Genomic DNA, 115343 nt, shown 5'->3' with positions numbered 1-115343 from the left:
CCGGTGGCCCTCGCGGTCGTGGCGGTCAGCGTGCCCGTGTTACCGGTGCCGCCCGTACCGCCGGTGGTGTCGGTGGCGGTTCCGCCGGTGGCCGTGGCGGTGGCGGCGTTGATGGTGCCGGTGTTGCCGGTCCCGCCGGTGCTGCCGGCCCCGCCCTGGGCGGTGACCGTGGTGGTGGCGGCGGTGAGGGTGCCGGTGTTGCCGGCTCCGCCCGCCGCACCGTCCCCGCCGTTCCCGCCGGCGGCGGCGAAGGTGGTGGCAGTGGCGGTGATGGTGTCGCCGCTGCCGGCGCCTCCGGCCACACCGGCGCCGCCGTTCCCGCCGGTGGCGGCGACCGGGCCGGCCGCGTCGATCGCACCCTTCTGGATGCCGACGCCGCCGGCCCCGCCGCTTCCGGCGCTCCCGTTCTTGCCGAACGCGTAGCTGAAACCGCCGCTCCCACCGCTCCCGCCCGCCCCGCCGGTGGCGGTGATGGCGCCGGCCTTCGCGGTCAGGCCGACGTCCTGACTCCCGGTCCCCCCGGTCCCGCTGGAGCCGCCGTTCCCGCCGGCACCGCCGGTCCCGTTCATGGTGTTGGCGGAGCCGTCCCCGCCGCTGCCGCCGCTCCCCCCGTTCCCGGCGTCGCTGGCGTTGCCGGCGGTGGCCGTGATGGTGGCGCCGGTGACGGTGCCGGTGTTCCCGCCGGCTCCGCCGTTTCCGCTGGCGCCGCCCGCACCGCCGCTGCCGCCGTCGCCGCCCCGGTTGGAGCTGGAGAACCCGCCGTTGCCGCCGGCACCGCCGTTGCCTCCCGCACCGCCGCTGCCGCCGGTGAGGGTGACGGCGGAGGTGGGGGCGTTGATCACGCAGTTGTAGGAGCCGTGCCCGCCGTTGCCGCCTGCTTGGCCGGCTCCGCCGTCTCCTCCGTTCCCGCCGTTGGCGGTCCCGTAGGCGTTGCTGCCCGCCGCGCCGTCGCTGCCCGCGGCACCGGTCCCGCCGTTCCCGCCGGTGACGGCCAGGGTGCTGCCGGCGCCGGTGTTCATGGTGATGCCGGTGGCGGCACAGCCGTTCCCGCCGGTGCTCCGGGACCCGGATCCCGCGCCCGCGGTGACGGCGACGTGGGCGGCCTCGCCGGTGGAGGTGGGCTTCTGGGTCGTGCCGTCCGTGGGGCCGTTGACAGTGATGCCGCCGAGGTTGCCGGCACCGCCGGGAACGTCGGCCGCTCCGGTCCCGCCCGTGACGTTGATGCTCACCATGCCGGTGCCGGTATAGCTCACCGAGCCGTTCACACCGATGCCGGCACCGCCCTGTGTGCTGTTGGTGATGTTGACCTGGGTGGGGGTGGCGCCGTCACCGACCGCCAGCGCCGCGTTCAGACCCTGCGTGCACGTCCACACCGTGCCGGTGGGGGTGCTGCCGTCGGGCAGCGGCGTGGGGAAGACGGTGTTGGTGGCAGACGTGCAGCCGACCGGGGCGGCCATCGCAGGCGCCCCCGCCGAGATGGTCATTCCGGCACTGAGCACGGCGGCAGTGGCCAACGCCACCATCCGGGCAGGGGGACGGGACACGGACATCGACACTCCTGGACGGCACTCGGGAATGGAAGGCCCGGAAGTCATATCCACCGCACACCGCCAGATCGCCCCTGCCGGCGACAATCCGCCGGTTCAGATCACTGATCCCGCTTCCCCGCTGCTCCGTTCGGCACCACGCCCGCACTCGGCAGCCGCAGCCCGTGAACCCCGCCCCACCACCACACCTCCTCTTCCCAACGGAGCCGCCTGCCCCGACCGCCCTCGCATCCCACCGGCCCGCCCCGTACTGCCGGGACCGCACCGGGGTGGGGACGGGCCAGGGGTTCGACGCCCCCTCGTAGCCGGCCGGAGCCGACGGGTTGTCCGGGGTGTCTGCGGTGGGTTCGGTGCCAGTCCAGCCCTGGTCGGCGTCGACGGCGGCGAGGGGGCGACGGAGGTCACCAGTGCCCCCCGCCCTTGCAGTGGACCTCAGCCGCTCACCACACATCGGGCAGGACCGCCCCGATCACCAGCCACCCGGCCGGAGTACGGCCCATCGGGGGACGCGGCTGGCACCTGAAGTCATGGGCCGAACTCGCCCGCAGCGGCGTCCGCCTTCCACCGGCGCTGCTGCTCCAGCCAGTGCACGAAACCGGGCCGAGAGCCACGCAAGTCGATGCTGATCGGATAGGGCTCGAACTCGTCGAGTAGCAACCGCCGGAGAAACTCGACCATGCCGCACGGGAAGAGGGTGAAGTCATCACGTGTGTGGCGACCGCAGACAAGCACGGGCCAACGGTCGGGGTCGGGGTCGGTGGTCAACCAGCACAAGATGTCCGCACCCGAAGTGACCCCCCACGCGAGGATGTGCTCCGGGTCGATGTCGAGACCTTCCTGACCGCCCACCATCTCCCAGGTGTAGCGGGCGTTCTCGGTCTCCTCCTCCAACGTCCCAGGGTCCCACCGGATGTACTCCTTGGGCAGGGGCATCAGGACAACGACCTCGTTGAACGTGCCCGCACCGTACACAGACATGAAGGCCATGTAGTCCTGCGGAAAACGCGTGCCCCAGCGCGCCTCGGCCTCTGGCCAGTCGATCTCCTCATCGGCGCCGAGATCCGCCGGCATGACCTCCACCAGCGCCGCGATACCCCTCGGATCTTCCACTGCAGTCCCCTCTCCAGCTCGCGGCGAGCCTACGCGGTTGCGCCGACAGGCAGCATCGATCCAACGTCAAGGCCGACGACGACATCCGGGCCGCGCTCGTGTCCAGCCCGTGGCCATCGCAACCGCGCGCGCCGTCCCCGGGCGCCGACGGATGTGGTACACGCCCTCCCGGTAGCAGCCCTGCAACACCTCCGGGGCTACGGCCGTGCTCCGATCGCAGCGGAGCCGGCCCCAGCCGACAGGCCGACCACGTTCGGGGATGCCCGCACGGCGTCCCCGAACCCCGCCGGCCAGAAAGGCCGTCACGTCACGGCTGGTCCGCCTCGGCCTGCGCCGTACGGTCACCCCGGCTCGCTCCGGACGACGGGGAGCGGGAGCCGGCCGGAGTGACGGGGACGGGGCTCAGCGACCGGGTAACGGCCGGATGACGGGATTTCCAAGGGCGGCAAAAATCTTCACCGGGAAAGAATGTGCTTTTCGGACATTCCTTATCCGATCAACCACATCTGAGAAGGCGTCACGCCGACGGGAATTGCGGACCGCTCCACCGGTCGAGTAGATGTTCCCGTCGGCATGCCCGTCCTGGCAGATCCGTCCCGGCATGCCCGTCACGACCCCAGGGGGACCTTCCACATGCGCAACTCGCGCAGACGCGCGCTCTACGCGCCCTTCACCATCGCCGCCGTCGTCCTCGGGGCGACCGCCGTCCCGGCGCACGCGGACGACCTGAAGCTCACCTTCGCCGGAGTCTCGAACTCCACCGTCCAGATCCCGACCAAGCCTGCGCAGCCAGATCGGGGCAGCCAGAACCTGCACATAGAGATCGGCCGGATCGGCTCGGGCACCGCGCACGACGCGAAGGTCGTGTTCGACACCACCGACCTGGCCGGCGTTGCGGACCTGACCGTTCCCGGTTGCGCGACCGCGGGCAAGACCATCACGTGCGACGAGCACGAGCTGAACTTCGACCGGATCAACCTCGTGCACAACCCGTGGCTCAGTGCCGTACAGGGGGCGACCCCGGGCAGCCACGGAGTGCTGCACCTGAAGCTGACGGCGTCCAACGCGCAGAGCGCGAGCCGGGACATCCGGGTCGACGTCGGCGGACCCGACTTCAAGGCCAAGCCGCTCGCCGACCAGAACGACGTCAAGCCCGGCACCGTGCTGACGCCGTCGGTGGAGTTCGCCAACGTCGGTGACCTGCCGGCCGGCAAGGTCGTGGTGGCCCTCGACGCCATCTCCGGCATCGACTTCAAGCAGCGCCCGTCGAACTGCGAGTTCGCGTCCGAGCCGGACGGCAGCTGGGGCGACAAGACCTGGCCCGGTGACTCCGTCGCGATCTGCACCGTGGACACCACGGTCGCGCCCGGTCAGGTGGTCGCCCTGGACCCGCTGCAGCTCGGCATCACCGACAGCGCCTGGTACACCTTCGCGGACATCACGGTGTTCCCGGCCGAGGACGCCCAGTTCTCCGAGATCCCGGACTGGCGCAAGCGGCTGACCTTCCAGCGCGGCACCGGCCCGGCCCTGACCGTGAAGCCGGCCACCGACCCCGGCCTGCTGAGCGCTCCCCGCACGAGCTACGACAACCGCGTCGAGCAGAACGTGCTGGCCACGAACACCGCCGATTTCTCTGCGCTGGGCTCCTGGAAGCCCAACGGCGACAAGCAGGGCACGCTGTCGGTCGGCTTCCGCAACAGCGGCCCGGCCTCGATCTTCTACCGCAGCGGCGACGCGGTCGTGACCGTCCAGGCCGCGATCCCCGCCGGCGTCACCGTGACCAAGGTCCCGGACGGCTGCCGACCCAAGACCTGGGAGAACGGCAAGCAGGTCGCCCACCCGGACAAGTACCTGTGCGAGTCACCGATCTGGGTGGCGAGCGGGCTGGAGAAGGTGTTCCCGTTCGGGCTGTCGGTCGATGTCGGCACCACGCCGCCGACCGTCCAGGTGACGCTCCAGAACCAGGAGAGCCTGTACGGCACCGGCGCCACGATCGCCAAGCTGTCCTTCGAACCGGACCCGTCGCACGAGTCGGTCTCGGTCCAGCTGGGCGCCCAGGCGAGCGGCTCGATCCCTGGCCCCGTCCCGACCTCGGAGCCCTCGCAGGGCCCGACGCCGAGCAGCCGCCCGACCTCCGCCCCGCCGATCTCGCGGCCGACCGCCACGCCCTCGACGCCGGGCCAGGCCCCGAGCACGACGGCCTCGGCCGTGAGCACCTCCTCCCCCAGCGCCCGCGCGCTGAGCGGCGACCTCGCCCACACCGGTAGCGACGGCACGCTCCTGATCGCGGGCACCGGCGCGGCGGCCATCGCCGTCGGCGGCGCGCTGTTCGTGGTCGCACGCCGCCGCAAGGCCGCGACCCACCGCTGAGACCCGACGAGGGCGGGGACCAGTACCGGTCCCCGCCCTCGTGCGCGTTCGGCGCCGCCCGGAGCAGCTTCACCGGCGGCCCGAAGGGTCACCGCACGTGCCCTCCCAGCAGCGCGCTGCGCCGGGCGGGACCGCACGGGAAATGATCCGGACCCGCCCTCCGACGCCTCCGTGCCCTCGTCCCCTGAACGGCCTCGGCCGTCACTCGGAGGGGCCACGGCGCGACCCACCCCGGCTGTTCGCGGTGAGGCGGGCGGCGTCGAGCATGGCCAGCTCGGGGCGCAGCCGGAACGCCTCCTTGGCGGCGGCCAGGGCTTCGTCCCACCGGCGTACCGCCTCAAGTCTCAGGGAGAGTCCGTACAGGCCGTTAGCGAGGTTGGGGATGTGGGTGTCGGGGTGGGTGTCGGCCAGCACGCGGTAGATCGCGACGGCCTCCTCGACCGCTGCGACGGCCTCCTGCTGCCGACCCCTCTTCTCCAGCCTGAGGGAGAGTGAGATCAGGCTGCTCGCGAGCTCGCCCAGGTGGGCGCCCGGTTCGCGGGATTCGAGGGTGCGGCGCAGGGCGAGGGACTCCTCGACGGCGGCCAGGGCCTGTTCCTCCCGGCCGAGGGCGGCCAGCCGCGTACTGAGGGTGGCCAGCACGGTCGCGAGGTCGCGCAGGTGGGATTCGGGGTAGGCGTCGGCCAGGCGACGGCAGATGTGGACGTACTCCTCGGTCGCGGCCAGGGCCTCCTCCCGCCGGTCCAGCGCCGTGTACAGCGAGGCGACGGTGCTCAGGCTCGCCGAGAGTTCGAGCAGGCGGGCGCCCGGGTGGAGGTCGGCCAGGCCGCGCTGGATGCGCAAGGCCTCCTCGGCCGCCGCCAGCGCCTCCTCCCGTCGGCCCAGATCCTCCAAGGGCCAGGCCAGACGGGCCAGGCTTTCGGCGAGAAGCGGCAGGTGGGCGTCGGGGCGGGCCTTCGCCGCGCTGCGACTGATGCGCACCACGCGTTCGGCCACGGACAGGGCATTGGTCAGCCAGCCCATCTCCGCGCCCTTGAAGGCCAGCTCGTTCAAGGTCGCGACGAGACCGGGGGAGTACGCGGCGTAGGTCTCGGTGTCGATGTCGACCAGGCTCTGGTGGAGAAGCGCGGCATCCACGAGGACCTCCATCGCCTCCTGCTTGCGGCCCAGGTCCCACAGCCGGTCGGCGTGGACGCTCAGGCTCCGGGCGAGCTGACGGACATCGGAGTCGGTCCCGGGCTCCGCCCCGGCCTCGGTACGGCGTCGAAGGCGCACCGCTTCCTCGGACGCGGCCAGGGCCTCCTCCCGCCGCCCGAGGTCACCCAGCCGGTCGGCGAGGTTGTTCAGGCTCTCGACCAGGTCGGGTGCGTGGCCCTCAGGATGGGCGTCAGCCAGGGCGCGGGAGAGGGCGACGGCTTCCGTGATGGCGGCCAGGGCGTCCTCCCGCCGCCCGAGGTCACCCAGCCGGTTGGCGAGGTTGTTCAGGCCGGCGATCAGGGGTACGGGGTCCAGCGAGGTGTCGGCCAGGGAACGCGCGAGCGTGACGGCCTCCTCGGCGGGGAGCAGAGCCTCCTCCCGCAGGTCCAGACCGGCCAGCCGCGAGGAGAGGATCTGCAAGGCCCGGAAGAGATCGGACATCGGGCCGAGGGTGCGGTCGGGAAGCTCGCGCCGGCGCTCGACCACGTGCCAGGCCAGCTCACAGGCCCAGACGGCCAGGCGCTGGCTGCGCGGGACGAGGTCGTTGAGCTGCTGGAGGGTGTCCAACGAGGTTCCGGGATCACCCGTGATCTGATGCAAGCCGTCGACCAGGGGGTCGAAGTGCTCGACAGTCGTGGCAGCGGCCAGCACGGTCGGCGCGAGGACGGTGCGGTGCCGGACGCACAGCGCGGTCAACTCCGTGTCGAGCCGCCCCTGGAAGACGGGGTGCGCGGCCGCACGGCTGTAGAGGGTCAGCAACCGGGTCGCCTGTGCCTCGGTGACGCCGGGAACGAGGCGGTGGGCGAGCAGGGGATCGGCTTCCAGGCGGCGGCCGATCAGACGCTCCGCCAGCCGGTCGGGTTCCAGGCCGCCCCACGGGCCCGATGATCCGGTCACCGGATAGAGAGCGGCGATCCAGGCCAGCACGGCATCGCGGCGATCCCGCGGCTGGTCGGCCAGTGCCGTCACCTTGCGCAGCAGTTCGTCGGCTTGCTCGTGAGTGGCGGCTCCGACGAGCAGCGCGGCGGTCAGGGCGGCATCGAGCGTGCCCGTGCTCAGGGTCGCACCGAGGCCGCGGGTGGCGGCGCTCTGCTCCCAGTAGCGGCGCTCGTGCAGCAGCAGGCGGTCCTCGACGCCGGCTGCGGCCGCAGGTCCGGCCCCGCCCCGGGCCGGGCCGGCTTCGGCGGCGTCCAGCAGGTCGGCGAGGGCGGTCATGTGCAAGGTCAGCGCGTTGTCCAGCCCCGCACGGTCCCCCTCGGGAGGGGTGAGGGCCGCGGCGAGCGCCGGCCAGTCGTGCCCCCGCCATCCGCGCACGTCGGGCAGTGCGCCGGCGAATGCTTCCGCCGCTCGCCGGTACGACTCCCGGCGCGCGGCCGCATCGGTCACCAACGCCGACAGCGCGACCACCGGCGTGCCGTCCAGTAACTCCTCGGCGGCCCGGCTGACGGCCTGCGCACTGGTCCACCAGTCCCCGGCCACCCGCGCCAGCAGCAGGATCTTGAAGGGAGTGGCCCCACCGTGCTCGGCGGCGGCCTCCAGCAGCGCCGCGAGCTGCGCGGTGCGCGTCTCGGCGTAGTCCAGCACCACCAGCACCGGCTTGGCGGCCCTGTGGACCGAACGCAGCTCGGCAGGAGTGGCGCCGGGGCGCGGCCACAGCACCGCCCACCCGTCCGGAGCCAGTACGGCGGCCAACTGGTGGGCCACCCGGGTCTTGCCCTGCCCCGCCGCCCCGTGCAGCAGCCAGCTCCCGAACCCCTCCCGCCGGCACCAGCCGGCCAGTCGGCTCAGCAGTTCCTCGCGGCCGTGGAATCCCACGACCTGCAGACCCGCCTGCAGCAGCGCCGCCGCAGATCCCAGACCGCCGTTCGCCACCACCGGATCGGGCTCGGCCAACTCCTGGAACTCCACCGCCTCCAGGGCCATGGCACCGGCGCCGTGCTCGTCCATCACGGCCCGGAAGCCCGCGTCGTGGTGCAGCACGTACGCCGGTACCACCGCCAGGGCGGCGTGCGCCGAGTGGCCCGCATCGGCTGCGACCACCCCGGTCAGCAGCCGACCGCAGAACATCGCGGCCCCCGACAGCCCGCCCCACGGCGACGACCCGTCGACCGGCCACACCGGTGGATGCTGGACGAGGTTCATCACATGCCGGTTTCCGACGTAGCCGCTGCCGGGGTTCACCGTCCCGGCCAGTTGCGCGGCCTCCACCGCCGTTCCCGGCCGCTGGACCGCATCCGGCACCCCCCACGTCTCGCAGGCCTGCCCGGGGTGCTCGGTCACCAGGCGCCCCCAGCGGACCCCCGACCCCGTCGGCGGGCGCCACCTGTCGTCGTCGACGAGTACCAGCGCCGCATCGTCACGCCCACCGGGCGTACCGCACCACACCACCACCGCGCCGTACACGGTGTCGCCACCAGGACGGAACACCTGCACCAGCGCGCCGTGCCGGGCAACCACGTGCGCCGAGGTCAACACCAGCCGCGGACCGACGAGATACCCCGACCCCGGCCCACCCGGCCCTCCTACCGCGACCAGACGGTCCCGCCTCACCGCGTCCCCCTCCTCCTGGCCCTTCCCGCCGACACCCGTTCAGTCCCGGATCCGCCCGCTCACGTCGCCGGGGCCCGCGGCTCGGGCTGCCGTCCCGCTGACCAGCAGATCACCGCCGTGCGGATTCCTGGGGGTCAGGGTGAACGACACCCGGTGCGTCCGGCCCCGGGACAGCCCAGCCTCCGCTTCCGCGGCCACCGCCCACACCCGGAAGCCCGCCTTCGCCTTCGCATCCGCGCGCAGCTCGACCTCGAACTCCATCTCCACCGGCCCCACTACGAACGCGATCTCGTGCCCCGCGGCGCGCGCCGCGGCCTCCAGCAGCTCATCGCGTACCGCCGCCACCGCGTCCGCCAACCCGATCTCCACGACCCCACCTGTCTGTCGACTGCGTGTGCCCCAGAGGCCGAGCGTAGAAGCAAAGCCCCGTCCCACGCAGGCGATCACGAATGGTTGACCGACCCCGGCGGGACGGAGCCCGGCCGACGAAGAGGGCGGGTGCGGGCCGCGCCTGGTCCGGGTCGCTGATGGTCCGAACGCAATGCTGCTGCACGTGCCGACCCGTCAGCATGTCGGTGGGGTTCATCGGGACGTGGTTGCCTGGTGCCGACGGCGGTGGCCGCCGGGGCGCGGGCGCACCGCAGAGGGGGCCTCAGCCGTTGACGCCCAGCTGGGTCAGCAGGGTCTGGTTGTCCTCGATGTGCCAGTCCTCGACGATCTTGTCAGTGCCGACGTGCTGGATGTCGATGGCGTTGAAGTCCACGTTCTGGCCCTTGCCCTGGACGCCGTTGAACGTGCCGGTGAAGTGGCCGCGGAAGACCAGCCGGGCGGTGATCTTGTCGCCGGTGACCAGCAGGTCGGACAGCTCGCAGGTCAGGTCCGGCACGGCGGCGCGGAAGTTCCTCGAGGCGAGGAGCGGGCCGGCGGGGCCCTGCGGTCGGCCCGCGGGCAGGGTGTTGTCCTTGAACTGCGGGCTGACGGCGGCGTCGAGGTACTTCCGCTGCCCGGTGTTCCAGAAGCTGTACAACTGCTGGGCCAGGTGGACCTCCTGGGCCGCCCGCTTCTCGCCGATCGAGCGGTCGACGGTGATCGCCTGGGGCTGGACCAGGTCCGGCGCGCGGTCGATCAGGCGCTGCGGCCAGGCGTGCGAGGACGGGTGGCGGGTGTTGTCGTGGGCGTACGCGGCCACGGCAGCGCCACCGGCCAGGCAGGCGGCACCGGCGGCGACGGCGACGGTACGGATCAGGGTGCGCGAACGCATGGAGGTACTCCTTGGTTGAGCCGGTCACGCACCGGACTTCGGGCGTGCCGGGGCTGCCGACCGGTCCGTGCGACCGGTCGGTAGCGGTAGCTGATGGTGCGCCGGGTTCGCGTGGTCCGGACGACTGGAGCCGGACCAGTGGCGGGGCGCCGGTCAGGCGAGGCGGCCGCCGCCGTCGACGTGCAACACGGTGCCGGTCACGTAGGGGCTGTCGATCGCGTAGCGCACGGCCTTGACCAGGTCTTCCGGGCTGCCCACCCGGCGGGCCGGGTTGCGCTCGGCGACCCCGCGCAGGAACGCCTCCTTGTCCGCGCCGAGGCCGTCCCAGGAGCCGGTGTCCACGATGCCTGGGGAGACTGCGTTCACCCGGACCGGGGCGATCTCCACCGCGAGCGCCTGGACCAGGAAGGCCAGCGCGCCGTTGGTGGTGGCCATCACCGTCCGCGCCGGGGCCGGGCGCCAGGCGGCCACGCCGGAGAAGAAGGTGAACGAGCCGCTCTCGGACACCTGGCCGGCCAGGTGCTTGGCCAGCAGCAGCGGGCCGATCACCTTGGCCGCGAACGCCCGCTGCACGTTGGCCAGTTCGAGGTCCTTCAACGGGCCGTTGGCCGGCATCGCGGCGGTCGAGACCAGGTGGTCGAACCGGCCGACCGCAGTGGCGAAGTCGGCGATCGAACGCTCGTCGGCGAGGTCGAGCGTGAGCACCTCGGACGGCCCGGACAGCTCACCGGCCGTCCACTCCAGCTTGCGCGAGTCCGGACCGGCCAGCACGACGGCGGCGCCGGCCGCCGAGACCGCCTTGGCGAGCGCGCGCCCGGTGCGCGAACCGGCGCCCACCACAACAAGCCGCTGTCCCTGGAGGGACGTGCCTTCGGACATGGGAGAACTCCTTCGAGTCGTCGGGGATCGGCCGTCCGCTGTTCCCCGCGGCGGCCACACCACGACCCTCTCCCACCCTTCAGCGATGAGTCCAAGGCTTGTTCTCTACCGCAGCCATAAAATCTGCTCATGGCAATCCCGACGCTCCGGCAGCTCGAATACCTGGTCACCGTGGTCGACACAGGCTCCTTCACACGCGCCGCCGAACAGCTGCACGTCACCCAGCCCGCGCTGTCCCACCAGATCCGGGCCCTGGAGAACACAGTCGGCGGCCCGCTGCTCGAACGCCTGCCGCGCTCGGTGCGGCTCACCCCGATGGGCCGCGCGGTACTGCCGCACGCCCGCGCCGCGCTCGCCGAAGCCACCCGCCTGGGCACGGTGGCCCGGCGCACCGCCGGCCTGGAGGAGGGCGAACTGGAGGTCGCCGCCACCTACTCGATCAGCCTGGGCATCCTGCCGCCCGTCCTGCGGATCTGGCACCGCCGCCACCCCGGCGTGCGGATCCGGCTGCGCGAGTACCCGCACGCGGACCGGCTCCAGGCCGCCATGGCCGCCGGCCACGCCGACCTGGCCGTCGGACCCGCGCCCACCGCCTGGGAGGGACCGATCCGCGAACTGGGCGTCGAGGAGTTCGCGATCGTCCTGCCGGCCGACGACCCACTGGCCGACAGCCCCACCGGCACGGTCGCGCTCACCGACCTCGCAGACCGCACCTGGGTGCACTACGCCCCCGGCAACGGCCTCGGCGAGCTGCTCGACCACGTCTGCGCCCTGGCGGGCTTCCACCCGCGGACGGCGATCCGGGCCGAGCAGACGACCGCCGCACCCCTGCTCGCCGCCGCCGGACTCGGGCCGGCCCTGGCGCCCGCCAACATCATCCCGCCCCACTTCGACGGCGTCCTGCTCCGCCCCGACCCCCCGATCCGCCGCACCCTCACCGCCTATACCCGCACCCGCCCCGACCCCCTCACCGTGGCCTTCGCGGACCTCCTCGCCCACCAGGCCCGCGTCAACCCGACCGGATTCCCGGCGGCCCCGCGGATCGGCGCGGACCAGTCAGCGGATTCGCCCGCCCCGCAGCCACCATCCGGCCGATGACGGGCCGGGCGCAGCAGACCCAGGTACCGCGTCTGTCCACCAGCCCGCATTATTCGAGCCGAGCGTTTTGCGCGGGCGGGCACTGAGTTCGACGACGGAGGCCAGGTGTTCGGGGCAACAGCGGGTACCTCAGCCGGCACCCACCCAGTCGTTCGTCATGACCACTACCCTGACGCAGCGCCTGCCCCGTGTCCTGGCCTTCTGCGGATGCGCCCGGCCGGCCAGGCGAAACCAGGGCGCAAGGATCAGCCGCGCACCTCGTCCGTCCCGGTCAGCTGCTCGATGAGGGCCCGACCGGCTCGCTGCAGCGCCTCGTCGTTCTCGATGCCTTGGAAGAGGCCGCCGCTGCGCCGGGCGAGGGCAAGTTCGGCGCGGACCCGGGGCAGGGCGGGGGCGGCGGCGGGTCCCAGTCGCCGCAGGCAGTCGAGGACATGAGCGTCTGCCGGGTCGTCCTCCTGCCATCCCTCCAGGAGCACGGGCAGGACGGCCCCGGCCTCGGCCGGGCCGCCGATGGCGTAGATCGCGGCGGCCGCGTGCGTGCGGATCCAGACCGGGCCGGCCTTGAGCAGCCGTCGTAGACGGGGCAGTGCGGCGGCCGCCGGCGCCCCGATCCGGCCGAGGACATCGGCGACGTCGGCGGTGTCGCGGCCGCTGACGGCGTCGAGCAGGGCGGTCAGGCGCAGCACGGCGTCGGCCGGATCGCTCTCGATCTCCCAGAGGGTCTTCACCGCCGCGATGCGCAGGTCCAGGTCCTCGGCGTCGGCGAGAACTCGGACCGTCTCCAGCGCGGATGTGGCGGCGCCTCCGAAGGAGCCCAGCGCACGTAGGGCCACCGCGGCTGTGCGCCAGTGCCCCTGCTCGACGGCGGTGCCCAGGGCCGTGGTGAGCGCGGGGACGGCGGCCGGGTCGCCGAGCTGGTTGAGGGCGGCGATCAGCGCGGTGGCGGATCCCCAGGGCGAGGAGAAGTCCGCGTGGGCCAGGCGCCGGATCAGCCTGGGTGCGAGTTCCTCGGCGGCCTGCGGGAGGTGGCGGGCGGCCTGCACGGCGCGCCAGTCGTCGACGCCGGTGTCGAGCGCGGTCAGCAGGCTGGGCAGGGCCCGCTCGTCGCCGAGGCCGGCCAGCGTCGTGACGGCCTGCTGGTGGGCCCGGCGCAGCAGCGGGTGGCGTGCGGCCCAGACGTGCGGGCCGTGGGTGGTGCGGTGCGCGGCGACGAGGGCGGCGAGGGCTTCGCGTGCGGGTTCGGCGAGGGCGGCGGGGAGTTTGCCGAGGGTTTCGGCGGCTTCGGCGGCGGTGTAGGGGTCGTTGGGGCGCAGGTGGTCGGCGAGCAGGAGGACGAGGTGGGTGTGGTTGCCGCGCCAGGAGCGGATCAGGTCCCAGGTCATGGCGATGGCGTCGTGGCGGGTGCCTGCGTCGGGGCTGCGGAGCTGGGCGGTGAGCAGCGCGGTGCGTTCCGGCACGCGCGCGTCCAGCACCTGGTGGAGGGTGGTCAGCAGTTCGGTGGTGGGGGTGTGGACGCGGCCGTGGCGGTCGAGGTCGGCGAAGGCGGCGGCGATCTGCGGAGGGACGTGCTGGCCCGGGTCCGGTTCGGCGTCAGCGTCGGTATCGGTGTCGGTGTCGGTGTCGGCGCAGCCGCACTGTCCGCAGTCCGCAGTCCGGACCTGGTCCTCGGGCTCCGGTTCCGGCTCGGCGGTGATCAGTTGGAGCAGGCCGGTTGCCGTCGGGACGAGGTCGGAGTCGATCGACTCCGGTGCGCCGGCGGCCTGGTGGACGAGGGCGGCGAGCCGGATGTCGGCGTCCAGAGCGGGGTCGGCCGCCAGGGTGGTGAGCCAGGTCGTCACCGGGCCGAGCGCGGCCGGCAGTCGCTGGGCCAGTGCCGCGGCCGCCTCGATGACCAGCAGCCGCTCGACGGTCGCGTCTTCGGCTGCCAGGCGCTCGCGCAGCAGGGTGAATGCCCGGTCGGCGTCGTCGAGGAACAGTCCCAGGGCCGGGAGAGCGGCCTGCCGCACTTGCGGGTCCGGGTCCGCAGCGTGCCGGACGAAGTCCTCGAAGCGCTCACGCAGTTGGGGAACGACCTCCGCGTAGGGCCTCGACGCGTGGCCGGACGGACTGTAGTAGACGGCCTCGGGGTCGCAGTCCAGCGCGGCCCTGCCGATGCTGAGCACGAGGCGGATGACGGCCGCGCGGTCGGGCGTGCGGAGATCGTCGGCGAGCGTGAGCAGGAACGGCAGGCTCGCCGCCGTGCACGAGTAGACGTCGCCCTGGTGGTGGGCGGCACCGTAGAAGCTGCTGAACGCCGCATTCCGGACGTCGGAGTCGGGCGAGGCCATCTGCTCCAGCCACCGCGGGACTTCGTCAGCCGGCCCGTAGGCGTGGCCCATCGATGCCCAGTCCACGCGGTCAAGGCCCTCAAGATCGTTCGTCATGGCTGCACGGTGGCACGGGGCACTGACACCGCAGCCCAGCCGGTTGCACAGCCGCTTGTGCGAGAGGGCGTGCGGCTTCCCGGGGGCACCCGCTGCGGCAGAGCCCCCGTTACTACTCCGTATCCGCTGGTCGGGCCTTCGCGTTGGGAGGAGCATGACGACCAGACCGTGCCTGCTGGATGGTCCAGGCCGCCACGACAGCGAGCCCTGTCCGTCCGTCACATGTGATCAGCACGCCAATCGCCCGGGCGGATGCGGAGTCCGCGCGGCTGCCCCCGCCAAGGGGTTCGCCGGCACAGTCGGCCGGTGGCACCACACGACACCCATCAACGTGGCTCACCTGAACCAGGCCTTCCGGGGCCGGCCCGTGATGACCGCCGCGTTCGGGCCCGCGACGCTGACGCCGCCGGCCGTGGAGGTCCGCCTGCGTGTCGTACGGCCGGGCTGGTCTCCTCCGGCGTGGCCGCCAGCCGTTCGCCGCGCGTGGGGGCCGCCGGATCGGAGACGGCAGCGATCGGAGCCTTCACCAGGCGCCAGCGCCGGACCTCCGGGTGCATCCCGGGCACGGTCATCAGCTCGCGGGGCGCGCCGGGCATCCTCCCGCGAGCGCCCCCCGGAGCCGTGGGGGGCGAGGGCAGGGCTGCCACCACGCCATTGTTCGATAGTTTGTTCTACTGATCAATCGCCAGCAGCCTGCCCTCCTCGTCACCGGGTCCCGGCCGCCGACGGGGTGACCTGCACCGACGCCTTCCCGTGCAGCACCCTTCCCGCCGCAACCTCCTGCTCGAGCCTCCGGGTGAACACGTCGAGACGCTCCGCAGGCTCAAGTTCGATCAGGCCCGGCGGCCAGGTGCCCGGCGGCACGATGACCACCACCACGGCGCCCCGGTCCTCCGCTGCCGCCAGCCAGCCGGGCGACGCCTCGACCCGCGAGCCCGGCTCCCACACATCGCGACCCCCGACCAGCTCCAACCGCTCCACGCGGCCACCTCCGACCCCGACAGCCGCGCTCGTCCCCGGCGGCTCGCCCGCAGCGAGCACGAACCCGCTGTCGACGGCAGCCTCCACCAACGCGGCGTGGAGGTCCTCACCGACCTCCACGATCAACTCCGCGAACGGAGGCCCCTGCACGGACTCGTGCACCGCCAGCGCCCACACCACCGGCGCCCGGTCCCGGCCGTTGTCCCTCTCGTCAGCCATGACCGATCAACGAGCCACAGGTGCCGACCGTGCGGACCTCACACGATCGGCCCCCCGCCGAGACCGGCCACGGCGATGCTGGTGCTGGCCTTCCCGGTGCTCTCCGCGGTGATGAAGAGACGGTTGGACTTGGCGCCGCCCCAGGAGATGTGGACCAGCAGTGCAGCAGCTCCGGTGCGACCGGCCGGAAGCCGGGCGGAGCCGGCGGCCCGTCAGGAGGCCCCGTCCGCGGTGTCCTCTCCCAAGCCGCGGCGGATCGCGATCTCCACGGGTGAGTACGCGCGGTCGGCCCGTTCCAGTTCGAACGGCGCGGCCGGCATCAGCGGCGGCTGGGCCATGAAGCGCGGCCGCACCCCGTGGTGCGGCTGCGCCGCGTGCACCAGGAACGGATGACACAGGAAGACGTCACCCGGCGAACCGGTCGCGAGAGCGGTCGGCCGGTGGTCGGACGCCGCCACCAGATCGGGTGCGAGGGCCAGCCCGCTCGCCCCGTCCTCGCCGTACTTCTCCAGCACCTTCGGCACGTCGAGGTGTGAGCCGACCCGGATCCGGGTCGGGGCGTCCTCCTCCCCGACCTCGCTGAACAGGAACAACATCAGCAGCGCCCGGTCCCGGGAGCGCAGGTTCGTGAAGTACCAGCTCTCACCCTCCGGCAGGTAGCTCCCCTCGATGTGCCAGCCCGCGTCGTCCGGCTCCTCCTCGTGCGGGAAGCGCAGCGGGAACGTGCCCAGCGAGTAGCGCGGCTCCCAGCGCCCCGCACCGACGAGCAGGTCGTACGCGCGGTGCAGGGACGGGGAGTTGGGTGCGGCGGCGAACGGTCCCTGTGCCATGCCGCCCACCCAGTGCACGGGCTGCGTCCACGTCGACGGGTCGTCCGGGGCGCAGCCCGTCTCCCGCCACAGCAGCCGCTCGCAGTCCGCGGCCACGCGCGGCGCGACGGCGCCCTCCAACTTCACGAAGCCGTCGCGGAGGAAGCGGGAAACCAAGGTCGTGTCATCCATGCCCCCATCGTGCGGCGGCACCGGCCCCGGTCGCCAGACAATTTCCGCACCGCATTTGTCGGGTGAGCTTCGTGGAAGTATCTGCCCCGCCGTGGTCGCCGCGTGGGTGGGAGGCGCGGCGCGCAGGAGTTCGGCGGTGGTGGCCGGTCCACCCCGGTTCAGCCGCGTGGCGGTGCGCTCCAGGCGGGTGAGGGCGGCCCCGTCTCTGTGGCGCGGGCCCGGGTGGACGGTGTCGGCGAGGGCGGCGAGCGCCTCGGCGAACGACCGGGGGTGCCAGACGTGGTGGGGCCGTCCGTCGGTGAGGCCGGCGCAGTTGCGGACCGTTACCGCTCCCCCGCCGGGACTGCCCGGAGACCGTGGGCGGCAGGCCGAGTGAGGCCAGAGTGTGCGGGGGGCTGGTCCGGCCGGACCACCCGGTGGCCGGCCGCCACCGCCGGCGTGGTCTACTGGCGCGACGTCAGCCGCGCCACATCGAGGGAACCAGCAATGCCCGACCCGCTCCGGGGACTCGACGAGATCGACTGGGCCGCGCTCCGGCACGCCTACGGCAGCGCCGCTGACGTGCCCGCACTGCTGCACGACCTGACCGCGGCCGACTCCGGGACGCGCGCGTGCGCGCTCGACGCGCTGCACGGCGGGGTGCACCACCAGGGCGACATCCACGACTCCACACTGGCCTGCCTGCCGTTCCTGTGCGCGATCGCGGCCGATCCCGCGGTCGAGGACCGCGGCGGAGTGCTCGGACTGATCTGGAGCATCGGCGAGAGCGCCGAGGCCGCCGTCGAGCAGAGCGACGAGGAGATGCCCGACCCGTTGGCCGTGGTCGCCCAGGCGAAGGCGGCGGACGACTGGTGGGAGGAGGTCGGCCACGCCTACGGCATCCTCGCGCAACGGGCGCTCGCCGAGCTGCTGCCCCCGCTGACCGCCCTGCTCACCGACCCGGACCCGGACGTCCGGGCCACCGCCACCCACCTGTTGGCGAGCCGTCACCCGCAGCCCGCGGCGCTGCTCCAGGTGCTGCTGGGACGGGTCGACGCGGAGAGGGACGGGGCCGTACGGCACGCGCTCGCGGGGGCCCTGGGCACGCTCGCCGCCCGGTCGGCCGGAACCGACGCGGCAGTGACCGGGACCGACACGCCGCCGGACGGAACCGACGCGGCGCCGACCGGAACCGACGCGGCGCCGACCGGAACCGACGCGGCGCCGGACGGCCGGATCGGCCGGGCCCTGCTGGTGCTCGCCGAGCCCGGCGCCGACCCGGGCACCGAGCTCACCGCGCTCGCCGCACTGGCCCGGCAGCTGCCCGAACTGCTGCCCGCCGACACCGCCGAGCGAGCCCTGTCCGCCCTGGACCGCGCCCACCACCGGCCGACCACGCCCGCGCCCGCGCCCCAGCCCGCCGCCACCCCCAGCACCCTGCTCTCCCACCTGCGCGACCTGCGGGCCGAAAGCTTCGCCGAGGGCGCCGACGAGCGCACCGCCGACGCCCTCGACCTGCTGCACGCCTCACTCGGCGACCGGGTGGAGATCCGCCACGAGCTGGTGCTGCACGGCCTGCGGCACGGCGAACCGAACGGCCCGTACGCGGCCGTGGAGCGGGCCGCCACCCTGCACACCGGCTGGCGGACCTCGCCGGAACGCGCCGCGGCCACCGCCGAACTGCTGGGCGCGCTGCTGGACGACCCCGACGAGCGGCTCGCCGCCCTCGCCGTCCGCACGCTGCGCCAGGCACGGCTGCCGTGCGGCCCCGAACTGCTGGACGCGATCGCCGGGCGCTGTGCCGACGGTCGCTACACCACAGGGTGGGGCTGGGAGCGCAACCTGCCCGGCGAGTGCATCCAACTCCTCGCCCGCAGGGGCGACGGGCGCGCCGCCGAAGCCCTGGCGCCGCTGCTCCCCGGGCGGGCGGTGCCGGAGGACCTGCCGCTGCTGTGCGAGCGGCTACGCTCGCGCGCGCACTCCGCTCAGCTGATGCTGGCGCTGATCAGCCGGACCCGGGCCACCGTGGAGCTGGTGGACAGCATCGAGGAGACCGGCCGGGTGCACCACGAGGGCCTGCGCGAACTCGGCCGCCTGATGGGCGCGATGGCCGCCACCGGCCGCCCCGAGGCGAACGAGATGCTCGCCGCCCTGCTCACCGCACTGCTCGAGCAGGCCCGCGAACACGGCGACGGAGCGCTGCACCCCGATCTGCGGGTCGCCCTCGACCGGCCGGACGGGCTGGGCCCCGAGCCCGGGACGGCCGTGCCGGTGCTGCGCGAGCTGCTGGCCGACCCCGAGGAGCGGACCCGGCTGCTCGCCGCCCGGGCGCTCTTCCACGGCGGCCATGACCCGGCCGAGTTGCTGCCCGTGCTGGCCAAGGGCCTCGCGGACGAGGTCCCCTGGTGGCACAGGCACGACGCGCTCGGACTGCTCGCCGAGATGGGCCCGGCCGCCGCGCCGCTCGGCGGGCAGGTGCGCGCGGCCCTCGACCGGGCAGTCCAGGCGTCCGACCCCGATCCGCTGCTGCTCCGGCTACTCCTCGCCGCCAGGGCGGCCACGCCGGTCACCCCTGCGGACGACCGGCTGCTGATCGAGCTGTGGAACCGGGAACGGGCCACCCGGCCGCTGATCGCCGAGGCGCTGATACGCGAAGGCGGACGGGTGCCGGAAGGATTCGCCGCCCTACTACGCGCCGAGCTGGTCCACCCCCGGCGGCACGGCCACGACGGCGCCGAACAGACCTCGGTCTCGTTCCGCTTCGACGTGGAGCCCGACGACACGCTGCTCGCGCACTGCCGAGAGCTGCTCGGCCGCTGACACCCCACGGTCCGCCCGGTACACCGGTTCCCGAAGAGCCGGTTCCCGAAGAACCGGTTCCCGCGGAGCTGGCGGCCTGACCCGCGGGGAGCCGCCGCCGGTGCACTGTCCGGTCGACCGGCTCATCGTGCTCTGACCGCATTGGTTCGCCGGGTTGGTGATGGTGTCGTCCCCATGTCCTGGGATCCGCGGTGCCGGTTGGGTACAGCTCGCCCGGAGGGAAGGGACAGGCAGGGAAGGCACTGATCCCGGGCCCCCTGCAGGGGCCGGTACGGTTGGCCGGTGATCACCAATCCGAAGCTCCAGCTGACCATCGACTGTGCCGAGCCGGAGCGACTCGCGGCGTTCTGGGCCGCAGCGCTGGGCTACGAAGTCGAGCCGGCACCGGCGCCCTTCGCCAGTTGGCGTGGGTACTGGTTGGACCAGGGCTTGTCAGAGGAGGAACTGGGCACGGGTGACTGCAGTGACTCCGTCGTCGATCCGCAGGGCGTAGGACCGCGGATCTGGTTCCAGCAGGTGCCCGAGCCCAAGGCCACCAAGAACCGGCTCCACCTCGACCTCGGCGTGAGCGGTGGGCGCGGAGTCCCGTTCGCGACCCGTAAGGAGCGCGTCCTTGCCAAGGTGGCGCGACTGGAGAGCGCTGGTGCCTCCCGGCTGCGCGTCGAGGAGTCGGAGGAATCGGGCTCCTGCTTCGTCGTGATGCAGGATCCGGAGGGCAACGAGTTCTGCGTTCACTGAGCTCAGCGCCGCCGGTCCCGTTCGGAGCGCGTTGTGGCATCGACTCTGCTCGGCCCTTCCCTCCAGAAGAGCTGATCGAGTCCGTCAGCGACACCCTCAAGGGCCAACTCGGACTCGAACAGCACCGAGGACGCACCATCGAAGGCACCGCCGTCCGGGTCAGCCAGCGGATCCTCGCGCTGACCTGGGCGATCTGGCACAACTGCACCACCGGCCAGCCCGTCACCGGGTCACCCGGTCAGCGCCTACGAGCACGACCGCCCCAGACCGGAACTACTCGTCTACAGAAGGTGTCCGCATTGCGGGCGGAAGCGACGCCGCGCTGCCACGGGCCGAGACCGACAAACGGCCGTCACCGGGGGTTCGAGAGCCGTTCGCATCACCGTCCCGGAGGGCTGTGGTGTCCCGGCCGATCAGGAGCGCCGGTCACTGAACCGGAAGGCTGCGGCGCGACGTCCGGCTTCACGGTCCACGGCGGGGCGGGGACTTGCGATCGTGGGCGGGGGATGTGTCGGGTATCTGCCGATACCGCCCCTGACCTGCGAAAACTCGCTGGCAGCCGGTGCCACGCATCCCCTAGGGTCGACGTACCCGTCCCGGTCAGGGGCAGTGGCCTACCGGTGCGTTCGGTCGAGCGCGCGCCGATTCCAGGAGTTGACGATTCGATGGTGTGTCTGGCGTGCGGCACGCGTCCGGCGGGAACGGACAGCGGCCGGTGCTTCGGCTGCGCGGAGGCGGCCCCCGGCTGGGCCGCCGCGCTGAACCCGGCGAACGGCCTCGCCACGGCGGTGTCCGTCCTGCTCGGACTGAACGCCGCGATGGCGGCGGTGCTGGTCACGGTTGACGTCTGGTCGAACGTGCTCACAGGCCGGCTGCTGGACGGGGCCGATGACGTCGGGGCCGAGGACTTCGCGCCCCTGAAAGCGGTGGCGAACGCCCTCAACGGGGTGCTCCCGCCGGTAGCGCTGGCGACCGTGGTGGTCTTCATCATCTGGTTCCACCGCACCCGCAAGAACGCCGACCTGCTCGCACCCAACGGGCACCGCATGGGACGCGGCTGGACCATCGGCGCCTGGTTCACCCCGATTGCCCAGCTCTGGATCCCCTGGCAGCTGATGGCGGACTGCTGGCGGGCCAGTGCGCCGCTGGACCCCGAAGGAAGGCGCCGCCCGCCGTCGGAGGCAGTCCTTGCCGTGTGGTGGTCGACCTTCGTCGGCTCCCTCGTCCTCGGTCGGGTCGCCGCCACGATGACCCGCCACGTCGGCCAGATGGATTCCATCGACCTCGAAAACCTGCGGACCGGCGTCTGGGTGGAGGCCGGCGGGGCGGCCCTGCGGCTCGTGGCGGCGATCGCCGCGATTCTCGTGGTCCGCCGCCTGACCTCGATGCAGCGGACACGCCGGGCCGACATCAACCTGATCGCCGCCCGGGCCGCCCAGGAGGCCCGCGTCAAGGCCGTGGTCTCCCCCACGGGTTGAGAGCATTCCGACCGACACGATCACCAAAGTTCGCCGCCGACCGTGCCACGCTGATCCCCCGATCCTGGTCGCCGTCCACACCCGCGGAACCCCCCGCAGGCCTGCACGCCGCCGCTCCTCTTGGGGCGGAGCCGACTCGGGCTGGGACGCGGGCAGGCGTCCCACGGTCTGGGGAGCCGAACGGCTGCGGGCCGGTGCGGGAGGTTCCTCACCGGCCCGCAGCCGTTGGGCTTCCGGCGGCCGACGATCACTTCGACGACGTCAACCTTCCGGGTATCCCCACGGGCCAATGCCCCAAGGGCCCGGGTGCGGGGTGCGGGGTGCGGGGTGCGGGGTGCTGGACAGGGTCCCGTACCTGACGCCGTAGGTATGCCGAGCCGGCCCGGGCGTCCCGCGGTTGACGCTCCGTTCGGCTGCCGTTCGGGCTGTTTCCCTGGCGGCGATCACTAGCTTCGCCGCCCGCCGACACGGCCGGAAGGCCTTCCGGATGTCGCCAATCGGCCTGACCAGATTCGGACATGTCATCATGAGCATGACAGAAATGGCGCTCGCGGGCACGATGCAGGTGGCGGTGCCGGGGGTCGTGCAGTGGACGGGGGGCGATTGATGAAACCGCCGCAGGTCGGCGCCCGCCGGTGATGGCCCGTGAGTGTGCGTCTCGGGTCCGACGGGCGCCTGTCCGCAGGCTATCGGGACGCGGTCGGCGGGCCGGGGATTTGCACCCGCCGCAGGACAATCGCGTTACCCGTGGTGGTAGCACTCAGATCTGCCGGTCCGGGTCGGAGAAGGTCAAACCGCCAGCGGCGAGCGGACGTCGGGCCGGAGCAGGAACGGCCATGCTCTCGCCGGGCGGCTGGCGGAAGTCGGTCTGCTCGACCGGCAGCAGCCGGCGCCCGCCGGGCTGGGTCGGCTGGGGCGCGTCGGCGGAAGGGTCGGAGAAGGCAGGCAGCGAGAGGCTGCGGCGGTCAGTCATGATCACCAGTGTCGCAGCCCGGACGGGAGTCGGGTAGGCCGGACCGCTCTCACCGGTGGTAGTGCTCTGGCCCTACCCGTAGGAACGAAGGGGAAGGGCCTGGGCGGGGGTGCCCAGGCCGTCTCCTTCATGTTCCGGCCGGCCGCGTCAGGCCCCCCGGTCGCCATGACGGCGCCGGTGCGCTCATTCTGCTCGGAGCTGGCGTAGAGGATGACTTCCTTCTGGGTCCGAGCGGTCCTCGATGGCGAAGAGCTGCTCCTAACCCTCCTCCTCCGTGGCATCGTCCCAACTCTGCAGGGAGACACCGACTGCCGTCGTCATCCGGAGAACCTCACAGCCCATGAGCCGTACGGCATCGAAGAGGCGCTGTCGGACCCGTTCGCTGTCCTCGGGCGGGAAGCTGATACGGATCTGGTGAGGGCGGGACATGTCGTAGGTGAGCAACCAGTCGGTGTCGACGGTCGCGAAATGGTCCTGCCCGCTCTCGCCGTTCTCCGTCCGCCACGAGCCGCGGTCCGTCGTAGGGGTCAGGGCATCCCGGAGCACGCGCAGGCGCTCGGGATGAGCCAGGTGGCCTTCGGTCAAGCGCAGGCACCGGTGGACACGGGGCCGGAAGGCGTTGAACCACGGTGCAAGGTCCGGTTCCATGTCCGCGAGCAGCCGGGAGGTGACGTGTCCGCCGGCCCAGCCTTCGAGGAACGTGGTCACGCCCATGGCGAAGGTCTCGTACTGACCGTCCCGGCTCCAGACCACAACAGGCCAGTCCCGTGGGTCTCCGACGGTGAGCCAGCACAGCCGGTCGGCGTCCATGGTGGTTCCCCAGACCAACAGCCCACCCGGAGACGGGTGCAGCGGGTACGGGTACCGTTCGCGGTCCCTCTCGGGCGCCCCCGACGGTCGTCCGCTCTGCCATTCGACGCCGTTGTACTGACTGGCGCCGAACGGTGTCCGCAGGTAGAGGAAGTCGCAGAACTCCCCCCACCCGTAGGTATGGACCAGCCACTTGTAGTCCTCGGGCAGCCGCACACCGAGCGCGCTCTCGGGGACGGTCCAGTCCCCGCTGGCATCCATGGGTGTGGCCGGCGGCGCAACGAGGCGCGTCAGGCTGTGGCTCCCCATCAGGTCACCCGCCGCACGAGGGCCTTGGCCACAGGCTCGCCAGTACGCCTCGCATACGTCATCCGCTCCCGCACCTCGCGAAGCGAGCGGGGCCGGTACCCAGGGCCGCCACAGCAGCCCTTGTGGAAACCCACGCCTGCGTTCACCAGGACCGAGAGAGTCCGCCAGGCCGCGGTGTCCCGTCGCCGGGGCGCGGCGAAAGCCGAGCCCACGTGGGTCAGCGGCTCCGAGCAGCGCGGGCAGATCCGCTGCCGTTCCCTGTCGTAGGGCTGCTTGTACGAGGCCCGGCAGGGCAGGCAGATGTACGAGGTCTTCGCGTGGGCCATGTCACCAGCCTAGACATCACCCGGTGACGAATTCGACGGGTATTTCAGGGGCCGTGAACGGGCGTAACGGGTCGCATGTGTTGCAACAATTCGACGTGTCCTGTCATGTGGTCGACGCGCAGTTCAGGCGTGCTGCCGCCCGCCGGGCCATGCCCCGCTCGGGGTTGCTGACCCGTGCCCCGTAACCCCGCCTGTCGGCCACCGCTGAGCCGTCTGTGCCGGACTATCCTCGGCCGTGGGCGAGCGCCGCCGCGGTTTCGATCAGGCTCCGCTGGCCCGGCGTGGCCGCGCGTCCACGGGTGTGGTCGGCGAATCGGCCGAGGTCGGTCCGGATGGTGGCGGAGTCCAGGGTCCGGATCGTGGGCAGCAGTGCTTCGACGAGGTGGCAGGCCCGATCGAGCCGGTCGATGCCGGCCAGGGCGCTGGCCTGGCGGATCTCGAAGCGGGTGCGGGAGTTGGTGTCCGGGGGGAGCTCGGGCCGGTGCCGGAGTTCGCCGGCGAAGAGATCGGCGGCCTGTTCGAACTGGCGGAGGCCGATCAGGCAGGAGGCCTCGATGAGGAGCGGGCTTCCGTTCTCGATGCGCGGACCCCAGCGGACTCCGGGCCGGTCGGCCTCGCGGGCGTAGTCGCGTGAGCGCTGCAGTGCGTCCCGGCAGGCGCCGAAGTCGCCGAGGTAGGCGTGTCCCTGGGCTTCGCGGCGGGCGGCGTGGGCACGGATCAGTGGTGTGGCCGCGGGATGGACCGCTGCTCGACCGGCCAGGAGGACCGCGGTGGGGTCGCCGCGGTGCTCGGCGATCGAGGCCTTTCGGACCAGGGCGTAGGCGGCGATCGTCTCGTCCCCGCCGTTGGCGCCCCAACGGACCGCGAGATCGGTCCAGCGCAGGGCCTCGGCGGGGTTCCCGGCCTCCTGTGCCATCCAGCCGGTGTATTCGGCGAACCGCGAGGCCAGCAGCCAGACTTCCTGGCGGCTGCGCGCCTCGGCCCGAGGAGCGGCCTCGGTCAGGACCCGCGTGGTGGACCGCAGCGCGGCGTCCACGAATCGGGGGCCGGTGGACCTGCCGATGTCCCTGAGCTGCTCCAGGATCCGCCCATATCCGACGACGAGCGGCTCCACCTCGACCTCGACCAGGCTCCGGTCCGCCGTACCGCGGCGCGCGGTCTCGGTGAGCCTGATCAGCCCGCCGTCGGCGCCGAGCGCCGCATCGCAGGCGGCTGCCACGGAGGACGTCGGGTTGCGGCGCCCGCTCTCGAGGTTGCTGATCTGCCCTTCGGAGACGCCCGCGCGCCGCGCGAGCTGGCGCACCGTCAACCCGCGCCGTGCACGGAGCCGCGCCAGCTCGACACCGAAGTCGCCCATACGGACGAGGGTAGGAAGACCCGTGGGCGTTGCGCAATCGGATGCTATTCAGTTTGATCTGAAAACGCGTCAAGAGCACTGCCCTGTCGGTACCGTACGTGCGGATCTGGTCGTCGAGGTGCACTGGAGAGGGGCCGACCGTGCCGCATGTCTTCCTCAGCTTCCGCAAGCTGGACTCCCGGTGGATGCGGGACCGTGTCTACCAGGCCCTGGCCGACCGGTTCGGGGCCGGCGAGGTCTTCAAGTCGGGTGAGTCGATCCCGCCAGGGGCCGACTTCGCCCGGATCCTGGACCGGCAGGCCGCCGAGTGCGAGCTGATGCTCGTGCTCATAGGGCCGGCCTGGCTCGACCTCCGGGACGGGCACGGGAAGCGGCTGCTCGACCGGGACGACGACTGGGTCCGGCGGGAGATCGCGACCGCAATGGGAGCAGGGAACCGCGTCGTTCCGCTGCTCCTGGGCGACGGGACGATGCTGCCCGAGGCTGCGGCCCTGCCCCGGGAGATCGCCGATCTGGGGCGGCTCCAGTTCATTCGCGTTCCGGAGACCCACCTGGACGACGAGCTCGGCAGCCTGTGTGACGCCGTGGCGACCCTGCTGCCATCACTCGGGCACGGCGAGGTGCCGCCGACGGCGGCCGCGGAGCCCGCTGCTCAACCGCCGGTGAGCATGACGGCGCACGTCTCCGGTGGCGGCAGCGTCTACCAGGCGGCCCGCGATCAGACGATCACGTTGACTCAGGAGTAGCGCCGTGGAGACGCTCGAAGCGGATGATCCCCGTCAGGTCGGTCCGTACCAACTGGCAGGAAAGATACGTACGTTCAGTGCGGGTGAGGTCTTCGCGGCGCGCTCGGCCGACGGGCGGAGCCTCGAGGTGACAGTGGTGCGGCCGGAGGTGGCCGCGGCGCCGGGGTTCCGGGAGCGGTTCCGAGCCGGCGTGGCGGCGGCCCGGGCAGTGCCCGGGCCGTTCGTGATGCCGGTCGTGGACGCCGACCCCGAAGCACCGTCTCCCTGGACGGCGACCGCGGTCGTTCGCGGACTGCCGCTCCGGCAGGCGGTGGAACGTTTCGGCAGGCTGCCGGAGTCGACGCTGAGGGGAATCGCGCTCGGCCTGGGCAGGGCGCTCTCCCGGATCCACGCCGCACGGCTGGTCCATGGCGGCGTGCGACCGGACTCCGTGCTGCTCGCGGGGGACGGGCCTTACCTCGCGGCCTTCGACCCCACTGGGTCCGTCGATGCCGACGGATCGCCGATGGGCGACCTCCTCGACCTGGGCGCGACGATGCTGTTCACGGCGTCGGGAGGCGAGTGGTGGTGGGACAGTCTGTCCGAGGACGCACAACTCCGGATCGCGGAGCTCGAAACGGTGATGGGCGGGCTGCCGCCGTCGCTGCGTGAGGTGATCGGCGGCTGCTTCTACCCCGACCCCTCGACCCGGCCCACCGCCCAACAGCTCGTCGACTACCTCGACCGGCAGGGCCTGCCCGCGCCCGCCGAGGGTTGGCTGCCGCCGGCGCTGAGCGCCGAGATCGCGGCACTCGACGCGGCCGCCCCGTCGGTCAGCCGCCGGAAGCTGCTGCTCGGGTTGGTCGGCGGCGTGCTCATGATCGGAGGCGGGACCGCGGCCGCGGTCCTCTCCTCCAACGGCTCGTCGCCGACGCCCTCCCTCAAGCCCGCGCCGCCGTCGCCGTCCTCGTCTGCGACGGCGTCGGCGTCGGCGTCCTCGACGGGCGGTCCGACCCAGATCACCTTGGACGCGCCCGACGCGACCAAGGAGTGGCAGGTCAACGGGCAAAGCGCCCCGACCTGCATCGAGGCGTCGGACAAGGTGGTCATGGTCATGACGGACAAGACGACGGCTTTCGTGGACGCCTCGACGGGCAAGCCGATGCTCCCCGCGCTGAACACCACCAGCGGGTTCGGGGGGGACGACATGACGTCGCGGACCACGTACGCGGGCGGCGTCTTCTACTACCTCTGCGACGTGCCGGACTCGCCCAACATGATCGCCGCGGTCGACGGCACCACCGGGAGCGTGAAGTGGGCGACCCGGATGGCCGGGACCAACTCCAACGGGGACTTCCGAGCCGCACGGTACGTGGCGGTCAACGGGACTACCGTGTTCGTCTGCGGCAGCGTGGTCAACTCGGCCTCCGTGAACCTGGATACGACGACGGGATACATCCGGGCGTTCGACGCCGCCACCGGCAACGGGCTGTGGACCGTCGAGGGCACGGACATCAACAACGTGCTGGTCCCGCAGTCCGGCTCCGCCCTCCTCGCGGCGTCGAGCACCCCAGGCGGGAAGGCTGGCCAGGTCGAGATGATCGACTCCGGGAATCAGGGTGCCCGCGGCTGGAAGCTTCCCTCCTTTGGCGGGTACTACTTCACCACGGGCTGGCCGATGACGTGCTTCGCCGCCGGGCTGTTCTGCTTCGTCGGCGGCTCCGGCAGCGTGGTCATCGCAGTCGACGCGGCAACCGGTCAGGAGAAGTGGCGTCAGGAGTTCGACGCGAAGAACGGGGACCAGGTCGAGCTCGGCGACCTCTTCGCGAGCCCGGACGGCCAGACGGTCTACGTGCCGGTCGGCCGTGACCTGGCGTCCCTCAACTCCGCTGACGGGACAGTCAAGTGGGTGGCCACGGTCACCGGGGCCGGCGCCATGGGCGGAGGCAACCTGTTCGAGGCCGGCCTCGGGGCGGTCGGCCGGAGTGCGCGCTGCTCGGCTGACACCGTGTTCGTCACCGACGCGGCGCAGACCCTTTGGGCCATCGACGCGGCCACCGGCAAGGCCCGATGGAAGTACAGGGACCCCGGGCAGCCGGACACCGGGTTCAAGTGGACGGTCGGCGGCGATCGCGTGTTCATCGCCTCGAACCTGACGTTGACCGCGATCTCGGCCCACGGCCAGTAGCGGACTTGAGGAGGGGACACATGTCGACAGGCTCAGAACTGGCCGGGGGCCTCGCATCGGCCGCCGCGAGCCGTCTGATCGACCTTCTGGCGACGGACGGATGGGCCGCGGTCAAGGCGTCGGTCCTGGCGTTGTGGCGGCACGCGCATCCCGAGCGCTTGGAAGCCGACCTCGCCGAGGCCCGCAGCGAGTTGATGCAGTCCGGCGGCGACAGCGAGATCGAGCGGCTGCTGGTCGCCGAGTGGCAGGCGCGTCTCGCCAGGCTCCTCGCCGCGCGACCGGAGATCGCCGAGGAGCTCCGTGCGCTGCTCCTCGACGCGTCCGCCGGGACCGGACTGACGGGGCAGCAACCGATGGGCTCGACGACATTGACGGCGCACGTCTCCGACGGTGGAAGCGCCTACCAGGCAGGTCGGGACATGCACATCACCGAGGGCGGGACAGCGTGACCGAGGCGGACGAGGGCGCGGCACCGAGCGGGCCTCCCCCCTGGCAGCCGATCAAGCTGGAGGGCACGGCGACCGGCGGTGGCAGCGTCTACCAGGCGGTCGGGGGCATCACCATCATCCGCAAGCCCGAGGGGCCGAACCGGACGAAGCCCGGCCAGGCGTCCCGCGACATGCGGTGCCCGTACCCGGGGTTGATGCCGTTCTCGGCGGAGTACCGGGACTGGTTCTACGGTCGCGACACGATGATCCACACGGTCATCGAGCGGATGGACGCTCGGCTGCGCGAGCGCGGGCCGCTGGTGCTGATCGGCCCGTCCGGGGCGGGTAAGTCCTCGCTCCTCGCCGCCGGGATGCTGCCGGCCGTGCGCGACGGTCGGCTACCGGTGAAGGGATCGAGCGGGTGGCCGCAGCTGACGCTGACTCCGACGGCGTCCCCGGCCGAGGCGCTGGCCGCCGCTGCCGGGCTCGAATCCGAGGAGGCCCGGACCCGGGCCGAGTCCTGGCGCACTGATGTCCCGCAGTGCGTCGCGGACCTCCGCACACTGACCGGCGCCGGGGAGGGTGACGCACCTGGCCTGGTCGTGGTGGTCGACCAGTTCGAGGAGCTCTTCACGGCTTGCGGTGACGAGGCCGAGCGGCAGTGGCTCGTCGAGGTGCTCGACCGGTTGGCCACGGGCGGCGCAGCCGTCGTGCTGAGCCTGCGGGCGGACTTCTATGCCGCGTGCACGCCCTACCCGGAGCTGCGCACGGCACTGCAGGCCGGCGCCGTGGTGCTCGGCCCGATGAGCGAGCAGGACCTCAAGGATGCGATCCGCCTTCCTGCCGAGGATGTGGGGCTGGAGGTCGAGGACGGTCTGGTCGAGCTGCTGCTGGCCGACCTCGGGACGGTCGGGGCCCCGGCGGGTGCGGGCTTCGGAGGAAGGCTGCCGCTGCTGGCACACGCGTTGCGGGGAACCTGGCAGCAACGCAGCGGCCACCGGCTGACCGTGGACGGATACCGGGTCACCGGCGGGATCCAGCGGGCGCTCGCCAATTCCGCGGATCGGCTGTTCAACACGCTGCCCTGGCCGGGCCGCGAGATGGCACGGTGGGTGTTCCTGCGGCTCGTGACCGTGGGGCGCGACGCGGACGACACCCGCCGCCGGGTCCGCTACGACGATCTGCTCGGACATGCGCCGGATCCGGAGTCCGCCAGGACGGTCGTGGACGAGTTCACCCGCGGCCGACTCCTGACCCGCGATCAGGACGCGGTGACGATCACTCACGAGGTACTGATCCGGGCCTGGCCGAAGCTGCGGGAATGGATCGAGCAGGACCGGGACGGCAACTTGGTCCGGCAGGACCTGGAGGAGGCCGCCGCCGCCTGGGCCCAGTCCGGCCGGGAGTCGGGCGGGTTGTACCGCGGCAACCGCCTGGAGACCGCCCAGGCCTGGGCGGAGCGGCACGCACCGGACCTCAGTGCCGCGGCCGGCGAGTTCCTGGCCACCGCCCGGCGCCATCAGCGACGTGGGCTGCGGCTGCGGCGAGGCGCGGTCGCGGTCATCACGGCCCTGGCCGTTACCGCCTCCGCAGCCGCGGCGTTCGCGTTGTGGAAGAACGCCAATTCCGTCAGGGACCGCAACAAGGCCATCGTCGCCGCCGTCTCCTCGGCCTCCCTGCAGCAGGCGCCCACCGACCCCTCGCTCTCCGCCCAACTCGCCTTGACCGCTTACCGGTTGAACCCCGACCCGCAGGCCGCGTCCCGGCTGATCACCACCGAGAACATACCCATGGCCATTCGCCTGGCGGGCCCCGCCGGCTCGGTCGGCGCCGTGGCCTACAGCCCCGACGGGCACACCCTGGCCGCCGGATACGTCCAGCAGAACACCGTCCGACTCTGGGACGTCTCCGATCCCGGCCACCCGGTCCCACTGGGCAGGGCGCTGCCCGAGGACGCGGCCGTCAACACGATCGACTCCCTCGCGTTCAGCCCGGACGGGCGGACGCTCGCCGTCGGCGGCAAGTCCGACCACATCGGCGACAACGGCGGCGGCGGCTTCGTCGACCTCTGGAGCCTGACCAGCCCCAGCCACCCGGTCCTGCTGAGCAGGCTGACGGGAGTAGGCGCGGATGACGTCGACTTCATCAGCCCCGTCGCATCGCTGGCGTTCAGTCCGGACGGCCGCACTCTGGCCGCCGGACGCACCACCGGGCTCGTGAGCGTGTGGGACGTCACCCGGCCCGCCAGCGCCACCGCGGACGGAGCGGCGTTCGACTCCTGCCCGGACCTGCTCTACCTCCATTCACTGGCATTCAGCCCCGACAGCCGCACCGTCGCGGCCGCCTGCGAAGACGGCACCGGTGGCGACACCGGCAAAGGCGTCATCGGTTTGTGGAACGCGACCGACCCGAGCCACCTGACGAGCCGAGGCCAGCCGCTCGATGTCGGCAGCGGCCCCGCATCGGTGGCGTTCAGCCCCGACGGCCACACACTCGCCGCGGGGGCCAACGACAGCGACGTCCACCTGTGGAACCTCACCGACCTGGACCACCCGGCCCCGATCGGGAAACCCTTGAAAGGACCCGCCGACCCGGTGCAGTCGGTCGCGTTCAGCCCGGACGGCCACACGCTGGCCGCCGGCAGTGCCGATGACACCGTCGACCTCTGGAACGTCACCGACGTGCGAGTGATCAGCCCGCTGGGTCGAGCGCTGAACGGCCACGGCAACGTGGTCGCCGCGGTGGCCTTCAGCCCGGACAGCCACACCCTGGCGGCGGGCGACACCGACGGCCACGTGGACCTCTGGAACCTGCCGCCGACTCAACTGGCAGGCGGCGGAGGAAATGTCGCATCAGTGGCGTTCAGCCCGGACGGCCGCACGCTGGCGGCCGGGAACCAGAACGACACGGTCAGCCTGTGGAACACCAGTAACCCCAACCACCCCGCCCCGAGGGGTGCCCCGCTGACCGGGCCCACTCAACCGGTCGACGCGGTGGCGTTCAGCCCCGACGGCCGCACCCTGGCCGGCGGCGACAGCGGCGGCGCGGTCACCTTGTGGAACGTGGCCGACCCGGACCACCCCGTTCCGCTCGGACCAGAGCTCACCGGGGCAGGCGGACTGATCTTCTCCCTCGCCTTCAGTCGCGACGGCCACACCCTGGCCGTGGCCGGAGACAATCGCGTGTCCGGCGGCATCGCCCTCTGGGACGTCAGCGACCCCGCACACCCCGAGCAGCGAGGCCTCATCCGGGAGGACCACACCAGGTCCGTCCAGTCCATCGCGTTCAGCCCCGACGGACACGCTCTCGCGACCGGTGGGGACAGGAGCACCGGCGAAGTCGGAGTGTGGAGCACGACCAGCCAGTACGCGCCCGTCCGGATCGGCGAACCGGTGAAACAGCCTGGTGACTCCGCCGCCTGGGTCGCCTTCAGCCCGGACGGCAAGACCCTGGCTACGGGGGACAGCAACGGCCGGATCACCCTGTGGGACAGCACCGATCTCAATCACCTCAGGCCCAGGGGCCCGGCCTGGACCATCCCCGGCGACAGCCTCTGGGCGATCGCCTTCAGCCCCGACGGCAGGACCCTGGCCGCGGCGGGCCACACCAACGTGGGCAGCATCGGCCTTTGGAACGTCGCCGACCCGGACCACCCGAGGGAGATCGGCGACCCGCTGACCGTCGCCACCGGACCTGTGTCTGTGCTGGCGTTCAGTCCGGATGGCCACACCCTCGCCGCCACCACCGACGACGGCGTGGCCACCCTCTGGGACCTGGATGTCGAGGCCGCGATCGGCAACGTCTGCGCGAGCAGCGGCGACGCCCTGAACCGCGAGAACTGGGGGACCTACGTTCCGGTGCTCGGGTACAGATCGCCTTGCCACTAGGCAGTGCAACGGCAGGCGCCAGGTCACGGGCCGACCGCTCTGGCGGACTAGCAGGTCGTTGGCCAGGCTGAACGGAGGGGAGCCACCGCAGATCAGGTCTCCGGTGGTGGAGCGGAGCGGCCCGCTCGCATGACCGGGCGCTAACGATGTGCCTGGTGGGATTGGTGGGATTGGTGTGCAGCGGACGGTGGCTGAACCCCTGCAGTGCGCTGTCCGCGACTCACCGGCAAGGTGACTGATGCGCTGTCACCTTGCTCGAGGCTGGGGGAATACGACACGGCAGGAATACTGACTCTCCGCCAGTCCAGAGAGTGAGCCGTCGCGGCTCGCCTTGGCGGGCCGGTTCGGCGCTCGCGCAGGTCGGCCAGGCCGGGTTCCGGCTCGGACAATCGGCGTAGTGGCTTCACGTCCACGACCACAGACCCCTCGTCGGTGACCAGGAGACGGTCCGGATGTGCTTGCGCAAAGCCCCGTCCACCTCGGACTTCCGCAGGAACGACATGGAAACCGGGCGGCCCGCCGGCGACAGCCGGAGGGTCGCCCCGAGCGCGTCCCCGTCGCCCGCCCCGGGCGGCACCCGCATGCTCGTCCCCACGACCGTTCCCGTAACGCTCGTAGCGGGAAGCCCTTGTTCCGTGACACCCGCCCGCGCGCCCTCCGGGGTCGTCAGCTCCGCCTGCGCGGAGGTGTCTCCGGGTTCCGGCGGTTCCGAACTGGCCCCGATCTCGTGGGGGGCTCAGAAGTCTGCGGTGTCGAGTCGGACGTTCAGCGGCGGCGGGAGCTGCAGCGGCGTACCGAAGGGGTGGGGGCCTTCGATCCGGGTGTAGCCGAGCTGGCCCGGCTGGGAGAGGAGGGTGCAGGTGCGCTCCTGCCGGTCGACCAGGAGATACACCGGTGCACCGAACTGCGAGTAGCGCCGCCGCTTGGAGGTTCGGTCGGTGTCGCCGTTCGAGGGCGAGGTCACCTCGACGACGAGCACGGTCTGGTCGGGCAGGAGCGCCCCCTCGGTCTTCGCGAGCTCGGCGGGTACGACGGCGAGGTCCGGCACGTAGTAGTTCTCCGTGCCGGGCAGGTCCAGGTTTCCGGATCCCGCCCGCAGGCCGAGCTCGCGCATCCGGGGCCCGATCTGTTCCCGGATCAGGTCGACGGCGGTCTCGTGGGCCCAGGACGGTGACACGGGGGTGATGACTCCCTCGACGATCTCCACGCGGTCACCCGCGATGTGCTGAATCGCGTACTTCAGTGCCTGCTCCGGGTTCGGCACCTGGCTGTAGTCACCCGGGCTCGCATGCGCCGTGCTCACCTGCTGCTCTCCTGTCCGGATCTCGGTCCTCGGAACGGACCAGTGACAGTTGCTTGGTCCGGCTGCGGTCCGGCTGTCACGGCCGGAGCGATGAACCGGCCCCGGCGCCGGCGGTACGAGCAGAAGCCAGGGCACTTAGTAACGTTACTAGGCGCCCCCGGCGACGTCCCTCGGCCGGCGAGCAGGATGCAGCCCCCGGCCCTCACGACTGTGCAGCGGGAGGCTTCACTCGGGGCGGCTGGTGGGTCTTGAACGGTGGTCAGGCCTATGAGCGGTCCTGAGTCCGGGAACGCGCATCGCCCCGGGCCCGGAGGGGGCGCGGGGCGATGAGGTGACCGATTCACGGGTGGCCCGCGATGAGGTCCGCGGCTTCGCCGCTCCCGAACGAGTGATTCCCGGGCCGCCTCCTTCGAAGGTGGACCTTTGGAGCTCAGTCCTGGCCACTGGCCCGGCATTCGTTGGTGAGCTCAGAGAATTGTTCTCAGGGCGGTTGCGGCGGCGACCAGATCGTCGAGTCGGTGGAACTCCCGCTGGTCCTCTTCGGTTTCCGAAGAGGACCAGAGAAGGTAGGAGCCATCGTCCCTCTGCCGGATCAGCAGCTCGCCCGGCTGTTCACGGTAGGAGTCCTTCACCAGCCGGAGCGTCCACATCGAGAAGAACGGGAACATCTGCGCGAGCAGCGGCTCGGCACGGAGAGAGGTGAGCAGCTCCCGGTACTGCGCGAGTGTCGGGTCGCCGATCTGCAGGTCCCACATCACGGCCACCTGGTTGCCTTCGTCGTATCCCTGGCTCAGCCTGGTATACGTCATGAAGGGGAAGCGCTGGGAAAGCTCGGCGAGGGAAGCGCCGTGCTTCCACGCCATGAGTACCCCGGTGGTCTCGGTGATGTCCGCGGTGATGCCGTCGGCCCAGCGGGAGAACCATCCGCGGTTGCTGTACAGCGAAATGTCAAATCCGCGTTCTGTGGGCCGGAGGTTGACCTTCATCTGCCCGCGCGGCGAGTCGAACTCCGCGACCGTCGGTGCCCAATCGGGCTCGGGGGCACGCAGTTCGTCGCCGAGGCTGAGGCCGTGCTCGGCCGCGGTCGCGAGGATCGCAGCTGTGAGGCCCCCGTGTCGGGCGAGCTCCGGATAGTGCTCGGAGAAGTCCGGCGGGAGGCCGTCGGTCACGTCGTTCATGGAAGAGTTCGTCCTTTTCGCCCTGCTCGTAAACGAAATGCCCGTCCGGCGGGGCGGCCTGCCGGAGGGCGGCCGCCCCACCAGAGAGGTGGTCAGTCAGCCCACTCGAAGATCCAGGCCTTCTGCCATTTGGCTTCCTGCCATTTCGGTTCCGGGACGGAGATCGATTTCCCGTTCTTGTCGTAGAACTTGAACTTACTCCACGGCACCCTCTCGCCGATCACGGCCCGGGCGATCCATGACATCTCCTCCTGGGTGGCGGTGGCCTTCGCCGCCGCGCCCCCGAGGCCGATCGTGGCCATCTGCTCGAAGCTGTCGCCGTCGAATTCCTTCATGTTGACGTGGATCTCGGTCTGGGGGTCGTCGATGGCCTTCTTGACGTATCCGCGCCAGGTGTCCTTGTACTCCGGCTTCATGTAGTGGGTGAACCCGAGCTTCTCGGCCCACGCTGCCGTGTCGGTGAACTGGTAGCCGAGGGCGACCGCCTTGGTGCAGTTGTGGACGAGGACCGGGGTGTCGCCCGCCAGCACGTAGTACGTGTGCAGGTCGGCGACGGTGAGGTTGTAGGCGGCCTGCAGTCCCTCCCACTGCCGGGTCGCACTGATGCTCTCCTGCTGCCCGGAGGGGTTCAGCAGGGAGTCCCCGGGCCGCAGGCGCGAGGCGTCGGCCCAGGCTCGCTCGGAGGCGTTCCAGAAGCGGTGACCGCTGGTGGCGGTCAGCGACCCGCCGCCGGCCAGGGTCACTTCGGTGAACTGGCGGTCATCGGGTGTGTAGATGGTGGCGTCGACCCGGCGTGGCACTGTCCGGGATGCGGTCGGGTCGGTGGCGAGGACGGTGTCGCCGATGCGGACCGCTTCGATGGGGCGGGTGGAGCCGTCCGCCATGAGGACGGGGGTGCCGGCCGGGAAGCTGTTCGGGCAGACCGCGGGGGTCCGGGTGACCAGCTTCTTGATGAACTCGACAGCCGTCTCGCCCCAGCTGCCGAACTTCTTGGTCCACTGGACGAACTTGGCCATCATCGCGCCGTTGCCCGCGATGGGGATCGCGCCGAGGCAGGAGATGACCGCCTGTTCCTTCTGGCCCTCGATGGCGTAGTAGGCGCAGTTGATCAGGTCAGCGATATCGGCGAGGCCGGGGGCGATGACGCCGCCGGCGCCGCCGATGACGTCGAGGGTGAGGTGGATGCTCTCGGAGATCAGGTGGTAGATGAAGCTGGCGTTGTCCTTCTCCTCCTGCCCCTTCTTGATCTCCGCCTCGATCGCCGAGACCTGGGCGTCCTTCTCCTTGGCCTTCTGCTCGTCGGCGGCCTTCTGGTCGGCGGCTTCCTGCTTGCGCAGCCGGTCCGCTTCAGCACGTGCCGCTTCCAGGGCCTCGCGCTTGGCCTTCTCCTCTGCTTCGTGCCTGGCCTCGTAGGTGCCGAACGCGTCGTCGGCAGCGGCTTGGGCGGCCTTGGCGTCCTTGCCCGCAGCGTCAGCCGACGCCCGCGCCGCCGCAGCGGAGGCGTATGCATCGGATGCGGAGCGGCGAGCCGCACCCGCTGACAGCTCGGCCCGCCTGGCCGAGTAGGTAGCCAGGGCTGCGTCGTGCCGGGCCGAGCCTGCGGCAGCGTTGGCGCTCTTGGCGGATTGGGCGGCCTTGGTGGCGCTGGTCTGGGCGGCGTCGGCCGCAGCCTGGGACTTGGAGACCTGGTCGGCGGCGGTGTTGGCGGACTGCTGGGCGTTGCCCGCGTAGCCCGCGGCCTCGTTGGCGGCGCCGCGGGCGAGGGCAGCGACGCGCTGGGCCTCGGCGGCGTTCTTCTGTGCGGTGGCGGCGGCTGCGGTGGCCTGGGCGATGAGGCCGGTGACGTCCGCGACGTGGACGGCGGTCAGCCGGTCCTTCTGCTGGGCGGTGTACTGGCCTTCGGCTACGAAGGCACGCAGCTTGACGACGGGGCCTTCGAGTGCGATCCGCGCGGCGGCCTTGAGTTCGGGCTCGGTGTCGGCGGCGTCCGCCAGCCGTGTCGCGGTGAGCCGGTCGTCGGCTGCCTGGGCGTCGGTGACGCCCTTGGCGAGGAAGTCCCGCAGCGCCTCGGGGGTGTTGGTGCGCAGCGCGGTGTCGCCGGCGGCCTTGACGGCGGGCCCGGCCTTGTCGAGGAGGCGGGTGATCGTCAGCCGGTTGTTCGGCGCCGCGGCCTCGTACTGACCGCTGTTCAGGAACGCACCGACCTTCGCCGCATCCCCTTGGAGGGCGGTGTAGGCGGCGGCCCGGACGGCGGGGTTCTCGTCGTCCTTGTAGATCTGGGTGGCGCGCTCGCGCGCGTCGTGCTCCTCGGCGGCCTGGCGCCCGGTCTTGAGGTAGGAGAAGACGGCGAGGTCGCCACCGGTCAGGGCGGCTTCGGCGGCTGTTTCTCCCCAGGTTCCGGAGATCTTGCGGGAGAGGAGGGCGAGTTTGCGGCCGTCGGTGGCGACCTGCTGGGGAGTGGTGCCGGGCTGGTTGACGGCCTGGGCCAGGCGGTCGGCCTCGCTGCGGGCCTTCTGGACCTCCTGTCGGGCCTGCTCGGTTTCGGCCTGCTTGTCCGCCTCGTCCGCGCTGGCCTTGCGGGCGGTCTCGACGGCGGCTGCGGTGCGGTTGGTCAGGTCTTCGGTCTCGGTACGGCGGGCCAGGTCCTGTACGGCGTTGGCCTTGTCGACCGCGGTCTGCGCGTCGGTCGCGAAGCCGGAGGCCGCGTTGGCGTGGTCGGTCGACTCCTTGGCGGCGTTGGAGCTCTGCCCGGCGTGGTCGGCGGCGTCCCTGGCGGCCTGGGCTGCCGAGGAGGCGTGCGCGGCTGCGGATTCCAGCAGGGTCTTCGCCGCCTCAGCCTGGCCGGCGGCTTCCTCGGCCAGCTTCTGCGACGCCGTCGCGGCGCGCCCGGCCTCGGCGGCCTGACGGCGCGTCGCCGCTGCCGCGCGCTTGGCCTTGGCGGACTGCCCACCCGCACTGTCGGCATACGCGCCGGCCTGGTCTGCCGAACCCGCCGCGGCGTCCGCGTTGCCCCTGGCACTGAGCGTGGCTCCGGCGGCTTCCTTGCTGCTCGCGGCGGCCTCTTTCGCCTTCACCAGGGTCGCCTGCGCATCCGCGGCGATCTTTGCCGCCGCGTCAGCAGCATCGGCTGCGACCCGCGCCTCGTGCGCCTTGCCCGCATCACCCGCGGCAGCGGCAGCCGCCGTTCGGGCGTTGGCTGCGGCCCGCTGAGCGCCGGCGGCGGCGGCCGCGGCATTCGACGCCGCGTAGGCCGCGGCCCGCGCGGAGGCGTTGGCCGACCGTGCCGCGCTGATCGCGGTCCGCGCGGCTTCCCCGGCCCGCTCCGCCGCCGTGGCGGCGTTGTTCGCGGCGGCGGTGGCCTTGGCCGTGTCACCGCCTGCGGCCTGTGTCTCGGCCGCCGCGCGCGCGGCATCCTGCTTCGCCAGCTGTGAGTTGGCGACCGCCTTGTCCTTGGCCTCGATCGCCGCCGAGGTCTCGGCCGCGGCCTTCGCACCTGCCTCCTTGGCCTGCTGGGCTAGCTGCGCGATGCTCCCCCGTTCCTGGTCTCGGTTCTGGGCGATGTACTGCCCGACGGCCAGGAAGTCCCGGACGTCCTCGATCGAGCCGTTCAACGCAGCCCGCGCCGCCGCCTGTGTGTTCGCACCACCCGCGCTCAGGACCTGGACCAGCTTCACCCGGTCGTCCGCGTCCTTCGCCGCGAACTGCTCTTCCGTCAAAAAGCGTTGGACATCATCGGCGGATCCGCGCAGTGCGGCGTCACCGGCAGCCTGCAGTCCGCGGCCCGCCCCGGTGGCAGGGTCGATGATCCGGGTCGTCCACAGGCGCTGGTCCGCAGCCAGGGCCGACTGCCAGCCGCTCTGCAGGAACGTCCGCAATTCGACGGCGGTGCCGTCGATGGCCTTGTTCGCGGCCTCGCGGACCTTGGGCCCGCCGAGGCTGGCGATCTGGGTGGCGGCGAGCAAGTCGTCGGCGTGCTCTGCTCCCGCGAGGTCGCTCTCCAGGAACCGCTTCACGTCCTGGTCGCCACCGGCGAGCGCGGCTTCGGCGAGTGTGTGCACGCTCGGGCCGCCCTTGAGCCAGGCCCCGAGTATGCGTTCCCGGTCACTCAGCTGGAGCTGTTCGCCGACTGGTTCGACGGCGACGGCATCGGGCAGCCCGGCTCCCACCAGGCCGGTCACCAGAGCGAGTGGCAGCAGGCTCAGGGAGAGCCTGCCCAGCAGTGGTGGTCTGCCCCTCCTCCTGCCCCGGCGCGGGCGGGATATCGAGTGATGCACCAAAACCTCCCCTTTCAACGTCGACCGCATCTCGGCCGCGAAGGGGAGTTTACTCAGATATTACGCCACGACAGTGAGCATGCCGAACCGGTCATCCCAAGGTAAATCGATAGCAATCCACCGACCGCCTGCAGGCATTGAGCATCGATGAGCTGACGCCCCATCGGAATGGGACTGTTTCCTATAAATCAGGACATTCCACCTGGCAATCGCGGATCCACAGTTGTCGCACTCTCGCTCCTTCTGGTTCGATGGGGCGGATTCAGCCTGGGACAGAAGAGGGGGAGTGACGACCCTCATCCCCCACATCTTCTGGTGACGAACCATCAAAACTATCGGTTCTCCAGCAAGCCAGGCCCTTCATCAGGATCTTTTGCATCCGTGCCATCGGGCAACCCAAGAAGAAAAGAGTAGGGATAGTCATGGCAAAGCTTGCCTCCCGGCACCTTGCCGCCGGTCTCATCGCGATAGCGGCGACGCTCGGTGCCGGCACACTCGCCTCCGCCGAGAGCACTCCTGCGGACAACTCGGCCGCGCCCCCGGCGGTGGAGGACTTCACCTACCCCGGTCCCGCCCCGTTCGGCAACGTCAAGCTGCTGCGCGGCGACGGCCACATCATGCTGTCGGACTGCGCCGTCAACGACCAGATCAGTGTGCTGAGCATGGACCTGCCCAACGAGAGCGGGAACAGGATCTGCTTCCGCGCGACCGGCGGCAACGGCTACCTCGCACTGGAAGTGCCGAACGTGATCCGGATCCGGACGGACAACTACGCGCTCAGCGCCAAGATCACCAGCGAGGGCGTCTCCCAGACCGTCGACATCGCCAAGGGCGCCGCCGCCAGCGTCGGAATCGGCAGCGGCACCGGTTCAGGCAAGCCGGCCGTCCTCCTCGAGCTGCGTACGACCTGACCCTCAGCCCTCGCCCACCCTCCTGGAGTCCAGGTGATCCACGACTTCCTCCCCACAGCAAGACAGGCCCTCGGTGCCGCACGCCAGTGGCTCGCCGTTGCCCTCGGCATGGCCATAGCACTTGCCTCCGCAACTGCACTCGCCTCAGCTGACACCGCGCCGCCGCCCGCCGACAACTCGGCCCCACCCTCGGCTGTCGAAGACTTCGCCTATCCCGGCGCCTCGACCATCAGCAGGGTCAAGCTCCTGCGCGGTGACGGCGGGGTCCAGCTGGGCGACTGCTCCAAGCCCTCGCAGATCCAGCTGTGGACCCGAGCGCCGGGCAACCCCGACAACCGGATCTGCTTCACCGCTCCCTCCACGACCGGGTTCCTCACCCTCGAACTGCCGGACGTGTTCGCCGTACAGACCTCAGGCAGAGCCATCCGGATCGTCCTCACCGCCGCCGGTGCCTCCACAAGCACGGACGTACCCAAGGACGGCCTCATCGGCGTCGGCGAAGGCCTGGGCCAGGCCCCGACCACTGCCGTCGAACTACACGTCACCGGCTGACTCGCTCTCAGGCTCTCCGCGCACCGCCTGCCCGCTGCGCCCACCCGCATCACCCAAGGACCGAACTCTTGTCTGACACCGCCCCCCTGGGCGCCGCTTGGAAGACCTTCCTAGCCTCCGCCACCGCAGTCGGCGCCCTCTCCGTACTCCCTGCTGCACCGGCCCACGCCGTGGTTGCCGACACGGCCGCCAACGGCACCTCCACCGCCACCGCGCGCCTGGTCATCGGCGACAACTTCCGCGCCTGCACCGGCACGCTCGTGGACCGCAACTGGGTGATCACCGCCGCAAGCTGCTTCGCCGAGGACCCGGCGCAGCCGACCGCGCTGCCGGCCGGGGCGCCGAAGTGGAAGACCACCGCCACCATCGCCGGCAAGACCGTCGAGGTCGTCGAGCTCGCGCCGCGCGCCGACCGCGACGTGGTCATGGCCCGCCTCGCCGTGCCCGTCAGCGATGTCGCCCCGCTGGCCATCGCCACGACGGCCCCTGTGGCGGGTGAGACTCTGCGCGTGCCCGGCTACGGACGCACCAAGGACGAGTGGATCCCCACCAAGCCGCACACCGGCCTCTTCGGCCTCGACTCGGTGCAGCCGACCACGGTCGCCACCACCGGCAAGGGCGGAGCCGCGATCTGCAAGGGCGACACCGGCGCCCCCGCCATCCGCGAGACGAACGGCAAGGCCGAACTGGTCGCCGTCGCCTCCCGCTCCTGGCAGGGCGGCTGTCTGGGTACCCCGGCCACCGAGACCCGCACCGGCGCGCAGTCCTCCCGCACCGACGACCTCGGCGCCTGGGTCAAGGACCTGAGCTACCGTACTGCGGAGGTCAAGGCCGGCCTGCACGTACAGATCGTCGGCGTCAACAGCGGGCTGTGGGACACCGCCGTCGAGCGCAAGACGAACAGCTGGCTCGGCACGTGGTCGTCGATCGACAGCAGTGCGCTGACCTCGGTGGACACTGTCACGATCGGCGACACCGTGCACGTCTTCGTGGTCGGGGCCGGCCGGGTCTACACGAAGGACGGCAAGGTCGGCGGCGACTGGACCCCGTGGCGCGAGGTCCCCGGCGGCGCCGCCGATGTCCAGGGCATCACCGCCGCCGCCCGTGGCAACACCGTCAGCCTTCAGATCATCGGCTCGGACAAGACCGTGTGGGACTCCACCAGCGACTGCGACACCGGCCGCTGGAGTGGCTGGGTGAAACTCGGCGACGGCACCGCGAACCACCTCAGCAGCGCCACCACCCCCGACAACAGTCTCCACCTGTACTCCGTCGGCACCGACGGCAGGGTCTACACCCGCGACAAGCTGGCCGACGACAGCTGGACCCCGTGGGGCGAGGTCCCCGGCGGCGCGGTTGGCGTCCAGGGCATCACCGCCGCCGCCCGCGGCTACACCGTCGACCTGGAGATCATCGGCGGCATCGGCGACCTGTTCGCCACCTACGGCCACTACGACCTCGGCCGCTGGGACCCGCAGTGGCAGAAGGTCAGCGACAACCGCCTCAAGGCCATCTCCAGCAGCGCCGAGGGCAACGTCGTCCACCTCGTCGCCGTCAACGAGGACTACAAGGTCTACAGCCGCGACGCCGACTACAACGCCGGCAAGTGGACCGCCTGGAGCGAGATCCCCGGCGGCGCGGTCGGCGTCAAGGCCATCACCGCCACCACCACCGGCTGAGCCCGAGGTCGCGCTGCTCGCCAGGGGCTGTCACCGGCTGGCCCCGGCTCCCCAATCCTCCTCATCCGACAGGAACCCACGTGCTTCACAGGACTTCGTCCCGCTCCCTGCGGTCCAGCGTGCTCGCGGCGGCCACAACCGCCGGCGTGCTGACCACCCTCACCGCCCCCGCCGTCGCCGTCGTCGGCGACCCGGCGGCCAACGGCGCCCACACCTACACCGCCAAGCTCGCCATCGGCGACAACGTCCGCGCCTGCACCGGCACGCTCGTGGACCCGTCCTGGGTGATCACCGCCGCCAGCTGCTTCTCCGACGACCCCGCCCAGCCGCAGAATCTGCAGCCAGGTGCACCGAAGTGGAAGACCACCGCCACCATCGCCGGCAAGACCGTCGACGTCCTCGAGCTCGCACCGCGCACCGGCCGCGACGTCGTCCTGGCCCGACTCGCCGCCCCTGTCCAGGGCGTCGCCCCACTCGCCCTCGCCACCGCCACGCCCACGGCCGGCGAGAAGCTGCGTGTTCCCGGCTACGGGCGCACCAAGGACGAATGGGTGCCCGCCGCCCTGCACACCGGCCTGTTCAGCCTGGACAGCGTGAACCCGACCGCAATCGCCGTCACCGGCACGGGCGGCGCCGCGATCTGCAAGGGCGACACCGGCGCCCCCGTGATCCGCGAGACCAACGGCAAGGCCGAACTCGCCGCCGTCGCCTCCCGCTCGTGGCAGGGCGGCTGCCTGGGCACCCCCGCCACCGAGACCCGCACCGGCGCCACCGCTACCCGCGTCGACGACCTCGGCGCCTGGGTCCAGCAGGTTCGCGACACCGCCACCGCGCCGACCGCAAGCGCGGTCCACGACCCCGTCAAGCAGACCTCGACGGTGTTCACCGTCGACGACAAGGGCCGCGTCGTGGGCTCGTACAACATCAACGGCCAGGGCTGGAGCTCCTGGATGCCGATCAGCGAACGCCCGGCCGGCACCAAGCCGTTCGTCGGCTCGCCCACCGCCCTCTACAACCCGGCCACCAACGCCATCGAGCTGTACGCCAGGGACAGCGACGGCCTCATGTGGCGCACCTACTACACGGCCGACGCGCAGGGCTGGCGTCCCTGGGCCGGCACCGGCGCGACCAAGTTCACCGGCAGCGCCACCGCCGTCTACAACCCGGAGACCAAGACCGCCGAGGTCTTCGCCACCACCGTCGACGGCCCCGTCGCCCACACGTACTACTCCCCCGGCATGACCGGCTGGTCCGACTGGACCGCCATCCACGACCGGAAGTTCAACGCCACCCCCGGCGCGATCTACAACCCGGCCACCGGCGCGGTCGAGCTGTTCGCCGTCGAGCCCGGCGGCGCCGTGTACCACACCTACTGGTTCAACGACGGCAAGCCGTGGAACGCCTGGCTCCCCCTGGACGGGGCCACCGTCACCGGCAGCCCGAGCCTGGTCTACAACCCCTCGACCAAGACCGCCGAGGTCTTCGCCACCACCACCGACGGCCCCATCGCCCACCGCTACTACACCCCGGGCATGAAGGACTGGAGCGACTGGACGAACATCAACGGCGACTACCGGTTCAGCAGCGCCCCCAACGCCCTCTACAACCCCGCCACCGACGCCATCGAACTCTTCGCCACCGGCCGCGACACCACCCTCTACCACACCTTCTGGTTCAACAACGGCAAGCCGTGGAGCGCCTGGGAGCCCCTGAGCGGAACCACGAAGCTCGCCGCCGGCCGGATCCCCGCCCCGCTGTTCAGCGCCTCCACCAAGACCGTCGACCTCTTCGACGCCGGCACCACCGGCACCGTCAACCACACCGCCTACAAGCCCGGCATGCCCGCCTGGGCCCCCCTGGACACCCTGCCCGGCACCACCCTGCCCACCAGCTGAGAACCCACCCGGCACGGAACGGCCTCCACGCCGGCCCGTTGACGGGACTGCCCGAAGAGGAACAGGGCCCGCCCACCCCCAGACCGGGGACGGGCGGGCCCGTTGCCGCTCGGACCGAAGCACCGCTGAACCGGCAAGGGACCGTCACGCACACGCCCGACCCGCCTCCCGGCCTATCTGTCCAGGCCCCTGCCGCCCTACGACCACCGCCAGCGCCCCGCCGAACGCCTCCTCGCCTACCACCGGAACCGCTGCGCCGTCTGCGGCTCCACCCCGGAGCCCGGCCGCCCCGCCCACAGCGAGGACCACGACCCCCACACCGGCCTCACCCGTGGCCTCCGCTGCCACCGCTGCCACCCGCAGGCGGAGCGGGGCCGCCCCCTTCTGGGTACGGCGACCCGCCCCCTTGTGAGACGGGGATCAGCGGGGGCCGACTCCTGGATCCGCACGACCGGCCGTACGCACGGTTGCTCCCCGGGGGTGACCGTCGACCCGATGGGCGGTTCTCGGGAGCCGGACGGCAGCACAATGAGCCATGAGCTCCCGCCTCGATGATCCCGGCGAACCGTCCCCCGCGGGTGAGCCGGCAGAGCCGCGCGGCGAGCATTGGTGGCCGGTGGCGTCGGCCGTCCTGGTCGCCGCGCTGCTCCACGTCGCGCTCCCGCGCAGTTATCGCGAGAGCCCGTCGTGGGTGCTGCCGGCGGTCATGGTGGTGCTGTTGGCCGTCCTGATCGGAGCTGACCCCGGCCGGATCGATCGGCAGACACGGTGGCTACGGGTGGTGACCGACCTGATGATCGCGTTCATCACGCTGGCGAACCTCGGTGCTGCCGCGTCCCTGGTGGCGGACATCCTGACCGACAGCAAGCTCTACGCCGACAACGCGACGGGTCTTCTCGCGACGGGCGGGGTCATCTGGGTGACCAACGTGATCGCGTTCGCGCTGTGGTACTGGGATCTGGACCGGGGCGGTGCCGCCGCGCGGGCGCACCGGCCCTTCGCGGACCCCGCGTTCGTGTTCCCCGAGATGCAGCTCCAGCAGAGCACCTGCTCCGCGTGGGTCCCGGTCTTCGTGGACTACCTGGCGCTGGCCTTCTGGACCTCCGCGTCGTTCGGTCCGGCCGACACGTCGCCGGTCAAGCCGTGGGCCAAACTGCTGATGATCACTCAGAGTACCGTCTCGCTCGTGGTGGCGGCCCTGGTGATCGCTCGGGCGATCAACATCCTCAAATAGACCACTCCACCCGGACGGGCGTGCACCGGCCGGCCGACCGGCGGCGCGGCGGTTCACCGGTTCGCAGCACTGCGCACGGCGGGCGACCCGGCCGACTCATAGCGTGGGAGCGGAGCAGGACCGGCGGGGCCGAGGAGAGGGACGCGGACGATGGCGGGCAAGCCGAACATTGTGGTGCTGTGGGGCGACGACATCGGGATCACGAACCTGAGCTGCTACAGCGACGGCCTGATGGGCTACCGCACGCCGAACATCGACCGGATCGCCGCCGAGGGTATGCGGTTCACCGACTACTACGCGGAGCAGTCCTGTACGGCGGGGCGTTCGGCGTTCATCACCGGCCAGAGCCCGTTCCGCACCGGTCTGTCGAAGGTGGGGCTACCGGGGGCGGAGCTGGGCATGCAGCCGCAGGACCCGACCATCGCCCGGGTCCTGAAGGAGCAGGGCTACGCCACCGGCCAGTTCGGCAAGAACCACCTGGGCGACCGGGACGAGCATCTGCCGACTCTGCACGGCTTCGACGAGTTCTTCGGCAACCTCTACCACCTCAATGCCGAGGAGGAGCCGGAGGAGCGCGACTACCCCTCCGAGGAGGAGTACCCGGACTTCCGCAGGAACTACGGGCCGCGTGGGGTGCTGCACACCTGGGCCGACGGCCACGGCGGGCAGCGGATCGAGAACACCGGGCCGCTGACCCGGGAGCGGATGAAGACCTGCGATGAGGAGTTCGCCTCCGCAGCCGGGGACTTCATCCGCCGTCAGGCCGGCGATGACGTGCCGTTCTTCCTCTGGTTCAACACCACGCACATGCACTTCCGCACCCACGTCAAGGACGCGTCCCTGGGCCAGTCCGGGCGCTGGCAGTCCGAGTACCACGACGCGATGATCGACCACGACAAGCTGATCGGCGTGCTGCTGGATCTGCTGGACGAGCTGGGCATCGCTGAGAACACCATCGTGGTCTACGGCACGGACAACGGCCCGCACGCCAACACCTGGCCGGACGCGGCCACGACCCCTTTCCGCAGCGAGAAGAACTCCAACTGGGAGGGCGGCTTCCGCACTCCGGCCCTGGTGCGCTGGCCCGGTCACATCCCGGCCGGGGTGGTGTCCAACGAGATCGTCGCCGGCCTGGACTGGCTGCCCACCTTCGCCGCCGCGGCCGGTGAGCCGAAGATCGCCGACAAGCTCAAGGCCGGCACCACGCTGGACGGCCAGTCCTACAAGGTCCACCTCGACGGCCACAACCTGCTGCCCTACCTGACCGGTCAGAGTGAGCAGGGCCCGCGCAGGGAGTTCTTCTACTTCTCCGATGACGGGGACCTGATGGCGCTGCGCTACGACAACTGGAAGCTGATCTTCATGGAGCAGCGCTCGCCGGGAACCATGGCGCTGTGGGCTGAGCCGTTCACCGTGCTGCGCGTGCCCAAGCTGTTCAACCTGCGCACCGACCCGTTCGAGAAGGCCGACGTCACCGCGAACACCTACTACGACTGGTTCCTCGCCCACGCGTTCCTGCTCGTGCCGGCCCAGCGGGTCGTCGCGGACTTCCTGTCCACTTTCAAGGAGTTCCCGCCCCGGCAGAAGGCCGGGAGCTTCACCATTGACCAGGTCCTGGCCAATCTGGTCGCCGGAATGCCGAGTGCGTGAGCCCAGCCCGGGCACGAAGGGCTGCGGTGTTGTCGCACCCGCCCCTGCCTCCCTGCCCCTGCTGCCCCTGCTGCCCCTGCTGCCCCTGCTGCCCGGACCAGCGGCGGGCGGTGACCGGCCGGTCAGCACCCCGGAGGGCATGGTCGCCCTTCCCGCCGGACACTTCGCCATGGGCTCGGACCGGCACTACCCCGAAGAGGCGCCCACACGCTCGGTCACCGTCGACGCCTTCGCGATCGACCGCCACCAGGTGACCAACGCGCAGTTCGCGGCGTTCGTCGCGGCCACCGGCTACGTCACGCTCGCGGAGCGCCCGCTGGACCCGGCGCACTACCCGGGCCTGCCCGCAGAACTGCTGAAGCCGGGCTCGATGGTGTTCCGCCCCACCCCCGGCCCGGTCGACCTGCGGGACCTGAGCCAGTGGTGGGCCTGGACCCCCGGGGCCGGTTGGCGCCGCCCTGAAGGTCCCGGCTCCGGCCTTCGGGGCCGCAAGCAGCATCCCGTCGTGCACATCGCCCACCAGGACGCCGAGGCCTACGCCCGCTGGCGCGGGCACCGCCTGCCCTCCGAGGCTGAGTGGGAGTACGCCGCTCGCGGCGGTCTGGACGGAGCCGCCTACACGTGGGGGGACGAACAGCTTCCCGGTGGGCGCCGCCTGGCGCACTGGTGGTCCGGGCACTTCCCCTGGCGCAACACCCACCCCGGCGGCGCGATGGGCCCGGCACCGGTCGGCAGCTACCCCGCGAACGGCTACGGCCTGCACGACATGGCCGGCAACGTCTGGGAATGGACCTCGGACTGGTTCGCCCCCGCTCACGCTGTCACCGGCGGCCGCGACGCCGTCCCCTCCTGCTGCGCGCCCGACAGCGCACGACACGACGCGGAAGCCGCCAGCGTCGACCCGCGCGCCCCCGGCCCGGCGGTACCGCGAAAGGTCGTCAAGGGCGGGTCGTGGTTGTGCGCGGACGAGTACTGTCATCGTTACCGCCCCGCCGCCCGCCGCCCGCAACCGATCGACACCGGCATGAGCCACATCGGATTCCGCTGCGCAGCCTGACCACGCGCGGCATCCCCATCGAAACCAGTCCCCCGTCCCACAGGAGCACCGCGGGCAACCCCGTCGGACAGATGCAGGCCTCCGCAGTGGGCATCGCGATCAGTCCCGTCCCGTTGGTCGCGGTCATCCTCATGCTCACGCCCCGCGGCCGCGCCAACGGGATCGCCGAAGCGTTCGGACGGATCGGTTCCATCGGCGTGCTGACCGCACCCGTCGCGGCGTTCGGCGGAGGAATGCAGACGAGCGGTCAGCCGGCCCGCCAGAGCTGGTTCGGCGTCGTCTTCTTCTGCCGGCCCTCAAGCAGTGGCGGGACCGCACCCGCGAGGGCGAGGAAGCCGAACCACCGGCGTGGATGCAGGCCGTCGACCTCTTCGACCCGGCAATTCCGCAGGACTGGCCGCGGCGCTGGCCTGGCCCACCCGAAGAACCCCGTCCTGGTCGTCGGCGGCGCGATCGCGGGCCTACTCGGTGACCATCACAGGATCACTCGGGAAGGCGGTTTTTGAAGACCAGCCGCTGCTGCGCGCCTCAGGCCCTGTGGTGACGGGCTGTGCGACGGTCGGGGTGGCGGTTGCGCTCCGGCGGCGTCGGCCGCGTGCGGGCGAGGTCGAGCAGCTCCGCGGACCAGTGGATTCGGTGAATGGGCAGGTGGCGCTATGGCGGGGACGGCATCAGCGGGGGCGCGGCGGGTGCTGGCCCCGCTGGCGTTGGCGCAGTTCATCTGCAGCTTCGCCGGCTCCAACATGAACGTGATGATCAACGACATCAGCGAGGACCTGGACACCACCGTGCAGGGTGTCCAGGTGGCGATCACGATCTTCCTGCTGGTGATGGCCGCGCTGATGATCCCGGGCGGGAAGCTGACCGACAGATGGGGCCGTAAACGCTGCCTGCTGGCGGGGCTGGTGGTCTACGGGGTCGGGGCGGTGCTGAGTGCGGCCGCGCCGGGGCTCGGGGTGCTGATCCTCGGAAACTCCATCCTGGAGGGCGTGGGCACGGCGTTGCTGATCCCGCCGGTCTACATCCTGACGACGCTGCTGTTCACCGACACGGCGTCCCGGGCGCGCGCGTTCGGCGCGATCATGGCGATGGGCGGTATCGGGGCGGCCGCGGGCCCGCTGATCGGCGGTCTGATCACCAGTGCGATCAGCTGGCGGGCCGCGTTCGTGTTCCAGGCGCTGGTGATCGTGGTGATCGTGGTGCTCAGCCGCCGCCTCGTCGATCCGCTGCCGCCCGACCCCTCCCGGCCCTTCGACACCGTCGGCGCGGTGCTGTCGGCGGCGGGTCTGGTGCTCCTGGTGACCGGGATCCTGGCGGTCGACAACAACGGCTGGCTGGCGCTGGGGCTGCTGCTGGCCGGTGCCGTGGTGGTGGTCGGTTTCTTCGTCTGGGTGCGCGGCCGGGAGCGGGCCGGCCGGGAGGCGCTGCTGTCGACGGCGCTGTTCCGTAACCGCACCTCCAACCTGGGGCTGGTCACGCAGAACACGCAGTGGCTGATGCTGATGGGCGTCTCGTTCACCGTGGCCGCCTATCTGCAGGTCGTGCGCGGCTACGACGCGATCCAGACCGGAGTCATCTTCACGGCCGCCACGCTCGGCATTCTCGCCTCCTCGCTGGCCGCCGAGAAGCTGGCGCGGCGCCGTCCGCAGCGCACCCTGATCATGGCCGGGTTCGTCGTGACGATCGCCGGCATCGCCCTGCTGCTGGCCCTGGTGGCCTGGACGCCCGGTGCGTGGGCGTTCGCGCCCGGACTGCTGCTGATCGGCCTGGGCCTGGGGGTGATGCTCACCCCGTCGGTCAACGTCGTCCAGTCCTGCTTCCCCGAGTCGCAGCAGGGCGAGATCTCCGGCCTGTCGCGCAGCATCTCCAACCTCGGGTCCTCGCTCGGCACGGCCATCGCCGGCACGATCCTGGTGTCGGGGCTGACCAAGGGCGCGTACGCGGCCGCGATGGCCGCGCTCGCGGTCATCGGCCTGGGCGGCCTGGCCGCCGCCGCCCTGCTGCCGCGAGTCGGCCCACCCGCCGCCGACGGGGCAGACCGGGCCACACCGCTGTAGCGGCGCGCGACCGGCCGGCACGTCGCCGGCCCTCCCGTGGACGTGGGGACGGCCGGCGGCGTGTGCGGTCAGCGGGGCCGGCGCTCGGCGCGGTCGAGTTCCTCGTCCAGGGCGATCGCGGCGTCGATCAGGGCCAGATGGGTGAACGCCTGCGGGAAGTTGCCGAGCTGCTCGCCGGAGGGGCCGATCTCCTCGGCGAACAGGCCGACGTGGTTGGCGTAGGTGAGCATCTTGTCGAAGGCGTAGCGGGCCTGGTGGAGGCGTCCGGCCCGGGCGAGTGCCTCCACGTACAGGAAGCTGCACAGGTTGAAGGTGCCCTCGGAGCCGCGCAGGCCGTCGGGGGAAGCGGCGGGGTCGTAGCGGTAGACCAGGCTGTCGCTGACGAGTTCGGTGTCCATGGCGTCGAGGGTGGTCAGCCAGTCCGGGTCGGTGGGGGTGAGGAAGCCGACCTTCGGCATCAGGAGCAGGGCCGCGTCGAGGACCTCGGTGTCGTAGTGCTGGACGAAGGCGCGTCGCTTCTCGCTCCAGCCGGAGTCGACGATCTGTCGGAACACGGTGTCGCGGGCGGCCTGCCAGCGGGCCACGTCGCCGGGGCGGGAGTGGGCGGTGGCGAGCCGGATCGCCCGGTCGAAGGCGACCCAGGTCATCAGCCGGCTGTAGGTGAAGTTCTGGCGGCCGCCGCGGGTCTCCCAGATGCCCTCGTCGGGGCGGTCCCAGTGGTCGACCAGCCAGTCGATGACGCGGGTGAAGGCCTGCCAGCCGCGGATGCCGCCGATGTCCTCGGCCTGCGCGAAGGCGTAGGCGGCCTCGCCGTAGATGTCGAGTTGGATCTGGTCGGCGGCGGCGTTGCCGGCCCGCACCGGCGCGGAGCGGCGGTAGCCCTCCAGGTGGTCCAGTACCTCCTCGGTGAGGTGCGGTTCGCCGTCGACCCGGTACATGATCTGCAGCGGCTCGCCGGAGGCCGTGCCGCTGGCGTCCAGGCGCTCGCGCAGCCACCGGCGGAATGCGTTCGCCTCCGCGGTGAAGCCCAGGTCGATCATGGCGCGCACCGAGAGGGAGGCGTCGCGCACCCAGGTGTAGCGGTAGTCCCAGTTCCGTTCACCGCCGATCTGCTCCGGCAGGCCCATGGTGGCGGCGGCGATCGGGGCGCCGGTCGGGGCGTAGGTCAGCAGCTTGAGGGTGATGGCGGAGCGGGTCACCATCTCGTGCCAGCGGCCGCGGTAGCGCGACGATCGCAGCCAGTCCGTCCAGAACCCGGTGCACGCCTCGAACTCGGCGAGTACCGCCTCGGCGGTGGGGACCTGGCCGCCGGGTCGGCCGCTCAGCTCGCCGGGCTCGCCCGTCTCGCTGGTCAGCACCACGGCGGCACGCTCACCGGCGTGCAGCGTGAAGCGCGCGGAGACGTCCGTGCCGTCCGGGTGCAGCCCGATCTGCGCGGTGGTCTGCACCTGCAGGTCCGTACCCGGGCCGCGGAAGAGCATCGACCCGTCGTCCAGGCGAGTCAGGTCGTGGGGCGCGCGGCCGTAGTCGAAGCGAGGCCGGCACAGCAGCTCGAACGGCATGCTGCCGCGCACCACCCGCGCCACCCGGACCAGCCGGTGTGTGGCCGACGGCGTCGGCGACGGGTCGGGCGGCATGAAGTCGAGTACCTCGCCGACACCGCTCGGCGCCATGAAACGCGTGATCAGGACGGCGGTGTCCGGCAGGTACAACTGGCGGACGGTCGCCTCCTCGCTGACGTCGGCGTGAAGCCGGCAGTAGCCGCCGCGGTCGCTGTCGAGCAGCGAGGCGAACACGCTGGGGGAGTCGAACCGGGGGGTGCACCACCAGTCGACCGTGCCGTCGGCGGCGATCAGCGCCGCCGTCTGGAGGTCGCCGACGATGCCGTGCGCCCCGATCGGGGGGTAGCCGTTCACAGTGCCTCCTCGGTCCGCCCGTAGGCGGGGGACGCGCAGAGCCCCTCGCGCCGCAAGGCGCGGGCCGCGGGTGGCCGCGCCCCGCGTCTGACCAACGGCGGGGCCACCATGGCCAAGCGCCGGACGATCTGCCCATCATCGCCGCGTCGGGCGCCCCCAGCCACTCCAGACCGAACGCCAGCGACCGCCTCACAGGCTGGCGGGGCCGCCATGTGGAACCGTACTGGTGATGAGGGACGACACCGCCTGAGCCCTCCTGGCCGCACGCTGCCAGGGGCCGCCACGAACACGCCAATCGGAGCGGTTGCCGCCGCTGCGGGGCTTTGCCCACCATCTACGGCTCGCCGTCGTCTCCACCAGCCGACGGTTCACGCAGCTGCCGCTGCCCAGCCTCTTAGGCGTTCCTTGACACCTTCACGGCCACTGCCCGGGAAGCAGCAAACGGCCCATCGTCAAGAAATGGCAAAGCGCTCCTTTCGTCTCAGGTCAGAAAGCCTCCTCCCCGCGCCCGCGGGGGTCAGCCGGCAGCGAAGGGAGCAACCATGTGAACGAGGAACACCCACTCCAGCAGGTCCGCGGCACGTGGGGCCAGATCGTCGCGCCGCATCGGGACCGAGAGCGAGCCGTTCACGGACTCCGGCAAGTCGGCGCACTGGCAGAGCGGCCGGCCCCCGAGGCATGTTCTGACGTCACGTCATAAATTCTCGCGAGCTGGCAATCAACGCCAGACCTTGTCTATCAGACGTCTAATGAGGTCATTTGTCTTCAGATCTCGGAGCTTGGCATAGCTCTGGCAGCAACATCACGATTCTCAGCGAGAAGCGGCCTCGAGGCGAAGGGCGGAGTTCATGACGGCCAAGAACCTCGGAGCCGCGTGGGAGGTTCCCGTCCCGCCGGTCGAGGTTCGGCTGGAGAAGCAGACCTATTCCGCGGTCCAGCCGTCGCAGTACTCGAGGCCCGCCTCCCTGCTGGCGCGAAAGGCCAGGGCTTCGCGGCCCGGGCCGGCTGGATCCGGGGTGGGGGGAACTGGGGTGTATCGGAGCCAGGCAGGGCGCTAGGCTCCCGGCATGGCTGGTCCGACGCTGGTGATCGAATTGGCGGAGCCGGTCTCCCCGGTTGCGCTGAGTGGGTTCCGCTCGTTGATACGAGGGCTCGCCACCCACTTTGAGCAGCTGCGGCAGGGATACTTCGACGTCAACGTGCCCGTGGAGCGGTTGGGCATCGAAGCGCCCGCGACTCTCGACCCGCACGAGGCGGACCGGCCTTTCTTGGTCCATTTGTTGGGGCCGGGGGCTGGTGACGAGGCCATCTTCGAGGCGGAGCACGCGGATGAGTCCGAGGTGGAAGCAGTCCTCGGCTTCAAGCCGACACAGGCTGTGAATGTCAGCGCCGGCTGCAACCGTGGGATTGACCACGTGGCCACCGCCCTGCTGACCGCGGCGATCGTCGACGTCCTCGGGGGTGTGGTCAAGGTCGAGCTGCTGGAGGGACAGGCAACAGTGGTCGACGAACTTCCAGGAGTGCTGGGGGTAACCGACGGGGACTATCCGATGGTGCTCGGCACCGCGGGGTTCCTGCGGGCCTGGGTCGGCCAGCCCGGCTTCCGGCTGCTCAAGTAGCCCAGGGGCGGGGAGCGCGCGCCCTGGCTGTGCGGCGGCCAGCAGCATCATCGCCCGCCGGTACCGCACCGTACTCGTACTGCCCGGACGCACGATCCTCTGTAGCTGCTGGCCTTCCTGGTCCGTGAGTCTGCGGACCACGACCGGCTCCGCCATCGCGCCCCTCCCAAGCTGAACGTCTCGCGACATCCAACCGGCCGAGGCTCTGTCAGCGCCACCCCGGTGGACCTATGCAGTCAGAGCACCGGAAGGACAGCTGGCCCTCCCCCACCGCGGATCTGTCCAACTCCCGCATTGGGACCGGAATTTTCCGCAGAAAATTCAGGCCCCGCAACGCCCAGGCGCCGGCCTCGGGAGGCTTGTCCGCATCACCGATCGTCAAGGAGACAGCCGCTGGCGCCCGCCCGGGTCGCGACGCGACGGCCATGGGGACTGGCACGCCGCCGCGCAGCGCAACCTCTTCAACCGCATGATCGGCCAGCTCTACCACTGCCTCCAGAAGGGCCGACGCCACGACGAGGCGTTGGCCTTCCCGACCATGCAGGACGAGTCGGGGGTCCGCGGCCGCCTGACCCCGTCACGTCACCGTCACCGTCACCGACCTGAAGGCTTGACCCACGGAGCGAACCGCTGATCAGGAGCTGCGTCCTCGCGCCAGTACCTCAATACGGTCTCCTGCACAATGTCCAGGCGATCCGCAGCGATGAGGCACGAGGCAGGCTCCGTCCCGCCTGCGTCTGCTTCGAAGGCGACCAGCACAGGCGGGTCTTCGCCAAGCAGGCCTATCGCCGCCGCCAACTCTTCAGGCGTGGGCACGCGAAAGAGAGGATCTTGGAAATACGACGGGCAGTTGACGAAGAGTGGGTCGCCGAAGACCAGTTCTAGGCCGTGGTGGTAGGTCAGATCGTGATCGGCAGCGAGCCGAAACTGCCCACGGCCCCACGCGACAACGTCCCACTCCCACCAAGATCCTTCAGGGAGTTCGATCGCTGCATGAGGCTGTTCGACGTCCACCTTCAGGCCCTCCATCTATTCGAACGGAGCGACAGGCTACACAGCTGCTCCACGCCTCGGCTTGACGCGTTAGATCCCTGAGGTATCTATGCGGTCTCGGCACTAGGAACCGTGTGGGCTGCCGATCCGGAGGAGGTTGCCGCTGCGGTCGACCAGGGCGAACTCCCGCATCCGGTAGTCGGTGTCGATCACGGGAGTCAGGCGGCTGCCGGTCGACGGCTCGCTGGGGATGCCGGTCAGTGCCCAGTCGCGGCGGAGGGCGTCGGCGTCCCGAACCTGGAGGTAGCAGCTGCCGGCAGTGGCCAGCGGGTCCACGTCGGGGTCGTGGCGGAAGTGGAGTTCGACGGTGCCCCGGACGAGGATCAGGTAGCCGTCCGGCCCGTCCCAGCGGCCGCGGGAGCTGAAGCCGAGGCGATCGTAGAACTCCTGTGTCTCGTCCAGGTCCCGGCTCGGGAGGATCGGGATCGCGTACTCGTCCATGGCGTCACCTCGGGGGTGTATCGGATGGGGTCTGGTCGGATCAAGTGCCGCAAGCCCCTGGCACCTGGTGGTGGGGTCCAGGGCAGGGAGCAGGCCGGAAGAATTTTCCGCGGAAAATCCGGATCCAGCTGACGGGCCGCCTTGAGGCAGGTTCGGAGGTCGGAGCAATCCCTCGGCGACCCGGCGCTGCAGCAGTTGTCGGGCCGCGGAATTTTCCGCGGAAAATCGGGGGCCGTCTACTCGGGCACCGCCCGGCGGTTGGCCCCGGATCACTCGTTCATGGCGTCCGGCTGCCGACACTGCGGGGAGTCTCGGGGTCGTCTTCGCTGGGCCAGCGTCCTTCTATATGCAGTTGGATGAGCGCGGCGTGCGAGAGCGGGGTGGTAGGGACTGTCACGTCCCCGTTGGTGGTGTAGTCCAGGAGTACGACGTCGTGCTTGCTCCTGAGCAGCTCGATCAGATCGGTGGCTCGGTGCTCGAGGACCCAGCGGTAGGCCGGCAGGTAGATACGGCGCCGGGCCGTTTCGTAGGGCAGCAACCGGTCACCGTCCAGACCGGTTCGGTGGCCCAGGACGGGGCCGTACCGGCGGACTGTCCGCTTCAGGCCCTTCATCGTGGTGATCCGGAGCTTCGCGGGATCGACGTCGGAGTCCTGGAAGACCTTGAGGGCTTGCCAGATCCCCTCGACGGACTGACTTGTCACTCCGTCGCTGTAGGGCACCGGGAGGTCGCCGTGCGGGTAGAACGGGCTCAGCCGCACCCACGGCTCCGGTGCCTTGGAGGTGACGTCGATGACCTCGGCGCCGGGGAAGGCGGCGGTCAGTGAGGCCATCGAACGGCGACGGCTGGCGATACGGATCGGCACTTGAGGACCCCCTGGTTCGGCGACGGCAGTCACCGAGCATCTCCGATAGCACTGACATCCCAGCCGCCGTTGGCAGCGGGACAGCGGTGACGAGAGCCCGGTGTACGCGTCCCGAGGCCGTCACCGGCAGGGGTGATGCTGTCTGCAGTGCCGGGGCCATGGCATCGATTGAGGGTGAACACAGGCGCCACCGGCCGCGACTCCCCACTCCCCCGGCTCCCCCACTCCCCCGGCTCCCCCACTCCCCCGGCTCCCCCACTCCCCCGGCTCCGAATTTTCCGCGGAAAATTCGGAGCCGGGGGGACGCCTTGCGAGAGCGGAGGTCCGACGGAGCGATGGCACGCCGCGGGCGTTCCGTGTCGCTGAGCCGTCCTGTGTTCTCCTGACGGCTGTCCCCGTCTAAGCGGGTGAGGTGGCGCTGACGGTCGCGGTACGGTCCCCGGGTGGAACTCGTGAACCCGGCCTGCCCGCTGCACGGACCTGGCATCGACCCCTCGTCTTTGATCGGTAGCCGGCTCGTCGAGGTGCTGGCGTCGTGGCACACGCACGCCGGGCATCCTGGCGACGGCCCGGTCGAGGTGTGGCTGATCGACGATCGAGGCAGGTCCACCAACATCGCCAGCGGCACGGACTGGTGCCTCATGGTCGAGTCCTCCGGGCCGGATGAAGGCTTCAGCATGGGCGACTGGGGCCGGATCGACCTTCTGCCCGTGCGTGACGAGACACCGTTCGCGGCCCACCTCGGCGAGGTTGTGCTCGGAGTCCGGCAGGAATGGAATCCGGCAACAGGGCGCGTGGCACTTGAACTGGACTTCGCATCGGGCGGTGTCCGCTGCGAGACCTGGAGCGGCAACCTCCGCCTCCTGGCCGTGGGGAGATCCACGGGTCCGACCTTGCCAACGCCGTGATCTTGGAGTGGCAGGTGTGATCACGGCGTCGGCCCCGTCCTCGACGGCTCGCCCGTTCATTGGGCTGGGCTCGCGCGACTTCCAGAAGCTGGTCACGATGCTCCGCCGCGAAGGGGCCGGCACGGTGCGCCGAGGCCGCACGGTGGGGCCTGCCGTTGGAGGCCCGGAGCCTGCCGGCCTCCGTCTACTGACGCACGAGCCTGACGCTGCGACAGCTTGCACCGCTGCTCGGGGTGTCCAACGGCGTCCACCACGCGGATGCCCGGCATTGCCCGTCTGCACATCCTCCTCCGGGGGCGCACCGGTGATTCCCGCCCAGAGGCGGATCACCCCGCCCTGATCTGCCAGAGATCAATGACGGGACGACCCTGGGCCACGGAATTTTCCGCGGAAAATCGGCCGACCGAAGAACGGGTGCCTTGGGCAGCACGGCCAACAGGCCGACCTGGGCGTCGGGTGAGTCCGACCCTCAGGGGGGCGAAAGCGGCCCGGCGTTGGACCAGGGATCGGCGTCGATCCGCTGATCCTCTCCTGTCATGACTCCCCCGCGACGTCACCGTGTCGCGGCCCGCGATCTACCGGCCCGAGCGGTTGGCGAAGGTGTCCTCGTCCGCGAGATTGAACACGCTGGCGCAGCGAGGGCATTCGGTGTTGCCGGGGAGATGGGTGACGCCGTCGGCGAGGGGCTTCCTGTCCATCCCGGACAGCAGCCTCATCCATCCATCGCCCGATCCCCCGAGAGGTGCTCGGGGGACGCCGGCCGCAGGTCGCGTCGGTCGACGTCTCCGAGGTGCCAGTCCCTGATCGCCGAGTACCGCCCGTCGTCTCCGATGGCGATCGTCACCTCGGCATCGCAGGGAGGACAGGGAAGGTGGTGGAAGCCGTCGGTGAAGTCGCCCGGGCCGACGCTCCAGTGGTACTGCTCCTTGGCGGCCAGCAGATCGACGAATGCCGCGAGATAGTCGGGCGGCCGCGACTTCAGGTACTGGTCCAGCAGCACACGAAGTTCAGCGATCGTGTCGACGCGGTCCGCGAGCAGCTCGTCACAGCCGTGGCGCCCCTCCCCCAGCGGACGATCGTCCCGGCCAGTGCGCGCGCCTGCGGGTTGTCCGCCGCGAGCCGCACCAGGCGGGGAAGACGAGGTCATCCTCCAGACACAGCCGGTATCCGAGTTCCTTCCACGCTTCGGCATCTTCCTCGTGCTCGACGCGGTCCAGCAGCGCGGGAGCACGCTCGACGTTCCCACGGCAGTCGCGCATCCGTGTCCAGTCGATCGGACCGACGTGGAGTCGCCCGGGAGGGCCTGGGCGGATCCGTCTCGTTTCCCCTGTCTGATCGTCCACCGGTCAGTGCCCCCTGGTGGTCGGTCGGCAGCGTCCGCCGATGCCATCCACCTTCCAAGGGGACTCCGCCCGGCCGGGCGAAGCGCAGCTCGTCGTTCAACGCGGTCGTCAGCCAGTGGGCGAGGGTGACGCCTTGCGGTCGGCAGTCGCCGTCGGCGTTGGACCACATCGCGCCGTCCTCGTCGCGGAAGTCGACCATCGACCACATCGTGCAGCCCCGGTCGTGGAGCGGCACCACTCCGGCTGGTACTCCCCCGGTCGGATCCGGTCCGTACTCATGGGCTTCCGCGATGTGCTCGTGGCACTGCTCCATGTCGACCGGCAGCCCCTTGTCGGCGGGTCCGAAGCCGCCGTGGAAGGCCTCGGTGTGGAGGCGCCGAAGAAACCGCCTCGGACGGCGCGGGTGGGGGAGCGTTCCGGCCCCGGGCGATCCTGCGGCAGGTTTCGATGATCTCGTCGTCGGTCACCGGGGGATCGTGGGGACTCGCTCGGACACCTGAGGCCGCCGCTCCCGGATGGCGGTCCCGCGGGAAAGTCAGGTTGTCCCGGCATCATGCTTGTTGGCCTGTTGCTCTGATGGGGGTTGTTCACCGAGCCCGTGGTCGTGACGGTCGGGCGAGAAGCCAGTGGCGCACCGCTCGATGCTGGGGGATGCAGGAACTCAACATGCGGGGCCCCGGCCGGTGGGCATCACGGCCCGGACGGTACGAGCCGGCCGGCCTGGCGCATCGACTCGTCGGTGCCGTTCGCGCGTCCCGGAATTTTCCGCGGAAAATTCGGAGGCGCTGGGGGAGAGGCTGTCAACGCGCCGGGGGAGTGGCCGGTGGTGAGGCACGTCCCGTACGGATGGCTGCACCTGTGGTCCGTCCCCGGTCAGCGACCGCCCGGGCCAGGCGGTACGGAGCGCGGTGGGCCGGGCGGGCCCGGCTGTAGAGCGCCGGGGGAGTCGGCGCCTGGTCCGATGCGTGCAGGCTCAAGGGGAAGGCTCTCGCAGCTACCGCTACTGGCTGGGGGCCGGGACTGCTGGATGCCGCAGGACGGTCGGAGGCCCGAACACTGTCCTGTCCTGTCGGAATCCCGGTCGGCCTGCGGGAGCCGTTGCTGCACCTTCGAGGCCCCGAATTTTCCGCGGAAAATTCGGGGCCTCGATGTGGGCGGAGCTGTGCTGTCCCGTAGGGCTGCTCAGGGGGCTGCGGCTACTGAGCGATCATCGGTATCGCTCACCTGCGCAGCCTCCGCGCAGGCGGCTGGCGGACTGTCGCCTCGGCTGCTCGGGGCATCCGGGCATGAGCCCGAGATGGGTTGCGGGAGAGCCTTAGTCGGAGTTCTCCCAGACCAGTACCCCGGGACCGTCAGGCGTGATGACCGGGATCCACGCCTCGGCCGCCTCGGAGAGCCTGGACTCGTCGAGGACCAGAGACGGTGGACTGGAGACGTCATGGCGACCGGAACCGTAGATCCCCAGAGCGTCGACGGCGGCCCGCAACCGGTCGAGCATCCCGGCTGGCCACTCCTGCCCGCGCATGCCCCAGCGCTTCAGCTCGCCGACGAAGATCGCGTTCAGGTCCTCGTCCAGGTTTGCTCCGTAGAGCGGGACAAGGTAGCCCTCCTGCTCGTACTGAGCGCAGGCATGACCGCCGCACTGGTTCTGGTAGACCACCCCGGTGGGCGCTGCCACGATGACGAACATCCAGCCTCCGCCGCACCCGTCCGGGTCGAGGTAGACGTACCGATTCGCCGTCATGTCGTGGATCTGGTCGGTCATCTGGTTCGGTCTCCAGGGCGGGTCGGCGGGGTCGGCAGTCTTCAGGAGACCGCACGCAGCGGCCGCCTGGAGGACAGGGACATCGAACCTCAGGCGGGTACGCGCCTCCACCGGATTTCGGCCGGCGTCCAGCTGGCCGGGCCCGACTGCTGGATGACTCGGAAATTTTCCGCGGAAAATCGACGAGCCCATTACCCCTGTCGATGTCGTTCCTTCAGCACCGGAGATGCGCCCACGAGCCCCTGTCTCCTCGATCTGCGCTGGATCAACGGCGCGCTGTTCCTCTACTTCGGAGCCAGCCGAATCACCGCGATCCAGAGGTCCCCGACCTCGTCCACGAGGTCGGCCGCCGGGGGCGCGTCCTCACCCGTTCCGACCGTCGGTGTGGTGCCGGCGTACCTGTGGCGCCGTCAGGCGGGCGACCGTCTGACGGGCGGCCTCCCGGTGGTCCGGTCGCGGCGCCGGCACCCGGGGGCCGGCCAGGTCGCGGCCGGTGACCGACTTCGCGTCGACCCTGGTCCAGTCGGCGCGGCGTACCACGGCGACGTGCCCTTCCACGTGGGCCTTGTTGTCCTTCCAGTCGTCGTGCGGCGCCATGAGGACGCGGAGGTCCTGGTCGTTGAGCCACTCCAGCCCGAGGACCTGCCGTCCGAAGTCGTGCTCGATGAGCGACCGGACCCTGCCGGTCTCCAGGTGAAGGAGCAGCAGCTCCCCTTCGAAGTGGTAGCCCCCGTCGTAGTCCCCGGACCCCACGGCCAGCAACGGGCGGACCGGATGGAAGGCCATCGCGTGCACGGGGTACTGCGAGCTGATGAGCCAGCGGCGGCGGGCGCGGTCGGTGACGTCGAAGACGCCGACCGTCTTCGCCTCGTCGTACTCGTGCGCGCCGGCGACGGCGACGGCGAGCAGGCCCCGCCGCTTGTCCGTGACGGCCAGGACGGGATCGCCGATCTCGGCGAAGGGGTCGTCGGAGCCGTCGTGGCCGGTGGGTGTCTGGGTCATACCGGTGATCTTCGCAAGGATCCGGTGAGGTATGCAGCCGGATTCTCGTCGCGCTGCGCCTGGGTGCCTGGGCCGGGACCAGCCGGCCTCGGCCGGCAGGGCGTGCCCCGGTAGCTGGGGCGGTGTTCCTCGGGGAATCGGCCTCGTGGAGGCAAGGGCTGTCGGCGGACACCCTGGATGTGCCCGGTCGCGTACAGGTGAACGTGCTCACCGTCCTCGCGGCCGAGTCAGCTTCGGCGCCGGTACGCGCCGGGGGCCAGTCCGTGCGTGCGCTTGAACGCGTTGGCGAAGGCGAACTCGGAGGTGTATCCGACCTGGGCGGCGATGGATCTCAGGGGTGCTTCCGTCGCCTGCAGGAGGCGGGCTGCCGTGGTCAGTCGCCACCAGGTCAGGTAGCCGAGGGGCGGTTGACCGATCATCGAGGTGAAGCGCCTGGCGAACGTTGCCCGGGAGAGGCCGGCTTCCGCAGCGAGTGTCGCCACGGTCCACGGCGCTGCCGGGTCCCGGTGGACTGCGTGGAGGGCGGCGGTGACCGCCGGGTCGTTGAGCGCCGCGGCCCAGCCGGTGATGTTGTCGCGGGCGGGCTGTTCGGCGAGCCAGATGCGCAGGATGTACATCAGGAGCGTGTCCAGGAGTGCGGGGACGGTCGCGCTGGTGCCCAGGCGCGGATTGCCCACCTCGGCAGCCAGGAGTCGCACCGCCGCGTGCAACTCGGGATGGCGGCCTGGATCGGCCGGCAGGTGGATCAGGTCGGGCAGGGTCAGCAGGAGGGGGTGGGTTCGGGACGGGTCGAGCCGGTAGGCGCCGCAGAGCACCACGGTGGCCGGGCCGCCCTGACCGTGCCGGTCGACGCTGTCCGACGCGTAGGGCCCGGGTGACTCGGCGTCGTCGGGGCTGCAGACCGGGGCTGTGGCCGCCGTTGCCGGGCTGTCGGCCAGGGTGTGCCCGCTGCCGTGCGGCAGGAACAGCACATCGCCCGTGTCCAGTCGGACCGGCGCCGCGCGTGGCGACAGGAGCCAGCAGTGGCCCTCCAGGATCACCTGGAAGCCTGCCGAACCCGGTACGGACGCGAACTGCTGCCCCCAGGGGGCGTGCCATCGCACGTGTGCCGACCGGGGCCGGCCGGTTCGCGCCACCGTGATCACGTCGCTGAGCACATCCATGGGGCGAGCGTACGCATGAGACGCGCGCGCATGAGACGAACGCGCATGAGACGAACGCGCATGAACAGGGCACCCTGGCGTATGGATCGTCTCCGTGGACGGCCGTAGGTTCACGGCATGAAGATGAAGACCGCGCGTATCCACGCGTTCGGCGATGCGTCCGTGATCCGCTTCGACGACGTTCCGCGGCCGCGACCCGGTGCCGGTGACGTGCTCGTCCGCGTCGCGGCGACTTCGTTCAACCCCACCGAGGCCGCGTTGCGCGCCGGCCTGCTGCAGGCGTTCCTCCCCGTGGAGCTCCCCTACACGCTGGGCTGGGACGTGGCCGGCACAGTTGCCGGGATCGGCCCGGGGACCGAGGGGTTCTCCGTCGGCGACCGGGTCGTCGGGCGGCTGGAGGGTGCCGGCGCGGCCGCCGAGTACGTGCGGGCGCCGGGTGCGCTGCTGGTTCCGGCGCCGGCCTCCGTTCCTCTCACGCACGCCGCGGCCCTGCCGGTGGCGGGCCTGACGGCTTGGCAGGCGGTGTTCGAGCACGGGAAGGTGGCCGCCGGCCAGCGGGTGCTGGTCAACGGCGCGGGGGGAGGGGTCGGCGGCTTCGTGACGCAGCTCGCCAAGCACGCCGGGGCCGAGGTGATCGCCACGGCCAGTGCCCGCAGCGACCGGGCAGTCCGGCGGCACGGGGCGGACCACGTGATCGACTACACCGCCGGGCCGGTCGTCACCGCGCTCGACGGCCCTGTGGACGCTCTGCTCAATCTCGTTGCGCTGAGTTCGCGTGATGCCGCGGCGCTGGCATCCGCAGTACGGCCGGGCGGGCGGATCGTCTCGATCGCGACCCCTGTCGAACCGCCTGCCGACGCCGGGGTGCGGGCGACGCACATGGTCGCCCGCAACGACGCGGCGCACCTGGCCGCGCTCGTGGGACTCGTCGACGCGGGGAAGGTCGCACTCGACATCAGCGCCTCACACCCGCTGGCCGACCTCGCGAACGTCCACCGCCTCAGTGAAGCCGGCCGTATCCGCGGCAAGGTCGTCATCATCCCCTGAGAGCGGAGGCCGCACCCTGTCGCCGGCTCCCCAAGCCCGACTCGATGGGCACGTTCATGAGTACGCAGCCGAGCGAGTTCGCGGGTGCGCAGACAAGGGCGGAGGTGAGTCGCTTCAGTCGCTGTTTCGGTACGGCTTCGTTGGTGGCCCGGGGGGCGGCGAGCAGTTCCCGGATGGGCTGGAGTCGCACGCCGGATGGCCGTGCGGGCCCGGAAGCGGGGCCCGGGCCTTGACGGAGCGAAGGCCCGGGGGCGCGCTGGCCATGCTGAAGGCGGAGGTCGACCGACTTCGCGGTGCAGCGACCACGACGGGTGGGACAGCGACTGTAGACGGGGGACAGCGACTCTGGACAGATGGGACAGCGACTGTAGCCGTCGACCGGGGTGATGAGCGCACCGAGGTCAGCAGCGTGGCCCCGCAGCAGCACGCCCTGGTGACGCCCGCAGTCGCGCGGGACCCCGGCTGGGCAGAACCGGTCGATGGCCCGTATCGCCGGTGCCATCGGTGGAGTGCTCTCCGGCCGGGGCCGAGGAGCCGGCCGGTGCCCCGGACACGGCGGGTTCCTGAAGGGGCTCCTCCCTGGCCGGCCGGCCGGCTCTCCAGAGGCAGCTGCGCGAACGACAGCGACCGGACCACGAAGGCGGTGGGGGTGCGACCCGGGTCCGGGTCGCACCCCCACCGCCTTCGTTCCGAAGCGGTCAGGTCAGGCCTTCGGGAGCGTTATCCCCAGTTCGAGCATGGCCGGCGAGGCCGGGCCGCCCTCGGAACGCTCGGTCTTGTACCCCTTGACGCCGGGGGCGACGGTGCGCGGGTCCACGGCCTCGGAGGGGGCGCCGGTGGTGTAGAGGCCGTCCGGGTCCTGGTCGCGGTCGTGGGGGAGCAGCCAGAAGACGCGGCGGCGGAAGGTGCCGGAGGCCCGGGAGGACTTGGCGTCGGGGCCGAGGATCGCGTAGCCGACCATGCGGCCGTCGCGGTGGTAGGCGGGGCGGCCGCGCCGGGTGGTGAGGCGGTCCAGCGACTGGCGGACGTAGTCGAGGTCGGTGGTGTCCTCGAGCCAGACGAGGTCGGTTTCGTGGGCGAGCTCGGCCGGGTCGATCAGCGCGCTCACGCGTTCTGCTCCTCTGTGTCGTCGGTGATCAGGCCGATGCCCGGGTAGTACTTGCGGCTGTTGGACAGGACCATCTCCTTGGGAGAGGTCATACCCAGTGTCTCGCGGACTCGTGCGGCGAACGCACGACCGGATACGGGATTGGCTCCCTCGAAGCCGCACCAACGGGTGTAGGCGCCGAAGAGCTGGGACTGTTCGGCACGCATGCCCTCCCCGGTGATGCAGGCCTCCTTGAGGAAGCGGCCGACGTGGTCCTCGGTCTCGGCGTAGGCGGTGGTGGCGGTCTGGACGGCCTGGGGGCCGGCCAGGTCCTTCTCACCGGCGAAGTAGCGGCGGGCGCCGTCGATGAGCCAGGCGAGGATACCGGGGCCCTCTTCGGCGACGAGGACGTGGGCCAGGTTGTCGATCTTGCGTTCCTCGGGGACGACGCGTTCGAAGGGGATGAGGCGCATGCGGCGCCAGAAGGCGAAGCCGCCGGTGCCGACCTCGGGGCGGTGGTTGCCGAGGAGCCAGAGCTTGTGGGTGGGCTCGAAGGAGAAGAAGTCCTGGCGCATCCGGCGGGCCTTGATCTTGTCGCCGCCGGTGAGGAGCTTGACCCGGGCTTCGTCGAAGCGGTCTCCGGGCTTGAGCTCGGAGCAGACGATGATGCGCCGACCGTGGAGTTCGGCGAGGTCGGTGGGGTGGCCGTCGAAGGTCTTGGCCATCAGGAAGCCGGGCGGGGCCGCGTCGGCGTAGTCGCCGAGCAGCTGGATCATGACGTCCAGGAGGACGGACTTGCCGTTCTTTCCCTGGCCGTAGAGGAACGGCATGACCTGGGCGCCGACGTCGCCGCTGATCGAGTAGCCGAGCAGCAGGTGGAGGAAGTCGCGGGTCTGGCGGCCTTCCTTGTCGTCGCCGAAGGTGTCGGTGAGGAAGCGGTCCCAGCGTGGGGTGGGCATCCGGGCGGGGGCGAGGGTGGTGGAGCGCGAGTGGTGGTGGACCTTGGGGTCGGGCGGGGCGATGGCGCCGGTGCGCAGGTCGACGACGCCGCCGGGGGTGCACAGGGCGTAGGCGTCGGCGTCCAGGAGTGAGGCGTTGAGGACCATGCCGGGGGCGGACTTGGCCTGGGCGAGCATGGCGTTCATGCCGGAGGTGGACAGGGCCCGGCGGCGGTGGCGGCGCAGGTCGGCGTTGGTGTAGACGCCGCGGGGGTCGTGGGTGGCGACGCTCTCGGCCATCTCGCCGGCGGCCCACAGGACGGTGTCGTCCTCGTCGAGCTGCCAGCGGTGGGTGGCCCAGCGGTACCAGCCGATGCCGGGGACGTGGCGGTAGTCGCGTCCGTAGAGGTGGACGAAGAGTTTGGCGTTGCCGCGGTCGGACAGGGAGTCGGGCAGGAGGCCGTGCGGGCTCGCCTGCGGGCCTGCCGGGGCCCGGTCCGGCCGATCAGCGGCCGGGGCCGCCTGGAGGGGCTGGACGGGCGCCTGTGGCGCTGCGGGGGCGGGTGTGTCGAGGAGGCTGTCCTGGACTGCGGTGCCGTGCCAGGGGGCCTGTGCGGGCCCGGGGACCGGCGGGTACTCCAGGATCTGCTGGGCAGCGGCCACGGGGTCGAAGACCGTCCTCTTGCGGGTGCTGTCGCTCATCCTCGCGCCTTCCCGACGTGCAGGGGCTGCCGGGCTCCGGCGGTGAGGCCGGAGCGGATCACGGCGGAGCTCTGCCGGTCCTGGGAGGGGCGGGCGGCGCGGGCGGCGTCGGCGAGCAGTCGCTCGGCGGCGGCGTGGGTGAGGTGTCCGGCGGCGACGAGTCCGCCGACGGTGTAGGCGGCGCGGTTGAGTTTGCCGGTGAAGCCGGCTCCCTCGGGGGTGGTGGCGCAGTCGGTGACGTCCTGGAGGACGGTGTCGAGGACCTTCTCGGCTCCGCGTTTGCCGCCGCCCGCGGCGACCACGGCCTGGCGGGCGCGGTCGGGGACGGCGGGCTGCGGGGTGCGGGGCTGCGGGCTCGGGCGGTCCTTGAGGTGCCCGGTGCGGATGAGTTCCTCGGCCAGCCACCGGGGGAGTGGGGCGGGGGTCGTGGCGCCGGGCAGCGGGGTGTAGGTGCCGCCGGTGGTGACGGTGCTGGGGGCGACGATGTAGCCGCCGTGGGCGCGGACGTCGACCTGCCAGGCGAGGGCCCGGCCGATGGAGGAGCCGGTGGAGCAGGTGAAGCGGTGGTGGGTGTCGTCGCGGTACCAGAGGTGGAGGCCGCCGGAGGGGGTGCGTACGCGCAGGGTTCCGCTGTCCTGGGACGGGTCGGGGGCCTTGCGCAGCGCCGCGAGCAGGGCGAGGGTGTGGTAGCCGTTCTCGAGTCCGTCGAGGTCGACGCCGTCGTGGATGGGGATACCGGGCAGGAGGCGGTCCCGGGCGGGGACGTCGGCGGGGTGGCTGTCGACGTCGATGACGACCAGGCCTGCGGGGCCGCAGGCGACCCCGGTGCCGAAGCCCGGGTTGACCCGCCACCAGGCGCCGATCAGGTCCTGGTCGGTGGTGGCGGCGTGGAAGCCGTGGCACCAGCGACCGACGCGGTGGCAGGGGCACTCGCTGGGGGAGTGGGGCGAGTCCTGGCAGGGTTGGCAGTTCGCGGGCGGGGTCTTGCGTCCCGGGGCCAGCGGATGGACGGGCCAGCCCTGGGCGGCACACCAGCGCGCGACGGCCAGCGCGTCCGGCTGACGCTCCGTTCGGTCGCTCCCCACGGCCATCGGCGCCGTCACGCTGGTCCCTTCCCCTTGGTTCGGTAGCTGCTGCAGCCGCTTCGGTAGCTCGGTAGCTGCCCGGATTTGAGTCGCTCGTTCGGTCGCTGACAGCAAAAAGCCAGGTCAGAGCACTGGTGGGTGCTGGATCAGCGACTGAAGCGACCGAAGTCCAGAAGATAGCTCACACAGACTAGCCGAGCGAGCACATACGGTCCCGGACTGCCGGGACTTGCGGGGAAACTGAGCGACCGAACCCTGGGGCAGCGACCGAGTCACTTCGGTCGCTGTTTTCGGTCCGCTGACGTTTCCGCAGGTCGGAGCCGATTTTCCCACCAAACAGCGACTGAAGCGACTGAAGCTCGGGTCTATAACGCACACACGCACACAGGAATGTCTTCATATACCCGACCTTGAGTCGCTTGGGTCGCTGCTGGGGCAGGCATAGGGGCTCTGACCTGGGGTTTTGTCCAGCGACTGAAGCCCAGCGACTGAAAGCGACTGAGTCTCTTCGGGCCCAGGACCCGGCGTGTCGCGCGTGTCAGGTACGAGGTGAAGCTGCCGGTTCGGTCGCTTGCGTCGCTTCAGTAGCTCTGGCCGCCGGGATGTCCGTGTCGGCAGCCAGAGCCGGAGGCGGGTCCTGCGTGCGTCCAGTTGTTCGGACACTCCCGGTACTGGGTCGCTTCGGTCGCTTGAGTCGCTCGGTCGCTGCCCCGAGGAACTGCTCGTTGGCAAGGCGGGCCTGGCGAATCACGTGAGCTTCCCAGGCAGCGACCGAAGCCGGAGAGCTACTGAAGCGACCCAAGCGACTCTGGTACGGGCATGCCGCCACCTGTGGGACCCGCCCCCGCCCGGGCGCAGGCCGACCAGAGCTACCCGGCTGTCAGACGCCGGTGATATCCATCGGTCATGTACGGACACCGGGGGTCCATCAGGGAGGCAGCGCGTCAGAGCGTCCGGCCGGGGTTCGTCGACGCGTGCGCCGCGCGCTCTCGCCGCCGGCGAGGGATGGCGCCAGGGGGGGGAGGAGGTCGGTAGCCGGCGGCGGAGCCGGCCGGGCGGAGGACACGTCCCGTGGACCAGTGTCTCCTGGGCGTGCCTGCGCCGCTCGAAGGAGTGGGGAGAGGCTGATCCATCCGTGGCGAGTGCGCGAGCCGGTGGGACCAGGCCGTCACCGCCGCCTGCCGACAGCCCGTCACTCGGCTCGAACCTATGCCCTAACCTCTGCAGATGACGCTCTACTTCGACCCGGTGGCCATCCTCGGCAACGACCGCGACGCCTTCCGGGGCCGTTGGGAAGACCGCCTCTGGCTCAACGTCCCCGGGCCCTTCTACGGCGGGGAGACCGACACCTGCTGGACCGGACGGCTCTCGGCACCCGCCCACGTCCTCTACGGAGGCGAGTACCTCACCGAGTACGTCTACCGCCAGCCGAGAACACCGGCGGACACGTCCCTGCTGGTCGAGGCGGCAGACGACGACCCGATCCTCGGGTACGGCTGCGACGGCGACGCGCGATGGACACCGGAAACGGTCCGGGACTGGTGGCGTGACCGAGGCCAGGTCGTGCAGTACCTGTCCGAGCAGGGGAGCAGGTGGGAGGAGGGCGATGCCTGGGCAGGTCAGGGCATAGTCGCCGCCGTCCGCGACTTCGAGCTCTACATCGCCGGTGGCCTGGCAACCGACCTGCGGATCTACCTTTACTGGCTGGAAGAGCGACGCTCCCCCACCGCCGATGACCAGTTGCCCGAGCTGTAGCGCCGAACGGCGAGCGGGCGGCCCGCTGGGACCGAGCCGTCGCCTCCGTCCGGGCGGGGTACCGGCCTGGAGACAGCCGCTCCGGATGCCGACGATCCGGTCGGCAAGCTGGCCCACGGCGGCGTCGAAGCCGGGAAGCCCGGGCCGGACTGTCCGAGGCCCAGCCGATGCGATGGCGGGTCGACGGTCCCGGCTTGATCGGCAGGGGGCCGGTGGCGATGGCCTTACTGATCGTTCCAGCGTGGGCGTCGGAAGGTCATGTGCCGTCGAGCCGCTGGAGAACCTGGGTGAAGTCACCGTCGTCGAGCAGGCCGGCCAGCACTCGCGTCATGTTGTCGATGCCGGGATCCCGGACGATGAGCCCGTCGGAACACCGGAAGTAGCGGCCGTCCAGTGCCTCGCCGGTCCGGGACCACCTCTCCATGAGGCGTTCGACCTCGGCAAGAGTGAACACGGTCGCGCTCCACCGTGATCCGTCCGCTGTCAGCCGGACCTCGACGTCGACGTTGCAGACGGCCTCCAAGGGCTCGCCCGCACCAGGAAGGAACGACGCCTCGAAGCGATCCGTTCGGACGCGGTACCAGGGGCCGTCCCATCCCTGCTCAGCGGCATCGGTCCCGGTGCTGGTCACCCGGGGAGTGTGTCCAGTCGGCTCGGACCGTTCAACCGGATTCTCAGGCAAGCGTCAGCGCCTTGATCGCGAACCGTGTCCCCGGCTTTCAGGACGAGAGTCCCAGGTGCACGAGACCGGCTGTCCGCGGACCGGCGTTTGCCCGATGATCGCGGGGCAGGGTTCCGAGAACCCGCCTCAGCACTTCGACGATGCACTTCGACGATGCACTTCAACGATCAGGAGCCCGTGTGTCGGTCGAGCTCGACATCCCGGAATTCCCTGCGAGGAGTCTCCCGCCGGGATCACCTGCCGGCAGAGCCCTTGGAAGGGCGTCCTCGTCAGAGTGGAACAGATTCCCTTCAAGGCCGGAGACGAGGTCACCCCGACGGCACGGTCTCCAGCGACTTTCCCGGGCAGACCCCGGCCGCGACAATCCAGGGCCTCGTGAGCATCTCCGCTGACACCACCACGGTGGGACTGCACCATCCCGTGGGACGGCGCCCTGGACGCCGTGCATGAGGGCTCCATCACGGTCTTCTACAGCCTGACCCCCGCCGACGGAGGCGACCCGACGACCTCCGAGGGCGCGGTGGTCCGGTACTCCCGCCGCCAGCCCGGCGGCGCCGTCTGCGGCTCAGCGAGCTGAACGGGCCGCGTCCAGCACCCACAGCCCGCGCAGCACCGCCACCAACCGGGCATACCCTCCGAGTTCGCGTCACCTTGACGATAATTGCGCGGTCGGGCTACGGTGCCGAGCATGCGCGTGAGTCCGACTCAAGGCGGTGCGAAGCGCTGTCGTTCGAGCACCTGTGGAGCTTGCGCCTGAGAAGGAGGTGGGGCCATGAGCGCCGACGAACGCGGCCGAATGCAGGCATCCCTGGAGGCCGAGATCAGGCGGCTGAGTTCGATCATCAGACTGGCGCCCTTTGAGACTCCCAACTTCACGTTCCTCGAAGGAGTAACCCCGGCCATGACGGTCGGCCCGGACGGCACGCTGTACCAGCGCTACTTCGAGCGGGGGGAGTTGCTCTCCCAGCGGCAGACCCGTGACCCCGACGAGTTCCTCTACTGGGCCTTCGAAGCCGTCACCAGCCACCTCGCCCATACCTGGGTCCGTGACCATCCCGAGGAGTCCGGCGATCGGACGGACCGCGAACTGGCGCGCCAGGCCTCCCTCCTCTACGCACTCCACCCCCGCTGGGCCGAGCGCTGGCGCAGCGAACTGCTGGGAGAGCGGCGGGAGCGGAACGACGAGCGGCCCGTCCCCGAGCTGCCCCCGGCGCCGCTCGACTTCGACGGCCCGGCCCCGCACCGCCGCTGGTGGCGACGCCTACTGCGCTGAGTCGTACAAGCGGACAGCGACGACCCCGGCGTGGCACTCAGCGCCGCGCCGGGGCCAGGGGCGCCCAGGCCGGCTCGTCTCGGCCACTACCGAGCGGGCCTTCGGGAACCGCCGGCGAACGCCAATCAGCGACCGGCGTCGTGCGGCGTCGGGCGTGCGGCGTCGGGCGTGGGGCGTCGGGCGTGGGGCGTGGGGCGTGGGGCGTCTGACGGTACGGAGCGAGAGCTCGGTCAGCTCGGCATGCCTCGCGTCGAGCCCCGCGCCCAGGGTGGCTGCCCCCTGGCGGCAGCTGCTGTCGGAATGCGCGATGACGATCCACAGCTGGAGTGTGGGCCGGGTGCCACAGGCCGCATGCGCCGCCCAGTGTTTCGGAGCAGTCTCTGGGACTCGGCGTGACGGTACGGGCAGGGGGCGAACGCGTACCAGTTGCCCAGGGCGTACTCGCAGTCCCAGAAGCCCAGATTGCCGTAGTCCGACATGTACTTCGTGCACTCCTGGCCGGCGCTAACGGGCCGTAGGAACCGATGGGGTTGGAGGAAGCGGCGGGGTGCCGACGCCGCGGCCGGGGTCGCCGCGCTGGCACCGGCGGCGGTTCCGACCAGAGTGGCCACGGTCAGGAGCCCCGTGGCGGTGAGTGTGCCGATTGACCTCGTCATTGACGACCTCCCGGTTGTACCTGGCCTGATCTGACGACACGGGGGCTTTGGACCGGAGGAGCGCGACGGCCTCCGCACGACCGTGAGCTCCCGATTCCGAGGTGCGAGAACTTCCTGCCTGCGGTGCTCCCGGTGCCATGACTGTGAGGCGCCAGGGCCGGGCTCGCCCGGCCCTGTGGGAGGCCGTGGCTACGATCAACGGCTGCACCGCCAACGGGACCATGCACGACTACTCCAACGGCGGCACCCTGTGGAGCCCGAGCAACCTCAGCTGTTGATGCGCCCGTGACGGTGTGTCCCTGGAACAGGCAGGTCGTTCCCGGGACACACCCGCAGCTCAGCCCTGGAGCCACGCCTGGCCGCCGTTGGCCGCCGTGCGAAGGCCGCCGCCCAGGCGGCGCGGTGGAGCTCGGCGACGGCGGTGGCGTGCTCGCGGCACTCGGCGACGGTCGAAGCGTGGTTGGCGAGGTAGTTCGCCCGGTGATAGGCCTGCGCGGCGGAGCTGGGAGTACCTCCCGAGCGAGCAGCACGTCACCGCCGGCGCCCCGGCCGATTTCCGCGCCTCCGCCGAGGGGCTGGCCGCCGAACTCGTCCGCGCTGCCGAAGCGCTCTCCCTGGACGGCGCCTCCTACGCGATGTCGTCGCCATGGTGCGGTTGGCGCTTACGGCGAGAGGGCGCACTCCCGTGGGAGTGCGCCCTCTGTGCTGGGCCGTGGTCATCCGGACGTCGGGGCCTGATGGATTGCTTCAAGGGTTCCGACGGCCAGAACCACGTCTGTCCCGTTCTTCCACAAACGCAGCGAGTCGCCGGTTTTCTTCTGCACCTGGGCGGAACTTCCGATCCCTTCCATCTTGACCGTCATGGCTTTCTCGCCGCAGCCGACGGTCATGAATTTGTAGGGGCTCAGCTGGGCGGACGCCTGGGTATATGCCCCGGCGAGAACATTCCCCGGGAAATCCCCGTGCGGGTCCGTGAAGGAGCTGGCACTGGGCCGCGGGGATCCGACGGAGCTGGGGGCGGTGGAGGTCGGCTCGGTCAGCCCGTCCGGCAGGAGTGCCACCTGGCAGGTGCCGTTCCTGATGGCGAGGACGACGCTTGTGCCCGAGACATCGGCGATGCCGAGGATCTTGGCGGTGCCCTTGGCAGGCGGGGCGTCGACGCTGCGCTGGACGGCGGTGTCCGCCGGTGCGGCGGCCGTCGCGTCCAGGAACCAGGGGCCGCTTCCTTGTCGAGGTGCTGTCCCGTCGTCGGTGCACGCGGCCGCGAGGACGGCCATGGCGACGAGACTCACCGTCCGCAGAAACCGGCTGGATCGCCGCATATGCTCAACTCCCGAAGTGAGTAACGGCGTTGTAGCAGAAGCCTACCGGCTGGATTCTTCACCTCCCCGTCGCCGATGTGGGCGCCGACTGGGTGTCGTCGATGCTGTAGGTGGAGTAGTCGAAGAAGCTGGTAGGCCTGTAGGTTCCCGAACTTCCCGTCCGGAACGGTGTACGAGCCGGACTCGGTGTTCGTGACGGTGTCGGTCACGTCGAAGCCGACGCCGGTGGAGGTCTTCCACAGGTCGATCGACGCGCTTGCCGTCCACTGGGTTGCCGTCGAGCTGGTCTGGGTCGGTGTCAGGGTCATGGGACCGGAGCCGCTGTTCGCGTCGATCACGTCGGTGCCGCAGAGCTGCCCGTGGCGGGCCACATCGTGGACCTCGCCGAAGACGTCGGCCGGCCGCTCCGGCGACTTCCGGGTCGGGGTGACGTGCGCGGGCACCGAGCGTGAGGAAGGGCCGCCGCCGGAGCCTTGCGGTCGACGATTCATGCCCTCCGATCGGATTGGCGGGAGTCGTTCCGTCTGGATGTTTTTCAGGCGATGCCAATCCTGAGACTCGGGCGAAGTTCCGGCAAGGACAATCAAAGAAATTGAGCGACACTTGAGCCCGGCGGGGCGAAAAATGCCAAAATGGCCACCGGATTCAGGCCTCCGGGAATGCTGGATTCCGACATTCCGGTACATGCTGAAGTGGAAGGAATGGAGAACTGTGAAGTATGTGACAGGAGGGCCTGGCGGGCGCCACCCTGGCCCAGGCACACCGGCTTACCGCCGGCACCCAGGCGGGTGGCTCGCCGAGTTGGTGAATGCCGAGTTGGTGAACCACGACGCCAACCGGCCGAGGGCCACGCGCGCGATCGCCTGCTCCGACCGCAGGCCGCTGGGGCTGCGGTTGGTCGATGGGGCGCCGAACCCTGACCGGACTGGCGCGTGGAGGGCTTGCCCGGGGCTGTCACCCGCCCGGGTAGCGGTCCCACCAGTGCGGGTCGCGGGCCGGTACGTACTCGCTGCCGCCGGGTGAGTCGACGTACTGCTGGAGCAGGTCGCGGGCCAGGGTGTCGAGCACCCAGGCGAGTTCGAGCCGGCTCAGCGGTTCGACCGGCAGCGCGTCGACGCCGTGTGCGGCACCGAGCAGCGCCCCGGCGGTGGAGGCCACCGAGGTGCCGTCCGGTGCGCCGGCCGCGAACCGCAGGGCCGCGTCCACGGTGTCGCGGCCGGGGAAGCGGGAGACCACGAGGAGGGCGCCGAGCAGTGCCGAGGCGGCGGTCGCGTCCGGGGCGATCCAGGCGAGCTGCCCGTGGTCGGGGACGGCGCCGGGTGCCTTCAGCAGTTCGAGGACCGTGCCGGGGCTCGCCGAGTGCGGCATGGTCAGGGAACGGACCAGGGCGTCGATCGGGTGGGCGTCGTCCGGGCGGGAGGCCGTCCACGCCCGGAAGGGGTCGTCCTCGGCGAGGCAGTGGGCCACGAGCCCGGCCGCGCCGAGGGCCGCGTCCTGTGCCTCCGGAGCGCCGTGGGTGAGGGCGGCCGTCTCGCGGACCAGTTTGGCGCAGGTGGCGGGACCGGAGAGGAGGCGCAGCACTCCCAGGGCCAGGCTCCGGGTGAGCGCGTGGGCCCCTCGGCTGTCGTTGACCGGCTTCGTCGGGGTGCCCTGCGTCAGCCCGGTCAGAGCCGCGACGGTGGCCGGCGCCGAGCCTCGGTGCTCGCGAAGAGCGGGCACCCGCGCGAGCCAGCCGTTCGGCCACCGGCCGTCCCTGCCGCGCGTCCAGCGCTCGGAGATCCGCTCCGGTTCGATGCCCTGCAGGAAGGCCCAGCGGCAGTACGCGTGCCAGATCACGGACGGCGGGTGGCAGATGCCCTTGTGGTCCATCCGCACCGAGGCACGGATCGCTCCTTCGACGGTGAACGCCGCCAACTGGGTGCTGACACCGATCCGCAGCGGCCCCTCGCCCGGCACGGATCGAGCGGCTGGTCAGTCCTCGTACCCCTGAACGACCTGGGGCGGGGCGTGCCGGTACGATCCTGCTCGCCGCGCACGCAGGTGCGAGGGCGGGGGGCGAGGCGAGGTGCATCCGCGCTGTCTTCATGTCTCCTGTCCTCGTCCGTGCCCGGTGCCCGCTCAGGGACCGCCCGGGTGCGGGTGAGCAGTCCCGTCCTCGTCGCTTGGAAAGCAGCCCATGGTCTTTGTGTCGCTCGTCGTGCTCGTGGTGCTCGTGGTGCTCGCCGTGGCGGGCAAGCTCGTCGTCTCGCGGGTCGTCCGGGAACGGCGGAGCCACCTGGAGACCGAACTGCGGAACAGGCTGGTCCCGCGCGAGCAGCTCGTGCTCCGGGAGGACGAGCCGTCCGCGGAGTTGGCAGCCGCGCTCGATGCCGCCAGGGCCGGTGACTGGCGCACGGTGGCCGAGTACCTGGCCGAAGCCGACAGCGACCGCGACGCGAACCGGCGCTGGATGCGGATGGAGCCGCTGAGCACGGCGGCGGCGAAGGAGGACCACTGGCTGCGGCGGTGGCGCGAGGAGGAGCCGCGCAACGCGGCGGCCGCCCTGCTGCAGACCGACGCGTTGGTCCAGCTCGCCTGGGAGATCCGCAGCGGCAGGTACGCCTCCGAGGTGACCATGGAGCAGGCCGACGGCTTCCACCGCGTCCTGCGCGAGGCGGAGCAGACCGCACGGGAGGCCGTCGAGCTGGCACCCGCCGAGGACCCCAACCCCTGGGTGGCGCAGATCGCCGTCGCCATGGGCCTGGGCTGGTCGCAGGAGGACTTCCGCAAGCTCTGGGCCGAAGTGACGGCCCGTGACCCGCACCACCTGCGGGCACACGAGGGCGCCCTGCAGTACTGGTGCGCCAAGTGGCACGGCAGTCACGAACTCATGCACGCCTTCGTCGACACCGCGCTCGCCGACGCGCCGGCCGGCAGTCTGCTGACCACCCTGCGGGTGCGGGCGTACTTCGAGCAGATCACCCGTGACGAGTCGGGGGCGGCGGCTTACCGGACGCCGGAGTTCACCGCGGCCGTGGACGCTCTGCTGGCCGACCTGGAGCAGGCGGATCCGGCACATCCGCAGCTCCAGGCCGCCCGGGGCTGGGCCGCCTGGTCGCTGGTCATGAACGCCCGGGTGGCGCACGCGTTCGAGCAGTTCCAGGCGATGGGCCGCGAGGTGGCCGGCCCCTGGCGCAACTACGACGAACCGCAGGCGGCCTTCGACCGGATGCGTGAGATCACCGTGCAGGCGATCGCCCGGATGGCGAAGGTCTGACGCACGCACCGCAACCGCGCGGTCGGGTCCGGCAGGCGTATGCGCCGGCGGCTCGGCCGGGCGACCGGGATCCTCGGCCGCCCGCTGGTTGTCGGCGAACGAGACGAAGGGCAACGGTGTGCACCCCGGCGTCGAGGAACTCACGCGGATCATGTCGCCGGAGCACGGTGCCGATGAGCGTGTCGACTGGGCTGCCGCCCAGGTGGACTGGGGAGTCACCTTCCCGGAGGACTACCGAGCCTTCATGGCGGTGTACGGCAGCGGCTCGATCAGCGACGAAGCGGAGATCCTCGCACCCGCGCCCGTCGGAACGACCCTGGCCGCGTCGATGGCGGACGTGACCCGCGATGCCCGCGCCAGCCGACAGAGCGAAGGCGGGCGGGCAGGAAATCCTCGACATCGACCCGAACGACATCCCGGCATGGGGCGTGACGTCCGGCCCTGACCTGTTGTGCTGGTTGACCGCCGACGGTGACCCCGACCGCTGGCCGGTGCTCGTCATCGGCCGTCACACCCGGCCGATGTTCACGATCCACCCGCCCGGTATGGCCGCGTTCCTCCGCCGACTGCTGTGCGAGGGCCCGGGGCTGTGGGAGCGATGGCCGCTCAGTATCGGGCGTCCACTGCTGACGAAGCCGGAACCGAGGTTCGTGCACCGGCAGGTGGAGTCGGACCGGTGGCGGACCAGTGGCGGACCGGCCTCGACCTGGAGTGCGTCGACGGCACGAAGCTGTGCATCTGCAGGATCGGGCCCCGCCGTCAGAGCCAGCCCTTGTGCGCGGCCTTGATTCCGGCTTCGAAGCGGCTGCTGGCGCCGAGGCGTTCCATGATCGAGGACATGTGGCGGCCGACGGTGCGGGAGGAGAAGCCGAGGCGCTGGCCGGCGGCGTCGTCGGTGAGGCCGGAGCCGAGCAGGCGCAGGAGTTCGCGCTCGGTGGTGGTGAGTCCGGTGCGGGGGTCTTCGGGGTGGGTGGCGCCGAGGGGGACGGCGGTGTTCCAGGCCTGTTCGAAGAGGTCGATCAGGGCGGCGAGGATGCCGGGTTCGGTGACGTAGAGGGCGCCCTTGCGGTTGTCCGCGAGGTCGATCGGTACGAGTGCCTGGCTGCGGTCGATGATCACCATGCGCTGCGGGATGGTGGCCGCGGTGCGGACTTCGCCGCCCTGGCTGAGCAGCCAGTGGGCGTAGGTGGTGACGTGTGGTTGGTTGCGGGTGGAGTCCTGGTAGAGGGTCCGCACGGCGATGCCGCGGGAGAGTGCCTCGGCGTCGGTGACGCGGCTGGCGAGGAGGTCCTCTGGTCGCTGGTTGCCGGGTTGGCTGCCGAGGGCCTCGGTGGTGGCGCTGTGGCCCATCCGTTCGAGGCGGGCGTGGATGGCGTCCATGCCGAGGAGGCGTTCTCCGTGGGTCGTGCGGTGTTCGGCGCGGTCCGCGACCATGCGCGTGACGGCCGCCCGTGAGGCCGCCAACTGGGCGTGTCGGGCGACGAGTTCGGCTTTCTGTCGGGTGAGGATGTCGGCCAGGCCGATGTCTGGACTGACCGCGCGCAACTGTCCGGGGTGCTCGGCGGAGGCCCGTACGAGGGCGAGCTGACTCAGCTCCTCCAGGTGGTCGTGCACCCGAACGGCGGTCAGGCCGCAGTGGGCGCGATCTCGTCCACGCCGTAGGCAGGGTGATCGAGCATCGCCTGGTACGCGGCAGTCGCTCCGGCCGTCAGGCCCAGTACTTCCGCCCCGCCACAGGTCGAGGCCCCGGAAGCCACCGTCGCCCAGCAGGAGCATTCCGGGCGTCAGGGAGACGAACAACCCCCGCTCCGTGGTTCGGGTGGGGTCGGAGCTACGGGCCGGCCGCGGCGGCCCTCACCCGGCATCGGGTTCGGGCCGGGGCGAGGTGTCATCTCCTGGAGCGCCAGAACGGTACGCGCCACCAGCGCCGACGTAGACCGGTGCGTGGAGGGGGCGGGAGCTCGGCCTCGATGGGAGAGGCGGAGGTACGCAGCAGCCCCCCGGGCGTGGGTCCGTCCGCTGAGTTTGAGGACGACGGCGTTACCGCCCGGGGGTGGGCCGGGGTTGGGGTCGGTCCGCTCTGTGGGAGGGCGGTTGCGGCGGGCCCCGCCCCAGGCGCAGTCGTGGGCTCCGGGACCGCGGGACGGCGGAGGAGCGAGAGCGTGGAGTCTGGAGGGCGCCGCCAGGACAGGCCGGTCGGCGGCCCGTCCTGGCGGAGCCGCTCGGCCGGTTCTCCCGGAGCGGGCTGGAGGACCGTCTCGGCCGTGGCGGGTCCGGCCGGCAGCGCCGGCGGCTCGGCGGGTGACGGCTGGTACGGGCGGTCGAGGTCGAGGACGAGCTGTGCGCGCCGCAGGGTGGCGCGGGAGACGGCGTCCGGCAGCCAGTCCTCCAGCGCGATTCGCCGCTGCGCGGTGCGGACCTGCCGTTCGGAGAGCGCGCCGAGCAGGCCGTCGACGGTCGGTCGGGCGGCGGGGTCCTTGTCCAGGCAGGAACGGACCCAGCCCTCGAGGTCGGCGGGCAGCGAGGAGAGCCGGGGCTCGTCGTGCAGCACGTTGTAGATGACGTTGAGGAGGTTCTCGCCGTCGAAGGGAGGAACGCCGGTCGCGGCGAAGCTCATCACCGCACCCAGGGCGAAGACGTCCGCCTCCGCCGTCACGGGCCGCTGTCCGGTGACCTGTTCCGGCGCCAGGTAGCCGGGGGTCCCGATGATCGCTCCGGTGGACGTCTGCCGGGTCGAGCCGTCCATGGTCGAGATGCCGAAGTCGATGAGGCGTGGCCCCCGGGGGGTGAGCAGGACGTTCGACGGTTTGAGGTCGCGATGCACGACGCCGGCCGCGTGGACGGAGTCCAGTGCTCTCAGCAGTCCGTACCACAGCGTGTGCAGTGACTCGGCGGGGAAGGGGCCGAAGGCGTTGACGCTCTGCTGGAGGGAGAGTCCCGGGATGAAGGCCGTGGCCATCCAGGCGCCGTTGTCGTCGGCCTCGGCGTCCAGGAGCGGCGCGGTGAACGCCTCCGGGATCCGCGACACCACCGAGATCTCGCGGCGGAAGCGTTCCTGCGCCCCCCGCTCGCGCAACAGTTCCGGGCGCAGGACCTTCACCGCCGCGGCCCGGCCGGTGACCGAGCGCGCGAGGTAGACGATCCCCATGCCGCCGGCACCGAGGCGCCCGAGCAGCCGGTAGCCGCCCAGCTCCCGGCGGTCGACCGACGAGAGGGGCTCCAGCCCGTCGGGCAGGCCGGTCCAGGGCCCCGGCTCAGCCATCGTTCCACTTCCCCCAACCCCGCCAGTCGGTGGTCCGGCGTCCCCTTCCGAAGAGGATCTCCCCTCTGAGCTTCCGGTCCGCCCGGCGGCGCCAGCGTGCCAGCAGCACCTCGTTCGCGCGCACCTCGGGGTGGTCGGAGCCGAGGGCCCGGCGCAGTTCCGGCAGCACCTCGTGGAAGATCCGCAGCGCCGTGCGGACGTCGCCGTCCGCGCCCGTCCAGTGGGCGAGCCGGGCGCGGTTGACCAGGGTGATCCGGTCCTGCTCGCCCAGGATCCAGTCCAGGTCGTCGAGGAGTTGCCGCAGGAGGGCGATGGCCGCCCTGGGGTCGCCGGCCTCGCCGGTCCAGTGCGCGTGCTGGCTGCGGGCGAGGAGCGTCTCGCGGGCGTCCCGCCCGGCCACGCGACTCAGATCGGGCACCACGGTCGCGAAGAGCCGCCCGGCGGCTCTCGGCGAACCGGACAGGCCGGTCCACTGGCCGAGCCGGGCCCGGCCGATGAGCGTGTGGAGGTCGTCGGCACCGAGCAGCCAGTACAGGTCGGGGACGAGGGTGCCGAGCAGACGGACGGCCTGATGCGCCTGGCCGGTCCGTCCCGTCCACTGGGCCTGGTTGATCCGCCCGACCAGGGTGTCGCGGTCCTCCGGCCCGAGGACCCGGTGCAGGTCCGTGACCAGGAGGCCGGTCAGCTGCGCGGCGGAGCCCGGGTCACCGGAGACCCCGATCCAGTAGGCGAGCCGGCCGCGGCCCAGCAGTGTCTCGCGGTCGTCCGGTCCGATGGCGCGGGTCAGGTCGCCGACCACTTCGCCGGTCAGCCGTGCCGCTTCCACCGGATTCCCGGCCTCCCCGGTCCAGTGGGCGAGTTGGGCGCGGCCCACGAGCGTCACCCGGTTGTCGGCGCCGAGCACCCGGGTCAGCGCGCCCACCGCCGCCGTGGACAGGTCGAGTGCCTCGCGGACCTGGCCGGCGGCGCCCAGCCACTGGGCGTACTCGATCCGCCCGGCCAGGGTGTCCGGGTCGTCCGAGCCCAGGGTCTGCGTCATCTCGTCGAGGACGTTGCCCAGTTCCGAGGCGGCCGATCGCGCGTGACCGCCCTGCCCGAGGCGTCGGCCGGCCTCGACGAGGGACTGGAAGCGCTCCCGTTCCGTCACCGGTCCCCGCCGGTCGGCGTCGGCCTCGGCCGGTTCCCGCCGGCCGAGGCGTCGGCCCCGGGGACGGCTGAGGATCAGGTTCGCGGCGGTGTCCGTGCCGCACTGCTCCGGCTCCGGCCACCCCTTGGACCGCAGTGCGAGCCGCAGGTGCGGGAAGAGCACACCGAGGGTCACCCCGTCCGGGCTGGCGCCCTCGACTCCATTGCGCAGAGCGCGGAGGAGTTCACTGGTGAAGGCCGTGTGCCGCTTGCCCTCCTCGAAGTGGGAGGGCGAGTTGGGCGGCGACGAGACCAGCGTGTACGCGCCGGCGATCTCCAACTGCTCGGCCACCGGCGAGGTGCTCCCCGACAGTCCGCCCGCGACCGCGCGGCCGGAGAAGCAGCAGTCGAGGATGAGCACCCGGACACGGGCCGGACTCGCCCGGAACGCCTCCCTGATCACGTCGAGCGGGCAGGCGGTCAGGGACAGCATGGTCTGGTCGGTCTCGGTGAGGGCGAGGAAGAGCTCCCCCTTCTTGTCGCCGATCAGGCCATGACCGGAGTAGTAGACCAGGAGCACGTCCTCGGCGGCGGCAGCCGCCTTCATCAGAGGCAGCCCGAGGTCCCTCGGCTGCCGCGGGTCCAACACGGTGGTGACGCGATCGGGGGTGAAGGCACCCGGTTGCCCCTCGATCAGGACGTCACGGAAGTCGAGCACGTTGTTCGCGATCGACGGCACGTCCGCGAGCCCGCTCTCGTGGGAGTACTGCGCGGTGCCGATCAGCACGGCCCACGAGCGGGCGGCGTCGGGAAGCCGGAACACAGTCAGTCCGAGGCGCCGTCGGCCCGCGGGTCGCCGTGCAGGGCGGCCCTGAGCACCGTCTCGACGTCGGACCGCGCGACATGCTCGGCGGTCACCTCGGTACGGGTGCCGTCCGGCCTCACCGTCTTGAGCCTGACGGTGCTGGTGCGGGGCTGGCTCAGGTACGCCTTGAGCGAGGCGGCGAGCGTGGTGAGCGCGCCGCCCGCCCCCAGCGCCACGACGAGGGTGTCGGACCACGACCCGAGTTCGCCCCTACCGGCAGCGGCCTCCCCGACGCGGACCCGGCCGCGGAGCGCCGGTTCGCCCGCGAGCCAGTCGCGCAGGTCGAGCACGGCGTCAGGGCCGCCTGTCTCCACCGCGAGCCAGGATTCCATCACAGCGACTCCCCCTTGGATCGAACCGATGCGGGCGCACTCCGCACCTCTAGGACGACGGCGCGGCGCGTCCTGTTCCCCCTGCGGCTGACATGGTATGACGGCTCATCAGGAACGGGCCATGCGTCGGGGCGCCGCTTCCTGCCGACCGGGAGCTGCGGCGAGCGCCTGCGCGGCGTTGTGGGCGCAGGAGACCGGCGAGGGCCTGCCCGCTGAGGCCCGCTGAGGGCAGACGGGGCGAGTCACCGCCGAGAGCCTTCCGGCCTGCCGCCGCCACCTTGCGGGGCCGGCTCCTTGCGATCGGCGCGGACCGTATGGTGTCCAGCGCCGCGGCCGTGTGGGGGTGACCGGGGCGACGGCTTTAGAAGTCGTGTGGTGCCGGCATCGCCACCTGGAGGCAGTCCTCCGCTTCGAGCTGTGGACGGCACCGGTGGTCCGGGGGTGCCCGGGCGTCGGTTGCTGCCCGCGCGACCCCGTAGCACCACTCGTCGGCGTAGGGCTCCCTATTCCTTTGCGTCGCACTGCCCTTTGGCTCCGGGGCGGGTCCGTCGCCGCGTTGGAGAGGTGCCGTGGGTGGCTGTGCGGCGCGTCCGGACGGCCGGCCCGAGGGTTCCGGAAGGACAGGCCGTCGACCATCGCCGGGCGAGCGCGGCGCGAGCGCGCGGCCGCCGGTCGGGCGGGCCGTGCCGGGGCGTGCGGGTCCCGGCGCCCGATGTACGGCGACGGACCTCCTACTGGTCAGCTCGCCGGGTCGGCCGTTCAACGGGTGGTGTTGCCGTGGACGATCGCGCGGCCGGGGTAGTGGGTGCCGATGTAGGTGCGGGCGGCGGTGAGGTCGCCGACGACGCCGACGGTGGTGCGGCCGTCCGGTGCGAGGTCGGTGTTGAAGACCTGGAAGTCGGGTCGGTCGAGGGCCTGGAGTTCGCCCTCGAGCTGGTAGTCGTGGCCGCGCCGGTAGACGAGGTCGGAGGTGACGTGGCCGCGTACGACCTCGGTCTGGCCGGGAAAGTGCTGGTCGAGGGCGCGGCGGGCGTCGTCGAGGTCGCCGATCACCTCGACGGTCTGCACCCTGTCGCCGGGGTGGGCCCCGACGGTGTCCACGTGCCAGGTGGCCGGGCCGACGCCGGCGTTGTAGATGGCCTGCTGGAGGTCGGCCAGCGCCTGCCCCCGGGGCCCGGCGGGCGATTTCCTGTCCTGCTCCTCGTCGAAGCCCGGTGGCCGCCCGCCGCGCGAGCGGCCGAGGCCCTCACCTCCCGCACCATCTCCGCCCGCCGGGCGGCGAGGCTCCGCCGCGGCGTCCCGTCCTGGTGTTCTCCGGGCCCAGCCCCCTTTGAGGCCAGGGCCGGCGGCCCGTCGTGCCCGCGCCGCCCGTCAGGTGGCCCGGGGCCTCCCGCCGGGAGCCGAGCGGTGCGCGCGGATCGCCGCCGAGACGTCGAAGGGCACGATGGTGGCGGCGACATGGGGGAGCCGGCTGACGGCGTGGGCGATCGAGTCGCCGCTGCGGGCGTGCAGGAGGCGCCCCACGACGGGCCCGTAGGAGCGGCGCGGGATCAGCAGGGTGACCTCGGTGCGGCCGTCGGCGCTCACCCGGGCGGCGAGGTCGGCGATGGCCCGGTGCAGCCGCCGGTCGGGGCAGTCCACCAGGTCGAGCGGCACGTCCGCGGCCGGGCCGGCCGCCCAGGCCTTCCGCAGCTGATCGGCGTGCGCGGTGTCGAGCGCGACGTGGACGGCGCGCAGCTGCGCGGGCCGCAGGGTGTGGGCGTAGCGCAGGGCGGTGGTGACGGCGAGGTCGAGGCGGTCGACGAGGACCAGGACGACGTTGCGGGTCCGGGTCGCGGTCGACGCCGTGGCGGGCGCGGCGTCCAGGGCCTCGTGCTCCGCGCGGTAGCGCTCGTTGGTGCGGATCAGGGCCCACACCCCGAGCGGGAAGACCAGTACGACGGCCCAGGCTCCTTCGGTGAACTTGGTGACGGCGAAGACGACGACCACGGCGGCCGAGGCGACGGCGGCCAGGGCGCTGATCGCGGTCTTGAGCACCCGGTGCGCCTCCCGGCGCCGCCAGTGGTGGCGGGCCAGCCCCGCGGCGGCCATCACGAATCCGGTGAACACGCCGATCGCGTAGAGCGAGACGAGCCTGGTGACGTTCCCGTGGGTGACCAGCAGCAGCACCAGCGACACGGCGGTCAGCAGGAGGATGCCGTTGGAGAAGGCGAGGCGGTGGCCGCGCATGGTGAGCCGGCGGGGCAGGAAGGCGTCCTCGGCGACGAAGCTGGCCAGGAAGGGGAAGCCGTTGAAGGAGGTGTTCGCCCCGGTGTAGAGGATCAGCGCGGTGGCGATCTGGACGGCGGCGAACATCGCCTGGCCGAAGCCGCTCCGGCCGAAGACCAGGTGTGCCTCCTGGGCAAGGACGGTGGGGCTGCCGGAGGCGAAGGGGATCGCGTGCGTCCGCCACGCCAGCACCGAGATGCCGAGCACCAGGGTGCCCAGCGTGACGCTCATGATCACCAGGGTGCGGCGGGCGTTGGCGCCCCGCGGCTCCCGGAAGGCACCGACGCCGTTGGAGATGGCCTCCAGCCCGGTGAGCGAGGAGCCGCCGTTGGCGAACGCCCGCAGCAGGACGAACAGCGAGGCCCCCATCAGCACTCCGCCGCCGGGCGCCCCGACGGGCACCGCCCCCGCGGCGTGCAGGTCCGCCTCGCCCAGGCGCGGCAGGGTCCCGGTGACCAGGCGGACCAGGCCGACCAGCACCGTCAGCCCGGCGGCGAGGACGAACAGGTAGGTGGGGACGGCGAACGCCCGGCCCGCCTCCCGGATCCCGCGCAGATTGCCGTAGCACAGCAGGCAGACGACGCCCAGCGTCAGCCACAGCTTGTCCGCCCCGAGGTCGGTGTGGAAGAGCAGCTGCAGCATCGAGGCGACCGCGTCCGTCCCGGCCGCCGCCTGCACGGCCACCGTCACCACGTAGTCGATCAGCAGGGCCACCGCCGCGACCTGCGCGACGCGGGGGCCGAAGTTCTCCCTCGCCACCACGTACGAACCGCCCGCACGGGTGTAGGTCATGACGACGTCGCGGTAGCACAGCGTCAACAGGAGCAGTAGCACCAGGATGACTCCGGTCACCGGTACCACCAGGGCGAAGCCCGCCAGCCCCACCACCGGGACGAGTTGCGTCAGCATCTGCTCGGTGCCGTAGGCACTGGAGCTGATGCAGTCGGGCGCGAGGACTCCCAGGGCCACCGGCTTGGACAGCGTCTCGTCCCGCAGCCGCGCCGTGACCAGGGGCGGCCCGAGCAGCAGCCGCTTCACCCGGTAGCCGAAACGCTCCGGCACGTCTGCCTGCTCCGCACCGCCCTCCGGCTCCGCGCTTCGCTCCGTCACCGTCGCCACCCCGCACCGCCCTTCGGCCCGTCCAACCCCGGCGCGCCGCAGCGGGCGCCGTTGCGCGACTGCCCCCGCAGCGGCCGGACAAGCCTGTCGAACCCGTCGAAGCGCCGGCATCCCCGTCCGGTGCGTCCCGGAGCCGTCGGCCGAACAGGCCGAACAGGTGTTTCCGACCGGCGAAGGAGGGAAGCCGCCGGATGATCCGCGGGGGCCGACCGACGGCTCCCCCCGACCGAAGGAGAGCAGCACCATGGGCATCGTCATCAGCAGCCCGCTGCCGGAGGCCGACCGCAAGACGACCGGACACGCCCTGCAGGGCACCCTCGTGGACCTGCTGGACCTGTCCCTGGTGGCCAAGCAGGCCCACTGGAACCTCTACGGCCCGCGCTTCCGCTCCGTCCACCTCCAGCTGGACGAGGTGGTCGCCACCGCGCGCGAGTACGCCGACGACGTGGCCGAGCGCGCCGCCGCGATCGGGGTCAGCCCCGACGGGCGGGCCGCCACCGTCGCCGGGTCCAGCAGCCTGCCCGCCTTCCCCGAGGGCTGGACGGCCGACACCGCCGTCGTCGAGTACCTGGTGAACGCGTTCGGCGCCGTGATCGGGCGGATGCGGGCGCGGATCGAGGACACCGCGGCGGCGGACCCCGTCACCCAGGACCTGCTGATCGGGCTCACGGCCGAACTGGAGAAGCACAGCTGGATGTTCCAGGCCGAGAACCGGACCTGACGGCCGCCCCCGGGCCGCGCCGGGCCGTCATCGATGGAGGACGGAGCGGACCTGACACCTTTCGGAGCCCGACGGCTCGGACGCGGCCCGGGCCACGGCGCGCGGCGGGCATCCCGGCCACCGTCCGGACCCGTCCGGTGAAGTCGGCCCGGGGTGCGGTTCCGGTCTTTCGACCGGTCCGTTTCCCGGAGCCGCTTCCCGAACCGGGCATGCGACTTGGCATCGCACCCCGGCTCTCCACAAGCACCGGAGGGGAACTCGTGGTGGCGGCTGGGCGACCGGCTGACCCCCGCGCGTGCAGGGAGGAGGCTCTCTGACCTGCGACTCTGGAAGGCTTTTGCCGTTCCTTGACTATTGCAGGCAGACGAGTGCGCCTCTGGAGAATGGGCTGATCCTGGGGGATGCCCCTGGCGATGACCGACGGTATCCGTGTCCGTATGCCGGCTCTTCGCAGTTGAGGGTGGAGCGCCGAGACCATAGAGCTGTTGGACGGTTGGATGTGAGTCGTCAGGAGGTGCGAGCGTCGTGGTCCTCACGGTTTGCGAGGACCTCGGCCATGTGTGTTTGCGCCCAGTTTCTGAGCCCGCGCGTCATGTGGTGGAGCGAGAGGCCGAGGTCGGTCAGCTCGTAGGAAACGGTGACAGGGACAGTTGGTGTCACGGTACGGGTGAGCAGGCCATCGTGCTCCAGCGACCGTAGCGTCTGGGTCAGCATCTTCTGGCTGACTCCGGCCAGAAGACGAGAGATCTCGGAGTAGCGCATCGCCTTCGGAGCGTCTGCGTGTGCTGCACCGGGCCGGCCAGGGCTGGTGTCGCCGCCCAGCGCACACAGGATCAGGACGACCCACTTGTCCGAGATTCGGTCGAGCAGCTGCCGGCTGGGGCACCCCGCCAGGAACGCGTCGTACTCCACCTTGGCCTGGGCCCTCTTCTGGGCCGCCTTCATCGTCGTCACTGATCGAACCTCTTACCGATGGGTGGGTTACGCACTCTGAAGTGCCTACTTCCCGACAGGAAGTTTCTCTCCAATGCTGATGCAGGGAGGCGGCAGGCGCCACCCCCCAGTGCACGACGAAAGGCATCAGGATGAGCACACCCTCCCTCTCTCTTCCCGGCGGTACCCGGACTCTGGGTGACTTGACCGTCACCCGGTTCGGCTACGGCGCCATGCAACTGGCCGGCCCGTGGGTCATGGGGCCGCCCACCGATCGCGAGGGGGCCCTGGCCGTTCTGCGTGAAGCGGTCGACCTCGGCATCACCCACATCGACACGAGCGACGCCTACGGGCCGCGCATCACCAACGAGTTGATCCGCGAGGCACTGCACCCCTATCCCGAGTCGCTGCACATCGTGACCAAGGTGGGCGCGACCCGAGACGAACAGGGTGGCTGGCCCACGGCCCGGCGACCCGAAGATCTGCGCCGCCAGGTCCACGACAACCTCAGGTCCCTCCAGCTCGACGTACTCGACCTGGTCAACCTCCGACTCGGCAACGCCGAAGGCCCCCAGCCCGGCTCGCTCGCCGAGGCGTTCGAGACGCTCGTGGAACTCCAGCAGCAGGGCCTGATCCGCCATCTCGGGGTCAGCAACGCCACCGAGGGGCAGGTCACCGAGGCACAGAGCATCGCGCCGATCGTGTGCGTGCAGAACATGTACAACCTCGCCCACCGCCACGACGACAAGCTCATCGACCGGCTCGCCACCGAAGGCGTCGCGTACGTGCCCTTCTTCCCTCTTGGAGGCTTTACCCCGCTTCAGTCCTCGGCGCTCTCGGCGGTCGCCGCTCGATTGAAGGCGACACAGATGTCCGTCGCACTGGCCTGGCTGCTGCAGCGATCACCGAACATCCTGCTCATCCCCGGCACGTCATCGACAGCGCACCTTCGCGAGAACATCGCCGGCGCGGGACTCTCCCTCTCGCATGAGGACTTGACCGAGCTGGACGACATCGGCCGCTGAACACCCCGTAGCTGAACGGCCTACAAGCCACGACCGAAGCCACCGTTCACGTTTCGGTCCCGGTCGCCTTCGCGCGACCGGGACCGAAGCAGGACGATTCGCCCTCAGCTGGTGGTGCCGCCGCTGCGGCGGCGAAGGCACACCGCGTGACACCGTGACCCGGCGCCTGGCGCACGAGAGCAATAGTCAAGACTTGTGGATTACGACTCCGTCGGGCAGGACTGAGTCACGGAGTGACTCCCCACCACACCACCCACGGCACGAAGCCGACCGCAGCAAGTCCGACCGGGGCCAGGCGCAGCCACATGGCCAAGCTCGGAGTCGGGTGGCTGCGCCGGACTGCCCTGGCCGAGGCGACGGTGGACAGCACGACTGCGACCGCGAGCCCCTGCACCACCAGCCACGAGGCGGGTTGGCCCGAGATGACCGGCGTGGCCGCACCCTCTCCCGCGACGAAGACAGCGATCGAGCACCCCACCGTTGCTATGACCGCCAGCAGGCCGAACCCGGCCAGCCATCGGACCGGGCGCAGGACCGGTCCGCGGCGCAGTACGGCTGAGATCGGGTAGGTGGCGAAGCCGAGGAGCAGCAGGGTCGGGGCGACCCAGACGTACCAGGCGTCGCGGGGTATGGGGGTGCTGGCGAGTTCCTGTCGGGGTGCGGGTTGGACGGCCGATGCCGGTGGGTGGCCGGCGGCGGTGGCCAGTACCCATGTCGTCATGGTCTGGGCATAGTCGGGGGCGAGTTCGCCGAGGTTCTTGCCCTGGAAGAGGGGGCCGCCGATCCGGTCGAAGCCGTCCGAGGTGCGGTGTCCGTTGTGCGCGCCGTGGGCGATGAAGCTGATGACGGCGTGTTGGTTGCCTGCGCGGGCGAGGGCCTCGCGGAAGATCCGCGCACTCTCCTGGGCCGGTACCTGTGTGTCGTGGTCGCCCCACAGGGCCAGCACCGGGGTTCGGCTCAGCCGTTCCAGCGCCGGCAGGGGGTCGTAGTCGGCTGCGGGGAACAGGCCGGTGGTGGCCATGAGTTGGGCGGCGGGGCCGGCCACGGTGCGGCGGAAGGGTCCGCTGACCCCCTGGTGCTGCAGGTGCGTGGTGAGGTTCCAGGCCTGGGTGCGCAGAGTGTCGTAGCCGGGGCCGCCGATGGTGAGGACGAACGCGACGTCGTTCGAGCGCGACGCGGCCAGCGGCGCCACCCAGCCGCCTTCGCTGAACCCCCACAGCCCGACCTGATGCGGATCGACCCCGTGGCTGGACTGCAGCAGCCGCACGCCGGCGAGGGCGTCGTCGGCCAGCAGGCCGAAGTCCCGGTGGAGCAGGGAGTAGCCGACGGTGCGTTTGTCGTAGACGAGCGTGGTGATGCCGGCCTGGGCGAAGGCCTCGGCCTCCTGCTCGTACTCCTCCCTGGGTCCCGGGCCCGAGCCGCCGACGAGCACGATGCCGGGCCCCGTGCCCGGTATCGCGTCCTTGCGGAGCACGGTGCCGTGCAGGACCAGGCCATTGCCGCCCCGGAAGGTGACCTCCTGGCGGATCAGCCCGTCCCCGTCGGCGTGCGCCGACGGCGCACCCAGCATGAGCAGGCCGCCGGCCAACAGAGCGGCCAGGAAGACCAGAAGAGCGCGCGGCGGTGGCGCGGTTCTGAGTGAGAGCAGCACGACGTTTCCCCCTTGTGTGTCGGCCATCTGGGTCGTGTGGTCAGTCGGTCTCGGGAATTCCGAGCAGCCGGACCTGTTTTCGTCAGGGTGAACGAGAGCCGGTGCGGTGATGAGATCAGGAGCCGGACTGCTCCGTTTGGGATGGGCTTGTCCGGCGGGTTGAGCTTGATCGTCAGTGAGTTTGGGAGCCACTTCTATCGGGTGATGTTTGGCCACAGAGGTTCGTGTCGCGGGGTGTTGTCACTGGCGTCGTGACGGTGGTCGATAGGTTGGTGGTCCCGGGTCCCCTCGGGCTGTGCCCCTGACAGGCCAGCACGGGAGGACCCGGCTCCTTTCCAGGGACCGCTTCGGGTTTCTCCCGACCCCGACTGCCCGGCGTGATGATCAGGGTGATATTCAGACGGGGTGACTACTTCTCCTGGCAGGCCCTTCGACGCTGTTCTGTGCGACCTCGATGGCGTGATCCGTTTCTACGACTTCTCCGATGTGGCCTCTCTGGAACACGCTGCGGGGTTGGAGGAGGGCAGCACCGCCAGGATCGGCTTCGCGCCGGAGAACGATCTGCCGCTGCTGCTGGGGCAGATCACCAAGGGGCAGTGGGTGGACTCGATCACCCGCGGCTTGGCGCCTCGTCTGCCGGAGTCCGAGGCCCGTGCTCTGGCCTGCGCGTTCGCTGATGCCCGGTTCTGGGCGGATGCGACTGTGGTGGGCTTGCTCCGTGAGGTCCGTGCTCACTGTCCGGTGGTGCTTGTCACCAACGCGACCGCGTGGCTGGACGAGGACCTTGCTCTGCTGGGCCTCACCGATCTCGCGGACGAGGTGGTCAACAGCTCCCGTGAAGGCATCGCCAAGCCTGACCGCCGCATCTACGAGATCGCCGCCGAGCGAGCCGGTGTGGCTGCCGACCGCTGCCTGTTCGTGGATGACAGGCAGGAGAACGTCGACGCCGCCACCGCGCTCGGCATGACCGGGCTGCTGTATCGGGAGCCGGCGGATTTGCGCGCGGCCCTCGCCCCGGTCCTGCAGGGCGGCGAACCGGTGCCGAGCGCGTGTGCCCTCCAGGGCCCCTGAGCGCGGTCAGCGGATGTGCTGTTCGGCTTCGGTGGCCTGCAGACGGTAGGACTCGGTGCCGGTCTCGATCAGCGTGAAGCGGAAGGTGAGCCGGTCGGCGATGGCCGCGCAGAGCCGTGGGTCGGTGAAGGTCTTGTCCCACTCGCCGAACGGCGCGTTGGAGGCGACCGCAGTGGCCCGGCGTTCCTCACGTTCGGTGAAGATCTGGAACAGCAGCTTGGCGCCCTTCTTGTCCAGGTTGAGGTAGCCGAACTCATCCAGGCAGAGCAGGTCGACCTTGGTGTAGCGGGCAAGGGCGGAGGTGAGGTTCTTGTGGGCCTCGGCCTCGGCAAGCTCGTTCACCAGGGCGGTCGCGGTGGTGTAGCGGACACTCAGGCCAGCCTCGGCGATGGCGGTGCCGACCCCGATCAGCAGGTGGGACTTACCAGTGCCGGAGTCGCCGATCAGCACCAGCGGCTTGCCCTCGCGCACCCACTCCGGGCTCTTGAGCGAAGCTACGGTCTCCGGGGTGACGTTCGGGTTGGCGTCGTAGTCGAAGTTCTCCAGCCGCTTCTGGCGGGGGAAGCGGGCCGCGGCCACCAGTCGCTGCTTGCGCCGGACATCCCGGTCGGTGCACTCAACTTGGAGCAGATCCAGCAGGAACTGCTTGTAGGTGTACTTGTCGCGGCGGGCGGCCTGGGCGAGCTCCTCGAACCGGTTGCGGATCGTGGGCAGCCGCAGCATCTTGCAGGCCTCGTCGATCAGAGCGTCCTCCGGGTCGACGTCCGGGCGGTGCATCCGGCCCGGGGCTTCGGAGCCGGTCAGCTCCAGCGGCGGCCGGCCTCCTGCGTTGGTGAGGGTCATGCCGTTCCTTCCTCGGTCTTGCGGTGCTTGAGCAGCCGGTCGTACTTCGCCAGCGACGGCAGCGGCCGGGTGTCCGTCGGCAGTGGGCGCCGGGCGTGCAGGGAGATCACGTTGCCCCGCTCCGCCGGGGTGGGCGTGACGCCGAGCCGTTCCAGGGCCTCGGCCCGGGCCTGGTCCGCCTCGGCCGGAGCCGCTGTTTCCTGTGCGGTCATGTCGTCGGGGACTTCCTGGGCTTTGCGGGCCTCGATCGCCACCAGTTCCGGGCTGCACGACTTCGCCCCGAGCACTGCTTCCAGCCCCGCGACCACCGCCTCGGCCGGCAGCTGGCGGTGCAACAGCAGCACCTCGATCAGCGCCCGGGTGCCCTCCCGTTCCCCGTGGGCCTCCCTGGCGGCGGCCCAGAACGCCTCGTGAGCGGAGGTGAACGTGCCCTCCGAGCGGGCCTGGGCCAACGCAGCGGCCCCGGCGAACGCGCCGGGCTTGACCAGCAGGACCTCCAGGTAGTGGTCCAGTACGTCGTGGTAGGTGTAACGGCGCGTCAGACGCGGATGCCTGGCGACGACCTCACGCCCGTCGAAGACCAGCACCTCGTTCGCCCGCAGCGACACCCGCACCGTGCCGCCGATGAACCGCGCGGGCACCGAGTAGTAGCTCTGACGGACCGTGATCCGCCCGTTTCGGTGAACCGTCGGGGTCAGGTCCAGCCCGCAGTCATATTGATCGGTGGGAAGCGGAGCCAGCAGCGGCCTCTCCAGCTCGAAGTCGAAGCCGACGCTGGTCGGCCGACCCTGGACATGCCGCACGTCCTCCAGCACGTCGATCTCTGCCAGCATCTCGTTCAGCTCCGCCAGCGTGGCGACCTGTGGCGGCGGGACCAGGTGGGTGCGGCGGAATCGTCCGCCCTCGTGCTCGACCCCGCCCTTCTCGTGCGCGCCCTCCTCGCCCGGCGTGCAGTAGAACGGCGTGACCCCGTACCAGGACCTGAACTTCACCCAGGCCGTCGACTCCACCCGGTCCCGCCCGAAACAGACCTGACGCACCGCTGGCCGCAGGTTGTCGTAGCGGATATGCCGGGCCGGCACCCCGCCCAGCGCCTCGAACGCCGCCACGTGCCCTTCCAGGAAAGCCTGCTGGGAGGCGGTCGCGTAGACCCGATGCACGGACTTGCCGGAGTACGACATGCGCAGCGTGAACAGCACGCACTTCACCCGCTCACCCGCCAGGTCCAGCCACACGTCCGCGAAGTCCACCTCCGCCTCCTGGCCGGGCTGCTTGACCTGCGGGACCGTGCCCTCCAGATGTGCGCGGCCCTCCTTCGCCAACAGCGTCAGCTGCGGCTTCCGCTCCCGGACATAGGCGGCGATCGTCGAGTACGACGCCAGCTCGAAGTCCCACTCCACCGCGAGGCGGACCTTGATCCGCTCGATGGTGTGCCGCTGCTTACGCGGGGCCTCCAGATCGGCCCACAACATGTCGTCGATCCGGCCCATCACCGGTTCCAGTACCGACGTCCGCGGCTCTGGCTTCTTGCGCTTCTTCGGCACGGGCGAGCGAAGCGCCTCCGCCACCGTGTTGCGGCTCACCTTGTAGCGCAACGCCAACTGCCGCCCCGAAACGGACGGATCGATTCGCCGGTCCCGGCGGATCTTCTCGAACAGCAACTCGCGTGACCGTGCCACCCCGGCCTCCTGACATGACCGTGATCAAGGACCACAGCCTGTCGCGGCCAACCGGAGCAGTCACCAACATTGCTCCGAACGCGGCGTGTCGCACCGTCACACCAGGTGGCTCTCAATCTCGCTGAAGAAACCACTGGCTCCCGAAACCGCTGAAGCACCGGCTCTCAAATCACCTGCTCAATACACTCACCCAACTCGCGGGCAAGCACGGTCGAGTTGGCTGGCCCCCGACGCAGGCATCGCTCGATCTTCTGCCGCACCGGGTGCGCGAAGACGCGCAGCGCCTCGACGTCGGCGATCTCCTGGGCAGGCGGCTGTTCCGGCATGTCGGCAGCCTACGAGTTGCAAATAGGCTTTGCAAGCCTGTTTTGCAACTCGTGCCGAAGGGAGGTCCGCGTCGCCTGGTCCGGGACTACGGGGCCCGTACCACCAGCGGCCAGACCCTCGACCGTCTCCCCCCGACGTCCCCGGGCCCGCGCTCGGCCGACACCCAGCTGCTCTGGGCCTACCGGTCGAGGTGAGGGCACCTCGGCGCTGCGCTTCCGGTGTGCTGGTCAGTGGTCGGCCGCCCGGCCGCTGGGCGGCTCGACTGCCGGATGCGCCGTGCGGGGCGCAGGTAGCGGGTGACGAGGTGGGGAAGTCCGTCGTCGCCCGGCCCTGTTTCGTCCGGCCCCAAGATGTCTTGCAGTTGGGCGAGCTGTCGTACAGCTGGGGACCGGTCAGCAGCTCCCTGGGCACCCGGACGGCGGTCCCGAGCGGGGTCTGCCGGTCCGCGTGAGGACGGGGCGCTGGCAATCGGGTCGGTGCGGTGGTGCTCACCCCCTCGCCATCGAGCGCGTGCGCGATCCTGCGCAACGTCGGGACACTGAGCCCGGCCCGGGAGGGGCGGTGTGTGTCCCGTGCTACTGGACCTTGACCGATTGCCACTGAACGTCGACCGAGGTGCCGTTCTGCCACTGAGTCTCGACCGCCCTGCTCAACGGCCGTCCGACCGGGCGTGCGGCGACAGACGCAGGGCTTCACGCATCGTGCGGCCGTGGGTCAGGATGACCGCCATGAACGATGGCCTCATCCCGTTCGTGCGAGCGAAGCTCGACGCGGACGAGCACGACGTCGTGAGGATCACGGCGCTTGCTCCCCCCGACACGGACGTGCACCTCGACAGCACGATCCCAATGATCGACATGGTTCGCGCGGTCACAGATCTCTACGCACCGGTTGCGCACCTCGACACGCCGGCTGTGGGCGCCACCGGCAATGACTTCGACGCCGGGTGGGCCGCCGGCCTTGGAGCGGCGGTCAGACTCCTTGCCCAGATCTACCACGATGCCCCCGGCTACCGTGAGGAGTGGCGTCCTCAGACGCTGCCCTAGGAAGCCCCGCCCGTCCCAAGTCCTGGCCGTACGCACCCGGGGGCTGGTGAGGCCGTCGGCGTTCGCCGGCGCGCACTGGGCAGCGGTCGAACGTCAGTGGCAATCGGTCAAGGCCAGCGGCACAGGACAGGGTGCCGAAGCGCGATACCTGTCAGATCGGCACGCAAGCTGTCACCACGATCGATCCAGGCGGCCGGCGACGCTCAATGATCGGGCCGGGCGGGGCCGGCTCAGGTGTTGGTGTGCTGGGGCAGCAGCAGCTCGGCCAGTGTCCCGCCGCCCGAGGCAGGGGAGAGCTGGGCGGTGCCGCCGTGGAGTTCGGCCACCCAGCGGACGATGGCGAGGCCGGTGCCGGTGCCCGTGCTCGCAGGCCCGGTGACGTGGCGTTCGAAGACCCGGGTGCGGTCCTCGGCGGGGATGCCGGGGCCGTGGTCCCGTACGGCGACGCGGCCGGGGGTGACGCTCACCTCGACCGGGGTTCCGCCGCCGTGCCGCAGCGCGTTCTCGACGAGGTTGCGGACGGCCTGGGCGAGCAGTTCGGGGTCTCCGTTGACGACGGCGGCTTCGGTGGTGAGCGTGACGCCGCTGTGGTCGGGGAGTTCCTCGACGGTCTGTTCGACGAGCTGGTCGAGCCGTAGCGGGGTCAGCTCGATGTCCTGGGTGCCGGCTTCGACGCGGGCGCGGGCCAGCAGGCCGGTGACCAGGCGGCCCAGGCGGTCGACCAGCCGGACGGCCTCGTCCAGGGCCTGCGGTGCCCGGGTCGGCGTGGTGCTGCCGTTCTCGACCACCAGCCGCAGGGTGGCCAGCGGGGTGCGCAGTTCGTGGGCCGCCTCGGCGAGGAACTGTTCCTGCTGTTCGAGTCCCCGCAGGGCGGGTCGCATGGCCCGCCCGGACAGGAGGTGGCCGACGGCGGCGGCGGCCAGCACCAGGGCCGCGCAGCCCGCGGCCAGCCAGTGCAGCAGTCGGGTGTGGGCGGCCAGGCTCCGGGCGGGGTCGGCGCCGACCAGGACGGCGGCGCCGATCCTGTCGTCGTCCCAGACCGGGGCCGCGGCCCACTGGTATTCCCGGCCGTCGACGTCGGCGCTGACCAGGACGGTCTCCTGGTCGTGCTGGACCTGCTGCCAGATCTCGTCCAGCGCCGCCTGGCCGGGCAGGGCGGTGGGGGAATCGCGTGCGTAGCGGATCTGCGGCCGGGTGTGGTCGGGTGCCTGGAGGACGCCGAGCTTCTCGGCGCTGCGGGCCAGGTCGTCCTCCGGCAGCGCGTCGAGGTGCAGGACGCCGCCGTCGTAGTACAGCGTGCGGGCGAGCCCGTCCGCCCGGTGGCTGACGCCGCTGTCGAGCTCGTCCGTCCGGGACCGGCCGTCGGTGCGCACCGCGATGACGGCGAGCACCAGCAGACAGGCGGCGGTGGTCGCGGCGAACAGCAGGGTCATCGCCCAACGGGCGCGGTGCAGGCGCGCGACGGCGGGGGTGCGCGGTGTCACAGGCCCGGGGCCTGGTCGTCGATGCGGTAGCCGACGCCGCGCACCGTGTGGATGAGTTCGGGCGGGCCCAGTTTGCGGCGCAGTTGGCCTATGAGGACGTCGACGACGTTGGAGAGCGGTTCGGCCTGCTCGTCCCAGCAGCGTTCGATGAGGTCGGTGCGGGTGACGACCTCACCGGCCCGCAGCATCAGGACCTCCAGGACCGAGAACTCCTTCGCGGTGAGGGTCAGGAGCACGCCCGCTCGCCGCACCCGGCGGCGCGGCAGGTCGAGTTCGAGGTCGCCGACGCGCAGCTCGGGCAGCCGTGCGGGCTGGCCGCGACGGCACAGGGTGCGCACTCGGGCGCTGAGTTCGGCGAAGGCGAAGGGTTTGACGAGGTAGTCGTCGGCGCCGTGTTCGAAGCCGGCCACGCGGTGGGTGACCGCGTCGAGGGCGGTGAGCAGGAGGACCGGCAGGGTGGAGCCCCGCTTGCGCTGGGCAGCGAGGAGGGTGAGCGCGTCGCCGTCGGGCAGGGTGCGGTCGGCGATGAGGCAGTCGTAGGTGTTGACCGCGAGCTTGAAGTCGGCGTCGGCGAGATCGCCGGCGAAGTCGACGGCGAAGCCGGCTTCGCGCAGGCCTCTGATGATCACGGGGCCGAGTTCGGGGTCGTCCTCCAGGACAAGTACGCGCATGACGGGCGAGCCTACTGGGTCGAAAAGGGCACGAACGCCGCTGTAGCGGTGCTTGACCGCCATCTCCGGACGGTGTCCGAGGGCCCGGCGCCGTCACACCGCTGCCGGACTTCCGCGTGAGGGGGGCGGGGGCGGGGGCCGAGGCGGGGGGCGGGGTGCCCGTGCCGTCGCAGAGCCGGAGCCGGGGAATCGGGTTCCGCGGGCGGGCCGGGGGTCTGCCCGGGCTTCCTCATGTTGGCCTCATGCGCCGGCTGACAGTGTGCGGGCATGGCAAAGATTCGTCCCCGCGTAATCGGCATCACCGCCGCAGGTCTGGCCGCTACGGTCGTCGCGGTCTTCTGCGTTCAGTCCGCACAGGGATCGGACACCCTGGCGGGAGCACCCCGCGCAGAGGTCCGCGTCGACCAGGTCGGTTACACGCCCGGTGAGACCAAGCAGGCCTACCTCATGACCTCCGTCCCCCTGACCTCAGCGTCCTTCCGGGTACGTGACGCCGCCGGGAACGAGGTGCTGAGCGGCAAGGTCGGAGCCTCCACCGGGCGGTGGAACGACGCCTACCGGAACGTCCACACCCTGGACCTGTCCGGCCTGACCAAGCCCGGCGACTACCGGGTGGAGGTGTACGGGAACATCAACGCGGTCTCCCCGCGGTTCCGCATCGCACCCGCCGGTGAACTGTTCGGCAAGCTCATCCAGGACAACGTCGGCTTCTTCCAGGCCCAGCGCGACGGGGCCGACGTCGTGCCCACCAAGCTGCGGCGCCGGCCCTCCCACCTCGCGGACCGCCAGGCCACCGTCTACGACACCCCCGCCTACGACGAGGACGAGAGGGTCCTGACCGCGCCCCTCAAGCCGGTCGGCGGCCCGGTCGACGTCTCCGGCGGCTGGAACGACGCCGGTGACTTCCTCAAGTTCACGCACACCGCCTCCTACTCCACCGCCAGTCTCCTGCTCGCGCAGCGGACCACGCCCGTCGGCGGGACGGAGCTGGCCGCCGAGGCCCGCCACGGGCTCGACTGGCTCGACAAGATGTGGGACGACAAGTCCCGCACCCTCTACGTCCAGGTCGGTCTGGGCAAGGGCGACACCGACGACGGCTCCGGCAAGATCCGCTCCGACCACGACGACTGGCGCCTGCCCGAGGCCGACGACGCCCTGCAGGTCAAGCCCGGCGACCCGAACTACCTGATCAAGCACCGCCCGGTCTTCCGCGCGGCACCCCCCGGCAAGCCCATCAGCCCCAACCTCGCCGGACGCGTGGCCGCGACCTTCGCCCTGGCCGCACAGCTGGACGCCGCCGACAACCCCGCCCGGGCACAAGCGGAGCTGGAGAAGGCCGCGCACGTCTACGCGCTCGCCGACACCACCCCCGGAGACCAGCTCGTCACCGCCTTCCCGCACGGCTTCTACCCCGAAGCCTCCTGGCAGGACGACATGGAATTCGGCGCCACCGAGATGGCGCTGGCCGCGCAGGCCCTCGACGACAGCCGGGCGGCCGGCTGGACCAAGCAGGCCGGCCACTGGGCCAAGCGGTACCTCGCCTCCGACACCCTCGGCACCCTCGGACTCGGCGACGTCAGCGCACTCGCGCACGCCGACCTCGTCAAGCTCCTCGACTCCGGCGCCCAGAGCACCGAGGCCACCCGCGACGACCTCGTCGCCGACCTCAAGCGCCAGCTCGACGACGGCAGCTCCCGCGCCGCCAAGGACCCCTTCCGGGCCGGCGCCGTCTACACCGACTTCGACTCCGTGCCCCACACCTTCGGCCTGGCCGCCACCGCCCAGCTGTACCGGCGCGTGACCGGCGACTCCCACTACGACGCGTTCGCCACCCAGCAGCGCAACTGGACGCTGGGCGCCAACGCCTGGGGTTCCTCCTTCGTCATCGGAGCCGGCAGCACCTTCCCGCACTGCCCCGAACACCAGGCCGCCAACCTCGCCGGTGACCTCGACGGCGAAGGCGACATCCTCCGGGGCGGCGTCGTCAACGGACCCAACGCGGCGGAGAAGCTGAAGGACCTCAACTCCTTCCCCGGCATGCGCAAGTGCCCGACCAGCGACGGCAACCCCTTCGCCGCGTTCGACGGCCACGGCAGCGGCTTCATGGACCACGTGGGCGCCTGGCAGACCGTCGAATCCGCAGACGACTTCACCGCCACCGCCCTGCTCTCCTTCACCCTCTCCGCCGCACCCGGCCCCGAGACCGCCCGCAGCTGACACCAGGCAACACGCCACCGCACACCGGACGAGCTGACGCAGGGCCGCGGCCAGCCGACCCGGCCCCGTGCGCAACCGGATCAGTGAACGTCGCAGCCTCGAAGCCGTCGACGGCGGGTCCCGCGCACGACGGCCGGCCTGGCCGCACCCCGCCCCACGGAGTTCATCACCATCGCGTTCGACCAAGAGCTCACGGAAGCCGCCAACTGACCAAACCAGCCTTTCCGCCGCCCCGCCGCCCGCACTGGGCATCGGCGGGGCGGCGCCGTCCGCAGACACCTCGGGCACGACCTCGACCCCGATCCCGGCCGCCGCCCGCGCCGTCCGGGAGGCCTACTCGAACTCGGTCCGTGCGATCAGGCCGTGCCAGGTGTTCCGTCCGACCAGGCCGTCCACGCCGCCGGCGTCGGAGTACTTCTGCTGGTAGGCCACGACCGCGTCGTACGTCTTGCCGCCGAAGTCGCCGTCCACGAAGTTGGCGACGTCCTGGCTCGGGACGAGGCCCAGCTGCACGAGATCGGACTGCAGCTCCTTGACGCAGACGCCGCCCGAGCCCTTGCCGAGCGTCACGTTCGGGAGGTCCCAGCCCAGGTAGTGGTAGCTGCCGACCTCCTGCATGCAGGCCTGCCAGTAGTTGTAGTCCGCCTGGGCCGGCGTTGCGGTCAGTCCTGCGACGGCTGCCACCACCGCGCCGAGCATTGCGGTGTTACGTACGGCACGCTTGCCTGCTGCCTTCATGAGTCTGCCCTTCGAGTGGTGGGGGGCCGGGCGGGTCCCGCGTCGGCCGTCGGTGCTGCCCGGAACGGTCAGTTGTCGAACCGCTGGCACGCGTAGTTCGGGTGGTAGAGCTTCTCCCAGGTGTTGGGGCCGACGATGCCGTCCTCCGACAGCCCGTTGCAGTGCTGGACCCAGATCACGCCGTCGTAGGTCTGCTGGCCGTACTTGCCGTCTATCTGCACGGCGTTGTTCATCCCGAAGCCGCTCTCGAAGAGGATCAGGCACTGGGCCTGCTCGACCGCGTCGTTGTTCTGGTTCGGGTACACGTTGGGCCTGGCGCTGTCCGGGAGGTAGTTGCAAAGCCCATCCGCGGACGCCTGCGGGGCCAGGGCCACCACGCCTCCCAGGGCGATGGCAGCAGATGCGGTGGCGGCGGCCATCCGGCGCCGGAACCTGGTCATGACGAACACCCTGGGAACGGCGGTCGTGCACGGAATTTCGGCCGGACTCTCGCGACTTTCGGCCGGCCGGAGGTGCCCCACCGGCGGCCCGGGTCCTGGGCCGCCGGGACCTGAGGGGGGATCACCAGGCGACGAAGCGCAGCGCGGGCCAGGTGTCGGGGCCGACGAAGCCGTCCGGGGTCAGGCTCTGCGTGTTCTGGACGCCGCGCACAGCGTCCTGCGTCTTCGGCCCGTAGTAGCCGTCCACGGTCAGGTTGCTGCCGATCGTGTTGAGCAGGCACTGCGCCTCGACGGTGGCCCAGCTGAAGGTGTTCGGGGACGGGGTCTCGGTGTAGCCGTTGTAGAAGCCGAAGTGCTTGTCCGACTCGGAGGGCTTGTACGGCGCGCCGCCCTGCTCGTACTCACGGCCGGCGCAGCTGATCGGGGTCGCCGCCGACGCGGTGCCGGCGGTGGCGATGCCACCGGTGGCGAGGAGCAGGGTCGCGGCCACCGCGAGAGTGGCCTTCTTCATGACGTTCATCGCGATCCTCCGTAGCCAGGACGCCGGCCGCTGTCGCCCGGCTCGCCCTGTGATCCGTCGGTCCACCCCGGAGCCGACAGGGAGGACTCTGCACCAGGCGCGAGCCCGTTTGGCCCGCTGGGACGTCGGCAGGGGATGTCTCTGCTCGTCCCAGGGCGCTGACCTGCGGCGTGGGACACCCGACCGGTCATCCGGGGACGAGGGAGGGATACGGAAGGGACAGCGCCAGGGTTCTGGGAGTCGTTGCAGCGCCCCAGCTCGTGATTCGTCCCGTTTGGCGGGGTTTCGTGTTCTGGCGTGCAGGTGCCGGAACCCGCGTCGGACTCGTGCGGGGGTGAGCTTGTTCGGTTCGGCCGGCTTCTCCCGGGGCCGTTGCAGGTCGGGGGTCGGAGAGCGGGCGAGGCGCAGCTGGGTGGAGGCGGTGACGATCAGCCAGGTCCAGCGGTCCGCCGCCTCGGCTTCCCGCGGTCTCGGAGCGGTCCAGCCCAGTGTCTGCTTGATCATCCTGAGGAAGTGCTCGATGTCGAACCTGTGCAGGAGTGCCTGCCAGGCCAGGTCGGTCTCCGCGGGGCCGGCCGTGGGCCGTGACCACCACAGCCACAGCGGCTTGGGGTCGCCGCCGCTGGGCGGGGAGTCGGCGGGCCAGGAGGTGACGGGCAGGGGTCAGGCTCGCTGCGGACACGACGGTTCTCCGGACGGTGCGGCTGGTGAGGACGGGGAGAACCTCGCCGATCCGTTCCGGCCGTCGCATCAGTACGGCTACTGATCCGTGCAGGTCCGGACACCAGGCGCACTGCTGTGACGTTCCCTCAGTCCCGTTGCGGAAAAGCGCTGAAGCGGCTGTGAGCACCGTGGTACGTTCCGTAACCTCAACAGAAAACAGTTGACCCCGGCGGTGCTACCAACACCCCGGGGTCCGGCACAGGAGCTGACACTCCCGATGCACGTTCATCGTAGCGAACACGCACGCCACTTCACCGTCCTTCCCAACGCCGTCCTGCAGTTCCGCCGGCTGAGCTACACCGCCCGCGGTCTGCTCGCCGACCTCCTCTCCCGCCCTGACGGCTGGCGCGAGGACGGCCGGCACATGGCAGACACCAGTACCCAGGGGCGCGGCACCGTCCGCAAGGCCCTCAAGGAGCTGACGGCTGCGGGCTTCTACCGGACCGAGAAGGTCCGCATGCCCGACGGCACCATCCGCACCGAGGCCCACGTCTACGACACCCCGCAGTTGCCCCCGCCCCCGCCGGGTACCACCCGTCCGGCGCCCGGTGCACCGACCACCGGCCGCGCTGGCACCCCTGTAGTAAAGAACCCGGCGAAAGCAACCACCCTCCCCGAGGCCGGCGACCGCACGGAAGCCGACGAGGCGGGCCGGGGGCGGGAAGGGCGAAAGGACGAGCACCGGCGGCGAGCCGACGAGGCCGCCGCCGTACCGGACGAACAGGTCCGCGAGGCCGCCGCCGCACTCCACCGCGCGATCCGGCCCGAACCGCGCCTGCGCCTGGGCGAGGCCGAAGCGCGGGCGCTCGCGCCCCTGGTCAGCCAGTGGCTGGAGCGCGGCGCCACCCACGCCGACCTCGCACAGGCGCTCCTGCCCGCACTCCCCGTCCCCCTGCACTCGGCGGCAGCGGTGATCCGCTACCGCCTGAAGCACAAACTTCCTCCCCACCAGCCCCCAGCGCACCCCACCGCCGCACCCCGGCCCGCAGAGTGCGCCACCTGCCACGACCCCGTTCCCCGACCGGGCATCTGCCGCCCCTGCGCCGGCCTCGGCACCCGCACCCTCACCGTCGGAGCCGGCGAGCCGTTCGCCCACAGCGGCGCGGCCCGCGCCAGAACCGCCCTCCGCGCGGCCCGACCAGCCCCGCTGCGCCCGGGCAGACCGGTCCCGACCGGCTGACCTCCGGTCCGAGCCCGACCTCGCCCGTTCACCCGTTCACCCGTCATGTCTTCGGCCGTCTCTGGTGGCGCGCCCCTCTCGTCCACGACCGAGACACCGAACCTGAGGACCTATACGCCGCCCTCTCCGTCCCCTGCGAGTCAGCCTTCGACCAGATCTACGCCCGCCGGACCTCCATCGGCGGCAGCCCCCACCTCGTGCGCGGCATCCTCCGGGTCTGGCAAACGGTCGACACCCCCTGGAGACGGTGACCGAACGGGCCTTCCTCCGTGACCTCCTGAAACGGATCCTGAGGCTCCAGACCTTCATATCCGTCGAGTCGGAATGCGGAGACGCGCTGACGAGTCGCTTCGCACCTTCACCGCCGCCGAGGCGTGGTGCAGCCCAAGGACCCGGCGGTTAGGAACGAACCGCCCGGGGCGGTCGGCGGTGCGGCGCCGGTCCGCGCCCGGCGGGCCGTCAGGACCACCGCCACTGCGGCTTGCCGCTGTACTTGCCCCCCTCCTTGAACCCGATGTCCCCGTACTCGTAGTCGTCGTTGGGGACGCCGAAGACGTACTCGTGCGGGTCGGCCGCCGCGCCCTCCAGCTTCGCCAGGGCCGAGCGCGTAGAGGTTCTTGGGCGGCTTCCAGGTGTTGTAGCAGGCGATGGCGTTGAGCTTGGTCTGCATGTGGGCCGCGGGGATGTTCAGCACGTAGGCGGCGCCGTTGCCGCGGGAGGCGAGCGGGTAGTCGTAGGCGTAGACGAAGTTGAAGCGCACCTCGGTGAGCTTGCCCGCCCTCGCCAGCTGCACGGCCGCGTCGGAGATCGCCTTGTGGGTCGCACTGACCTCCAGCCAGCCCGCGGTGAACTTGTGCGAGGCACCCGGGTACTGATCCGCGATGGACGCGATCTTCGACTTGACCGCCTTGGTGAACTTCTCGAAGGCGTCGTCCCCGTTCCACGCGGAGTCGGAGATCTTCAGGTTGATCACCTTGTCGACGCCGAGGACGGCGGCCGAGGCCATGAACTCCGCGGTCCGGGAGGGCGCGATCATGCTGACACCGTCGGTCGGCCAGTTCAGCCCGTGGGGGCCCTGGGCCGCGCAATGGTTCTTTTTACGCAGCTCGCACTCCATCTTCCCGCCCGCCGCATCCTTCTCGTTCATGATCCTCGCCAGCCCGTCGTTCTCACCCAGCGTCACCACCACCAGGTACACAGGCCGTCCGGCCGCCTTGTGCTCCAGGATCGACCCGGCCAGGCCCAGCACCTCGTCGTCCTGGTGCGGCGAGTAGAAGATCGCCGGGGCGGACGCGGCCGAGGCCTTGCCCCCCGACAGGCCGGTGCCGAGGAGCGTCGCCCCGGCCATCGCGCCCGCCGTCAGCACCCGCCGCCGGGACGGGCCCGCACGGCCGATGTCGGCCATCGCCGCCTCCGGCCGGCCCTACCGGGCCGGCCCGTACCCCGCACCGCCCGGCGAGGCGGAACCGGCGCCGGTGGAGGCTGAGGTGTCGAGGCGGTGACGGAAGTGACGATCGGCCATGGGCAGGCCCCTTGGACAGCGGCGCCGCAGGGGGCGGCACAGGAAACGGGGAGTCGACGGTGACGGCGGACGACCACCAGGTGACGCCCCCGACACTACGAAGCGCACCCGTCACCGGGCGTCACCCACCGGAACGAGGACCAGGCTCCCGCTCCCGCCCCGGCCCGGTATCGTGCTCCCCGGTCCCGGCCCGCGCATCGGCGGCGGCAGCAGCGATGTGTCGTAGTGGCTCCACAGCCGGTGAATCCGTCCTGCCAGACGCCCTGCCCCGCCCTGCCCCGCCTGTTCATGCGGAAGTACGGGACGTCGGACCGGCCGACTTCCCGTACTCCCCGGTGCTGCGGGGCGGCTACTCATGGGGGAGGTTCACCCGACTGAGACTTAAGCACCGTCAGGGGGCCACGGAGCAAGATCGTCGGGCAACAACCAAGGGGCCGACTGGCATTGGGGTGGTAATCAAATCGGAAGTTCCTGACGGACGGCCACACGTTCACAGAAATGCCAGCCTTGGGTGGAATTCAGGGGTGAGTTCGAAGTGCAAATCCAGGGAACAATGGCGGGGGATGCATATCCGACATGGAGGGGAGTGCCGTGAAGCAGCTAACGGTAGCGACTGCCGCGGAGCTGCTGTCAGCGTTCCGACCTGCGGATCTGGCGGACGACGTCGATCGATTGGCTGTCGCGCTGGCTGCCGAGTCCGGCAATGTCATCGATGTCACCTTTCTGCCTGCCAAGGAGGTGCTTGATGTCTACGGGTACAGATACTCAATCGACGAAATTCGAGATTCGCGAATCGGATGGGAAATCTTCTTTTCCGTCCTCGAAGATTTGGACTGCCGAGTCGGATTGCTGTCTGTGAGGGCCGGTGAGCTTGGCGCCATCGTTCTCGTTGATGAAAGCGTGGAGGTTGTATTGGCGGCCTTGATTAAGGGCGTGCCAAGGTGATCGCTGACGCGACCAGCCCGCCCGACAGTAGAAGGCGATGAGATTTTAAGGCAGCCCATCACTGGGTGAAGAATTGACCATCTAATTCTCCCTTAATAGTGCGGCGAAGCCCCCTCCTGTTTGCTGGGAGGGGCTTCAATATGCCCTTGACGACAGTAGCTGGCGGCAACGTCAGCGGACGGGTGCTGTATAAAACTGCCGACGTGCTCGACAAGGGCATCGCCCACACCTACATCAAGCCGGCATCCCCACACCTCAACGGCAAGGTCGAACGCTCGCACCGCATCGACGCCGAGGAGTTCTACCGCCTGCTCGCCGGTGTCGTCGACGACGACACCGGCGCCCTGAACGACAAACTCCGAGAATGGGAGGACTACTACAACTTCCACCGCCCACACGGCGCTCTCGGCGGCCAGACACCCTACGAACGCCTCAAGCAGAAGACCGAGACCCAGGTGTAACCGAGCTCCGGCAGATGCACACCTAGCGCTGGAGGCGGAGTCGGACGTGGCCGTATACGGAGGCGGTGACGCCGACGTGGGCGTGGCTGAGGAGTTCTTTGATGACGACGAGTTCGACATCCTGGGCGCGGGCGGCGCGACGGTAGAGCCCTTGAGCAGGCGGGTGTAGCGGCTGACGTCGTCTCGGGCAACGTATCTGTACCAGGAGCTGTATTGCATCCTCTAAATCCAGTTAGAGGATGCGATACGTAGATCGGTACAGAATTAGCGCTCGCAGTGCGTCCCCTGTCTGTAACGCATCTACCAGTGTCATTTGTGTTCAAGACTCCGGGCTGCAAGGGTGTCAGCCATGAAGATCACGATCACCGTGGAGAACCCGACCCCCGAGGCCCTCGAGAAGCTGCTCGCCCTCGCCGCCATGCCGACCGCGGTCGTGACCGCGGTACCCGACGACCGCTGGACACCCGAGCGGGCCCGCTCGTACTACGACCGCCTCCCGCCGCGAGCGCAGCAGATCCTGCTCCAGGTCGTCCAAGGCGAAGGCGAGTGCGCCGCAGACGAGTTGAAGGCGAACGGCCGCAACCTGCGGGGCTCCACCGGAGCCTTCCGACGTGTCCTCACCGAAGGCAAGCGCACCGGCCTCTGGCCGGAGGCCCTGGCGGTGCCACTGGTCTCCCACATCGTCGGCGGACAGCTCAAGAAGCTCGAGATGCCGGGACGCGACACAGAACAGTTCGCACTTCCGGTCTTCCAGGAAGGGTTGGTTGGTCTACGGAGTGGTGGCGGGCCGTCCTGAGACACGGGTGCGGGGTATCAAGCCTGCGGAAACCGGAGTCGGGCCGAGCCGGCTCAAGATATGTGTACGGCCAACCCGCACAAGCCGAGCCCGTTCTCAGCGGCAGGAGCTGTTGGTCGGGGTGTAGGCGATCTCCACGTTGTTCGCCGCGGCCCAGGTCCCGACCCGCTGGCAGTGCTTCGTCGTTAGGTGGGGCGAGTAGTTGTCGACCACGATCGCGATGCGCACGTCGGTAGGGTGCAGTGAGCGCAGGTAGCGGCAGAACTCCAGGAACTTCGAGCGGTTCTTGGTCTTCTTGATGTGGCCGTAGAGCTGGTCTTTGGCGAGGTCGTAGGCGGCGAACAGGTGCCGGACCCCGTGCGGGAGGGTGTAGGTCGCCCGCCGGCCGGGCCGCGGTTCGCGACCCGGGTCCGTGTGCTTCCCGCCGCGCTCGGCCCAGTGCCGTCCCGGGTGGGGCTGGAGGTTGAGCGGGCCGAACTCGTCTATGCAGAAGACGACTTCGGGCTCGCCTTCCTCGGGTATGACCTCGCCGTCGGTGATGGCGTAGAAGTGTTCCACGCGGGCCTTCTTGGCCGCGTAGTCGAGGTCGCGGGAGGTCTTTCAGGTCTTCACGCGTTGAAAGGAGACGCCGTCCTCCGGAGCAGGACCCGAAGGCCCTCGTGGCTGATGTCGTCGACCACCCCCTCGGCGACCAGGAAGTCGGCCAGCTTGGCCAGGCTCCAGGTCGAGAACGGCAAGCCGTGCTCGGCCGGCCTGGACTTGGCGGTCTTCTTGATCTCACGGCGTTCGGGCAGTGTGAACGTTCTGAGCCGCCCGCCCTTGTACTTCGGGTAGAGCGAGTCGAAGCCGTCGGCGTTGAAGCTGTGGACCACGTCGCGGACCCGGTCCGAGCTGGTGAACGTCACCTCGGCGATCTTCATCACCGGCATGCCCTGGGCGGACAACAGCATCATCTGGGCTCTCCGCCAGGTCACCACTGACCCCGTGCCCCTGCGGACGATTCGCAGCAACCGCTTGCCCTCGTCGTCATCGATCTCGCGGACCCGTACGTGTTCAGCCACGTGATCATTCTGACCGCTTGGTTGCCACCTGATGGCAGCCAAGTGCACGTCACAACGGGGCAAACGCAGTCTGATGCGGCACTAGCCCTCCGAACCGGGCTCCGCAAGGGCGACTTCTCGGCCTGCGCTGGGAAGACCTCGACTTCGACAGGGGCACCGCCAGCATTTGCCGCACCCTCCAACGCACCCGCACCGGTGGCCTCACCACCCTGCCCACCAAGACGATCAGCTCGGAACGCCGGATCGCCCTCCAGCCGCCTGTGTCGCCTCGCTCCGCCAGCACCACAACCGGCAGGCCCGTGAGAAGCAGGCCGGCGCTGAGTGGCTGGACAACGGCCTCGTCTTCACCCGCCCGGCCGGGAACCCCATCGAACCCGCCACCCTCAACCGCCACTTCAACGCCCTGCTCCGTCGGTCCCGCCTGCGGGCGATCCGGTTCCACGATCTGAGGCACTCGACCGCGACACTCCTCCTGGAACAGGGCGTCGAACTCGTCGTCATCAAGGAACTCCTTCGTCACGCCCACATCGGCGTCACCGCGACGGTGTACGCCCACGTCCGCCTCCGCCTCCAGCGCGACGCCATCGACCTCCTCAGCCGCGCCCTCGGCAAGCCCTCCGATGCCGCCGCCAACCCCGGTGACAGCGACGACCCGCCCGTTTGTGCAGCCCCCGTCCGCTGACGTTGCCGTCAACTACTGCCGTCAACACCGCAGGGGCTTCACCGGAACACTTCCGGCGAAGCCCCTGCCAGTCAGTTTCACTGCCTTCCACGAGCTATTTCTGAAGGGCGCCTTCTCCGTACGATCAACACGCTTCCAAGCTATTCATATATAACCGCAGCGCGAAATATTGCCGCAATCATTGCCCAGCTTGGCGTTTCCGGGACTGGCTCTCCGATGACGTTCTTGAAGAAGCCCCCCATCGCCTTGGTCCAACGCCCGGATGCATCGACGAAGTCCGGGGTCGACGGATTCTCGAGCGGAACCCTGCCATCACTGATGGCCTTGGCCAGATTTTGAAGATACTTGGCGAGATCTTCCCTCGACTTGATCTCATTCAACTCGGCATCAGGCCAGTTCACGGGGCCCACTCCACTGGATCGAAATAGCGGATCACGATCGACCGTCCCTCATTCTCCGTCGTAAACTTCCAAGACTCGTTGGCGACTTCTTCGGGCGTTGCCATCCTGAAGGGCATCTGAACTCCCGCCTTCTGGAAGGCGACCAGGCGCCGATTGTCAAGCGTGAAGAGATTTCCGTCCTTGTAGTGGAGTCGCACAGTCGGTAGATCTTCCGGCTTAACGTAGCCCGAACGCAGGCCAGCCGCAGTTTGTTCAATTGACTCGCCACTACTGAAGCGCGGGCCAACCGTATCCTGCGAGAACCTGACCAAGCTGGGATCAATTGTCCCCCCGCATGTATTGTGCACGAGGACCGGCGTGGAGCCCGCCAGCACATAGTACGTGTGCTACGCGACCCCTCTCCACCTGCCTTTTCGCAGGTCAACGGTGGTTTGACGGTCCGTTGGTGTCCGTGGATGTGCGCCGAAGTCCGTGGTTGTTGCCGTCGCTACTGCCGTCAGAGGTGTAGACCAGTTGTGCTGTCATCGGCTGCGCGCGTGATCCTACTGCCACGCTCCGGGCTCGGCACGGACGATGGTGTGGGTGGTCTGCCGATAGGACTGGTGGCCGGTCTGCGCGCAGTGTCCGGCGATCCAGCGCGTCAGGTCATCGGGGGTGTGCATCTCGCCGGACGCGGCAGCGCAGTCCTGTTCTTCGCCGGTGACGCAGAGCGCCTCGAAGGTCGGCAGCGCCAAGGGGTCCGGGTCGGTGGTCGTCACGTTGTACTCGCGGAACCGGTAGCGGGTGGTCGTCCCCATCAGTGTGGTCCTTTGCCTCTGTCGCGTCATCGGGTCTCGAAGGTCTACCGCCGTGGTGGTATCGCGGACTTGGCCGTCAGTTGTGCTCGTCAGGTCGGGCATCCTGGGTCGCCTCCTGCGGGGCGGGGATGCGCTGCCCGCGTGAGTCCGCGATTCTGAGGGCATCCGACAGGGCCTCGGTCAGCCGACAGGCCAGCCAGCGGTATTCGACGGCTGGCCGCGCGAGCGTTCCAGGTGCCAGGACGCCTCGGGCGTACTCCAACAGTTCCTCGCCCATGCCGATCTGCACCGTTTCGATGTCGTCGGCGAGGGTCGAGAGGTAGCCCCTGCCGTCGGTGCTCAGGTAGCAGGGGTTCCCGTCCGGGGTGGTCCAAGGAAGCAACCGAGGCCCCTCCCCTGCGGACTCCGCACTCCGATGAGGCAGGCGTTCCGCTTGGCTGCTGTTCTGGTTCATCGTGCCCGCCCGTGATCGGCTCCGCTGTGGTTGATGATCAGGGTCCCCTTTGGCGCGAAACTTGCGGAGTAGCCAGCGTGTCTGCCTTGCTGTCTGCCAAGCTGGCCAGGTGAGGGAGACGGTCGGGGAACTGGTCAGGCGGCTGCGCCTGGCGCGCGGTTGGAGTCAGCGGCGGCTCGCCGAGGCGCTGGCCGAGGCTGCTCCCGGGCGCGTCCCGCCGACGCGAAACGATGTGTCCCGGTGGGAGATCGGCACGCGGTCCCCGCGCGAGTGGCTGCCCTTCCTCGCCCTGGTGCTGGAGGTTCCGCGCGAGCTGCTGGAGGCGGCCAAGGCCGTCTCACCGGCCGCGCCCGCGCCGCGTGTGCTGACGGTGGCCGACTTCCTGCCCGAGGGTGACCCGCTGGCCCCGCTGGGCGCCAGGGCCGGTCGGCGGATCGGATCGGGGCAGGTCGCCGACCTGGCCTGGCGGGTGCACGGTCTGCGGCTGGCCGATGACGTGGTCTACGGCAAGGACTTGATCGGCCCGGCTCTGCGGGAACTGCGGGCGGCGGTCACGCTCTACCGCGAGGGCACCCACACCGAGCAGGTGGGCCGTGAACTGCTACGGGCGATTGGCGAGTTGGCGCAGATCGCCGGTTGGGTCGCCTCCGATGCGGGCGAGCATGCCGAGGCGGAGCGGATCTACCGGCTCGGGATCAGTGCCGCCCGTGCCGCCGGGGACGGGGTGCTGTCGGGGAACGTGGCGGGCTCGCTGGCCTACCAGTGGAGCAACACCGGACGCCCCCGCGACGCGGTCGATCTGGCTGCCGCTGCTGTGGCAGAGGCCGGTCCCGATGCTCCAGCGAAAGCCCGCGCGCTGTACCTGGACCGGGTGGCCTGGGCGCACACCCGCGCTGGCCAGGACCGCCCGGCCATGACTGCCCTCGGGGAAGCCAGCGAGGCCCTGTCCCAGGACTCGGCCGGCACCGAGTCACCGTCGTACCTGTACTGGATGGACGCCGGGGAACTCCAGGTCATGGAGGCCCGCGTCTACACCGAGCTGCACCGGCCCCTGCGCGCCGTACCGCTGCTGACGGACGTCCTGGCACGTTACGACGCCAGTCACGCGAGGGAGTTGGCGCTGTACCTGTCCTGGCTGGCCGTGGCCTACGCCGACGCGAACGAGCCCGAGGCCGCAGCCGGGACCGCTGGCCGGATGCTCTCCCTGGGGCAGAGCGGCAGCGAACGCACCACCGAGCGCGCACGGATCGTGCTGGACCGGCTGCGAGCGTTCCGCGACGTTCCCGAAGTCGCCGAGCTGCTGGCGTCCTGATCGTCCCGATCACGCGGGGGGCGAGTTCGGACTGCTGCTTGCGGGCATCTCGGCACAGGAGCGGTCGGCGGGGAGCCTGCGCTGCGGAGCCGGGGCGGCGTCGGATACCGCCCTCGGCGGGCCCGGCGGTGGAAACGGAGGGTCGGACCCCTGGCCGACCCTGTGCCCGCGATCCGACCGTAGGACGGTCGCAGGCGACAACTTGCTCCGCAAGGCGCAAGGAGTCCTTACCCCACAACTTGCTCAGCCCCTGGGCGGTACTGGGGTAAGCAGTGCTTACCCCACAACTTGCTCCCATCGGGCACCGGCTCCCATCGGGCACCGGTCGAACCCGCCCACGACGCGGTTGACCGCTGACCGCCGACATCCGCGAGGGCCTCGGGTGCTGGTCACGGTCTGCGTCGGTCGGCGACGTCGGGTCAGCTCCAACGGGCGGGGCCCGCCTTGAACCTCGTAGAGAAAATCTGGACGCACTGCTCCAGCCCCTGGCCGTCCAGGGGCCGACGGGTCAGCGGCCTCGCTCGGTGCCGCCCGCTTCCAGGGCTTCGACGCGGGCACGCAGGGCGGTGAGCTGTTCGAGCGTCTTGGCCAGTGCCAGCTCCAGTGCCTCGACGCGCGCCGCCGTCCCTCCGACGGGCGTGTTCCCCGCCTCCCCGTCACCTGAGTCACCGTCGGCGTCGGGGTGGGCGACGAAGGCTCCCTTGCCGGGGCGGGAGATCGCGTAGCCGTCCTGCTTCAGCAGGGCCATGGCCTTCTGCACGGACAGGCTGGAGGCCCCGTACTCCGCCATCAACACGGCCTGCGTCGGCAGCGCATCCCCCGGCTTCAGCCCACCGGAGCGGATCCGCTCCCGCAGGGCCTCGGCGATGACCTCGAACGTCAGCAGCACCGTGCCGCCCGCCGGTCTACGCCCTCGCCGCCCCACAGTCACCGCAGGTCACCCCGCCCTCTCTGCGCCACTACCACCGAAGCTCGGCCCGTCCAAACCGGAAAACCAGGCCACAGTACCCGCATCCCAACCACCCACCGAAACAGATGAGGAGGGATGCACTTGAATGCGCCATTGAAGCGATGCTACCTTCACGCACCGCCGGTGAACACCACCGCTGACCAGGTCAGACACCCCCGGCCCACCACCCACGCGCACCGTTCCCTCGCGCGCCGACCACCCGGGTCGCCCCTCAATCGCCTCTCCTCTTCTCTCGACTCCTGCCGGAGGTCTGTCCCCATGCCCGCACAGCTCCAACTCCCCACCCCCACAACCACTTCCACTCCCGCCAGCGCGGCGTTCGCCGCACCGGCGCTCACCACCAGCGCCGACACGTCCGCGAACAGGAACTCGGCGCTGGAACGCCGGGCGCGGCTGACCGCCAGGCTGGCCAAGCTCGCCGCCGCCGGTTACTTCGCGCCCCTGGCCCGGCAGGTCGGCTCGCTGGGCGGCTGCGCCCGCCCGATCCGCATGACAGGGCACCGCACCCGCCTCGATGCTGCCACCGGGCAGATCCTCGACCACCTCGACACCCGCCACCTGCCCGCCGGCGAACTCCTGCTGCGGTGCGGCAACCGCCGCACCACCCGCTGCCCGGCCTGCTCGAACGTCTACCGCTACGACACCTACCAGCTCATCGCCGCCGGACTACGCGGCGGCAAGACCGTCCCCACCAGCGTCTCCACCCACCCCCGCGTCTTCGCCACCCTCACCGCCCCCGGCTTCGGCCCCGTCCACAACCAGCCCGGTGCCGCCCCCTGCACCTGCGGCACCCGGCACGCCGACGGCGACCCCCTCCTCGGCACCCCGTTGAACCCACAGCGGTACGACTACACCGGCGCGGTGCTGTGGAACGCCCACGCACCCGCTCTGTGGGCCCGCTTCACCACCCACCTGCGCCGCGAGATCGCCAACGCCGCCGGACTCACCCAGCGCACCCTGCGCCACCACGCCACCCTGTCCTACGCCAAGGTCGCCGAATACCAGAAGCGCGGCCAGATCCACTTCCACACCGTCATCCGCATCGACGGACCCACCGGCCCCGCAAGCACCCCGCCCGGCTGGGCCACCACCGCGCTTCTCGACCACGCCGTCCACGCCGCCGCGAAGCGGGCCCGCGTCCGGCACCAGCACCGCTCCGCGTCCGGGGAGACCGACGGGGTGCAGCCGTCGGAGTCCACGGTGTTCCGGTTCGGGCGGCAGATCGACGTCCGCGCGATCCGCAGCACCGACTTCACCAGCGACGGGCCCGTCACCGACCGGCACGTCGCCGCCTACATCGCCAAGTACGCCACCAAGGGCGCCGAAACCACCACCGGCACCCTCGACCGCCGACTCCGCTTCCTCGCCGAACTCGCCCAACACGACCTCACCGACCACGCCCGCCGCATGATCCACACCGCCTGGCACCTCGGCACCCAGTCCCAGCACGCTCACCTCCGCCTGCGGCAGTGGGCCCACATGCTCGGCTTCCGAGGCCACTTCTCCACCCGCACCCGCCACTACTCCACCACCCTCACCCAACTCCGCGCCGAACGCACCGCCTGGCGCACCCGCCAAGACGACGCCACCACTGCCTCGACACCGACCGACCCGGCCCTGGTCGGCCGACACGCAGGCCAGGGACCGGCCGGTGAGGGCCACTCGGTCACTGACCGGCACAGTGACCGCGATGATTGCGCTGACCTGACCGCCGGTCACGCCGGTCACGCCGGTCACGCCGCCCCCGGTCCCGGTCACCGCGCCGGTCACCACGAGAGGCACGGGCGATCTAGCGGCGCGGACACGACTCTGGTGATCTCGCACTGGCAGTACGCGGGAACCGGTCTTCTGCCCGAACTCGCCCACCTCGCTGACCTCCTGGCCACCACATCGCGCCCCCGGCCCGAGCAACCGAGCCGCCCCGGGCAGGCGCGGCGCTCCGGTGACCCGGCCGGTCACGCCGCCGACCCGCTGACCGCCGCCGTCCAGACGGGGGCGATCGCGTGACCGCCGACGCCGAACTCCTCACCGTTCCCGAGGTCATGGCGCGCCTGAAGATCAGCCGCTCCACCGTCTACGACCTCATCCGCACCCGGCGGCTCGCCTCAATCACCATCGGCCGCGCCCGCCGCATCCCCGCGCACGCCCTGACCGCCCTCGTCCACCACCAACTCGCAGAGGCAGCCTGATGACCACCCACGACAACAACCCCGCCACCGGCACCAGCTCGCGGAGGGTCCGCGCCAACGGAGACGGCACCGTCTACCAGCGCAAGGACGGCCGCTGGGAAGCCGCCGGCTACGTCCTCGCACCCGGCAACACCCGCAAGCGCGTCCGCGTCTACGGCACCACCCGCAAGGAAGCACTCGCCAAGCTCACCGAGAAGACCGCCTCCAGTAACCGCGGCGTCCCCGTCGTCACCGCCCAGGGCAGCCTGGCCGCCTATCTGACGTACTGGCTGGAGAACGTCGCCGTCCACCAGCTCCGCGAAACCACCCACACCCGCTACACCGCCTGCGTCAACCAGTACCTCATCCCCGGCCTCGGCAAGAAGAAGCTCGCCAAACTCACCGCCAAGGACGTACGCACCTGGCTCAACGAGCTCCGCACCGTCTGCCAGTGCTGCGCACGCGGCATCGACGCGCGGCGCAAGCCCGACGCCCAGGCCAACCGCCGCCCCCGCTGCTGCGCCATCGGCGAGTGCTGCCGCAAGTACCTGTCCCCGCTGACCCTCGCCTACATCCACTCCGTGCTCAAGTCGGCTCTGGAGCATGCCGTGCGTGAGGAGGAGATCCCGCGCAACGTGGCCCGCAACGTCCGCACCGGGACGCCCCGGCCGCGCCGCTTCAACCCGCTCACTGCCAACGAGGCCCGCACCTTCCTCGCCGCTGCCTCTGGTCACCGGCTGCACGCCCTGTTCGAACTCGCCCTCCGCACCGGACTCCGCAAAGGAGAACTCCTCGGCCTGCGCTGGGAAGACCTCGACCTCGCCGCCGGCACCGCCGCCATCCGCCGCACCCTCCAGCGCACGCGCACCGGCGGCCTGACCACCCTGCCAACCAAGACCATCAGCTCCGAACGCCGTATTGCTCTCCCGGTGGCCTGTGTCGCCTCGCTGCGCGCCCACCGCGCCCAGCAGGCCCAGGAGAAGCAGAGCGCGGGCGCGAACTGGACGGACAGCAGGTACGTATTCACCCGGCCCGACGGGCACCTCATCGAACCCGCCACCCTCACCCGCCACTTCAACACGCTCCTGCGCTGCGCCCACCTCCGGGCGATCCGATTGGTGAGTCGGCCCGGGGCGCGGTGCCGGGATTGCTCCCGGTCCGTTTCCCCGGACCGCTCTCCGAACCCGGCGTGCGACTCTCACCGCACCGGGC

General features: G+C 70.9%; 94 protein-coding genes and 6 pseudogenes (1 of these 100 running past the window's edge). 45 read left to right on the top strand and 55 right to left on the bottom strand.

Annotation, left to right across the window (positions count from 1 at the left end):
* A protein-coding gene (locus ACZ3YL_RS23970) for a hypothetical protein (RefSeq protein WP_465659713.1) crosses the window boundary here: on the bottom strand, positions 1-1550 show its 5' portion. The gene continues 784 nt to the left of window position 1, outside the view; only the first 1550 of its 2334 coding nucleotides appear in the window; the start codon lies at positions 1548-1550; its stop codon lies off the left edge, out of view.
* A gap of 522 nt (positions 1551-2072) precedes the next feature.
* Positions 2073-2657, bottom strand: a complete 585-nt coding sequence (locus tag ACZ3YL_RS23965; protein WP_465659711.1) for an SMI1/KNR4 family protein — start codon at positions 2655-2657, stop codon at positions 2073-2075.
* Between the two features lie 633 nt (positions 2658-3290).
* Here ACZ3YL_RS23965 and ACZ3YL_RS23960 point away from each other — a divergent pair.
* Positions 3291-5027, top strand: coding sequence for an LPXTG cell wall anchor domain-containing protein (locus tag ACZ3YL_RS23960; protein WP_465659709.1), 1737 nt, complete (start codon positions 3291-3293; stop codon positions 5025-5027).
* 201 nt (positions 5028-5228) lie between these two features.
* On the opposite strand, the gene ACZ3YL_RS23955 is transcribed toward ACZ3YL_RS23960, so the two are convergent.
* From ACZ3YL_RS23955 to ACZ3YL_RS23940, 4 genes are all read right to left on the bottom strand, one after another.
* Positions 5229-8681 carry a tetratricopeptide repeat protein gene (locus tag ACZ3YL_RS23955; protein ID WP_465659707.1) on the bottom strand — a complete coding sequence of 1151 codons (3453 nt, stop codon included), beginning with the start codon at positions 8679-8681 and terminating at the stop codon, positions 5229-5231.
* Between the two features lie 132 nt (positions 8682-8813).
* Complete coding sequence (locus ACZ3YL_RS23950) at positions 8814-9131, bottom strand: trypco2 family protein (protein WP_223243103.1); 318 nt, start codon at positions 9129-9131, stop codon at positions 8814-8816.
* A gap of 295 nt (positions 9132-9426) precedes the next feature.
* Positions 9427-10035 (bottom strand): ester cyclase, encoded by a 609-nt coding sequence (locus ACZ3YL_RS23945; RefSeq protein WP_465659705.1) that lies wholly within the window; start codon positions 10033-10035, stop codon positions 9427-9429.
* A gap of 153 nt (positions 10036-10188) precedes the next feature.
* Positions 10189-10914 (bottom strand): SDR family oxidoreductase, encoded by a 726-nt coding sequence (locus ACZ3YL_RS23940; RefSeq protein ID WP_465659703.1) that lies wholly within the window; start codon positions 10912-10914, stop codon positions 10189-10191.
* A 129-nt stretch (positions 10915-11043) separates the two neighbouring features.
* On the opposite strand from ACZ3YL_RS23940, the gene ACZ3YL_RS23935 reads away from it, so the two are divergent.
* The gene (locus ACZ3YL_RS23935) at positions 11044-12012 is read left to right on the top strand and encodes a LysR family transcriptional regulator (protein ID WP_465659701.1); all 969 of its coding nucleotides are present in this window, start codon (positions 11044-11046) and stop codon (positions 12010-12012) included.
* A 245-nt stretch (positions 12013-12257) separates the two neighbouring features.
* Here ACZ3YL_RS23935 and ACZ3YL_RS23930 read toward each other — a convergent pair whose 3' ends face one another.
* From ACZ3YL_RS23930 to ACZ3YL_RS23920, 3 genes are all read right to left on the bottom strand, one after another.
* Entirely contained in the window at positions 12258-14435 is a 2178-nt protein-coding gene (locus tag ACZ3YL_RS23930) for a HEAT repeat domain-containing protein (protein WP_465659699.1), read from the bottom strand.
* 705 nt (positions 14436-15140) lie between these two features.
* Complete coding sequence (locus ACZ3YL_RS23925; protein ID WP_465659697.1) at positions 15141-15635, bottom strand: hypothetical protein; 495 nt, start codon at positions 15633-15635, stop codon at positions 15141-15143.
* Positions 15636-15847: 212 nt separating this feature from the next.
* Positions 15848-16636, bottom strand: coding sequence for a phytanoyl-CoA dioxygenase family protein (locus ACZ3YL_RS23920; protein ID WP_465659695.1), 789 nt, complete (start codon positions 16634-16636; stop codon positions 15848-15850).
* 486 nt (positions 16637-17122) lie between these two features.
* Between ACZ3YL_RS23920 and ACZ3YL_RS23915 the strand changes: the two genes are divergently transcribed.
* The 3 genes from ACZ3YL_RS23915 (at position 17123) to ACZ3YL_RS23905 (ending at position 21651) form a co-directional block, all read left to right on the top strand.
* Entirely contained in the window at positions 17123-19435 is a 2313-nt protein-coding gene (locus ACZ3YL_RS23915) for a HEAT repeat domain-containing protein (protein ID WP_465659693.1), read from the top strand.
* A gap of 282 nt (positions 19436-19717) precedes the next feature.
* On the top strand, positions 19718-20173 hold the full coding sequence (locus ACZ3YL_RS23910) for a VOC family protein (protein ID WP_188308044.1): 456 nt from the start codon (positions 19718-19720) through the stop codon (positions 20171-20173).
* Between the two features lie 665 nt (positions 20174-20838).
* Positions 20839-21651: a DUF4328 domain-containing protein gene (locus ACZ3YL_RS23905; protein ID WP_465659691.1), complete on the top strand. Its 813-nt coding sequence runs from the start codon at positions 20839-20841 to the stop codon at positions 21649-21651.
* A 760-nt stretch (positions 21652-22411) separates the two neighbouring features.
* On the opposite strand, the gene ACZ3YL_RS23900 is transcribed toward ACZ3YL_RS23905, so the two are convergent.
* From ACZ3YL_RS23900 to ACZ3YL_RS23885, 4 genes are all read right to left on the bottom strand, one after another.
* Entirely contained in the window at positions 22412-22624 is a 213-nt protein-coding gene (locus tag ACZ3YL_RS23900; RefSeq protein WP_188308042.1) for a hypothetical protein, read from the bottom strand.
* Between the two features lie 258 nt (positions 22625-22882).
* Entirely contained in the window at positions 22883-23743 is an 861-nt protein-coding gene (locus tag ACZ3YL_RS23895) for an SMI1/KNR4 family protein (RefSeq protein WP_465659689.1), read from the bottom strand.
* Positions 23743-24069 carry a deoxyxylulose-5-phosphate synthase gene (locus tag ACZ3YL_RS23890; protein WP_188308040.1) on the bottom strand — a complete coding sequence of 109 codons (327 nt, stop codon included), beginning with the start codon at positions 24067-24069 and terminating at the stop codon, positions 23743-23745. Before ACZ3YL_RS23890 ends, ACZ3YL_RS23895 begins: the two co-directional genes overlap by 1 nt.
* Positions 24070-24292: 223 nt before the next feature.
* Complete coding sequence (locus ACZ3YL_RS23885; protein WP_465659687.1) at positions 24293-25426, bottom strand: helix-turn-helix domain-containing protein; 1134 nt, start codon at positions 25424-25426, stop codon at positions 24293-24295.
* Positions 25427-25566: 140 nt separating this feature from the next.
* Between ACZ3YL_RS23885 and ACZ3YL_RS23880 the strand changes: the two genes are divergently transcribed.
* Genes ACZ3YL_RS23880 through ACZ3YL_RS23865 form a run of 4 tightly spaced genes read left to right on the top strand, consistent with a single transcriptional unit; the run spans position 25567 to position 32654 of the window.
* Positions 25567-26172 (top strand): toll/interleukin-1 receptor domain-containing protein, encoded by a 606-nt coding sequence (locus ACZ3YL_RS23880; protein ID WP_188308038.1) that lies wholly within the window; start codon positions 25567-25569, stop codon positions 26170-26172.
* 4 nt (positions 26173-26176) lie between these two features.
* A complete protein-coding gene (locus ACZ3YL_RS23875) occupies positions 26177-28339 on the top strand; it encodes an outer membrane protein assembly factor BamB family protein (RefSeq protein WP_465659684.1) in 2163 nt (720 codons plus the stop codon).
* A 20-nt stretch (positions 28340-28359) separates the two neighbouring features.
* Positions 28360-28788, top strand: coding sequence for a hypothetical protein (locus ACZ3YL_RS23870; RefSeq protein WP_188308036.1), 429 nt, complete (start codon positions 28360-28362; stop codon positions 28786-28788).
* Positions 28785-32654 (top strand): NACHT and WD repeat domain-containing protein, encoded by a 3870-nt coding sequence (locus tag ACZ3YL_RS23865; RefSeq protein WP_465659682.1) that lies wholly within the window; start codon positions 28785-28787, stop codon positions 32652-32654. Before ACZ3YL_RS23870 ends, ACZ3YL_RS23865 begins: the two co-directional genes overlap by 4 nt.
* A gap of 736 nt (positions 32655-33390) precedes the next feature.
* Here the strand turns inward: ACZ3YL_RS23865 and ACZ3YL_RS23860 are convergent.
* The 3 genes from ACZ3YL_RS23860 to ACZ3YL_RS23850 all read right to left on the bottom strand — a co-directional run bounded on the left by ACZ3YL_RS23860 (position 33391) and on the right by ACZ3YL_RS23850 (position 39313).
* Positions 33391-33957: a Uma2 family endonuclease gene (locus ACZ3YL_RS23860; protein ID WP_188308034.1), complete on the bottom strand. Its 567-nt coding sequence runs from the start codon at positions 33955-33957 to the stop codon at positions 33391-33393.
* 467 nt (positions 33958-34424) lie between these two features.
* Complete coding sequence (locus tag ACZ3YL_RS23855; protein ID WP_465659680.1) at positions 34425-35135, bottom strand: hypothetical protein; 711 nt, start codon at positions 35133-35135, stop codon at positions 34425-34427.
* A gap of 92 nt (positions 35136-35227) precedes the next feature.
* Positions 35228-39313, bottom strand: coding sequence for a polymorphic toxin-type HINT domain-containing protein (locus ACZ3YL_RS23850; protein WP_465659678.1), 4086 nt, complete (start codon positions 39311-39313; stop codon positions 35228-35230).
* 518 nt (positions 39314-39831) lie between these two features.
* Here ACZ3YL_RS23850 and ACZ3YL_RS23845 point away from each other — a divergent pair.
* From ACZ3YL_RS23845 to ACZ3YL_RS23800, 10 genes are all read left to right on the top strand, one after another.
* A complete protein-coding gene (locus ACZ3YL_RS23845; RefSeq protein ID WP_188309168.1) occupies positions 39832-40320 on the top strand; it encodes a hypothetical protein in 489 nt (162 codons plus the stop codon).
* Positions 40321-40428: 108 nt separating this feature from the next.
* Positions 40429-40872 carry a hypothetical protein gene (locus tag ACZ3YL_RS23840; protein WP_465659676.1) on the top strand — a complete coding sequence of 148 codons (444 nt, stop codon included), beginning with the start codon at positions 40429-40431 and terminating at the stop codon, positions 40870-40872.
* Positions 40873-40940: 68 nt separating this feature from the next.
* Positions 40941-42551, top strand: a complete 1611-nt coding sequence (locus ACZ3YL_RS23835) for a trypsin-like serine protease (protein ID WP_465659674.1) — start codon at positions 40941-40943, stop codon at positions 42549-42551.
* Positions 42552-42631: 80 nt separating this feature from the next.
* The gene (locus ACZ3YL_RS23830; RefSeq protein WP_465659672.1) at positions 42632-44446 is read left to right on the top strand and encodes a DUF8189 domain-containing protein; all 1815 of its coding nucleotides are present in this window, start codon (positions 42632-42634) and stop codon (positions 44444-44446) included.
* Positions 44447-44623: 177 nt separating this feature from the next.
* Positions 44624-45001 (top strand): endonuclease domain-containing protein, encoded by a 378-nt coding sequence (locus tag ACZ3YL_RS23825; RefSeq protein WP_465659805.1) that lies wholly within the window; start codon positions 44624-44626, stop codon positions 44999-45001.
* The gene (locus ACZ3YL_RS23820) at positions 44982-45680 is read left to right on the top strand and encodes a hypothetical protein (protein ID WP_465659670.1); all 699 of its coding nucleotides are present in this window, start codon (positions 44982-44984) and stop codon (positions 45678-45680) included. The genes ACZ3YL_RS23825 and ACZ3YL_RS23820 overlap by 20 nt, the downstream gene beginning before the upstream one ends.
* 150 nt (positions 45681-45830) lie before the next feature.
* On the top strand, positions 45831-47330 hold the full coding sequence (locus ACZ3YL_RS23815; protein ID WP_465659668.1) for an arylsulfatase: 1500 nt from the start codon (positions 45831-45833) through the stop codon (positions 47328-47330).
* Positions 47323-48387 (top strand): formylglycine-generating enzyme family protein, encoded by a 1065-nt coding sequence (locus ACZ3YL_RS23810; RefSeq protein ID WP_465659666.1) that lies wholly within the window; start codon positions 47323-47325, stop codon positions 48385-48387. Before ACZ3YL_RS23815 ends, ACZ3YL_RS23810 begins: the two co-directional genes overlap by 8 nt.
* A gap of 86 nt (positions 48388-48473) precedes the next feature.
* The gene (locus ACZ3YL_RS23805) at positions 48474-48893 is read left to right on the top strand and encodes a hypothetical protein (protein WP_188309163.1); all 420 of its coding nucleotides are present in this window, start codon (positions 48474-48476) and stop codon (positions 48891-48893) included.
* A 150-nt stretch (positions 48894-49043) separates the two neighbouring features.
* Entirely contained in the window at positions 49044-50444 is a 1401-nt protein-coding gene (locus tag ACZ3YL_RS23800) for an MFS transporter (protein ID WP_465659664.1), read from the top strand.
* Between the two features lie 68 nt (positions 50445-50512).
* On the opposite strand, the gene ACZ3YL_RS23795 is transcribed toward ACZ3YL_RS23800, so the two are convergent.
* On the bottom strand, positions 50513-52360 hold the full coding sequence (locus ACZ3YL_RS23795) for a glycoside hydrolase family 15 protein (RefSeq protein WP_465659662.1): 1848 nt from the start codon (positions 52358-52360) through the stop codon (positions 50513-50515).
* 1067 nt (positions 52361-53427) lie between these two features.
* Here ACZ3YL_RS23795 and ACZ3YL_RS23790 point away from each other — a divergent pair.
* Both ACZ3YL_RS23790 and ACZ3YL_RS23785 read left to right on the top strand, forming a co-directional pair.
* Positions 53428-53979: a DUF6368 family protein gene (locus tag ACZ3YL_RS23790; protein WP_465659660.1), complete on the top strand. Its 552-nt coding sequence runs from the start codon at positions 53428-53430 to the stop codon at positions 53977-53979.
* A gap of 412 nt (positions 53980-54391) precedes the next feature.
* A pseudogene (locus ACZ3YL_RS23785) lies at positions 54392-54523 on the top strand (IS110 family transposase); the annotation flags it as partial.
* Between the two features lie 50 nt (positions 54524-54573).
* On the opposite strand, the gene ACZ3YL_RS23780 reads toward ACZ3YL_RS23785, so the two are convergent.
* From ACZ3YL_RS23780 to ACZ3YL_RS23770, 3 genes are all read right to left on the bottom strand, one after another.
* Positions 54574-54993 carry a hypothetical protein gene (locus ACZ3YL_RS23780; RefSeq protein ID WP_188309159.1) on the bottom strand — a complete coding sequence of 140 codons (420 nt, stop codon included), beginning with the start codon at positions 54991-54993 and terminating at the stop codon, positions 54574-54576.
* Between the two features lie 102 nt (positions 54994-55095).
* Complete coding sequence (locus ACZ3YL_RS23775; protein WP_465659658.1) at positions 55096-55473, bottom strand: bleomycin resistance protein; 378 nt, start codon at positions 55471-55473, stop codon at positions 55096-55098.
* Positions 55474-55750: 277 nt separating this feature from the next.
* Complete coding sequence (locus ACZ3YL_RS23770; RefSeq protein WP_465659656.1) at positions 55751-56338, bottom strand: DUF6939 family protein; 588 nt, start codon at positions 56336-56338, stop codon at positions 55751-55753.
* 443 nt (positions 56339-56781) lie between these two features.
* On the opposite strand from ACZ3YL_RS23770, the gene ACZ3YL_RS23765 reads away from it, so the two are divergent.
* Entirely contained in the window at positions 56782-57246 is a 465-nt protein-coding gene (locus tag ACZ3YL_RS23765; protein ID WP_465659654.1) for a hypothetical protein, read from the top strand.
* 7 nt (positions 57247-57253) lie between these two features.
* Positions 57254-57434 (top strand): annotated as a pseudogene (locus tag ACZ3YL_RS23760) (IS5/IS1182 family transposase); the annotation flags it as partial.
* A gap of 387 nt (positions 57435-57821) precedes the next feature.
* Here ACZ3YL_RS23760 and ACZ3YL_RS23755 read toward each other — a convergent pair.
* From ACZ3YL_RS23755 to ACZ3YL_RS23735, 5 genes are all read right to left on the bottom strand, one after another.
* Positions 57822-57944, bottom strand: a complete 123-nt coding sequence (locus tag ACZ3YL_RS23755) for a hypothetical protein (RefSeq protein WP_262986112.1) — start codon at positions 57942-57944, stop codon at positions 57822-57824.
* Between the two features lie 14 nt (positions 57945-57958).
* The gene (locus ACZ3YL_RS23750; protein ID WP_465659652.1) at positions 57959-58246 is read right to left on the bottom strand and encodes a hypothetical protein; all 288 of its coding nucleotides are present in this window, start codon (positions 58244-58246) and stop codon (positions 57959-57961) included.
* A gap of 1658 nt (positions 58247-59904) precedes the next feature.
* The gene (locus ACZ3YL_RS23745) at positions 59905-60354 is read right to left on the bottom strand and encodes a DUF6210 family protein (protein WP_465659650.1); all 450 of its coding nucleotides are present in this window, start codon (positions 60352-60354) and stop codon (positions 59905-59907) included.
* Between the two features lie 363 nt (positions 60355-60717).
* Complete coding sequence (locus ACZ3YL_RS23740; RefSeq protein ID WP_188309153.1) at positions 60718-61356, bottom strand: hypothetical protein; 639 nt, start codon at positions 61354-61356, stop codon at positions 60718-60720.
* A 227-nt stretch (positions 61357-61583) separates the two neighbouring features.
* Positions 61584-62519 carry an AraC family transcriptional regulator gene (locus tag ACZ3YL_RS23735; protein WP_465659648.1) on the bottom strand — a complete coding sequence of 312 codons (936 nt, stop codon included), beginning with the start codon at positions 62517-62519 and terminating at the stop codon, positions 61584-61586.
* Positions 62520-62636: 117 nt separating this feature from the next.
* Between ACZ3YL_RS23735 and ACZ3YL_RS23730 the strand changes: the two genes are divergently transcribed.
* The gene (locus ACZ3YL_RS23730) at positions 62637-63566 is read left to right on the top strand and encodes an NADP-dependent oxidoreductase (protein ID WP_465659646.1); all 930 of its coding nucleotides are present in this window, start codon (positions 62637-62639) and stop codon (positions 63564-63566) included.
* 703 nt (positions 63567-64269) lie between these two features.
* Here the strand turns inward: ACZ3YL_RS23730 and ACZ3YL_RS23725 are convergent.
* From ACZ3YL_RS23725 to ACZ3YL_RS23715, 3 genes are read right to left on the bottom strand one after another with little or no spacing between them, the layout of a single operon-like run.
* Positions 64270-64674 (bottom strand): DUF6009 family protein, encoded by a 405-nt coding sequence (locus tag ACZ3YL_RS23725; protein WP_030556097.1) that lies wholly within the window; start codon positions 64672-64674, stop codon positions 64270-64272.
* Positions 64671-66293, bottom strand: a complete 1623-nt coding sequence (locus tag ACZ3YL_RS23720) for a DNA primase family protein (RefSeq protein WP_465659644.1) — start codon at positions 66291-66293, stop codon at positions 64671-64673. The genes ACZ3YL_RS23725 and ACZ3YL_RS23720 overlap by 4 nt, the downstream gene beginning before the upstream one ends.
* Positions 66290-67384, bottom strand: coding sequence for a bifunctional DNA primase/polymerase (locus ACZ3YL_RS23715; RefSeq protein WP_465659804.1), 1095 nt, complete (start codon positions 67382-67384; stop codon positions 66290-66292). Before ACZ3YL_RS23715 ends, ACZ3YL_RS23720 begins: the two co-directional genes overlap by 4 nt.
* Positions 67385-68605: 1221 nt before the next feature.
* Here ACZ3YL_RS23715 and ACZ3YL_RS23710 point away from each other — a divergent pair.
* A complete protein-coding gene (locus ACZ3YL_RS23710; protein ID WP_465659642.1) occupies positions 68606-69133 on the top strand; it encodes a ferredoxin in 528 nt (175 codons plus the stop codon).
* Positions 69134-69389: 256 nt separating this feature from the next.
* Here the strand turns inward: ACZ3YL_RS23710 and ACZ3YL_RS23705 are convergent, their stop codons facing one another.
* Positions 69390-69764 carry a hypothetical protein gene (locus ACZ3YL_RS23705; protein ID WP_465659640.1) on the bottom strand — a complete coding sequence of 125 codons (375 nt, stop codon included), beginning with the start codon at positions 69762-69764 and terminating at the stop codon, positions 69390-69392.
* Between the two features lie 493 nt (positions 69765-70257).
* Here ACZ3YL_RS23705 and ACZ3YL_RS23700 point away from each other — a divergent pair, with 493 nt between their 5' ends.
* Positions 70258-70392, top strand: a complete 135-nt coding sequence (locus ACZ3YL_RS23700) for a hypothetical protein (protein ID WP_465659639.1) — start codon at positions 70258-70260, stop codon at positions 70390-70392.
* A gap of 195 nt (positions 70393-70587) precedes the next feature.
* On the top strand, positions 70588-71088 hold the full coding sequence (locus tag ACZ3YL_RS23695; protein ID WP_465659637.1) for an Imm63 family immunity protein: 501 nt from the start codon (positions 70588-70590) through the stop codon (positions 71086-71088).
* A gap of 1372 nt (positions 71089-72460) precedes the next feature.
* Here the strand turns inward: ACZ3YL_RS23695 and ACZ3YL_RS23690 are convergent.
* The 3 genes from ACZ3YL_RS23690 to ACZ3YL_RS23680 form a co-directional block, all read right to left on the bottom strand.
* Positions 72461-73021 (bottom strand): hypothetical protein, encoded by a 561-nt coding sequence (locus ACZ3YL_RS23690; protein ID WP_465659635.1) that lies wholly within the window; start codon positions 73019-73021, stop codon positions 72461-72463.
* An 11-nt stretch (positions 73022-73032) separates the two neighbouring features.
* The gene (locus ACZ3YL_RS23685) at positions 73033-73509 is read right to left on the bottom strand and encodes a hypothetical protein (protein ID WP_465659633.1); all 477 of its coding nucleotides are present in this window, start codon (positions 73507-73509) and stop codon (positions 73033-73035) included.
* A gap of 511 nt (positions 73510-74020) precedes the next feature.
* Positions 74021-75022, bottom strand: coding sequence for an ADP-ribosylglycohydrolase family protein (locus ACZ3YL_RS23680; RefSeq protein WP_465659631.1), 1002 nt, complete (start codon positions 75020-75022; stop codon positions 74021-74023).
* 220 nt (positions 75023-75242) lie between these two features.
* Here ACZ3YL_RS23680 and ACZ3YL_RS23675 point away from each other — a divergent pair, with 220 nt between their 5' ends.
* Both ACZ3YL_RS23675 and ACZ3YL_RS23670 read left to right on the top strand, forming a co-directional pair.
* Complete coding sequence (locus ACZ3YL_RS23675; RefSeq protein ID WP_465659629.1) at positions 75243-76322, top strand: hypothetical protein; 1080 nt, start codon at positions 75243-75245, stop codon at positions 76320-76322.
* An 88-nt stretch (positions 76323-76410) separates the two neighbouring features.
* On the top strand, positions 76411-76767 hold the full coding sequence (locus tag ACZ3YL_RS23670) for a hypothetical protein (protein ID WP_465659627.1): 357 nt from the start codon (positions 76411-76413) through the stop codon (positions 76765-76767).
* Between the two features lie 314 nt (positions 76768-77081).
* Here ACZ3YL_RS23670 and ACZ3YL_RS23665 read toward each other — a convergent pair whose 3' ends face one another.
* The 6 genes from ACZ3YL_RS23665 to ACZ3YL_RS23640 form a co-directional block, all read right to left on the bottom strand.
* Positions 77082-77936, bottom strand: coding sequence for a helix-turn-helix transcriptional regulator (locus ACZ3YL_RS23665; protein WP_465659625.1), 855 nt, complete (start codon positions 77934-77936; stop codon positions 77082-77084).
* Positions 77937-78210: 274 nt separating this feature from the next.
* Complete coding sequence (locus ACZ3YL_RS23660; protein WP_465659623.1) at positions 78211-79584, bottom strand: serine/threonine-protein kinase; 1374 nt, start codon at positions 79582-79584, stop codon at positions 78211-78213.
* Positions 79577-81532 (bottom strand): caspase, EACC1-associated type, encoded by a 1956-nt coding sequence (locus ACZ3YL_RS23655; protein WP_465659621.1) that lies wholly within the window; start codon positions 81530-81532, stop codon positions 79577-79579. Before ACZ3YL_RS23655 ends, ACZ3YL_RS23660 begins: the two co-directional genes overlap by 8 nt.
* 2 nt (positions 81533-81534) lie before the next feature.
* Complete coding sequence (locus tag ACZ3YL_RS23650; protein WP_465659619.1) at positions 81535-81906, bottom strand: effector-associated constant component EACC1; 372 nt, start codon at positions 81904-81906, stop codon at positions 81535-81537.
* A gap of 759 nt (positions 81907-82665) precedes the next feature.
* Positions 82666-83007, bottom strand: coding sequence for a hypothetical protein (locus ACZ3YL_RS23645; RefSeq protein WP_465659618.1), 342 nt, complete (start codon positions 83005-83007; stop codon positions 82666-82668).
* A gap of 270 nt (positions 83008-83277) precedes the next feature.
* The gene (locus ACZ3YL_RS23640) at positions 83278-85236 is read right to left on the bottom strand and encodes an APC family permease (RefSeq protein WP_465659802.1); all 1959 of its coding nucleotides are present in this window, start codon (positions 85234-85236) and stop codon (positions 83278-83280) included.
* 301 nt (positions 85237-85537) lie between these two features.
* Here ACZ3YL_RS23640 and ACZ3YL_RS23635 point away from each other — a divergent pair, with 301 nt between their 5' ends.
* The gene (locus ACZ3YL_RS23635) at positions 85538-86014 is read left to right on the top strand and encodes a Dps family protein (protein ID WP_465659616.1); all 477 of its coding nucleotides are present in this window, start codon (positions 85538-85540) and stop codon (positions 86012-86014) included.
* Positions 86015-86521: 507 nt separating this feature from the next.
* On the opposite strand, the gene ACZ3YL_RS23630 is transcribed toward ACZ3YL_RS23635, so the two are convergent.
* A complete protein-coding gene (locus ACZ3YL_RS23630; RefSeq protein WP_465659800.1) occupies positions 86522-86959 on the bottom strand; it encodes a winged helix-turn-helix transcriptional regulator in 438 nt (145 codons plus the stop codon).
* Positions 86960-87099: 140 nt separating this feature from the next.
* On the opposite strand from ACZ3YL_RS23630, the gene ACZ3YL_RS23625 reads away from it, so the two are divergent.
* Complete coding sequence (locus tag ACZ3YL_RS23625) at positions 87100-87972, top strand: aldo/keto reductase family oxidoreductase (protein ID WP_465659614.1); 873 nt, start codon at positions 87100-87102, stop codon at positions 87970-87972.
* 226 nt (positions 87973-88198) lie between these two features.
* Here the strand turns inward: ACZ3YL_RS23625 and ACZ3YL_RS23620 are convergent, their stop codons facing one another.
* The gene (locus tag ACZ3YL_RS23620) at positions 88199-89623 is read right to left on the bottom strand and encodes an alpha/beta hydrolase family protein (RefSeq protein WP_465659612.1); all 1425 of its coding nucleotides are present in this window, start codon (positions 89621-89623) and stop codon (positions 88199-88201) included.
* A 405-nt stretch (positions 89624-90028) separates the two neighbouring features.
* On the opposite strand from ACZ3YL_RS23620, the gene ACZ3YL_RS23615 reads away from it, so the two are divergent.
* The gene (locus ACZ3YL_RS23615; protein ID WP_465659610.1) at positions 90029-90694 is read left to right on the top strand and encodes an HAD family hydrolase; all 666 of its coding nucleotides are present in this window, start codon (positions 90029-90031) and stop codon (positions 90692-90694) included.
* Positions 90695-90700: 6 nt separating this feature from the next.
* Here the strand turns inward: ACZ3YL_RS23615 and istB are convergent, their stop codons facing one another.
* The 3 genes from istB to ACZ3YL_RS23600 form a co-directional block, all read right to left on the bottom strand.
* A complete protein-coding gene (istB, locus tag ACZ3YL_RS23610; RefSeq protein ID WP_465659798.1) occupies positions 90701-91471 on the bottom strand; it encodes an IS21-like element helper ATPase IstB in 771 nt (256 codons plus the stop codon).
* 62 nt (positions 91472-91533) lie between these two features.
* The gene (gene istA, locus ACZ3YL_RS23605; RefSeq protein WP_465659608.1) at positions 91534-93216 is read right to left on the bottom strand and encodes an IS21 family transposase; all 1683 of its coding nucleotides are present in this window, start codon (positions 93214-93216) and stop codon (positions 91534-91536) included.
* Between the two features lie 164 nt (positions 93217-93380).
* Positions 93381-93542, bottom strand: a complete 162-nt coding sequence (locus ACZ3YL_RS23600) for a hypothetical protein (protein WP_465659606.1) — start codon at positions 93540-93542, stop codon at positions 93381-93383.
* Positions 93543-94271: 729 nt separating this feature from the next.
* Here ACZ3YL_RS23600 and ACZ3YL_RS23595 point away from each other — a divergent pair.
* Entirely contained in the window at positions 94272-94589 is a 318-nt protein-coding gene (locus ACZ3YL_RS23595; RefSeq protein WP_188309132.1) for a DUF6221 family protein, read from the top strand.
* A gap of 230 nt (positions 94590-94819) precedes the next feature.
* Here the strand turns inward: ACZ3YL_RS23595 and ACZ3YL_RS23590 are convergent, their stop codons facing one another.
* On the bottom strand, positions 94820-96022 hold the full coding sequence (locus ACZ3YL_RS23590; RefSeq protein WP_465659604.1) for a sensor histidine kinase: 1203 nt from the start codon (positions 96020-96022) through the stop codon (positions 94820-94822).
* Between the two features lie 47 nt (positions 96023-96069).
* Entirely contained in the window at positions 96070-96744 is a 675-nt protein-coding gene (locus ACZ3YL_RS23585; RefSeq protein WP_465659602.1) for a winged helix-turn-helix domain-containing protein, read from the bottom strand.
* A gap of 267 nt (positions 96745-97011) precedes the next feature.
* Between ACZ3YL_RS23585 and ACZ3YL_RS23580 the strand changes: the two genes are divergently transcribed.
* Positions 97012-98961, top strand: a complete 1950-nt coding sequence (locus ACZ3YL_RS23580; protein ID WP_188309129.1) for a glycoside hydrolase family 9 protein — start codon at positions 97012-97014, stop codon at positions 98959-98961.
* Positions 98962-99294: 333 nt separating this feature from the next.
* On the opposite strand, the gene ACZ3YL_RS23575 is transcribed toward ACZ3YL_RS23580, so the two are convergent.
* From ACZ3YL_RS23575 to ACZ3YL_RS23560, 4 genes and pseudogenes are all read right to left on the bottom strand, one after another.
* Positions 99295-99699: a peptidoglycan-binding domain-containing protein gene (locus tag ACZ3YL_RS23575; RefSeq protein WP_188309128.1), complete on the bottom strand. Its 405-nt coding sequence runs from the start codon at positions 99697-99699 to the stop codon at positions 99295-99297.
* A 68-nt stretch (positions 99700-99767) separates the two neighbouring features.
* Entirely contained in the window at positions 99768-100139 is a 372-nt protein-coding gene (locus ACZ3YL_RS23570; RefSeq protein ID WP_465659600.1) for a peptidoglycan-binding domain-containing protein, read from the bottom strand.
* A gap of 121 nt (positions 100140-100260) precedes the next feature.
* Positions 100261-100659: a peptidoglycan-binding domain-containing protein gene (locus ACZ3YL_RS23565; protein WP_188309126.1), complete on the bottom strand. Its 399-nt coding sequence runs from the start codon at positions 100657-100659 to the stop codon at positions 100261-100263.
* A gap of 276 nt (positions 100660-100935) precedes the next feature.
* Positions 100936-101286: pseudogene (locus tag ACZ3YL_RS23560) on the bottom strand (NF041680 family putative transposase); the annotation flags it as partial.
* Positions 101287-101599: 313 nt separating this feature from the next.
* On the opposite strand from ACZ3YL_RS23560, the gene ACZ3YL_RS23555 reads away from it, so the two are divergent.
* Positions 101600-102562: a hypothetical protein gene (locus ACZ3YL_RS23555; RefSeq protein ID WP_465659598.1), complete on the top strand. Its 963-nt coding sequence runs from the start codon at positions 101600-101602 to the stop codon at positions 102560-102562.
* Positions 102559-102813 (top strand): DUF6339 family protein, encoded by a 255-nt coding sequence (locus ACZ3YL_RS23550; protein WP_465659796.1) that lies wholly within the window; start codon positions 102559-102561, stop codon positions 102811-102813. Before ACZ3YL_RS23555 ends, ACZ3YL_RS23550 begins: the two co-directional genes overlap by 4 nt.
* A gap of 107 nt (positions 102814-102920) precedes the next feature.
* Here the strand turns inward: ACZ3YL_RS23550 and ACZ3YL_RS23545 are convergent, their stop codons facing one another.
* A complete protein-coding gene (locus ACZ3YL_RS23545) occupies positions 102921-103967 on the bottom strand; it encodes a PIG-L deacetylase family protein (RefSeq protein WP_465659596.1) in 1047 nt (348 codons plus the stop codon).
* Between the two features lie 708 nt (positions 103968-104675).
* Here ACZ3YL_RS23545 and ACZ3YL_RS23540 point away from each other — a divergent pair.
* From ACZ3YL_RS23540 to ACZ3YL_RS23525, 4 genes and pseudogenes are all read left to right on the top strand, one after another.
* Entirely contained in the window at positions 104676-105029 is a 354-nt protein-coding gene (locus ACZ3YL_RS23540; protein ID WP_465659594.1) for a hypothetical protein, read from the top strand.
* Between the two features lie 203 nt (positions 105030-105232).
* Positions 105233-105490, top strand: a pseudogene (locus tag ACZ3YL_RS23535) (integrase core domain-containing protein); the annotation flags it as partial.
* 46 nt (positions 105491-105536) lie between these two features.
* Positions 105537-105659 carry a hypothetical protein gene (locus tag ACZ3YL_RS23530; RefSeq protein ID WP_465659592.1) on the top strand — a complete coding sequence of 41 codons (123 nt, stop codon included), beginning with the start codon at positions 105537-105539 and terminating at the stop codon, positions 105657-105659.
* Between the two features lie 180 nt (positions 105660-105839).
* A complete protein-coding gene (locus ACZ3YL_RS23525; RefSeq protein WP_465659590.1) occupies positions 105840-106286 on the top strand; it encodes a hypothetical protein in 447 nt (148 codons plus the stop codon).
* Positions 106287-106391: 105 nt separating this feature from the next.
* Here ACZ3YL_RS23525 and ACZ3YL_RS23520 read toward each other — a convergent pair.
* Positions 106392-107347 (bottom strand): annotated as a pseudogene (locus ACZ3YL_RS23520) (IS630 family transposase); the annotation flags it as partial.
* A gap of 81 nt (positions 107348-107428) precedes the next feature.
* On the opposite strand from ACZ3YL_RS23520, the pseudogene ACZ3YL_RS23515 reads away from it, so the two are divergent.
* Positions 107429-108029 (top strand): annotated as a pseudogene (locus tag ACZ3YL_RS23515) (site-specific integrase); the annotation flags it as partial.
* A 140-nt stretch (positions 108030-108169) separates the two neighbouring features.
* On the opposite strand, the gene ACZ3YL_RS23510 reads toward ACZ3YL_RS23515, so the two are convergent.
* The 3 genes from ACZ3YL_RS23510 to ACZ3YL_RS23500 all read right to left on the bottom strand — a co-directional run bounded on the left by ACZ3YL_RS23510 (position 108170) and on the right by ACZ3YL_RS23500 (position 109681).
* Positions 108170-108430, bottom strand: a complete 261-nt coding sequence (locus tag ACZ3YL_RS23510; protein WP_465659589.1) for a DUF7660 family protein — start codon at positions 108428-108430, stop codon at positions 108170-108172.
* Between the two features lie 542 nt (positions 108431-108972).
* The gene (locus tag ACZ3YL_RS23505; protein ID WP_465659588.1) at positions 108973-109227 is read right to left on the bottom strand and encodes a DUF7848 domain-containing protein; all 255 of its coding nucleotides are present in this window, start codon (positions 109225-109227) and stop codon (positions 108973-108975) included.
* Positions 109228-109303: 76 nt separating this feature from the next.
* Entirely contained in the window at positions 109304-109681 is a 378-nt protein-coding gene (locus tag ACZ3YL_RS23500; RefSeq protein ID WP_465659586.1) for a hypothetical protein, read from the bottom strand.
* Positions 109682-109790: 109 nt separating this feature from the next.
* On the opposite strand from ACZ3YL_RS23500, the gene ACZ3YL_RS23495 reads away from it, so the two are divergent.
* Entirely contained in the window at positions 109791-110993 is a 1203-nt protein-coding gene (locus tag ACZ3YL_RS23495) for a transcriptional regulator (protein ID WP_465659584.1), read from the top strand.
* A gap of 508 nt (positions 110994-111501) precedes the next feature.
* Here the strand turns inward: ACZ3YL_RS23495 and ACZ3YL_RS23490 are convergent.
* On the bottom strand, positions 111502-111882 hold the full coding sequence (locus ACZ3YL_RS23490; protein WP_465659583.1) for a winged helix-turn-helix domain-containing protein: 381 nt from the start codon (positions 111880-111882) through the stop codon (positions 111502-111504).
* Between the two features lie 456 nt (positions 111883-112338).
* On the opposite strand from ACZ3YL_RS23490, the gene ACZ3YL_RS23485 reads away from it, so the two are divergent.
* The 3 genes from ACZ3YL_RS23485 to ACZ3YL_RS23475 form a co-directional block, all read left to right on the top strand.
* Positions 112339-113970 (top strand): replication initiator, encoded by a 1632-nt coding sequence (locus ACZ3YL_RS23485; RefSeq protein WP_465659795.1) that lies wholly within the window; start codon positions 112339-112341, stop codon positions 113968-113970.
* A complete protein-coding gene (locus tag ACZ3YL_RS23480) occupies positions 113967-114152 on the top strand; it encodes a helix-turn-helix domain-containing protein (protein ID WP_097238193.1) in 186 nt (61 codons plus the stop codon). The genes ACZ3YL_RS23485 and ACZ3YL_RS23480 overlap by 4 nt, the downstream gene beginning before the upstream one ends.
* The coding region (locus ACZ3YL_RS23475) for a site-specific integrase (protein ID WP_465659581.1) at positions 114152-115343 on the top strand (1192 nt) is incomplete at its 3' end. The genes ACZ3YL_RS23480 and ACZ3YL_RS23475, both read left to right, overlap by 1 nt.

The organism is Kitasatospora sp. NPDC023176 (genome assembly GCF_055560495.1).
This window is presented reverse-complemented; position numbering and strand designations above follow the sequence as displayed.

Coding starts and splice junctions, on each gene's coding strand:
- ACZ3YL_RS23650 (WP_465659619.1), bottom strand. CDS start 81,906: ATGGAATCCTGGCTCGCGGTGGAGACAGGCGGCCCTGACGCCGTGCTC.
- ACZ3YL_RS23915 (WP_465659693.1), top strand. CDS start 17,123: ATGCCCGACCCGCTCCGGGGACTCGACGAGATCGACTGGGCCGCGCTC.
- ACZ3YL_RS23775 (WP_465659658.1), bottom strand. CDS start 55,473: ATGGACGAGTACGCGATCCCGATCCTCCCGAGCCGGGACCTGGACGAG.
- ACZ3YL_RS23735 (WP_465659648.1), bottom strand. CDS start 62,519: ATGGATGTGCTCAGCGACGTGATCACGGTGGCGCGAACCGGCCGGCCC.
- ACZ3YL_RS23675 (WP_465659629.1), top strand. CDS start 75,243: ATGGTCTTTGTGTCGCTCGTCGTGCTCGTGGTGCTCGTGGTGCTCGCC.
- ACZ3YL_RS23885 (WP_465659687.1), bottom strand. CDS start 25,426: ATGGGCGACTTCGGTGTCGAGCTGGCGCGGCTCCGTGCACGGCGCGGG.
- ACZ3YL_RS23715 (WP_465659804.1), bottom strand. CDS start 67,384: ATGGCCGTGGGGAGCGACCGAACGGAGCGTCAGCCGGACGCGCTGGCC.
- ACZ3YL_RS23945 (WP_465659705.1), bottom strand. CDS start 10,035: ATGCGTTCGCGCACCCTGATCCGTACCGTCGCCGTCGCCGCCGGTGCC.
- ACZ3YL_RS23690 (WP_465659635.1), bottom strand. CDS start 73,021: ATGGCCGTCCTCGCGGCCGCGTGCACCGACGACGGGACAGCACCTCGA.
- ACZ3YL_RS23505 (WP_465659588.1), bottom strand. CDS start 109,227: ATGGGGACGACCACCCGCTACCGGTTCCGCGAGTACAACGTGACGACC.
- ACZ3YL_RS23740 (WP_188309153.1), bottom strand. CDS start 61,356: ATGACCCAGACACCCACCGGCCACGACGGCTCCGACGACCCCTTCGCC.
- ACZ3YL_RS23920 (WP_465659695.1), bottom strand. CDS start 16,636: ATGGATGACACGACCTTGGTTTCCCGCTTCCTCCGCGACGGCTTCGTG.
- ACZ3YL_RS23845 (WP_188309168.1), top strand. CDS start 39,832: ATGGCAAAGCTTGCCTCCCGGCACCTTGCCGCCGGTCTCATCGCGATA.
- ACZ3YL_RS23930 (WP_465659699.1), bottom strand. CDS start 14,435: ATGACGAACGATCTTGAGGGCCTTGACCGCGTGGACTGGGCATCGATG.
- ACZ3YL_RS23935 (WP_465659701.1), top strand. CDS start 11,044: ATGGCAATCCCGACGCTCCGGCAGCTCGAATACCTGGTCACCGTGGTC.
- ACZ3YL_RS23625 (WP_465659614.1), top strand. CDS start 87,100: ATGAGCACACCCTCCCTCTCTCTTCCCGGCGGTACCCGGACTCTGGGT.
- ACZ3YL_RS23745 (WP_465659650.1), bottom strand. CDS start 60,354: ATGACCGACCAGATCCACGACATGACGGCGAATCGGTACGTCTACCTC.
- ACZ3YL_RS23545 (WP_465659596.1), bottom strand. CDS start 103,967: ATGGCCGACATCGGCCGTGCGGGCCCGTCCCGGCGGCGGGTGCTGACG.
- ACZ3YL_RS23870 (WP_188308036.1), top strand. CDS start 28,360: ATGTCGACAGGCTCAGAACTGGCCGGGGGCCTCGCATCGGCCGCCGCG.
- ACZ3YL_RS23600 (WP_465659606.1), bottom strand. CDS start 93,542: ATGCCGGAACAGCCGCCTGCCCAGGAGATCGCCGACGTCGAGGCGCTG.
- istB (WP_465659798.1), bottom strand. CDS start 91,471: ATGCACCGCCCGGACGTCGACCCGGAGGACGCTCTGATCGACGAGGCC.
- ACZ3YL_RS23580 (WP_188309129.1), top strand. CDS start 97,012: ATGGCAAAGATTCGTCCCCGCGTAATCGGCATCACCGCCGCAGGTCTG.
- ACZ3YL_RS23905 (WP_465659691.1), top strand. CDS start 20,839: ATGGTGTGTCTGGCGTGCGGCACGCGTCCGGCGGGAACGGACAGCGGC.
- ACZ3YL_RS23570 (WP_465659600.1), bottom strand. CDS start 100,139: ATGACCAGGTTCCGGCGCCGGATGGCCGCCGCCACCGCATCTGCTGCC.
- ACZ3YL_RS23565 (WP_188309126.1), bottom strand. CDS start 100,659: ATGAACGTCATGAAGAAGGCCACTCTCGCGGTGGCCGCGACCCTGCTC.
- ACZ3YL_RS23555 (WP_465659598.1), top strand. CDS start 101,600: ATGCACGTTCATCGTAGCGAACACGCACGCCACTTCACCGTCCTTCCC.
- ACZ3YL_RS23575 (WP_188309128.1), bottom strand. CDS start 99,699: ATGAAGGCAGCAGGCAAGCGTGCCGTACGTAACACCGCAATGCTCGGC.
- ACZ3YL_RS23730 (WP_465659646.1), top strand. CDS start 62,637: ATGAAGATGAAGACCGCGCGTATCCACGCGTTCGGCGATGCGTCCGTG.
- ACZ3YL_RS23790 (WP_465659660.1), top strand. CDS start 53,428: ATGGCTGGTCCGACGCTGGTGATCGAATTGGCGGAGCCGGTCTCCCCG.
- ACZ3YL_RS23720 (WP_465659644.1), bottom strand. CDS start 66,293: ATGAGCGACAGCACCCGCAAGAGGACGGTCTTCGACCCCGTGGCCGCT.
- ACZ3YL_RS23755 (WP_262986112.1), bottom strand. CDS start 57,944: ATGGACAGGAAGCCCCTCGCCGACGGCGTCACCCATCTCCCCGGCAAC.
- ACZ3YL_RS23895 (WP_465659689.1), bottom strand. CDS start 23,743: ATGGGGAGCCACAGCCTGACGCGCCTCGTTGCGCCGCCGGCCACACCC.
- ACZ3YL_RS23960 (WP_465659709.1), top strand. CDS start 3,291: ATGCGCAACTCGCGCAGACGCGCGCTCTACGCGCCCTTCACCATCGCC.
- ACZ3YL_RS23585 (WP_465659602.1), bottom strand. CDS start 96,744: ATGCGCGTACTTGTCCTGGAGGACGACCCCGAACTCGGCCCCGTGATC.
- ACZ3YL_RS23820 (WP_465659670.1), top strand. CDS start 44,982: ATGAGCTCCCGCCTCGATGATCCCGGCGAACCGTCCCCCGCGGGTGAG.
- ACZ3YL_RS23590 (WP_465659604.1), bottom strand. CDS start 96,022: ATGACCCTGCTGTTCGCCGCGACCACCGCCGCCTGTCTGCTGGTGCTC.
- ACZ3YL_RS23890 (WP_188308040.1), bottom strand. CDS start 24,069: ATGGCCCACGCGAAGACCTCGTACATCTGCCTGCCCTGCCGGGCCTCG.
- ACZ3YL_RS23710 (WP_465659642.1), top strand. CDS start 68,606: ATGACGCTCTACTTCGACCCGGTGGCCATCCTCGGCAACGACCGCGAC.
- ACZ3YL_RS23900 (WP_188308042.1), bottom strand. CDS start 22,624: ATGACTGACCGCCGCAGCCTCTCGCTGCCTGCCTTCTCCGACCCTTCC.
- ACZ3YL_RS23595 (WP_188309132.1), top strand. CDS start 94,272: ATGAACGATGGCCTCATCCCGTTCGTGCGAGCGAAGCTCGACGCGGAC.
- ACZ3YL_RS23925 (WP_465659697.1), bottom strand. CDS start 15,635: ATGGCTGACGAGAGGGACAACGGCCGGGACCGGGCGCCGGTGGTGTGG.
- ACZ3YL_RS23800 (WP_465659664.1), top strand. CDS start 49,044: ATGGCGGGGACGGCATCAGCGGGGGCGCGGCGGGTGCTGGCCCCGCTG.
- ACZ3YL_RS23525 (WP_465659590.1), top strand. CDS start 105,840: ATGAAGATCACGATCACCGTGGAGAACCCGACCCCCGAGGCCCTCGAG.
- ACZ3YL_RS23635 (WP_465659616.1), top strand. CDS start 85,538: ATGGGCATCGTCATCAGCAGCCCGCTGCCGGAGGCCGACCGCAAGACG.
- ACZ3YL_RS23660 (WP_465659623.1), bottom strand. CDS start 79,584: ATGGCTGAGCCGGGGCCCTGGACCGGCCTGCCCGACGGGCTGGAGCCC.
- ACZ3YL_RS23500 (WP_465659586.1), bottom strand. CDS start 109,681: ATGAACCAGAACAGCAGCCAAGCGGAACGCCTGCCTCATCGGAGTGCG.
- ACZ3YL_RS23940 (WP_465659703.1), bottom strand. CDS start 10,914: ATGTCCGAAGGCACGTCCCTCCAGGGACAGCGGCTTGTTGTGGTGGGC.
- ACZ3YL_RS23630 (WP_465659800.1), bottom strand. CDS start 86,959: ATGAAGGCGGCCCAGAAGAGGGCCCAGGCCAAGGTGGAGTACGACGCG.
- ACZ3YL_RS23695 (WP_465659637.1), top strand. CDS start 70,588: ATGAGCGCCGACGAACGCGGCCGAATGCAGGCATCCCTGGAGGCCGAG.
- ACZ3YL_RS23840 (WP_465659676.1), top strand. CDS start 40,429: ATGGCCATAGCACTTGCCTCCGCAACTGCACTCGCCTCAGCTGACACC.
- ACZ3YL_RS23855 (WP_465659680.1), bottom strand. CDS start 35,135: ATGAACGACGTGACCGACGGCCTCCCGCCGGACTTCTCCGAGCACTAT.
- ACZ3YL_RS23815 (WP_465659668.1), top strand. CDS start 45,831: ATGGCGGGCAAGCCGAACATTGTGGTGCTGTGGGGCGACGACATCGGG.